The 112,106-nt window shown below is 59.8% G+C and carries 109 protein-coding genes and 1 tRNA gene (2 of these 110 running past the window's edge); 53 read left to right on the top strand and 57 right to left on the bottom strand.

Translation table 11 applies throughout. The features are described 5' to 3' along the window. Window positions 1-278, bottom strand: partial view of a PaaI family thioesterase gene (locus KUV39_RS01345; RefSeq protein WP_222458729.1) — the 5' portion only. 259 nt of this gene lie to the left of the window's left edge; 278 of the gene's 537 nt are visible here — the first part of the coding sequence; it begins with the start codon at window positions 276-278; its stop codon lies off the left edge, out of view. Between the two features lie 101 nt (window positions 279-379). Further along, window positions 380-1,249, bottom strand: coding sequence for a methylenetetrahydrofolate reductase [NAD(P)H] (metF, locus tag KUV39_RS01350; RefSeq protein ID WP_037302868.1), 870 nt, complete (start codon window positions 1,247-1,249; stop codon window positions 380-382). Between the two features lie 93 nt (window positions 1,250-1,342). On the opposite strand from metF, the gene KUV39_RS01355 reads away from it, so the two are divergent. After that, entirely contained in the window at window positions 1,343-2,248 is a 906-nt protein-coding gene (locus KUV39_RS01355; RefSeq protein WP_008562274.1) for a LysR family transcriptional regulator, read from the top strand. Window positions 2,249-2,432: 184 nt separating this feature from the next. Next, on the top strand, window positions 2,433-3,218 hold the full coding sequence (locus tag KUV39_RS01360; protein WP_050673648.1) for an inositol monophosphatase family protein: 786 nt from the start codon (window positions 2,433-2,435) through the stop codon (window positions 3,216-3,218). Window positions 3,219-3,305: 87 nt separating this feature from the next. Here the strand turns inward: KUV39_RS01360 and KUV39_RS01365 are convergent, their stop codons facing one another. Together KUV39_RS01365 and putA are read right to left on the bottom strand one after the other, a co-directional pair. Next, window positions 3,306-4,091: a rhomboid family intramembrane serine protease gene (locus KUV39_RS01365; protein ID WP_008559667.1), complete on the bottom strand. Its 786-nt coding sequence runs from the start codon at window positions 4,089-4,091 to the stop codon at window positions 3,306-3,308. Between the two features lie 85 nt (window positions 4,092-4,176). Further along, window positions 4,177-7,659 (bottom strand): bifunctional proline dehydrogenase/L-glutamate gamma-semialdehyde dehydrogenase PutA, encoded by a 3,483-nt coding sequence (putA, locus tag KUV39_RS01370; RefSeq protein WP_272877460.1) that lies wholly within the window; start codon window positions 7,657-7,659, stop codon window positions 4,177-4,179. A 134-nt stretch (window positions 7,660-7,793) separates the two neighbouring features. Here putA and KUV39_RS01375 point away from each other — a divergent pair, with 134 nt between their 5' ends. The 3 genes from KUV39_RS01375 to KUV39_RS01385 all read left to right on the top strand — a co-directional run bounded on the left by KUV39_RS01375 (window position 7,794) and on the right by KUV39_RS01385 (window position 9,248). Beyond that, window positions 7,794-8,267, top strand: a complete 474-nt coding sequence (locus KUV39_RS01375; protein WP_008560930.1) for an Lrp/AsnC family transcriptional regulator — start codon at window positions 7,794-7,796, stop codon at window positions 8,265-8,267. 70 nt (window positions 8,268-8,337) lie between these two features. After that, window positions 8,338-9,012: a tetratricopeptide repeat protein gene (locus tag KUV39_RS01380; protein WP_222458730.1), complete on the top strand. Its 675-nt coding sequence runs from the start codon at window positions 8,338-8,340 to the stop codon at window positions 9,010-9,012. A 149-nt stretch (window positions 9,013-9,161) separates the two neighbouring features. After that, a tRNA-Leu gene (locus KUV39_RS01385) sits at window positions 9,162-9,248 on the top strand. Window positions 9,249-9,329: 81 nt separating this feature from the next. Here the strand turns inward: KUV39_RS01385 and KUV39_RS01390 are convergent. After that, the gene (locus tag KUV39_RS01390; RefSeq protein WP_222458731.1) at window positions 9,330-11,861 is read right to left on the bottom strand and encodes an ATP-binding protein; all 2,532 of its coding nucleotides are present in this window, start codon (window positions 11,859-11,861) and stop codon (window positions 9,330-9,332) included. Window positions 11,862-12,310: 449 nt separating this feature from the next. On the opposite strand from KUV39_RS01390, the gene KUV39_RS01395 reads away from it, so the two are divergent. Next, complete coding sequence (locus KUV39_RS01395; RefSeq protein ID WP_222458732.1) at window positions 12,311-13,669, top strand: methyl-accepting chemotaxis protein; 1,359 nt, start codon at window positions 12,311-12,313, stop codon at window positions 13,667-13,669. A 257-nt stretch (window positions 13,670-13,926) separates the two neighbouring features. Then, a complete protein-coding gene (locus tag KUV39_RS01400; protein ID WP_008562720.1) occupies window positions 13,927-14,109 on the top strand; it encodes a hypothetical protein in 183 nt (60 codons plus the stop codon). A 4-nt stretch (window positions 14,110-14,113) separates the two neighbouring features. Here KUV39_RS01400 and KUV39_RS01405 read toward each other — a convergent pair whose 3' ends face one another. Continuing rightward, the gene (locus tag KUV39_RS01405) at window positions 14,114-14,887 is read right to left on the bottom strand and encodes an alpha/beta fold hydrolase (protein WP_222459040.1); all 774 of its coding nucleotides are present in this window, start codon (window positions 14,885-14,887) and stop codon (window positions 14,114-14,116) included. Window positions 14,888-15,077: 190 nt separating this feature from the next. On the opposite strand from KUV39_RS01405, the gene KUV39_RS01410 reads away from it, so the two are divergent. The 4 genes from KUV39_RS01410 (at window position 15,078) to KUV39_RS01425 (ending at window position 17,239) form a co-directional block, all read left to right on the top strand. Next, entirely contained in the window at window positions 15,078-15,446 is a 369-nt protein-coding gene (locus tag KUV39_RS01410) for a hypothetical protein (protein WP_222458733.1), read from the top strand. Window positions 15,447-15,519: 73 nt separating this feature from the next. Then, complete coding sequence (locus KUV39_RS01415; protein WP_008563096.1) at window positions 15,520-16,107, top strand: TetR/AcrR family transcriptional regulator; 588 nt, start codon at window positions 15,520-15,522, stop codon at window positions 16,105-16,107. Window positions 16,108-16,199: 92 nt separating this feature from the next. Beyond that, window positions 16,200-16,877, top strand: coding sequence for a PspA/IM30 family protein (locus tag KUV39_RS01420; protein WP_222458734.1), 678 nt, complete (start codon window positions 16,200-16,202; stop codon window positions 16,875-16,877). Between the two features lie 77 nt (window positions 16,878-16,954). Then, complete coding sequence (locus KUV39_RS01425) at window positions 16,955-17,239, top strand: YiaA/YiaB family inner membrane protein (protein WP_046210072.1); 285 nt, start codon at window positions 16,955-16,957, stop codon at window positions 17,237-17,239. An 88-nt stretch (window positions 17,240-17,327) separates the two neighbouring features. Here KUV39_RS01425 and glyA read toward each other — a convergent pair whose 3' ends face one another. Then, a complete protein-coding gene (gene glyA, locus KUV39_RS01430; protein WP_008560943.1) occupies window positions 17,328-18,626 on the bottom strand; it encodes a serine hydroxymethyltransferase in 1,299 nt (432 codons plus the stop codon). Between the two features lie 169 nt (window positions 18,627-18,795). Here glyA and KUV39_RS01435 point away from each other — a divergent pair, with 169 nt between their 5' ends. Beyond that, window positions 18,796-19,557: an NAD kinase gene (locus KUV39_RS01435; protein ID WP_008561605.1), complete on the top strand. Its 762-nt coding sequence runs from the start codon at window positions 18,796-18,798 to the stop codon at window positions 19,555-19,557. A gap of 497 nt (window positions 19,558-20,054) precedes the next feature. On the opposite strand, the gene KUV39_RS01440 is transcribed toward KUV39_RS01435, so the two are convergent. The 3 genes from KUV39_RS01440 to KUV39_RS01450 all read right to left on the bottom strand — a co-directional run bounded on the left by KUV39_RS01440 (window position 20,055) and on the right by KUV39_RS01450 (window position 26,077). Then, the gene (locus tag KUV39_RS01440) at window positions 20,055-21,494 is read right to left on the bottom strand and encodes an amidase family protein (RefSeq protein WP_222458735.1); all 1,440 of its coding nucleotides are present in this window, start codon (window positions 21,492-21,494) and stop codon (window positions 20,055-20,057) included. Window positions 21,495-21,622: 128 nt separating this feature from the next. Next, a complete protein-coding gene (gene prpE, locus KUV39_RS01445) occupies window positions 21,623-23,515 on the bottom strand; it encodes a propionate-CoA ligase PrpE (RefSeq protein WP_222458736.1) in 1,893 nt (630 codons plus the stop codon). Window positions 23,516-23,788: 273 nt separating this feature from the next. Continuing rightward, window positions 23,789-26,077: an NADP-dependent malic enzyme gene (locus tag KUV39_RS01450; protein WP_222458737.1), complete on the bottom strand. Its 2,289-nt coding sequence runs from the start codon at window positions 26,075-26,077 to the stop codon at window positions 23,789-23,791. Between the two features lie 211 nt (window positions 26,078-26,288). Here KUV39_RS01450 and KUV39_RS01455 point away from each other — a divergent pair, with 211 nt between their 5' ends. From KUV39_RS01455 to KUV39_RS01475, 5 genes are all read left to right on the top strand, one after another. Continuing rightward, window positions 26,289-26,705, top strand: a complete 417-nt coding sequence (locus tag KUV39_RS01455) for a cytidine deaminase (RefSeq protein ID WP_008563178.1) — start codon at window positions 26,289-26,291, stop codon at window positions 26,703-26,705. Window positions 26,706-26,708: 3 nt separating this feature from the next. Beyond that, window positions 26,709-28,019, top strand: coding sequence for a thymidine phosphorylase (locus tag KUV39_RS01460; RefSeq protein WP_222458738.1), 1,311 nt, complete (start codon window positions 26,709-26,711; stop codon window positions 28,017-28,019). Next, window positions 28,019-29,239 (top strand): phosphopentomutase, encoded by a 1,221-nt coding sequence (locus KUV39_RS01465; RefSeq protein WP_222458739.1) that lies wholly within the window; start codon window positions 28,019-28,021, stop codon window positions 29,237-29,239. Before KUV39_RS01460 ends, KUV39_RS01465 begins: the two co-directional genes overlap by 1 nt. Window positions 29,240-29,366: 127 nt before the next feature. Beyond that, complete coding sequence (gene upp, locus KUV39_RS01470) at window positions 29,367-29,999, top strand: uracil phosphoribosyltransferase (protein ID WP_008559490.1); 633 nt, start codon at window positions 29,367-29,369, stop codon at window positions 29,997-29,999. 265 nt (window positions 30,000-30,264) lie between these two features. Further along, a complete protein-coding gene (locus KUV39_RS01475) occupies window positions 30,265-31,545 on the top strand; it encodes an SPOR domain-containing protein (RefSeq protein WP_222458740.1) in 1,281 nt (426 codons plus the stop codon). Window positions 31,546-31,625: 80 nt separating this feature from the next. Here KUV39_RS01475 and KUV39_RS01480 read toward each other — a convergent pair whose 3' ends face one another. Continuing rightward, complete coding sequence (locus tag KUV39_RS01480; RefSeq protein WP_222458741.1) at window positions 31,626-32,636, bottom strand: hypothetical protein; 1,011 nt, start codon at window positions 32,634-32,636, stop codon at window positions 31,626-31,628. A 113-nt stretch (window positions 32,637-32,749) separates the two neighbouring features. Then, a complete protein-coding gene (locus tag KUV39_RS01485) occupies window positions 32,750-34,378 on the bottom strand; it encodes an AMP-binding protein (protein WP_222458742.1) in 1,629 nt (542 codons plus the stop codon). Between the two features lie 137 nt (window positions 34,379-34,515). Between KUV39_RS01485 and KUV39_RS01490 the strand changes: the two genes are divergently transcribed. Both KUV39_RS01490 and KUV39_RS01495 read left to right on the top strand, forming a co-directional pair. Beyond that, window positions 34,516-35,181, top strand: a complete 666-nt coding sequence (locus KUV39_RS01490; protein ID WP_046210081.1) for a sulfotransferase family 2 domain-containing protein — start codon at window positions 34,516-34,518, stop codon at window positions 35,179-35,181. 163 nt (window positions 35,182-35,344) lie between these two features. Then, a complete protein-coding gene (locus tag KUV39_RS01495) occupies window positions 35,345-36,034 on the top strand; it encodes a Hint domain-containing protein (RefSeq protein WP_222458743.1) in 690 nt (229 codons plus the stop codon). Between the two features lie 150 nt (window positions 36,035-36,184). Here the strand turns inward: KUV39_RS01495 and KUV39_RS01500 are convergent, their stop codons facing one another. From KUV39_RS01500 to KUV39_RS01535, 8 genes are all read right to left on the bottom strand, one after another. Then, the gene (locus tag KUV39_RS01500) at window positions 36,185-38,386 is read right to left on the bottom strand and encodes a 3-hydroxyacyl-CoA dehydrogenase NAD-binding domain-containing protein (RefSeq protein ID WP_222458744.1); all 2,202 of its coding nucleotides are present in this window, start codon (window positions 38,384-38,386) and stop codon (window positions 36,185-36,187) included. Between the two features lie 23 nt (window positions 38,387-38,409). Continuing rightward, on the bottom strand, window positions 38,410-39,621 hold the full coding sequence (locus KUV39_RS01505) for an acetyl-CoA C-acetyltransferase (protein WP_008562840.1): 1,212 nt from the start codon (window positions 39,619-39,621) through the stop codon (window positions 38,410-38,412). A gap of 10 nt (window positions 39,622-39,631) precedes the next feature. After that, window positions 39,632-40,270, bottom strand: a complete 639-nt coding sequence (locus KUV39_RS01510; RefSeq protein ID WP_008561941.1) for a glutathione S-transferase family protein — start codon at window positions 40,268-40,270, stop codon at window positions 39,632-39,634. Between the two features lie 277 nt (window positions 40,271-40,547). After that, the gene (locus KUV39_RS01515; protein WP_008559511.1) at window positions 40,548-41,699 is read right to left on the bottom strand and encodes an acyl-CoA dehydrogenase family protein; all 1,152 of its coding nucleotides are present in this window, start codon (window positions 41,697-41,699) and stop codon (window positions 40,548-40,550) included. 63 nt (window positions 41,700-41,762) lie between these two features. Next, window positions 41,763-41,975: a hypothetical protein gene (locus tag KUV39_RS01520; protein WP_008560251.1), complete on the bottom strand. Its 213-nt coding sequence runs from the start codon at window positions 41,973-41,975 to the stop codon at window positions 41,763-41,765. 81 nt (window positions 41,976-42,056) lie between these two features. Next, window positions 42,057-43,838 carry an acyl-CoA dehydrogenase C-terminal domain-containing protein gene (locus KUV39_RS01525; protein ID WP_222458745.1) on the bottom strand — a complete coding sequence of 594 codons (1,782 nt, stop codon included), beginning with the start codon at window positions 43,836-43,838 and terminating at the stop codon, window positions 42,057-42,059. 72 nt (window positions 43,839-43,910) lie between these two features. Beyond that, entirely contained in the window at window positions 43,911-44,312 is a 402-nt protein-coding gene (locus KUV39_RS01530) for a MerR family transcriptional regulator (protein ID WP_037302863.1), read from the bottom strand. 278 nt (window positions 44,313-44,590) lie between these two features. Further along, window positions 44,591-44,968: a MerR family transcriptional regulator gene (locus KUV39_RS01535; RefSeq protein ID WP_008562131.1), complete on the bottom strand. Its 378-nt coding sequence runs from the start codon at window positions 44,966-44,968 to the stop codon at window positions 44,591-44,593. 114 nt (window positions 44,969-45,082) lie between these two features. On the opposite strand from KUV39_RS01535, the gene KUV39_RS01540 reads away from it, so the two are divergent. The 3 genes from KUV39_RS01540 to KUV39_RS01550 are packed head-to-tail and all read left to right on the top strand — an operon-like array spanning window position 45,083 to window position 47,406. Next, a complete protein-coding gene (locus KUV39_RS01540) occupies window positions 45,083-45,505 on the top strand; it encodes a PaaI family thioesterase (RefSeq protein ID WP_046210085.1) in 423 nt (140 codons plus the stop codon). Continuing rightward, complete coding sequence (locus KUV39_RS01545) at window positions 45,502-46,068, top strand: PaaI family thioesterase (protein WP_037302466.1); 567 nt, start codon at window positions 45,502-45,504, stop codon at window positions 46,066-46,068. Before KUV39_RS01540 ends, KUV39_RS01545 begins: the two co-directional genes overlap by 4 nt. Window positions 46,069-46,074: 6 nt before the next feature. Continuing rightward, window positions 46,075-47,406: an MATE family efflux transporter gene (locus tag KUV39_RS01550; RefSeq protein ID WP_222458746.1), complete on the top strand. Its 1,332-nt coding sequence runs from the start codon at window positions 46,075-46,077 to the stop codon at window positions 47,404-47,406. A 10-nt stretch (window positions 47,407-47,416) separates the two neighbouring features. On the opposite strand, the gene arsC is transcribed toward KUV39_RS01550, so the two are convergent. From arsC to KUV39_RS01565, 3 genes are read right to left on the bottom strand one after another with little or no spacing between them, the layout of a single operon-like run. Beyond that, window positions 47,417-47,758: an arsenate reductase (glutaredoxin) gene (gene arsC / locus KUV39_RS01555; RefSeq protein WP_222458747.1), complete on the bottom strand. Its 342-nt coding sequence runs from the start codon at window positions 47,756-47,758 to the stop codon at window positions 47,417-47,419. After that, window positions 47,755-48,813, bottom strand: a complete 1,059-nt coding sequence (locus KUV39_RS01560) for a quinone-dependent dihydroorotate dehydrogenase (RefSeq protein WP_222458748.1) — start codon at window positions 48,811-48,813, stop codon at window positions 47,755-47,757. Before KUV39_RS01560 ends, arsC begins: the two co-directional genes overlap by 4 nt. Next, window positions 48,810-49,148: a DUF952 domain-containing protein gene (locus KUV39_RS01565; RefSeq protein ID WP_037302862.1), complete on the bottom strand. Its 339-nt coding sequence runs from the start codon at window positions 49,146-49,148 to the stop codon at window positions 48,810-48,812. The genes KUV39_RS01560 and KUV39_RS01565 overlap by 4 nt, the downstream gene beginning before the upstream one ends. 156 nt (window positions 49,149-49,304) lie before the next feature. On the opposite strand from KUV39_RS01565, the gene KUV39_RS01570 reads away from it, so the two are divergent. Both KUV39_RS01570 and KUV39_RS01575 read left to right on the top strand, forming a co-directional pair. Further along, window positions 49,305-50,882, top strand: coding sequence for a bifunctional metallophosphatase/5'-nucleotidase (locus KUV39_RS01570; RefSeq protein WP_046210090.1), 1,578 nt, complete (start codon window positions 49,305-49,307; stop codon window positions 50,880-50,882). A gap of 96 nt (window positions 50,883-50,978) precedes the next feature. Beyond that, the gene (locus tag KUV39_RS01575; protein WP_222458749.1) at window positions 50,979-51,287 is read left to right on the top strand and encodes a DnaJ family domain-containing protein; all 309 of its coding nucleotides are present in this window, start codon (window positions 50,979-50,981) and stop codon (window positions 51,285-51,287) included. A gap of 73 nt (window positions 51,288-51,360) precedes the next feature. Here KUV39_RS01575 and KUV39_RS01580 read toward each other — a convergent pair whose 3' ends face one another. Further along, the gene (locus KUV39_RS01580; RefSeq protein ID WP_008560578.1) at window positions 51,361-51,831 is read right to left on the bottom strand and encodes a MarR family winged helix-turn-helix transcriptional regulator; all 471 of its coding nucleotides are present in this window, start codon (window positions 51,829-51,831) and stop codon (window positions 51,361-51,363) included. A 165-nt stretch (window positions 51,832-51,996) separates the two neighbouring features. Here KUV39_RS01580 and mnmH point away from each other — a divergent pair, with 165 nt between their 5' ends. After that, on the top strand, window positions 51,997-53,049 hold the full coding sequence (mnmH, locus tag KUV39_RS01585; RefSeq protein WP_222458750.1) for a tRNA 2-selenouridine(34) synthase MnmH: 1,053 nt from the start codon (window positions 51,997-51,999) through the stop codon (window positions 53,047-53,049). A gap of 31 nt (window positions 53,050-53,080) precedes the next feature. Here mnmH and selD read toward each other — a convergent pair whose 3' ends face one another. The 7 genes from selD to KUV39_RS01620 form a co-directional block, all read right to left on the bottom strand. After that, window positions 53,081-55,240, bottom strand: coding sequence for a selenide, water dikinase SelD (gene selD / locus KUV39_RS01590; RefSeq protein ID WP_222458751.1), 2,160 nt, complete (start codon window positions 55,238-55,240; stop codon window positions 53,081-53,083). A gap of 82 nt (window positions 55,241-55,322) precedes the next feature. Beyond that, window positions 55,323-55,703, bottom strand: a complete 381-nt coding sequence (locus tag KUV39_RS01595; RefSeq protein WP_046210093.1) for a Na+/H+ antiporter subunit G — start codon at window positions 55,701-55,703, stop codon at window positions 55,323-55,325. A 7-nt stretch (window positions 55,704-55,710) separates the two neighbouring features. Further along, complete coding sequence (locus KUV39_RS01600) at window positions 55,711-55,980, bottom strand: K+/H+ antiporter subunit F (RefSeq protein ID WP_008561262.1); 270 nt, start codon at window positions 55,978-55,980, stop codon at window positions 55,711-55,713. Then, window positions 55,977-56,474: a Na+/H+ antiporter subunit E gene (locus KUV39_RS01605; RefSeq protein WP_222458752.1), complete on the bottom strand. Its 498-nt coding sequence runs from the start codon at window positions 56,472-56,474 to the stop codon at window positions 55,977-55,979. The genes KUV39_RS01600 and KUV39_RS01605 overlap by 4 nt, the downstream gene beginning before the upstream one ends. Further along, window positions 56,471-58,039, bottom strand: a complete 1,569-nt coding sequence (locus KUV39_RS01610; RefSeq protein ID WP_222458753.1) for a monovalent cation/H+ antiporter subunit D — start codon at window positions 58,037-58,039, stop codon at window positions 56,471-56,473. Before KUV39_RS01610 ends, KUV39_RS01605 begins: the two co-directional genes overlap by 4 nt. Next, a complete protein-coding gene (locus KUV39_RS01615; RefSeq protein ID WP_008559877.1) occupies window positions 58,036-58,389 on the bottom strand; it encodes a Na+/H+ antiporter subunit C in 354 nt (117 codons plus the stop codon). Before KUV39_RS01615 ends, KUV39_RS01610 begins: the two co-directional genes overlap by 4 nt. Window positions 58,390-58,391: 2 nt before the next feature. Continuing rightward, window positions 58,392-61,253, bottom strand: a complete 2,862-nt coding sequence (locus KUV39_RS01620; protein WP_222458754.1) for a monovalent cation/H+ antiporter subunit A — start codon at window positions 61,251-61,253, stop codon at window positions 58,392-58,394. 324 nt (window positions 61,254-61,577) lie between these two features. Between KUV39_RS01620 and KUV39_RS01625 the strand changes: the two genes are divergently transcribed. Beyond that, window positions 61,578-62,072, top strand: a complete 495-nt coding sequence (locus KUV39_RS01625; RefSeq protein WP_222458755.1) for a rhodanese-like domain-containing protein — start codon at window positions 61,578-61,580, stop codon at window positions 62,070-62,072. Further along, complete coding sequence (locus KUV39_RS01630) at window positions 62,069-62,932, top strand: CE1 family esterase (protein WP_222458756.1); 864 nt, start codon at window positions 62,069-62,071, stop codon at window positions 62,930-62,932. The genes KUV39_RS01625 and KUV39_RS01630 overlap by 4 nt, the downstream gene beginning before the upstream one ends. Window positions 62,933-63,022: 90 nt before the next feature. Here the strand turns inward: KUV39_RS01630 and mdoH are convergent, their stop codons facing one another. The 10 genes from mdoH to KUV39_RS01680 all read right to left on the bottom strand — a co-directional run bounded on the left by mdoH (window position 63,023) and on the right by KUV39_RS01680 (window position 75,008). After that, entirely contained in the window at window positions 63,023-64,927 is a 1,905-nt protein-coding gene (gene mdoH, locus KUV39_RS01635) for a glucans biosynthesis glucosyltransferase MdoH (RefSeq protein ID WP_222458757.1), read from the bottom strand. Further along, a complete protein-coding gene (locus KUV39_RS01640) occupies window positions 64,924-66,447 on the bottom strand; it encodes an OpgD/OpgG family glucan biosynthesis protein (protein WP_222458758.1) in 1,524 nt (507 codons plus the stop codon). The genes mdoH and KUV39_RS01640 overlap by 4 nt, the downstream gene beginning before the upstream one ends. Further along, window positions 66,444-67,715, bottom strand: coding sequence for an OpgC family protein (locus KUV39_RS01645; protein ID WP_008560116.1), 1,272 nt, complete (start codon window positions 67,713-67,715; stop codon window positions 66,444-66,446). Before KUV39_RS01645 ends, KUV39_RS01640 begins: the two co-directional genes overlap by 4 nt. 22 nt (window positions 67,716-67,737) lie before the next feature. Then, complete coding sequence (locus KUV39_RS01650; protein ID WP_050673325.1) at window positions 67,738-69,102, bottom strand: tetratricopeptide repeat protein; 1,365 nt, start codon at window positions 69,100-69,102, stop codon at window positions 67,738-67,740. Window positions 69,103-69,475: 373 nt separating this feature from the next. Then, window positions 69,476-70,675, bottom strand: coding sequence for a CaiB/BaiF CoA transferase family protein (locus KUV39_RS01655; RefSeq protein WP_046210463.1), 1,200 nt, complete (start codon window positions 70,673-70,675; stop codon window positions 69,476-69,478). Further along, window positions 70,662-72,326 carry a thiamine pyrophosphate-binding protein gene (locus KUV39_RS01660; protein WP_222458759.1) on the bottom strand — a complete coding sequence of 555 codons (1,665 nt, stop codon included), beginning with the start codon at window positions 72,324-72,326 and terminating at the stop codon, window positions 70,662-70,664. The genes KUV39_RS01655 and KUV39_RS01660 overlap by 14 nt, the downstream gene beginning before the upstream one ends. Before the next feature lie 107 nt (window positions 72,327-72,433). Further along, window positions 72,434-73,030, bottom strand: a complete 597-nt coding sequence (locus tag KUV39_RS01665) for a DUF302 domain-containing protein (protein WP_419555527.1) — start codon at window positions 73,028-73,030, stop codon at window positions 72,434-72,436. Between the two features lie 103 nt (window positions 73,031-73,133). Further along, the gene (locus KUV39_RS01670) at window positions 73,134-74,207 is read right to left on the bottom strand and encodes a YeeE/YedE family protein (protein WP_222458760.1); all 1,074 of its coding nucleotides are present in this window, start codon (window positions 74,205-74,207) and stop codon (window positions 73,134-73,136) included. A 5-nt stretch (window positions 74,208-74,212) separates the two neighbouring features. Continuing rightward, window positions 74,213-74,548 carry an ArsR/SmtB family transcription factor gene (locus KUV39_RS01675; protein ID WP_008563162.1) on the bottom strand — a complete coding sequence of 112 codons (336 nt, stop codon included), beginning with the start codon at window positions 74,546-74,548 and terminating at the stop codon, window positions 74,213-74,215. 19 nt (window positions 74,549-74,567) lie between these two features. After that, the gene (locus tag KUV39_RS01680; protein WP_222458761.1) at window positions 74,568-75,008 is read right to left on the bottom strand and encodes a thioredoxin domain-containing protein; all 441 of its coding nucleotides are present in this window, start codon (window positions 75,006-75,008) and stop codon (window positions 74,568-74,570) included. Between the two features lie 264 nt (window positions 75,009-75,272). Between KUV39_RS01680 and KUV39_RS01685 the strand changes: the two genes are divergently transcribed. The 10 genes from KUV39_RS01685 (at window position 75,273) to KUV39_RS01730 (ending at window position 84,718) form a co-directional block, all read left to right on the top strand. Continuing rightward, window positions 75,273-76,010, top strand: coding sequence for a cytochrome c biogenesis CcdA family protein (locus KUV39_RS01685; protein WP_222458762.1), 738 nt, complete (start codon window positions 75,273-75,275; stop codon window positions 76,008-76,010). 39 nt (window positions 76,011-76,049) lie between these two features. Next, window positions 76,050-76,655: a thioredoxin family protein gene (locus KUV39_RS01690; RefSeq protein ID WP_222458763.1), complete on the top strand. Its 606-nt coding sequence runs from the start codon at window positions 76,050-76,052 to the stop codon at window positions 76,653-76,655. A 188-nt stretch (window positions 76,656-76,843) separates the two neighbouring features. Then, a complete protein-coding gene (gene soxX / locus KUV39_RS01695; RefSeq protein ID WP_037302462.1) occupies window positions 76,844-77,320 on the top strand; it encodes a sulfur oxidation c-type cytochrome SoxX in 477 nt (158 codons plus the stop codon). Between the two features lie 52 nt (window positions 77,321-77,372). Then, on the top strand, window positions 77,373-77,789 hold the full coding sequence (soxY, locus tag KUV39_RS01700; RefSeq protein WP_008561156.1) for a thiosulfate oxidation carrier protein SoxY: 417 nt from the start codon (window positions 77,373-77,375) through the stop codon (window positions 77,787-77,789). A gap of 48 nt (window positions 77,790-77,837) precedes the next feature. After that, a complete protein-coding gene (gene soxZ, locus KUV39_RS01705; protein ID WP_008558797.1) occupies window positions 77,838-78,167 on the top strand; it encodes a thiosulfate oxidation carrier complex protein SoxZ in 330 nt (109 codons plus the stop codon). 76 nt (window positions 78,168-78,243) lie between these two features. Continuing rightward, entirely contained in the window at window positions 78,244-79,095 is an 852-nt protein-coding gene (gene soxA / locus KUV39_RS01710) for a sulfur oxidation c-type cytochrome SoxA (protein ID WP_222458764.1), read from the top strand. A gap of 98 nt (window positions 79,096-79,193) precedes the next feature. Then, complete coding sequence (soxB, locus tag KUV39_RS01715) at window positions 79,194-80,891, top strand: thiosulfohydrolase SoxB (protein WP_222458765.1); 1,698 nt, start codon at window positions 79,194-79,196, stop codon at window positions 80,889-80,891. 76 nt (window positions 80,892-80,967) lie between these two features. Further along, the gene (gene soxC / locus KUV39_RS01720) at window positions 80,968-82,239 is read left to right on the top strand and encodes a sulfite dehydrogenase (protein WP_222458766.1); all 1,272 of its coding nucleotides are present in this window, start codon (window positions 80,968-80,970) and stop codon (window positions 82,237-82,239) included. A gap of 58 nt (window positions 82,240-82,297) precedes the next feature. After that, complete coding sequence (locus tag KUV39_RS01725; protein WP_222458767.1) at window positions 82,298-83,320, top strand: c-type cytochrome; 1,023 nt, start codon at window positions 82,298-82,300, stop codon at window positions 83,318-83,320. A gap of 147 nt (window positions 83,321-83,467) precedes the next feature. Then, a complete protein-coding gene (locus KUV39_RS01730; RefSeq protein WP_046210111.1) occupies window positions 83,468-84,718 on the top strand; it encodes an Hsp70 family protein in 1,251 nt (416 codons plus the stop codon). A 45-nt stretch (window positions 84,719-84,763) separates the two neighbouring features. Here the strand turns inward: KUV39_RS01730 and KUV39_RS01735 are convergent, their stop codons facing one another. Then, window positions 84,764-85,771 (bottom strand): GlxA family transcriptional regulator, encoded by a 1,008-nt coding sequence (locus tag KUV39_RS01735; RefSeq protein ID WP_008562145.1) that lies wholly within the window; start codon window positions 85,769-85,771, stop codon window positions 84,764-84,766. A gap of 307 nt (window positions 85,772-86,078) precedes the next feature. Here KUV39_RS01735 and KUV39_RS01740 point away from each other — a divergent pair, with 307 nt between their 5' ends. The 3 genes from KUV39_RS01740 to KUV39_RS01750 all read left to right on the top strand — a co-directional run bounded on the left by KUV39_RS01740 (window position 86,079) and on the right by KUV39_RS01750 (window position 88,562). Beyond that, window positions 86,079-86,711, top strand: coding sequence for an ATP-dependent Clp protease proteolytic subunit (locus tag KUV39_RS01740; protein ID WP_222458768.1), 633 nt, complete (start codon window positions 86,079-86,081; stop codon window positions 86,709-86,711). Between the two features lie 138 nt (window positions 86,712-86,849). Next, window positions 86,850-88,118 carry an ATP-dependent Clp protease ATP-binding subunit ClpX gene (clpX, locus tag KUV39_RS01745; protein WP_008562325.1) on the top strand — a complete coding sequence of 423 codons (1,269 nt, stop codon included), beginning with the start codon at window positions 86,850-86,852 and terminating at the stop codon, window positions 88,116-88,118. Between the two features lie 78 nt (window positions 88,119-88,196). Then, a complete protein-coding gene (locus tag KUV39_RS01750; protein WP_037302857.1) occupies window positions 88,197-88,562 on the top strand; it encodes a RidA family protein in 366 nt (121 codons plus the stop codon). A gap of 32 nt (window positions 88,563-88,594) precedes the next feature. Here the strand turns inward: KUV39_RS01750 and KUV39_RS01755 are convergent, their stop codons facing one another. Then, window positions 88,595-88,882, bottom strand: a complete 288-nt coding sequence (locus KUV39_RS01755) for a hypothetical protein (protein ID WP_050673333.1) — start codon at window positions 88,880-88,882, stop codon at window positions 88,595-88,597. Between the two features lie 168 nt (window positions 88,883-89,050). On the opposite strand from KUV39_RS01755, the gene KUV39_RS01760 reads away from it, so the two are divergent. From KUV39_RS01760 to KUV39_RS01770, 3 genes are all read left to right on the top strand, one after another. Beyond that, on the top strand, window positions 89,051-89,437 hold the full coding sequence (locus tag KUV39_RS01760) for an NADH:ubiquinone oxidoreductase subunit NDUFA12 (RefSeq protein ID WP_008562098.1): 387 nt from the start codon (window positions 89,051-89,053) through the stop codon (window positions 89,435-89,437). 93 nt (window positions 89,438-89,530) lie between these two features. Beyond that, window positions 89,531-89,983 carry an outer membrane lipid asymmetry maintenance protein MlaD gene (mlaD, locus tag KUV39_RS01765; RefSeq protein WP_008560191.1) on the top strand — a complete coding sequence of 151 codons (453 nt, stop codon included), beginning with the start codon at window positions 89,531-89,533 and terminating at the stop codon, window positions 89,981-89,983. Beyond that, complete coding sequence (locus KUV39_RS01770; protein WP_008560351.1) at window positions 89,983-90,351, top strand: DUF2155 domain-containing protein; 369 nt, start codon at window positions 89,983-89,985, stop codon at window positions 90,349-90,351. The genes mlaD and KUV39_RS01770 overlap by 1 nt, the downstream gene beginning before the upstream one ends. Here the strand turns inward: KUV39_RS01770 and aat are convergent. From aat to KUV39_RS01815, 9 genes are all read right to left on the bottom strand, one after another. Beyond that, window positions 90,315-90,947 (bottom strand): leucyl/phenylalanyl-tRNA--protein transferase, encoded by a 633-nt coding sequence (aat, locus tag KUV39_RS01775; RefSeq protein WP_046210468.1) that lies wholly within the window; start codon window positions 90,945-90,947, stop codon window positions 90,315-90,317. The two genes, KUV39_RS01770 and aat, sit on opposite strands and share 37 nt — an antisense overlap. Window positions 90,948-91,045: 98 nt before the next feature. Next, window positions 91,046-92,398 (bottom strand): acetyl-CoA carboxylase biotin carboxylase subunit, encoded by a 1,353-nt coding sequence (gene accC, locus KUV39_RS01780; RefSeq protein ID WP_008560017.1) that lies wholly within the window; start codon window positions 92,396-92,398, stop codon window positions 91,046-91,048. A gap of 9 nt (window positions 92,399-92,407) precedes the next feature. Next, the gene (gene accB, locus KUV39_RS01785) at window positions 92,408-92,908 is read right to left on the bottom strand and encodes an acetyl-CoA carboxylase biotin carboxyl carrier protein (protein ID WP_046210113.1); all 501 of its coding nucleotides are present in this window, start codon (window positions 92,906-92,908) and stop codon (window positions 92,408-92,410) included. A gap of 160 nt (window positions 92,909-93,068) precedes the next feature. Then, entirely contained in the window at window positions 93,069-93,605 is a 537-nt protein-coding gene (locus KUV39_RS01790) for a PAS and helix-turn-helix domain-containing protein (protein ID WP_046210114.1), read from the bottom strand. Window positions 93,606-93,745: 140 nt separating this feature from the next. Beyond that, window positions 93,746-94,501 carry an ABC transporter ATP-binding protein gene (locus KUV39_RS01795; RefSeq protein ID WP_008559605.1) on the bottom strand — a complete coding sequence of 252 codons (756 nt, stop codon included), beginning with the start codon at window positions 94,499-94,501 and terminating at the stop codon, window positions 93,746-93,748. A gap of 11 nt (window positions 94,502-94,512) precedes the next feature. Then, window positions 94,513-95,268, bottom strand: a complete 756-nt coding sequence (locus KUV39_RS01800) for an ABC transporter ATP-binding protein (RefSeq protein WP_008558818.1) — start codon at window positions 95,266-95,268, stop codon at window positions 94,513-94,515. A gap of 12 nt (window positions 95,269-95,280) precedes the next feature. Beyond that, window positions 95,281-96,483, bottom strand: a complete 1,203-nt coding sequence (locus tag KUV39_RS01805) for a branched-chain amino acid ABC transporter permease (protein ID WP_008558736.1) — start codon at window positions 96,481-96,483, stop codon at window positions 95,281-95,283. Window positions 96,484-96,486: 3 nt separating this feature from the next. After that, window positions 96,487-97,518, bottom strand: coding sequence for a branched-chain amino acid ABC transporter permease (locus KUV39_RS01810; RefSeq protein ID WP_008560032.1), 1,032 nt, complete (start codon window positions 97,516-97,518; stop codon window positions 96,487-96,489). A 144-nt stretch (window positions 97,519-97,662) separates the two neighbouring features. After that, window positions 97,663-99,009: a substrate-binding protein gene (locus tag KUV39_RS01815; RefSeq protein ID WP_008562839.1), complete on the bottom strand. Its 1,347-nt coding sequence runs from the start codon at window positions 99,007-99,009 to the stop codon at window positions 97,663-97,665. A gap of 232 nt (window positions 99,010-99,241) precedes the next feature. On the opposite strand from KUV39_RS01815, the gene KUV39_RS01820 reads away from it, so the two are divergent. The 5 genes from KUV39_RS01820 (at window position 99,242) to KUV39_RS01840 (ending at window position 105,500) form a co-directional block, all read left to right on the top strand. After that, window positions 99,242-100,555 carry an XRE family transcriptional regulator gene (locus KUV39_RS01820; RefSeq protein ID WP_222458769.1) on the top strand — a complete coding sequence of 438 codons (1,314 nt, stop codon included), beginning with the start codon at window positions 99,242-99,244 and terminating at the stop codon, window positions 100,553-100,555. A gap of 98 nt (window positions 100,556-100,653) precedes the next feature. Continuing rightward, window positions 100,654-101,097, top strand: a complete 444-nt coding sequence (locus tag KUV39_RS01825; RefSeq protein WP_046210117.1) for a response regulator transcription factor — start codon at window positions 100,654-100,656, stop codon at window positions 101,095-101,097. Further along, window positions 101,094-101,429 carry a hypothetical protein gene (locus KUV39_RS01830; protein WP_037302457.1) on the top strand — a complete coding sequence of 112 codons (336 nt, stop codon included), beginning with the start codon at window positions 101,094-101,096 and terminating at the stop codon, window positions 101,427-101,429. The genes KUV39_RS01825 and KUV39_RS01830 overlap by 4 nt, the downstream gene beginning before the upstream one ends. After that, complete coding sequence (locus KUV39_RS01835; RefSeq protein ID WP_222458770.1) at window positions 101,429-104,107, top strand: ATP-binding protein; 2,679 nt, start codon at window positions 101,429-101,431, stop codon at window positions 104,105-104,107. The genes KUV39_RS01830 and KUV39_RS01835 overlap by 1 nt, the downstream gene beginning before the upstream one ends. 82 nt (window positions 104,108-104,189) lie before the next feature. Then, window positions 104,190-105,500, top strand: a complete 1,311-nt coding sequence (locus tag KUV39_RS01840) for a FliM/FliN family flagellar motor C-terminal domain-containing protein (RefSeq protein ID WP_222458771.1) — start codon at window positions 104,190-104,192, stop codon at window positions 105,498-105,500. 110 nt (window positions 105,501-105,610) lie between these two features. Here KUV39_RS01840 and KUV39_RS01845 read toward each other — a convergent pair whose 3' ends face one another. The 4 genes from KUV39_RS01845 to KUV39_RS01860 all read right to left on the bottom strand — a co-directional run bounded on the left by KUV39_RS01845 (window position 105,611) and on the right by KUV39_RS01860 (window position 107,886). Next, complete coding sequence (locus KUV39_RS01845; RefSeq protein ID WP_046210119.1) at window positions 105,611-106,051, bottom strand: protein tyrosine phosphatase family protein; 441 nt, start codon at window positions 106,049-106,051, stop codon at window positions 105,611-105,613. Window positions 106,052-106,061: 10 nt separating this feature from the next. Continuing rightward, the gene (locus KUV39_RS01850) at window positions 106,062-106,493 is read right to left on the bottom strand and encodes a DUF6691 family protein (protein WP_008562422.1); all 432 of its coding nucleotides are present in this window, start codon (window positions 106,491-106,493) and stop codon (window positions 106,062-106,064) included. After that, a complete protein-coding gene (locus KUV39_RS01855; RefSeq protein ID WP_222458772.1) occupies window positions 106,493-106,921 on the bottom strand; it encodes a YeeE/YedE family protein in 429 nt (142 codons plus the stop codon). Before KUV39_RS01855 ends, KUV39_RS01850 begins: the two co-directional genes overlap by 1 nt. A gap of 101 nt (window positions 106,922-107,022) precedes the next feature. Then, window positions 107,023-107,886 (bottom strand): MBL fold metallo-hydrolase, encoded by an 864-nt coding sequence (locus KUV39_RS01860; RefSeq protein WP_222458773.1) that lies wholly within the window; start codon window positions 107,884-107,886, stop codon window positions 107,023-107,025. Window positions 107,887-108,212: 326 nt separating this feature from the next. On the opposite strand from KUV39_RS01860, the gene KUV39_RS01865 reads away from it, so the two are divergent. Further along, entirely contained in the window at window positions 108,213-108,434 is a 222-nt protein-coding gene (locus tag KUV39_RS01865) for a hypothetical protein (protein WP_008559120.1), read from the top strand. Between the two features lie 111 nt (window positions 108,435-108,545). Here the strand turns inward: KUV39_RS01865 and KUV39_RS01870 are convergent, their stop codons facing one another. Next, complete coding sequence (locus tag KUV39_RS01870; protein ID WP_008560727.1) at window positions 108,546-108,767, bottom strand: hypothetical protein; 222 nt, start codon at window positions 108,765-108,767, stop codon at window positions 108,546-108,548. Window positions 108,768-108,956: 189 nt separating this feature from the next. Here KUV39_RS01870 and KUV39_RS01875 point away from each other — a divergent pair, with 189 nt between their 5' ends. The 4 genes from KUV39_RS01875 to preA all read left to right on the top strand — a co-directional run. Then, window positions 108,957-109,220: a DUF2312 domain-containing protein gene (locus KUV39_RS01875; RefSeq protein WP_008561160.1), complete on the top strand. Its 264-nt coding sequence runs from the start codon at window positions 108,957-108,959 to the stop codon at window positions 109,218-109,220. Between the two features lie 179 nt (window positions 109,221-109,399). Beyond that, window positions 109,400-109,795: a RidA family protein gene (locus KUV39_RS01880; protein ID WP_222458774.1), complete on the top strand. Its 396-nt coding sequence runs from the start codon at window positions 109,400-109,402 to the stop codon at window positions 109,793-109,795. 332 nt (window positions 109,796-110,127) lie between these two features. Beyond that, window positions 110,128-111,462: an NAD(P)-dependent oxidoreductase gene (locus KUV39_RS01885; protein WP_046210122.1), complete on the top strand. Its 1,335-nt coding sequence runs from the start codon at window positions 110,128-110,130 to the stop codon at window positions 111,460-111,462. Window positions 111,463-111,515: 53 nt separating this feature from the next. Then, on the top strand, window positions 111,516-112,106 hold the beginning of the coding sequence (gene preA / locus KUV39_RS01890) for an NAD-dependent dihydropyrimidine dehydrogenase subunit PreA (RefSeq protein ID WP_008559752.1). 714 nt of this gene lie beyond the right edge of the window; only the first 591 of its 1,305 coding nucleotides appear in the window; it begins with the start codon at window positions 111,516-111,518; its stop codon lies off the right edge, out of view.

The raw sequence follows: 112,106 nt of genomic DNA on the forward strand, positions 1-112,106 counted from the left end.
TACCAGCCACCGTGCACCGTGCCCATTGGGTTGGTGACGCCAAATTCAGGTGTGCCGCGAAAAACCACCTTGCCCTCTTCGACACTGTGGAGGTGATAGCCAAGGGTTTCGCCGATGGGGGGACCGGGCAGGCGCCCGGACAGGATGCCCTGCATGAACTCCAGCCCGGAGATATTGGCGATTTCGTCCATGCGCAGCAGCTCTTGGGGGGAGCGGGCAACGCGCAGGGTGTCGGGGCGCTGATAAACGGATGGGCTGGGGGCGGCTTGCGTCGTCATGGGTGGTCCTTGGTGAGGCGCGGCAAAATAAAGCGCCCCCGCCGGGATCAGCAGGGACGCATGGTGCACAGGCTATGTGGGGGCGCATTGAGCGGCAAGCGCTACGCCACGTTCTCCAGCTGAACTTTTGGTGTGATCCCAAGGGCAAAACAGACATCGCGGGTCAGTTCCGGGCGGTTCAGCGTGTAGAAGTGGAGCTTTTCGACGCCGCCTTCCATCAGGTCGCAGCAAAGCTCGGAGCAGAGCGCCGTGGCCAGAAGATCCTCGCGGTTGTCGCGCACAGCCTTGTCAAAAGCCTCCTCGACCCAGGCCGGGATTTTGGTGCCGCAGCGCTTGGCGAAATTGCGGGCGCCCTTCCAGTTTTCGATGGGCAGGATGCCGGGGGTGATGCGGCTGGTGTCGATACCGGCCTTGGCGCAGTCATCGCGGAACCGGAAGAAGGTGTCCGCCTCAAAGAAGAACTGCGTCAGCGCCTCGTCCGCGCCGGCGTCAAGCTTGCGCTTGAGCCATTCGACGTCGGCCCGGTCGCTCGCGGCTTCGGGGTGACGGTCAGGGTAGGCGCCGACGCGAATGGAGAATTGATCCCGCTCCGCCAGCGCTGCAATCAGTTCGACCGAGTTGGCAAAGCCATCCGGGTGCGGCACAAACCCGCCAGAGCCCTTTGGTGGATCGCCACGCAGCGCAACGATTTCGCGCACACCAGCTGCGGCGAACTGGTCGGCGATTTCCATGGTTTCGTTGCGGGTTGCGTTCACACAGGTCAGATGTGCAGCGACATTCAGGCCGGATGATTTGTGCAGCGTCGCCACCGCCTCGCGGGTGAGATCCCGGGTGGTTCCCCCCGCGCCATAGGTTACCGACACGAAACGCGGCCCAAGCGGGGCGAGGGTTTGAACGGTGTCCCAGAGACGGAAAGACGCTTCCAGCGTCTGCGGCGGGAAAAACTCGAATGAAATTTCTGGGGTCGTCATGAACAGAACTCCGCTTGATTTCGTCTCTTGTTGCATAGCAGCAATTGTGAAACAATTTCATAATACTCAAGAACAACATGAGCGATCCGACAGATGCACATCGAATTCCGACACCTCCGCACGATCAAGGCGATCCATCAGGAGGGTGGGCTGGCCCGTGCCGCCGACATGTTGAACATCACACAGAGTGCGTTGAGCCACCAAATCAAGGGTTTGGAGGATCAGGCGGGGGTTGAGCTGTTCCTGCGCCGCTCCAAACCGATGAAACTTTCGGCGGCGGGGCTGCGGCTGTTGCGGCTGGCAGAACAGGTGTTGCCGCAGGTCGAGGCGATTCAGGCCGAGTTTTCTGCGCTGCGGGACGGCAACACGGGACGGATGTATATCGCGATCGAATGTCATGCCTGTTTCGAATGGCTGTTCCCGGTGCTGGAGGGGCTGCGGAAAAACTGGTCAGATGTGGATGTGGATATCCGACCGGGGCTGGCGTTTGATGCGCTGCCTGCGCTTCAGAAGGAGGAGGTCGATCTGGTGGTGTCGTCCGACCCGGAGGATCTCCCCGGTGTCGAGTTCATCGAGCTGTTCGACTACAATCCCGTGTTCGTGGCCTCTGCCCAGCATCCATTGGCCGAAAAACCCTATGTCGATGCCGAGGATTTTCGTGGCCAGACGCTCATTACCTATCCGGTGGAAAAGGCGCGGTTGGATATCTTCAATCAGCTTCTTACCCCGGCAGGAGTTGAGCCTGCCCATATCCGGCAGGTGGAGCTGACCGCCGTCATTTTGCTGTTGGTCGCTTCAAACCGGGGGATTTCGGTGCTGCCTGACTGGGTGGTGCGAGAGGTGAAATACTCCTCTGATTACGTGACCAGACCGCTGACAGCCAAGGGGATCACCCGGCGGCTTTATGCGGCGATCCGTTCTGAGGATCGTGACAAGCCCTACATGCAGGAGCTGATCCGTCTGGCCAAGGTCGAAGCGCGGCGTCTGCAGCAGCAGTGATGTGCGCGACCGACGCCTGTTTTCACTGAAACCCCGTGAAAACGCCCTTATGCGCCTGCGGCATAGCTCTCATGCGCATAAGGGGTGCAGGTTCGGCTTTATTGGGCCTTGGCAAGCGGCAATCAGGCGCGTATAGGCACGGTTTGACCGACATCTCCCCCTTTGGTGCACAGGAGTCTTTCGCATGATTGGCAGCGCAAACCTCAACATCATGATCAAAGCTGCCCGCAAGGCGGGGCGGTCGCTGGTCAAGGATTTTCGCGAAGTTGAAAACCTTCAGGTGTCGAGAAAGGGCGCGGGGGACTTTGTCTCCAAGGCCGATATCGCGGCTGAAAAGATCCTGAAGGACGAGCTGATGGGCGCGCGTCCCACCTACGGCTGGCTGGCCGAAGAAGGGGGCGAGGAAGAAGGCGCAGATCCGACCCGTCGCTGGATCGTTGATCCACTGGATGGTACCACCAACTTTTTGCACGGCCTGCCGCATTGGGCGATTTCCATCGCTCTGGAACACAAGGGCAAGGTTGTGGCTGGTGTGGTCTATGATGCCGCCAAGGACGAGATGTTCTTTGCCGAAAAGGGCGCTGGCGCGTGGATGAATGACACCCGTATCCGTGTGTCTGGTCGTCACCGCATGATCGAATCCATCTTTGCAACAGGCCTGCCCTTTGCCGGTCGCTCTGATCTGCCTGCGACCCTGCAGGATCTGGCGCGTCTGATGCCTGCCTGCGCTGGCGTGCGTCGTTGGGGTGCTGCGGCGCTGGATCTGGCCTATGTGGCGGCGGGTCGCTACGAGGGATACTGGGAGCGTCGTCTGAATGCCTGGGATCTGGCGGCAGGCATCATCATCGTGCAAGAGGCCGGTGGCCTGGTTGAGGCGATTGATCCCGAAAGCAACATTCTTGAAGCCGGTGACGTGATCTGCTCGAACGAACCGATCTTTGAGAACTTCTCCAAGGTGATCCGCGGCTAAGGCCAGCGTCGATCATCTGGACGACGGAAAACGCGGTCCCCTCGGGCCGCGTTTTTTGTTGGGCATGTCGGGCGCCGGGTGCGAGGTTCATCTACCCCAAGGGCCATTGTGCCGACCGGGGCCCCTGTGGTTCAGGGGCTTGGCCCGCACTTTCGGCACGCGGGTGAGCGAATAGCGGCCTTCCGGATGGGGCGGACGACCGCGCATGCGGTTCCAATACGCGGGGCCACCGCGCCGGAGCCACAGGGGCAGGGTCAGAACGATACCGACCCCAAAACCACCCGCATGGGCCCAGTAGGCAACCCCACCTTGCGTGGGGTCGGACCCAAAGCCCCCGATGAACTGCAAGCCCAGCCAGACACCCAGCATGACAAAAGCGGGGATCGAGATGATGCGGAAAAAGACGATGAAGATCAGAAGGATGTCCACCCGTGCCTTGGGGAAGAGCAGCAGGTAGCCGCCCATGACACCTGCGATGGCACCGGAGGCGCCAACCAGTGGAACGAGTGAGTCCGGCGCGCTTGCAATATGCAACAGGCCCGCGCCAACCCCGCTGACGAGGTAGAAGATCAAAAAGGGCAGATGCCCCATCTCATCTTCCATATTGTCGCCAAAGATCCACAGAAACAGCATGTTGCCCCCCAGATGCATCCAGCTTCCGTGCAGGAAGGTTGAGGTCACGAGGGTCTTGAGATCATAGCCTGCCGTCACCTCGGCGGGCAGAAGCGCGTAGGCGTTGTAAAGCGATTGAAGACTGCGAGGCGTGTCGTAGCCAAAGAAAGTGATCGCAAAGATGGCGATATTGGCCGCCATCAGCGCATAGACGACATAGGGGGTGCGGCCGGACGGGTTGTGATCTCTGAGCGGAAACATATGAAAACGCTGGGCCTTTCTCGGCCCAGCGTCAAGGGTTCTGGCAAAAGTGCCGCAGCTTGATGCTGCGGCATCTGTCTTGTGATCAGCTCATCCCGCCCAAGAGCGCGGCATTGCCACCTGCGGCGGTTGTGTCGACGCAAACGTGCCGTTCTGCCTGAACACGGGCCACATCCGGCAGGCCGGGGATCAATGGCAGGATCGGGCCGTCGCGCTGTGCCAGTGCCTGTTCGATGGAGCGGGCATCTGCGTCGCTCCCCCACCAGATCACACCAGAGAAGCCGTCTGCGGTTTGCAGCAGTTCCGCAGGGACGGGGCCGGTTGCGATGATCGCAGTGCCACCATGATCCTGAACAGCGCGGGCCTGCGCCTGTGCCGTGGCCTCGCCCGGTCCAAGACACAGAACCGGTGGGCGAGCACTTTGCGACAGGCGATTGGATTCGCCTGTCGGGCCGGGCAGGCTCTGGCTGGTTTGAACCATTGGCTGACCGCTGGGAGCCGGCAGGGAGGACATTTCGCCGACACCCTCTGCCCAGTTGCTGTCCACGCGCTGGCGGTCCGGGGCGCAGAACCGGCTGAGATACAGCGGACCACCCGCCTTGGGGCCAGTGCCTGACAGGCCTTCACCGCCAAAGGGCTGGCTGCCGACAATGGCGCCGATCTGGTTGCGGTTGACGTAAAGGTTGCCTGCATGGATCCGGTCACAGATGTACTGCACCCGGTCATCGATCCGGGTGTGCAGGCCAAAGGTCAGACCATATCCAGTGGCATTGATGTCATCGATCACCTTGTCCAGCTCTTGCGATTTGAAGCGCGCGACATGCAGGACCGGACCAAAGATCTCTTGCTTCAGCGCAGAAATCCCGGGAACCGAAATCAGCGTCGGCGCGACAAAGGTGCCGCCCTGTGGGGCTTGCATCTCTTTCAGAACACGGCCTTCGGCGCGGGCGGTGTCGATATGCGCCAGAATGCCTGCGCGGGCGGTGTCGTCGATGACCGGGCCGCTGTCTGTGGTCAGATGCCACGGATCGCCAAGGTTCAGCGCATCCATCGCGCCCTTCAGCATCTTCAGGACGGTATCCGCGATATCATCCTGCAGATAGAGACACCGCAGCGCCGAACACCGCTGACCGGCCGACTGGAAGGCGCTTTCGATGATCGACTGGACGGCCTGTTCCGGCAAGGCGGTGCTGTCCACGATCATGGCGTTGAGGCCACCGGTCTCGGCAATCAGGGGTGCGCCGGGGCGCAGGTTGTCGGCCATGCTTGCGCGGATCTTCAGTGCTGTCGCGGTTGATCCGGTGAAGGCCACACCACCGACGCGCGAATCTGAAGTCAGCGCAGCGCCGACCTCTCCCCCACCGGGCAGCAGCTGCAACGCGCTGACGGGGACACCGGCCTCATGGAGGAGCGATACAGCGCGATAGGCAATCAGCGGAGTCTGTTCTGCGGGTTTTGCAAGTACGGCATTGCCCACGGCCAGCGCCGCCGCGATCTGGCCAGAGAAGATTGCCAGCGGGAAGTTCCAGGGCGAAATGCAGGTAAAGACGCCAACCGGGTCTTCTGCGGGGATGCGAGCCGCATAATAGCGCAGGAAATCCACCGCTTCGCGCAGTTCAGCCACGCAGTCGGGCATGGTCTTGCCTGCCTCGCGCGCCAGAAGGGCAAACAGCTCTCCATAGTTTTCTTCGTAAAGATCGGCTGCCCGGTTCAGTACATCTGCGCGCTCGGCTGCGCTTGCCTGCCAGGGCGTCGCGGCTGCAAGCGCATTGTCGAGATCTGCATCTGACGGCAGGCGCACAGTTCCCACCTGCGTGAGATTGGCAGGGTTTGTTACCGGATGCTCTGCGCCACCAGCTGTGCTCAGGGGGGACGCGATCAGCGGCGCGGCCGCCCATTGATGAACGGCATAGGGCGCGCGGGCGGTGTCGATGGCTGCAAGGGTTGGGGCGTGCCCCAGATCAAACCCCCTGGAATTCGGACGCTCTGGCTGGAACAGATCGGGGCCTTTGCGCAGGGTGTTGCTGAGATCATCAACCTTGGTGAAAGGATCGGCTGCGACCACCTCTGGGGGCACGTTTTCGTCGACGATCTGGTTTACAAACGAGCTGTTGGCACCGTTTTCCAACAGACGGCGCACCAGATAGGCCAAGAGGTCGCGATGCGCCCCAACCGGAGCATAAATCCGGCAGTTCGTTTGATTCTGCTCCAGAACCATCTGATGCAGGGTTTCCCCCATGCCATGCAGGCGCTGGAACTCATAATCGCCTTTGTTGGCGTCGCGGGCCATGTGCAGGATCGCAGAGACGGTATGGGCGTTATGGGTCGCAAACTGTGGATAGATCCGATCCGTCATCTGCAGCAGTTTGCGGGCATTGGCGATGTAGGACACATCGGTCAGGGCCTTGTTGGTGTAGACGGGAAAGCCATCGACGCCTTCGACCTGGGCGCGCTTTACCTCTGTGTCCCAATAGGCGCCTTTCACGAGACGTACCATCAGGCGGCGATCATAGCGGTGCGCCATGTCGTAAAGGGCGTCCAGCGCCGCACCCGTGCGGGGGCCATAGGCCTGAACGACAATCCCGAAGCCGTCCCAGCCCGCCAGTGCGGGATCAGAGATCACCTCTTCGATCACCTCAAGAGAGAGCGACAGACGGTCTGCCTCCTCGGCATCGACATTGAGCCCCATGCCAGCGGCTTTCGCCAAGAGCGCAAGCGCCTGCAGGCGCGGGACCAACTCGTTGCGCACACTGGTTTCCTGCGCGAGCTCGTATCGCGGGTGCAGGGCCGAAAGTTTGACAGAGATACCGGGGTTCTGGCGGATGTCGTCGCTGTTGCATGCCACCGCAATCGCAGAGATGGCGCGAGAATAGGCCAGGTGGTAGCGTGCGGCGTCGGCCTCTGTGCGGGCAGCCTCTCCCAGCATGTCATAGGAGTAGGTGTAGCCCTTGGCCTCCATCGCAGAGGCCCGTTTCATGGCGCTTTCGATGGTTTCCCCAAGGACGAACTGTCGGCCCATTTCCTTCATCGCGCGGCTGACGGCGGTGCGGATCACAGGCTCGCCCAGGCGCTTGATCGCGCCTCTGAGAGCGGAAACCGGGCTGCGGTCTTCGTCCAGAACCTTGCCCGTCAGCATCAGGGCCCAGGTGGACGCGTTGACCAGCGAAGATGTTGATTTCCCAAGGTGCTTGCCCCAGTCAGAGGGGGCGATCTTGTCCTCGATCAGCGCGTCAATCGTGTCGGCGTCCGGCACCCGCAACAACGCCTCGGCCAGACACATCAGGGCGACCCCCTCATCGGTCGAGAGGCCATATTCCGCCAGAAATACCTCCATCAAGCCGGGAGAGGAGTGGCCGCGGATGTCACGCACCAGCGCGGCGGCATTGGCAGAGATGGTCTTGCGGTCTGCATCGCTCAGGTCTGCAAGCGCAAACAGCTGATCGCGCATCTGCGCCTGATCGGCATAGGTTCCTGCGTCAATTTGCAGACGCAAGGGCAGGGTGGTGGGAGCCTGATCGGCCTCGGCAGAGGGCACGAATCCTGTGGCTGGGATCGATTGAGCGGTCATTTGGGAAATCTCCGAAAAGCCCCGATTTGCGGTCGGGGGTGGTCTATATGTGCATTCTACTCTGAAAATTTCGGGACATTCGCCTAAAGATGTGGGAATTGTAGGCGGAGCACCCAAAATGGCGGAGTTTTTCGATGCAAATGGACTTTCCCGGCCTTGATAAGTTCGATCAGGCGATTCTACATGCGCTGGGAGAGGACGGGCGGATCTCTATTGCTGATCTCGCCCGCCGGATCGGGCTTTCCAAAACGCCGACACAGGCCCGGCTGCGCCGTCTGGAAAAAGAAGGGATCATCACAGGCTATCGCGCGCTGATAGATCCCATTCGGCTCGGATTGGATCATGTGGCCTTTGTCGAAGTGAAGCTGACCGATACCCGCGAGGAGGCGCTGGCCAAGTTCAATGCAGCGCTGGCCAAGGTGCCGGAAATCGAACAGGCGCATCTGATGGCGTCGCATTTCGATTACCTGCTCAAGGTGCGAACCCGCTCTATGTCGGCCTATCGCGCTGTTCTGGGAGAGAAGATCTCTGCGCTGCCTCATGTGGCGTCTACCTCGACTTATGTCGCCATGCAGGCGGTGATCGAGGACAGTGCGCTGGCGCCGTGATCTGGGATTGTTTGGCCGTCTGCGCGAAATCGTGACTTGCCTGCGCGCCGGTTTGGACCACTGTTGAGGTATGCGACAGATCCCGACACTCTCTCTGTTTCCCATGGGTTTTGCCAAACCTGCGTTTTTTGCTGTGATAGTGGCTGCTGGATTTTCATGGCAGGCGTTGGCGCAGGATGCGGGGGAGGGCGTCGAAGATACTGCCGCGAGCTGTCCAGCGCCAAAGGACCATGAGGCGGCAACGCGGGCGCTGTTTGCGAAACTTCAGTCCGCAGGCAGTGACGCCGCGGCGCAGGGGGTGTCCAATCAGCTGTGGGAGCTGTGGACGGATGCGCCTAACGAACAGGCCCAGGCGCTGCTGGATCAAGGGATGTCGCGGAGGGCGGTTTTTGATTTTCTTGGGGCTCTTCAAGCGCTTGATCGGCTGGTTGCCTATTGTCCGGATTACGCAGAGGGCTACAATCAGCGCGCCTTTGTGCAATATCTGCGCCGCGATTTTTCGGCAGCGCTTGCCGATCTGGACAGGGCGCTTGCGCTGACGCCAACCCATCTTGGCGCGCTAAGCGGCAAGGCGCTGTCGCTTTATGGTTTGGGACGGCTAGAGGAGGCCGGGCAGGTGCTTGATGAGGCGCTGGCGCTTAACCCCTGGCTGCCGGAACGGCACCTGCGGGCGCCGGGTGGTCCATTGGCGCCCAGAACAGAAGGCGCACCATTGACCGGAACAGGGCCTGAGGTGGAGCTTTAGGGCGGGATCGGCTGGCGTCGGGGGAGCGAGATCGACGTGCATGTTTGCCAAAATGCGCAGCACGCGAAAAATCCACAGGAAAATGATTGTACCTGATCGCGGCTCTGGTTAGGTCTTGTGCCGCAAGAGGGGGCGAAAGCCCCTCTCGGGCGGGCGTGATGGAATGGTAGACATACCAGACTTAAAATCTGTTGGGGCGTTGCCCCGTGTGGGTTCGAGTCCCACCGCCCGTACCATCCTTTTCATGGTCCGCAACACCCAGGCTCTCGTGATCCCCAGCTTTGATCCGGTAGGTCCAGACGCAGATGCGGCAGGGATCATGAGCCAATAGAGCGGGCGGGTGCCTCTTCTGTCGTCTCGGCCTGATCGGCCTGCACTGTGGCAATAGTCTCTAGCAAAAGGGCCTTGCGGATCGGCTTTTGCAGGAAATGGTTCATGCCAGCATCCAGACAGGCCCGCCGATCGCTTTCAAAAGCGTTTGCTGTCAGCGCAATGATGATGGGCTGGTTGATGTCGGCATCTGCGCGGATCTGGCGGGTGGCTTCGATGCCGTCCACTTCGGGCATGGACATATCCATCAAGATGATATCCGGCGCATGTGTTCGGCACAGATCCACCGCCTCGCGGCCATTCGTGGCCTCGATGATGTCCAGCGGCGTGCTCTGCAGGTACTTGTTGATCAGCAGGCGGTTGGTCTGGTTGTCATCCGCGAGGATCAGCGTTGCGGGCCGGACCTCGGCGACAACAGAAGAGGTGGGCGCGTGCGGGGCGTTTTGTGCTGCCTTCGGCGGCTCCAGCCGTATTTCAAGGCGGAAGGTCGCACCCTTGCCCGGCTCGGATGCCAGGGTGATCTGTCCGCCCATCCGCTCTGCCAGAATGTTGGAGATGGTCAGCCCAAGCCCGGTACCGCCAAAGTGGCGCGTGGTTGCCGCATCCGCTTGGGAAAACCGCTCGAAGATATGTTCAGCTTGATCCTCGGAAATGCCGATCCCGGTGTCTTTGACTTCAAAACACATCCGATAGGGATCACTCTTGTCGCGTGACACATGCAGCCCGACGCTGCCTTCCTTGGTGAATTTGACCGCATTTCCAAGCAGGTTCAGCAGGATCTGGCGCAGGCGGCCATTGTCCCCGTGTGCCAGTTCGGGCAGGTCGGCGGTATAGGTCTGAGTGAACGTCAGCCCCTTTTCGACCATTCGTGGACGCAGAGTATCGACCACGCCGTCCACACATTTGCGCAGGTCAAAATCAATCGGGCTGATTTCCATCTTCCCGGCCTCGAGCCGGGAAAGATCGAGAATGTCGTTGATGATCTTGAGCAGGGCGCTGGAGGATTCGCGCACCGTGTCAACGCATTGCTGTTGTTCGGCGGAAAGATCGGTATTGGCGAGGATATCGGCCATGCCCACAATTCCGTTCATCGGCGTGCGGATCTCGTGGCTCATGTTGGCGAGGAATTCTGATTTCGCCTGATCTGCCTTTTCAGCGGCGAGTTTGGCCTGTGTCAATTCGGTGTTGCGTTTGGTGAGGGTGAGGTTGGCGCGCTTGAGATCATTGGACAGTTCCACATCGCGCGTGACGTCCCATTCCACCCCGATCATGCAATTGCGCCCGCGCTCATCGCGATAGGCGCGCCCCATTGCGCGGATGTTCTTGCGCGTCCCGTCCGGCAGCTGCACGGTGAAATCCACAGAATGACCGGTCCCATTGTGCAAGGACTTCTGAAACCCTTCGATCACAGCGTCCCGATCAGCGGGCAGAATAAAGCTCCGCCATGTGCTGAGAGGAACATCACTGCTGCCGGTCGGATCATCATAGAGCGCGCGCATACGAAGGTCCCAGATCGCCATGTCGTCGTCTTCATGGATTTCCCAGATGCCGAGCTTGGAGGTCTCTACCGCCATCTCGAGCCTGCGCGACAGTGTTTCGAGATCCCGCTCGCGCCGCTTCAGGGTGCGAATGATCAAACGGCGCGCCGCAGACAGGCGCCCGGCCATGAGCGTTGGAAACAGGATAAAGGCTCCGGCAAGAAGGACCGTCAGTCGCAGCTGCCAGGTGTTCGCCGCCTGGGCGGGCCAGCCACCACGCGGACGCGCGGCGAGCTGCCAATTGCCAACAGGCAGAGCGATGTTCATCAAGACAGGATTGTCCGTGAGAATGGCGGGATCGCCGTAGAAGTGCTCCCCTCCCGCGCCGGTGCCATCCCTGCCGACGAGGGCGACATCGATCATCAGGTCGTCATCCAGAAGACCAGCGGCCTTGTAGACCTTTTCGACGTCGATGACCGCCGAAAGGATGCCCCAAAAGGTTTTGTCGTCGGCAGGTCCGGTGAAAATCGGAAAGCGACTGATAAGGCCTTGGCCCCCCTGCATAAGATTGACAGGGCCGGCAACAACCAGATCCCCGCTGTCACGGGCCCGAAAGGCAGCTGCGCGCTGCGCTTCGTTCTTGTTGTAATCCAGACCCATCGCCGCCTCATTGCCCTCCATCGGATACATCAGTGAGATGACCAAATCCGGCGCCCCGGCGATATTTCGCAGTTCGGTGCGTTCCACCAGCAGCTTGGATGCAAGGACCGCAAAGCGGTCTTGGGAGATGTTTGGCTCGGTGGAAATGACAGCTTTCATGCCGCGCACGAGCTGAATGTCTGCAGCAAGATTGCCTTCAAGGCGGGCACGCACCAGCCCGGCCTCGTATTGCACATCAGCGCGCAGTTGCTGTTCCGAAATGACGTTGTTCTGGATCTCGGCATAGATTCCGGCCCAAACGATCGCAATCAACGCCACGAGAGAGGGCAGATATGTCTTATTATTGAGCGACCTAACCCAGGTAATGGGGGCAAAACTCATGAGCGGTTCCGAGCATCGTTATCATTCACATTCTTTTATAGAGATAAGATGACTCTGAAACTCTTCAGTTCTCGTTAACATCCCGTCGTTTTTGTCACGGGTGTTGTCATAAAAGAGACACCCTGGTTGGCCTTGTTTTATTGGCCTTTGGCCAGTTTGAAAGGCTCTGGGTTGATTAGAATGCGACGCATTTTGTCACTAGGGTTGAGTGGTCCGCATTTTAAGCGTCAAGAAAGCAGTGCGCTCTGGTGGGCGAGTTCGCTTGGGTGGTTTCTCCAATAGGTTTTGGGACTGCGGGGCGCTGTATCAGGAAGTCGGCTAAAATAGATTTTCCATCAAAAATTCCCATCGAGCGCCTAAAAATTAATCATTCTGAAAAGATTCCAGACTTATTGAATATGGCAAGTACTTTAACTATCATATTCGAGGTAAAGATGCTCGCTAAGTTAATGGGAAAAGATCGCCGGTCTTCCGGGTTTGCGCAGGAACAGGCGTTGCTCGATATGATCAACCGCACGCAGGCTGTGATCCAGTTCGAGCCAAACGGCACGATCCTGGAGGCAAACTCCAACTTCCTTGCGGCGGTCGGCTATGAGCTGCAGGAGATCGTCGGCAAGCATCATTCCATGTTCGTGGAACCAAGCTATGCCAAAAGCTCCGAGTACAAGTCATTCTGGGCCGATCTTGCTGCTGGCAAGTTTTTCACCGACCAATATCCACGCATTCGCAAGACGGGGGAGGTGATCTGGATTCAGGCAACCTATGCACCTGTCGTGGATGAGACCGGCAAACCTGTTCGGGTGGTCAAACTGGCGACGGATATCACCGCGCGGCAGCGGTCGATTTCCGAGATTGCAGAAGGGCTTGAGGTGCTGAGCCAGGGCGATCTGAGCCATCGTGTCGCCACCAGCGATCTGCCGGATATGGCGGGGCTCACCAATGCCTTCAACCGCGCACAGGAAACGCTGAGCTCTGCCTTGCAGACCGTTGCCGAGGTGGCGCAGGCTGTGGAGCGGACTTCTGGCGAAATCAGCCAGTCTTCTTCGGAATTGTCCCACCGCACGGAAACCCAAGCCGCCACGCTGGAGCAAACCGCCGCCGCGATCGAAGAGCTGACGTCAACCGTCCGCTCTGCCGCTGATGGGGCGCGTGAAGTGGAGGGGATCGTCAGCAATGCCCGTAGCGCCGCTGAAGGAAGCGGTGAAGTGGTGAGCAGTGCGGTGACGGCGATGTCTCAGATCGAGGAATCTTCGGGCCGGATTTCGCAGATCATCTCAGTGATCGACGATATCGCATTTCAGACGAACCTCCTCGCGCTGAATGCCGGAGTTGAAGCTGCACGTGCTGGCGAAGCAGGTCGCGGATTTGCGGTTGTCGCTTCTGAGGTGCGAGCGCTGGCGCAGCGTTCTTCGGACGCGGCAGGGGAAATCAAGCAGCTGATCACCGAAAGCTCGCAATACGTTGGCAATGGCGTGCAGCTGGTCAGCCGGGCAGGGGATGAGTTGCAGAAAATCATCGCAAGCGTCAGCACCATTTCCGGCCACGTCAGCCAGATCGCAACCGGCGCGGCAGAGCAGTCTGTGACACTGGTTGAAATCAACACTGGCGTGAGCCAGCTGGATCAGGTGACCCAGCACAATGCCGCGATGGTGGAGGAGGCGACGGCCGCAAGCCAGACGCTGTCAAATGACGCCAATGAACTGATGCGGCAGATGTCGCGCTTTCAGCTCAGTGGCGGTGGGCAGGTGGTTGCGCTTGGGCCCTCTGCCACCGGCAGCCACGATCACAAAGCCCGCGCAATCGGCTGAAGACGCGAATGTGCCCGCGCCTGTCCCTGTCAGTGCCATGGGTTCGGACAAGCGCCGCGTAACAGCCCGGAGAGCCGTCAGTGCCTCGCGCTCTCCGCCGCCGCTGCACCCGCCCGGTGCGGCGGCGATTTCTTTGTGAGGGACGGATAGAAACTGATCACGATCAAAGAGGAAAAGGGCAAAGCGTGATTTCTGGACCCAGAAGGTGTCCGGTCAGGTGGTCGGACAGGTGCAGATATCAAGATACGGAGTTCTCCATGATCCGCCTCGCCTCTATTCTTTATTCCCTGATCGGCAGCAGCATGGCCGGTGCCGCCGTCATTGCGGTTCTGGTGGCAGGCTACCTGACAGTGCCCGCCATCCTTGCGGCAGCGGCGGCTGGTGCGGTTGTGGCGATGCCGGTGGCCTATCTCGTCGCGCGCAGGCTTTATCAGGGCTGACAGCTCAGGCGTCGAAAAAGCTGCGCGCTGTCGCAACAAAGGCGCGCGGGTTTTCTGCGTGCAGCCAATGGCCACTGTCAGGCAGTTTGGCGAAATGGGACTGGCGGAACATCGCCTTGATGATGGGGCGGTGTTCCGCCAGTACATAGTCGGAATTGGCGCCCGACAGAAACAGGGTCGGACCCTCAAACACTGGCGGTGATCCGGCTTTGGTCAGATCTGGAAAGCCCATGACCAGTGGCATGTCCCGTTCCAGCGTGTCCAGGTTCAGTCGCCAGCGTTTGTTCGGCAGATCCAGGGATTGGGTGAAAAAGCTCTGCAGCGCTTTTTCGACCCCTTGCCGGGCCAATTGCTCTTCCGCGTCAGAGCGGCGCTCAACCTGGTTGAGATCGACACCGCGCATGGCGTGGATGAACTGGATCTGGCTGTGGCTGTATTGAACCGGGGCAATGTCAGCAACCAGGAGACGACGCAGCAGATTGGGGTGTTGCAGGGCCAAAGTCATGGAGGCCTTGCCGCCCATGGAATGCCCGATCAAGTCAACAGGGCCACCCTCTGCCGCGATCACCTCGGCCAGGTCCGCGGCCATGTCGCTGTAGCTGTGGCTGTCTGTCCACGGGCTGTCGCCGTGGTTTCGCATGTCGACGGCGATAACCTGTCGATCATCACAAAGCCGCTTGGCAATGGCCCCCCAGTTGCGCGCAGACCCATAAAGCCCATGGGCGATCATCAAAGTGGGTTTGTCGGTCGGGGCACCATGGCGGAGGATGTTCAGCATGGCCTTTTGATAGCTTCGCCTGTCAGGCTCCGCCAGCCCCATTGCCGGATTGGATGGCACAAAGGTGCCGGTGGGGGAGGTGAGCCTCACCATCGGGATTGAGGCCCTGCGTGGTGATCCCTATGCTTGGGGCAACACAAACCGCCCTTTGGGGTGCAAGACAGTCACCCAAACGCAGGCAGGCAGCGCGATGGCAGATACACTCATTCACAAGATTGCAGAGCTGCGCGAGCTGTTGAAAGACCGCGAACATGCAGGCGGGGATCTTGCGCTCGCACTGAAACGCGCTCGCCGCCGCCTGCCGCGCCGCATTTACCGGCTCGGGCAGGAGTTGGCAGCGGTGCAACCCCTGCTGGAGCATCCAAAGCTGCGCATGACTGTCGAAGAAGAGGCAAAGCTCTCGCGTTCGGCGGATGAGGTCATCAAACACCTGAAATCCATCGACCTCGCGGATCGACGCCGGGGGCGGGTGCTGGATATCCTTGCAAGCATGGCCTTTGCGTTGATTGTGGTCGCTGTGCTGCTGATTGTTGTCCTGCGCTGGCGCGGGTTTGTTTGAACACGGCCCCTCTTTCGCTTCCCGCTGCGCCCCGGTATCTTGAACGTGGTTCAAGTGTGAAGGGGCAGACCAAATGGCGAGCAAGGCCGAAATCCGCAAGCAGGAGCTGCGCGACAAATTGATCGTCGCGGCCGAGGTCCGCATTCGCCGTGACGGGGCTGGTGCCCTGCGCGCCCGCGATCTTGCGGCTGATGCGGGCTGTGCTGTCGGCGCCATCTACAACGCATTTGATGATATGAACGCCATCGTCATGGCGGTGAACGGGCGAACCTTTCAAGCGCTGGGGCAGGCGGTTCGCCAATCTCTTGACGGGGCAGAGGCGGCTGCACCAACCAGGCGGTTGATCCTGATGAGCAATGCGTATTTGGCGTTTGCGGCTGAAAATACCCGGTTGTGGCGCGCCTTGTTCGACGTGCAGGCGGAGGAGGCCGAGGTCCCGGACTGGTACCGCGCTGCTCTTGATGATCTGTTTTCCAACATCGCCGCGCCGGTCGCAGAGATTTATCCCGATAAAGCACCCGAAGACCTCGTGCTTATGGTCCGGGCGTTGTTCTCGGCGGTGCATGGAATCGTGCTTCTCGGGCTGGAAAACCGCATCTCAGGTGTGCCGGTGGATCAGATCGAGCGAATGATTTCCGAGGTATTATCGCGGCTTACATAATTTTCTGAACGTCGTTCAAAAAATTCTTGAACGCTGTTCATAATTTCCTTATACCAAATTCATGAACGATGTTCATGGATTTGGAGGAAGCTATGTTTGCAACGATTAAGACATTGATCCGAGGGGTCGACGCCCGCGCCGAAGAGCGGTTGACCGACGCATATGCGATAGAGTTGATCGATCAGAAAATCCGCACCGGCGAGGCCGATCTGACCCGCGCGAAACAGGCGCTGGCCGGTTTGATCCAGAAGTCCCGAATGGAGAGCCGCCAGTTGGAGGCGGTCGCGGCGCGGATCAGCGATCTGACGGAGCGGGCACAGGCGGCCCTTGGGCAGGACCGTCAGGATCTGGCGCAGGCTGCGGCCACGGCCATTGCAGAGCTGGAAAACGAGCATGCCACGCGCCGCCGCACTGTCGACATGCTGGAACAGCGCAGTCTGCAGCTGCGCCAATCCGTAGAGGCCAGCCATCGCCGGTTGACCGACCTGAAACAAGGCGCGGTTGCCGCGCGGGCCACCCGTAGGGCGCAGGGCGCGCATGTTGGACTGGTGCGGGGCGCGGCTGCGGGCGACACGCTGGGGGAGGCGGAGGCGCTGATCAACCGGGTGATGTCTGCCGAGGATCCGTTTGAACAAAGCGAAATCTTGAAAGACATCGAAGCCGGTCTGAGCCACGGCACGGTGGCGGACGATCTGGCGGATGCGGGCTTTGGCGCGCCGACACGCAGCACAGCCGCTGATGTTCTGGCGCGGCTGACGCCAAAGAGCTGACACAGCGCATGCGCCAGAAACCGGCGCAAGTTTCTCAATCATCTGAAAAATCACGACGACCAACGGGGAGAGACCCAATGACCAATGCACGCAATGACAACAACCTGATCATCACCCTCAACGTGGCCGGTGTGGCCGTGGCTTACGGCATGCTGGGCATCTCGCTCTGGCTCTCTACCGAGGTGCCGCTGGCGACCAAGGGGTTCTGGGGCATGGGGATCATGCTGTTGACGCTGAGCCTGATCAACGTTGTCAAATATCGCTTCGACATCCGCTCCAGCGAAGACCGCATCCGCCGCATCGAAGAGGCGCGCAATGAAAAGATGCTGGAAGAGGCGCTGGCTGACAGCAAATCCCTCTGATCCGCACACGCGCCCATGACTGGCTCATAAATGAAAACCGCCGCGAAGAGTGCTTCGCGGCGGTTCGTTTTTCAAAGTCGGCTTCGACTTACAGGTTCGGGTACAGCGGGAAGCGGGCGCAGAGAGCAGCCACTTTTCCACGTACAGAGGCTTCGGCCTCTGCGTTGCCGTCCGGACCGTTTGCAGCCAGGCCGTCGACCACTTCGATGATCAGGTCCGCGATTTCGCGGAATTCTGCTTCACCAAAGCCACGGGTGGTGCCCGCCGGTGTGCCCAGACGGATGCCCGAGGTCACAGTGGGCTTTTCCGGGTCAAACGGGATGCCGTTCTTGTTGGTGGTGATGTGAGCGCGGCCCAGAGCAGCGTCCACGATGTTGCCGGTCACGCCTTTGGGGCGCAGGTCGACCAGAAGAACGTGGGTGTCGGTGCCACCGGTCACAATATCCAGACCGCCTTTGATCAGCTGGTCTGCCAGAGCCACGGCATTTGCACGCACCTGCTTCTGGTACTCTTTGAACTCGGGACGCAGTGCTTCGCCAAAGGCAGCTGCCTTACCAGCGATGACGTGCATCAGCGGGCCGCCCTGGATGCCGGGGAAGATCGCGGAGTTGAACTTTTTCGCCAGTGCTTCGTCGTTGGTGAGGATCATACCACCGCGCGGACCACGCAGGGTCTTGTGAGTGGTGGTGGTCGCAACATGAGCGTGCGGGAAGGGCGAGGGGTGCTCGCCCGCGGCAACCAGTCCAGCGATGTGGGCCATGTCGACCAGCAGGTAGGCGCCAACGCTGTCGGCAATCTCGCGGAACTTGGCAAAGTCGATCTGACGCGGGATGGCCGAGCCGCCAGCGATGATCAGGGCAGGCTTGTGCTCGTTTGCCAGTTCCTGGATCTGGTCATAGTCGATCAGGTTGTCTTCGCGGCGCACACCGTAGTGAACGGCGTTGAACCATTTGCCGGACTGGTTGGGACGTGCGCCGTGGGTCAGGTGACCACCTGCGGACAGATCCATACCCAGAATGGTGTCGCCGGGCTGGATCAGCGCCTGGAAAACACCCTGGTTGGCCTGCGAGCCGGAGTTCGGCTGGACGTTGGCGAATTCACAGCCAAACAGCTGCTTGGCGCGGTCGATGGCCAGGTTCTCGGCAACGTCGACGTACTGGCAACCGCCATAGTAGCGGCGACCCGGGTAGCCTTCGGCGTATTTGTTGGTCAGAACCGAGCCCTGCGCTTCCATCACGGCGGCAGAGACGATATTCTCGGAGGCAATCAGCTCGATTTCATCGCGCTGGCGGCCAAGTTCGTTGGTGATCGAGCCGAACAGTTCCGGATCGCGATCAGCGAGGGATTGGGTGAAAAAACCGGGGTCGCGGGAGGTGGTCTCGGTCATGCTGGCTCCGTCAGTGTAGGTGTTCCATTTGTGAGATTTCCTATCGGAAACACTTTCGCGCTGAAAGCCCGGAATGCGACGAATCCCCTGCTCAGAACGGCAAGACTGGCATTCCCGGGAAAGCTATGATTGTTTCGGAACGAATTGGGTAACTCCGGAAACAGATTTGATGAGCATTAGAATCGCCTTTCTGGCCAGCCGCGCACCGGTGGCGCAGACTGCAAAAACCGCGATGGTTTCCCGATATGGAAATGTGGCCAAGGAAGAGGCAGAGGTTATCGTGGCCCTTGGCGGTGACGGCTTCATGCTGGACACGCTGCATGACACCATCGATCTGGATGCTCCGGTTTATGGAATGAACCGCGGAACCATCGGCTTTCTGATGAATGAATATAGCGAAAGCGGCCTGATCGCGCGGTTGGAGGCGGCGGAAGAAGAAATCATCAATCCGCTGTCGATGCGTGCGATGGATGCAGAGGGGCGGGTGCATCGGGCGCTTGCAATCAACGAAGTGTCATTGCTGCGGGCGGGTCCACAGGCGGCCAAGCTGAAGATTTCCGTGGATGACCGGGAGCGTATGGCAGAATTGGTCTGCGACGGGGCCTTGGTGTCTACGCCTGCGGGGTCTACCGCCTATAACTACTCCGCTCATGGGCCGATCCTGCCCATCGGGTCGGATGTTCTGGCATTGACGGCGATTGCGGCATTTCGTCCGCGACGCTGGCGCGGGGCCTTGCTCCCCAGCAATGCGACCGTGCGTTTTGATGTTCTGGAACCTGACAAGCGGCCGGTGATGGCGGATGCGGATTCTGTTTCCTTCCCGAATGTGGTGCGCGTTGAAATCTCGACCCAGAAAAAGATCCGCCACAAGATCCTTTTTGATCCTGGCCACGGGCTGGAAGAACGGCTGATTTCCGAACAGTTCACCTGATAACCACTTGGGGATTTAGGGGCTTTTCAGGTTTTTGGTGACAAAACGGCCAATTTGTGCGATATTTGAACTCTAGAACAGGCCGATGCCAGCGGTGACAGCCAAAGGGCATTGCGTCTCCACAACGTGAGGCGCCGCGATCTACCGGGATGGCCATCGGCCACTTATTTTAAAGCACCTACGTTTTTACATGAACCGGACTGCGCCCCCTTATCGGGGACGTCGTTTTCACCCAAATTGCGGCCTCTGCCGGGGTTCTGAGGTCGCGTGGCTTTGGGGATGTTTGTGAACGAGTTTCCGGTTGTTTCGGAAAGTCCGGGGGCGGCGCGGCCGATCCCCGGGTTTTCGTGCAGCCCTATCTGAAGTCTGCCGTCAGTGAAGACGGTTCGCTGCGCATCTGCGATGCGGCAGCGACCTTTCAGCGTGTATCACCCCGGTTGGTTTCATTTCTCGGGCGGGACTGTCGGATATGGGCCAGGGGCTCAGGCAGGGCGCGGTCACGCGCGGTCGGCCATCTTCTCCCACAGGACATCACACATGCGCCCGATTCGTGATTCGATGGCTTGGCAGGCATCGACGGCCAGATCTTCGCGCCAGCGCGGGGCGGCAATCTGTACGTTGATGGGCTGTGGTCCGTTGGGCAGCTCTGCCAATCGGGCCGGAACGGAGGCCGCAGGCAGGCCGAGGAAATTCATCGCATAGGAATAGACCGCGCAGCCCAAGACCTCATGCACGCCCTCAGCCCCTTCTGTATCGCGATCTGGCTTGAAGAAGGGCTGTGGCAGGAAAGGGGTCAGAACCAGCGGGTAATCCTGCATGAACAGGGACCATTCGCGCGCGTAATGTGTGCGCTTGGCCATCATCTGCAGCAGTTCCTGACCGGCGAAGGGGGGGAATTCCTCGAAGTAGACCGAAAAGATGTCACGCACGGTCTGGGAGCCGGCCGCGTCGATATCGGACTTCATCAGCGCATAGACTTCACCCATCAAGGCGCGGTAGCCCGTCCGCCCTGCATCGAAGACATCTGGCAGCTGGATCTCCTCAACCAGATAGCCCGCATCCACGAGCGCTGCGCGGGCGTCTTCCAGCGCGGCGTCCACCTGAGGGTGGAGGTCATAGCCATAGGTCTCTTTGGAAAAGGCAACCCGGATAGGCCCAGCGACGGCATCACCGCGCCACGGCATCGGAACATGAAACGGATCACGCGGATCGGTCGCGATCAGACTGGGCATCGCCAGATGCAGATCCTGCGCTGTGCGGGTGATGAGGCCCTGCACAGACATGTTCTGCGCCAGAATGCCCCGTTCGGCGGACTGACTGGGGTTCCATGCAGGCACACGCCCCAGGCCCGGTTTTACCGTGACAGCCCCGTTTGCGGCGGCCGGAAACCGGAGAGAGCCGCCAATATCATTCCCGTGGGCCAGCGCACCAATCCCCGCCATCACGGCCGCACCAGCACCACCGGAGGAGCCGCCGGGAGAGATGTGCCGGCCCCACGGATTATGGGTGCGGCCATGGAGCGGGTTGTCGGTATCTGCGCGAAAGGAAAACTCGGGCGTATTGGTACGGCCAATGACGACTGCGCCCGCATCCTGCAGGTTCTTTACCACCGGCGCATCATCTGGCGCGATCAGATCCTTTAGTGCACTGACGCCATTTGAGGTCGCATGTCCGGCCTGATCAATGTTGATCTTGATGGTGACGGGAACACCGTGCAGGGGGCCGGGCGTGGCGCCATCTTTGCGCGCCAAATCGAGCTTTCGGGCGCGTTCCAATGCCTCGCTGCTCAGGTCCTCCACGACGGCGTTCAGGTCGGGATTGATCTCTGCCATGCGTTTAATGGAGGCGGTAACAGCATCCTCTGCCGTCAGATCCCCTGCGCGTGTCCGTGCTGCCAGATCTGTCCCGCTCAGGCGCCAAATTTCGGTCTCTGTCATGATGATGCCTCCCTGATGGCAGGGTAGGCGGGCAAGTCAGAGTTGCAAGAGAAACCGGGCGGCACAAACGGCAAAAAACAGGCTCCGCCTTGCGGGGAGCCTGCAGTTGGTGGGGAGGATAAGAGGGATTACTGTTTTGCGTAGCCAAGGCCCTGCAGCGCGGTGGTGATCTCGTCGAGGATCGCGGGATCATCAATGGTCGCGGGCATCTTCCACGGGGTGCCATCTGCGATGTTCACCATCGTGCCGCGCAGGATCTTGCCAGAGCGGGTCTTGGGCAGGCGATCAACAACACAGGCCAGTTTGAACGCAGCCACCGGCCCGATTTTTTCGCGCACCAGTTTGACGACCTGTGAAACGACATCCTCATGGGCGGTTTCGCAGCCTGAGTTGAGGCAAAGAAAGCCCACAGGCATCTGCCCCTTGAGACTGTCAGAAACACCGATCACTGCGCATTCGGCGACATCGGGGTGCCCTGCAAGCACTTCCTCCATCGCGCCGGTGGACAGGCGATGACCTGCGACGTTGATGACATCATCGGTGCGCGCCATGATGTAGAGATAACCATCCTCGTCCTTCATGCCCGCATCGCCCGTTTCGTAATATCCGGGAAAGGTGTTGAGGTAGCTATTCTTGAACCGCTCTTCGGCGTTCCACAGGGTCGGCAGGGTGCCCGGCGGCAGCGGCAGTTTCACCGCAATCGCGCCCAGTTCACCGGCCGCGACCGGGTTGCCGCCCTCATCAAGGATCTCCACGTCGTAACCGGGCATTGGCACGGCAGGAGAGCCGAGTTTGGTCGGCAGTTCCTCGATTCCCAAGGGGTTTGCCGCAATCGACCAGCCGGTTTCTGTCTGCCACCAGTGGTCGACCACAGGCACCTGCAACTGTTCCTGCGCCCAGGTGATGGTGTCGGGATCCGCGCGCTCCCCCGCCAGATACACCTGCTCAAGGCAGCTGAGGTCGTATTTCTTGACGTATTCGCCCTTGGGGTCCTCGCGTTTGACGGCGCGGAAGGCGGTGGGGGCGGTGAAGAAGCTCTTGACCTTATGTTCCGAGATCACCCGCCAGAAGGTGCCCGCGTCGGGCGTGCCCACGGGCTTGCCCTCGAACACGATGGTGGTGTTGCCATGAATGAGCGGCCCGTAGCAGATATAGCTGTGGCCCACGACCCAGCCCACATCGGACGCGGCCCAGAACACATCGCCGGGATCGACGTTGTAGATGTTCTTCATGGTCCAGTTCAGCGCCACCAACTGACCCGCGGTGTGACGGATCACCCCCTTGGGCTGGCCCGTGGTGCCAGAGGTGTAGAGGATATAAGAGGGGTGGTTGCCCTCGACCGGGACACATTCGGCAGGCTCCACGCCATACTGAAAACCGTGCCAGTTCACATCGCGGCCCGGCACCAGCTCTGCGACTTCCTGTTCGCGTTGGAAGATCACGCAGAAGTCGGGCTTGTGGGTGGCGAGGTCGATCGCGCCATCCAGCAGCGGTTTGTAGTGCACCGTGCGGCCCGGCTCCAAACCGCAGGAGGCAGCGATGATCGCCTTGGGCTTGGCGTCGTCGATCCGCACGGCCAGTTCGTTTGCGGCAAATCCACCAAAGACCACCGAGTGCACCGCGCCAAGGCGGGCGCAGGCGAGCATCGCCTCAAGGGCCTCTGGGATCATCGGCATGTAGATGATGACCCGGTCACCTTTTTCAACACCTTTTGCGCGCAGGGCACCGGCCAAGGTGGCGACGCGATTGCGCAATTCGACGTAGGAGATTTCACGCTTGGTCTGGGTGATGGGACTGTCGTAAATGATCGCGGTCTGCTCTCCGCGGCCCTGTTCGACGTGGCGGTCAACAGCGTTGTAGCAGGTGTTGACCTTGGCATCGGCGAACCATTCGTAGAGGCCATCGCCTTTGTCGGTCAGGGCCTTTGTCGGGGCGCTGTCCCAGCTGATTGCCTTGGCTGCTTCCATCCAGAACTGTTCGGGGTTGGCTTTCCAGCTCTCATAGACCTCAGAATACGACATGGTTCCTCCTCCTCGTCCTTGAGCCGAGTTAGGACCATGGCGCGGGATCGGGCAAGCTCCGGAAGGGACGTCGCGTCAGATTGGCGCAATTTATTTGCAGAATTTGACGTTTCAGCCTTGCAAAGTTTTGCAAACCACCTCGGTTAGCGCAAGTTTACAGCAAGACGGGGCAGAGTTTGCAAACTCCGCCCCGATTGATTGGCAAACCAGACAGCTGCGCCTCTTCACTGTGTACAGCCTGTGATTCTGCGCTGTTCGCGCCCCGAAACGCGCCTAGCCGTAGTGGGCCACAGGCGTTCCTGCGATGGCAGCCATGTTCAACAGGCCACGCGCGGTGATCGAAGGGGAAACGATATGGGCGCGGTTGCCCATGCCCATCAGGATTGGGCCGACTTCCAGCCCACCGGCGCGCATTTTCAGGATGTTGCGCACACCGCTTGCGGCGTCTGCGTGGGCAAAGATCAGCACATTTGCCTCGCCATCCAGACGAGAGTTCGGGAAGATACGTGCGCGAAGCTCCGGGTCCAGGGCGGTGTCGATGTTCATTTCGCCTTCGTAGACGAAATCCCGTGGCTTATCGTCGAGGATCTTTAGCGCGGCACGCAGGCGGGCGCCGGAATCACAGGTGGTGTTGCCAAACTGGGATTGCGAGCAAAGCGCAATGCGCGGCTCCAGGCCAAAGCGGCGGACGTGGCGCGCCGCACCAAGAACGGTCTGGGCGATCTGTTCTGGTGTGGGCTCGATCCGGACATGGGTGTCGCCAATGAAGAGGGGGCCATCTTCGAGGATCATCATCGACAGCGCGCCGTGGGGTTCATAAGTGCCGCCACCAAGAACCTGCTGCACGTAGTTCATATGCCAGCGGTATTCCCCAAACGTGCCACAGATCAGACTGTCGGCTTCGCCGCGATGCACCATGATGGCGCCAATGGCCGTGGTGTTGGTGCGCATGATCGCCTTGGCGAGGTCAGGGGTCACCCCATCGCGCTGCATCAAGCGGTGATAGCTGGTCCAGTAGTCATAGTAACGTGGGTCGTTTTCCGGGTTCACGATCTGGAAATCCGTGCCGGGACGGATGTGCAGGCCCAACCGTTCACAACGCTTTTCGATGACCTCGGGGCGGCCAATCAGGATCGGCGTTTCGGTTGTCTCTTCAAGGATACCCTGCGCTGTGCGCAGAACGCGCTCGTCCTCGCCCTCGGCAAAGACGATGCGGCGGGCTGCCGCCTTGGCCGATTCAAATACCGGCTTCATGAGAAGGGCGGATTTGAAAACCGTTTCATTCAGCTTGGCGCGATAGGCGTCCAGATTGTCGATCGGGCGGGTGGCAACACCACTGTCCATCGCGGCCTTTGCAACAGCCGAGGATACGACACCGACAAGGCGTGGATCAAAAGGCTTGGGGATCAGGTAATCAGCCCCGAAGTTCAGCTGTTCGCCCTGATACGCAGCGGCCGCTTCGGCCGAGGTGGTCATGCGGGCCATCTCTGCGATGCCTTCGACACAGGCAATCTGCATCTCGTCGTTGATTTCGGTTGCCCCCACATCCAGCGCGCCCCGGAAGATGAAGGGGAAGCAAAGGACGTTGTTGACCTGATTGGGAAAATCGCTGCGGCCGGTGGCGATAATGGCATCCGGCGCGACCTCGCGGGCGACGTCGGGCAGGATTTCCGGGTTGGGATTGGCCAGGGCAAAGATGATGGGCCGTTTGGTCATCTTGGCGACCATTTCGGGTTTCAGAACATTTGGTCCCGACAAGCCAAGGAACAGATCCGCGCCATCAATCACCTCATCCAGAGTGCGCAGATCGGTGTTTTGCGCAAACGCGGCCTTGTGCGGGTTCATGTCCTCGGTGCGCCCCTCGTAGACAAGACCATGCAGGTCACACAGCCAGATGTTTTCCCGCTTCACGCCAAGTTTCACGAGCATGTTGAGGCAGGCGATACCCGCCGCGCCGCCGCCGGTCGACACGATCTTGATATCTTCGAATTTCTTGCCCGCAACATGAAGAGCGTTCTTTGCAGCCGCGCCGACAACAATTGCGGTGCCGTGCTGGTCGTCGTGGAAAACCGGGATGTTCATCCGCTCGCGACAGATTTTCTCGACGATGAAACAATCAGGTGCCTTGATGTCTTCAAGATTGATGGCACCGAAGGTGGGCTCCAACGCGCAGACGATTTCGGCCAATTTTTCGGGGTCGGCTTCATCCAGTTCGATGTCGAAACAGTCGATCCCGGCAAAGTTCTTGAACAGAACGGCCTTGCCTTCCATGACCGGTTTGGAGGCCAGCGCGCCAATATTTCCAAGACCCAGAACCGCAGAGCCGTTGGTGACAACTGCCACCAGATTGCCGCGCGAGGTGTATCTTGCTGCGTCAGCCGGGTCCGATTTGATCTCGATACAGGCCTCCGCCACACCCGGGGAATAGGCCCGCGCCAGATCGCGGCCATTGGCCATCGGTTTTGTGGCTCGGATCTCCAGCTTACCGGGGTTCGGATAAGCGTGATAATGCAACGCCGCTTCGCGCAGGGTTTGGGTATCGGATTTGGGGTTTTTGGTCATTGGAATGAATGTCCTCAGGGGCTCCAGAGACTTTAGTTTAGTGTTAAACGACTTTTTACGTCAGGGAAACCACCGATTGCGACACGCGTGATCCTGGGATGGCGTGGATCTGGGTGCAGGCGGTTACCCGCCGCGAGGGCATGGCAGAAATTGCAGATGCAGGGCTTCACCTTCCCCCCGTGCTATCGTTATTCTGCGTCATCTTGACCAGATGATCAAAAATCGGGGAATCGCCATGAGCCTGAAAGACGCCGCAGCCGCCGTACGCGAAAACGCGCACGCACCCTATTCCAACTTCAAGGTCGGCGCAGCCATCCGTGCGGCCTCTGGCAAGGTCTATGTCGGCTGCAATGTTGAAAACGTCGCCTATCCAGAAGGCACCTGTGCCGAAGCCGGGGCAATTGCCGCAATGGTGGCGGCAGGTGAAACCAAGCTGGAAGCCGCCTATGTGATCGCTGATTGCCCAAGCCCCATTCCGCCCTGTGGCGGCTGCCGCCAGAAACTGGCCGAATTCGGTGCGGCCGATGCCGAGGTGACGCTGGCCACCACGGATGGGGCCGAACAGGTCACCACGATTGGGGCGCTGCTGCCGGGTGCCTTTGGTGCGGACCACATGGAGCGGAGCTGAGCCATGGACGCACGCGCCATCATCGCTGCTCTGCGGCTGGGAAAGACACCAAGCGACGCTGAGATGCGCTGGTTTGCCGAAGGTTTGGCAAATGGGCAGGTCAGCGACGCGCAGGCAGGTGCCTTTGCGATGGCAGTCTGCTTGCAGGGGTTGGACGTAGAGGCACGCCGTGCCCTCACGCTGGCCATGCGGGACAGTGGCGATGTGTTGCAATGGGATCTGGATGGTCCCGTCCTCGACAAGCATTCCACCGGCGGTGTCGGGGATTGCGTGTCGCTTCTGCTGGCACCTGCGCTGGCAGAATGCGGGGCTTATGTCCCGATGATCTCTGGCCGCGGTCTGGGCCACACGGGCGGAACGCTAGATAAGATGGAGGCGATCCCGGGCGTCAGCACACAGGTATCGCAGGATGCACTGCAGGCGATGATGCGCGATGTGGGCTGTGCGATCGTGGGCGCAACTGCGCAGATCGCCCCGGCCGACAAGCGGCTTTATGCGATCCGGGATGTGACAGCCACAGTCGAGAGCCTTGATCTGATCACTGCTTCGATCCTGTCCAAGAAGCTCGCCGCCGGGACGGATGCGCTGGTGCTTGATGTTAAGCTTGGCAGCGGAGCGTTCATGAAAACACGCGCCGAGGCTGAAGCATTGGCGCGCAGTCTGAGCGAGACCGCAAATGCGGCAGGTTGCAGAACCTCTGCATTGATCACGGACATGAACCAGCCGCTGGCCCCGGCGCTTGGCAATGCGCTTGAGGTGGCCGAGGTCATGCGCATCCTGACCGGGCAGGGGGGGCGCGACAGCGCCTTGGCGCGATTGACCGAAGTCCAAGGTGGTATCCTGCTTGCCCATGGTGGCCTTGCCTTGGATCCCGAAGACGGGGCCGCGAAAATTCGCGCAGCAATTGCCAGCGGTGCGGTGGCGGACAGGTTTGCGCGCATGGTGGCCGCGATGGGCGGACCTGCGGATTTTGCGACCACATGGCAGAGCGTCCTGCCAGAGGCCCCGGTCAGGCGCCCTGTTCTGGCCGAAACGGCGGGCTATGTCTCCGCAATCGAAGGTGAGGCGCTTGGTCTTGCCGTTGTCCGTCTTGGAGGCGGTCGCATGGTCGAAAGCGATATCGTGGATCCGGCTGTCGGCCTTGCCGAGTTGGCGCCACTGGGGGCACAGCTGTCCCGAGGTGGGGTGATCGGCGTCGTCCATGCCGCTGACGAGGCTGCAGCCGACATCGCAGAGAAAAGCCTGCGGGCAGCCTATACGCTGTCGCAAACGGCTCCGGTCGTGCCTCCGCTCATCCATGAGAGGATTTCCTGATGGCCCGTGCCTTTCTTGTCGTGATGGATTCCGTGGGCATCGGTGGTGCCCCTGATGCAGGGCAGTATTTCAACGGCGACTTGCCCGATCTGGGCGCCAATACACTGGCGCACATTGCCCAAGCCTGTGCGGCTGGACTGGCCGAGGAGGGGCGCAGTGGCCCTTTGCGGTTGCCGACCCTTGATGCGCTTGGGCTGGGGGCGGCTGTGGCGCAGGCTTCTGCAGTGCCCTGTCCCGAGCTCGGCGCAGGCAAACGGGCGCCGATGGGCCGTTGGGGTGCCGCGGTTGAGCAGAGCCGGGGCAAGGACACGCCGTCTGGCCATTGGGAACTGGCGGGCCTGCCGGTGCCGTGGGACTGGTGTTATTTTCCTGACAAGACGCCTGCCTTTCCAGACGATCTGGTCGCGCATGTCTGCAATGCGGCCGGAACCGATGCGATCCTTGGCAATTGTCACGCCTCGGGCACTGCGATCATCGCAGAACACGGCGCAGCGCATATGAAGAGCGGCCAGCCGATCTGTTATACCTCTGCGGATAGTGTCTTTCAGATCGCGGCCCATGAAGAAACATTTGGCCTTGAGCGGTTGCTGGCGCTTTGTGAGGCGGTGGCGCCTTACCTGCATGCGATGAAGGTTGGCCGGGTGATCGCGCGCCCCTTTGTCGGTGACGCCGAAAGCGGCTTTAGCCGCACGACGAACCGGCGCGATTATGCGATTACACCGCCGGCTCCGATCCTGACCAACTGGGTGCAGGACGCGGGGCGCACCGTCCACGGCATTGGCAAGATTGGTGACATCTTCTCCATGCAGGGGATTGATACCCTCGCCAAGGGAGACGACGCCACCCTGATGGCGCATCTCCATGACGCCGTAGAACAGGCCGAAGAGGGCAGCCTGACCTTCGCCAATTTCGTCGAATTCGACAGCCTGTACGGCCACCGCCGCGACATTTCGGGCTATGCTCGCGCGTTGGAGTGGTTTGACGCCGAGATTGCGGCGCTGTTGCCGAAGCTGCGCGAGGGCGATCTTTTGGTTCTTACTGCAGATCACGGCAACGATCCCTCTTGGCCGGGCACCGATCACACCCGTGAACAGGTTCCTGTCCTGATGGCAGGCAGGGGCAGCGGGCCTTTGGGACGTCTGGGTTTTGTCGATGTGGCCGCAACCGTTGCTGCGCATTTGGAGGTGCCGTCTGCCGGGCCTGGCTGTTCGGTGCTTTGATCGGGCCTGACGCCGCAGGTTTCCCCGCAGAGATCCGCAGATTTGCCGAAAATTTCGGCAGATCTGCCTTGCCCCTCTGTGGCCCCAAGGACTATGAGAGTTTGATTTTGCCTGAAAGGAGCGCCCTATGTCCGAACATCTGACCGTAGTCGATCATCCGCTGGTGCAGCACAAGCTGACCCTGATGCGCGACAAGGGCACATCGACTGCCGGGTTCCGCCGTCTGCTGCGTGAAATCACCCAGCTGCTGGCCTATGAGATCACCCGCGAGATGCCGCTGACCACCACCACCATCGACACGCCGATGGAAGAAATGGAAGCGCCGATCCTGGCGGGCAAGAAGCTGGCTCTGGTTTCGATCCTGCGCGCAGGCAACGGTATGCTTGATGGCGTTCTGGAACTGATCCCGTCTGCGCGTGTGGGCTTTGTCGGTCTGTACCGCGACGAGGAAACACTGCAGCCGGTTCAATACTACTTCAAGGCGCCTGAGGGTCTGAAGGATCGCACTGTCATCGCTGTTGACCCGATGCTTGCCACCGGCAACAGCTCGGCCGCTGCGATTGACCTGCTGAAAGAGGCCGGCGCAAATGATATCCGCTTCCTCTGCTTGCTGGCGTCCCCTGAAGGTGTCGCGCTGATGAAAGAAAAGCACCCGGACGTGCCGATCGTGACGGCCTCTCTGGATCGTCAGCTGAACGAAAAGGGCTACATTCTGCCCGGTCTCGGCGACGCAGGCGACCGGATGTTCGGCACCAAGTAATGCGGTGCCAGCGGTTCGCGGGATCTGCCGTTGGCCAACGGTGCTGCGAACCACTGACGCTCGGCATTTGATATTGTGGGCGCTCCGGGATCGGGGCGCCTTTTTTCGTGACGGGCCGTCCGGCCAACTGCCTTTGCACTGGATGCGGGCCCTTGTCCGACAGCGTGCAGGATCCCACTGACTTCTTTCATAAATTCCCAGAGCGTCAGCTTTACTAAGAAATCGTTTTCGGGCATCCTGCCGCCATATATTGTGGGGCCTTCTGATGATGCTTACTAGAATTATTGCAAGTGCATTGCTCGCCGCAGCAGGATTTGCTGCATTTGGAGCGGGCTCTGCGGCGGCCCAGTCGGCCCGGGAAGCCGCCACTCCGGCAGAGTTCCCGCCTGCCTCCTTTTCCGGCAAGCAATATGTCGATAGCCGTGGTTGCGTGTTTATTCGGGCAGGGATTGACGGCAATGTCACGTGGATTCCGCGAGTGACGCGCAGTCGCAAGCAGCTCTGTGGGTTCCAGCCGACCCAGATTGCAGCCGATGACGCCGCGCCAAAGGCTGTGATCCCACCAACCGCAGAGTTGATCACTCTGCCCGAAGGGCAGCGTGCCAATGATCCGGTCGTGGCTGATGGAGCCAGCGTTGCGCCGTCAGAACCCGTGCCAACGCCCACAGCACCCCGCGTGGTGACGACAACGAAGCCCCAGCGCGAACCGGCACGGGTGGCAAAACCCATTCCCGTCCGCACCGCAAAGGCAAGCCCGCGACGCCCACGCCCTGCCTATAACGACGCCTATCGCCGGGATGACGTGCCGCTGACGATCCTCACGCCGAACTGGTCGTCTGGCCCTTGCGAAGGCGCGTCTGAGCTGAGCCGTCAGTACATCAACCGCGGCAGCGGAGTCCGTTGCGGCCCGCAGGACGGTTTTGCTGGCGGGTATGGCGCGCTGGATGCGAACACGCGGGTGATGCCCAAACATGTTTACGAAGAAAGACAGCTGAGCCGTGGCCTGTCGGTGCCGGATGGCTACCGCAAGGTCTGGGAGGATGACCGCCTTAACCCACGCCGGGCAGAGATGTCTTTGCGCCAATTAGAGGTGCAATCAGGCCGTCAGGCGGTGGTTGTCGAGAGCGGTGATGCTGTATCCGGCGCGTCCGGGCAAATCTGGACCCGCAGCGTTCCGCGCCAAGGCATAAAGCAACCTGTCAATCGCCCGGTGGTCCGTCTGTCCGAGAGCCGGGTGAGCGCGGGCGATCAGGATCAGCTGGTCACGCGGCTTTCGACCCGCTCCTCTCCGGAGGACGGGCAGGCGCCGGTGGTTGCGCAGCAAAAGTATGTGCGGGCTGCAACCGTCTCAGATTGGGCCAAGGCAGAGGCCGTCGCGCAGTCGCTGCGCAAACATGGTCTGCCTGTTCGCTTGGGCAAGGTTGAACGTGCAGGCGTCACCCATCAGGTGGTGCTGGCGGGTCCCTTCGCCGGTCCTGCAGCAGCAGAGGCCGCGCTCGCCAAGGTCCGCGCTGCCGGATATGCGGGCGCACGGATCAGCAGGTGAGCTCGTTCCTGTAAGGTGCCACGGATAAAATGAAAAACGCGCCGTTCAGGGCGCGTTTTTTTGTACAGAGGTGAGGAGGTTCAGCTGCAGATATTTTGCAGTTGCACCCAATCACGATCATTTAGAACTGGCTCCAGATCTCGCCCCGCCATCGGATCCGCTTCGATCAGACCGAGGGTCGTCTCGCCTGTGATGTCCTGTGCATATGCATAGGGTGTCGAGGGGACAGCTGCGCGGCCGAATTCTGCCAGGATGGCTTCTTCGGTGGGCATGGGGCGCGGAGCGGTCACCACAGTTTCTGCGTATCGGTCAAGGGTGGCCCGGGTCATCTCGCCCGTGGTGAGCATCCGAAATGTCGCGCGAATACCGCCGGCAGAAAGGAGATCAGCAAGCGGATCCTGTTCAGCAGCCCGGACCCGTTCGACCAGAACCGCGCCGGCTGCAACAGCGGGGTCTTCGTGATCTTCCACGAAACTGCGGTTCAGTGCGACGATGCCACCGGGCAGATACAGGCTGCTTGCCACACCGCTTCGCAGGACAACAATCTGACGTACATCCAGGCGGTCCGCGAGGCGGGTCAGGATGGGGGCCGCTTCCGGCGTGTTGCAGGCTTGCCCTGACAGGCGCTCAATCCGTCCCAGCAGGGCCTGACCCAACGCCTTGCGCTTGATGTCTGGTACCACGTTGACGGTGTGCGACATCAGCGCGCCGGGCAGCCAAAAGACGGCGGCTGCGGCGAAAACGGCCAGGCCTGAGAGAAGTGTCGCGCTGCGCAGCCGTCCGGGGTGGGCGCGCGCGCGTGACAGCGCGGCCTGTAGCCTGTCGATCGCCTCCAGCATGGCGGTTTCATCTTCACCGATTTCCAGCGTTTCGTCTGGATCACCATAGGGGTGGAAAAGGGCAGGGTAGGCACCGGGGTTTTGTCGCTCCAGCGCGGCAAGAGACCAATGCGCGAGCGGGCGGTCATTCATGTCCGCAATGGTCAGCGTTGCATCGCCAACTGAAATGATCACGTCGCGCCGTTGCGCATCCGGACCCGGCCGCCACAGCGCCGCTGCTTCAAGTCGTTGGTATTCCCGCAATGCCGTCATCTATGAGAGGCGTCCTTACCGTTCAGAGTACAGCGCCCAAATAGCACGCCAGACCCGGCGTCAGCAATTGACTTCCGCCGGGTTTTTCGCGCGCTTCAATGCACTTGGAGCATTTATAGCTTGCGCGCGATGCTGCGCAGTTCAAATTTCTGGATTTTGCCGGTCGACGTCTTCGGAAGCTCTTGAAAGACGACCTTTTTCGGGGCTTTGAAGCCTGCGAGGGTTTCCCGGCTGAATGCAATCAGCGCTGCCTCATCCACGTCTTCTCCCGGTTTCAGTTCGACAAAGGCGCAGGGGACTTCCCCCCATTTGTCGTCAGGTTTTGCAACAACTGCCGCCAGGTTGACGGCCGGATGCGCCATGAGAACGCCCTCAACCTCCACAGAGGAGATGTTTTCGCCGCCGGAAATGATGATGTCCTTCGCCCGGTCGGCAATCTGGATATAACCGTCGGGGTGCTGCACGGCGATATCACCTGAATGGAAATAACCGCCCTTGAACGCCTCTTGCGTTGCGTCGGGGTTCTTCAGGTAACCCTTCATCACCGAATTGCCCCGCATCACGATCTCTCCTTGATCCTGACCGTTCATCGGGATCTGCGACATCGTTTCGTCCATGACGGTGATATGATCCATCATTGGAAAGGCCACACCCTGCCGCGCCTTGATCGTTGCGCGCCCTTGCTGGTCAAGATTGTCCCAGCTGCCCCCTTTCCATAGACATTCGGTGACGTGGCCATAGGTTTCCGTCAGCCCATAGACCTGCGTCACATGAAAGCCGAGTGCTTCGATCTTTTCCAGGGTGGCGGGCGCGGGCGGGGCGCCTGCGGTGAAGACTTCCACGGTGTGGTCGAAACTGCGTCGCTGGTCCTGCGGGGCGTTTACGATCATGTTGAGAACGATGGGCGCACCGCCGAAATGGGTGACCCCTTCGTCTGCGATGGCATCGTAGATGGCAGGGGCCGTGATGTCGCGGCAGCACACCAGCGTGCCGCCAAGAACCGGCATCATCCAGGTGTGGTTCCAGCCGTTGCAATGGAACAGCGGAACGATCGCCAGGTACTTTGGCTGCATGACCATCCGCCAAGAGATGACCGTTCCCATTGTCATCAGATAGGCGCCTCGGTGATGATAGACGACACCTTTGGGCCGTCCGGTTGTCCCGGAGGTATAATTCAGCGCAAGGCTTTCCCATTCGTCCTGGGGCATGATCCAGTCGAAATCATGAGACGCGGCAGACAGCACATCCTCATAGACCGGATGGCGGCCCGAAGCCGGATAACCGGCCTGCTCATCCGGTACTTCGATGATCAGGGGGCCTTGGCCCTCGCAGTCTTCTTTTGCCTGCTCTGCGAGCGACAGGAACTGGCTGTCGACCAGAACAATCTTTGCTTCACCGTGGTCAAAGATATAGGCCACCGTGCCCACGTCGAGGCGCGTGTTGATCGTATTCAGAACGCCACCGCAGGCAGGCACACCGAAATGGGCCTCTGCCTGCGCTGGAAGGTTGGGAATCAAGGTTGCGACCACATCGCCAGGGCGAACCCCCATACCCGCGAGCGCTGATGCCAGCCGGGTGCAACGGTCATAGTAGGCGGCATAGGTCTTGCGGTGCGAGCCGTAGACAACGGCGGGCACATCGGCAAAGACATGCGCCGCGCGGCGCAGATGCGACAGTGGTGTCAGCGGCACATAGTTTGCAGCGGTCTTCTCCAGACCCGTCTCATCTGCCATCCAGCCCATATCCTGCCCTCCCAAGATGATTCATGCGCGTTTTGTTCAAGATATTGCGCAAAGTTGCGCGCATTGAAAGATCTATGACATTATTGCAGCGCGAAGTCTCGGTTTTCATTGGTGGCAAAACCGCTTAGCTTGCGAACATGATCCTGTCGCCCGGCCGTTCTTATGTCTTTATTCACATCCCCAAGACGGGTGGGACAGCAATGGCGCTTGCGCTGGAAGAGCGGGCGATGGCCGATGACATGATGCTTGGCGACACCCCAAAGGCGAGCAAACGGCGGCGGCGACTACAGGGCGCGCAGGCGCGTGGTCGGCTGTGGAAACACTCGACGCTGGCAGATCTGGAGGGCCTCGTGCCGCAAACCCGGATGGAGCGGCTGTTTGCATTCACGTTGGTGCGCAACCCTTGGGACCGTGTGCTGAGCCTCTATCATTGGCTGCGAAAACAGAGCTTTGATCATCCGTCGATCCCACTGGCAAAGGCATTGACGTTTAACGAGTTCGCATCGCATCCGCGCATTTTGGCAAGCCTGCGTGCATCGCCCGCCGGATCGTACATGCAGACCTCGCAAGGACAGGAGCGCTGCGATCTGTTTATCCGGCTGGAGCAGTTTTCGCGCGATGCACAGCCACTGTTCGATCATCTGGGGTTTGATCTGACCTTACCCCGCGCCAATCAATCAGGCCGCCCGGCAGAGTGGCAGCCGCTCTATGACCAAAAGGCAAGAGACGCGGTTGCCGAGGCCTGCGCCGAAGATATCGCGCGATTTGAATACTCTTTTAACGATTCACCGATAGACCGGTAAGCGAGAGACGGAATCGCAGGGCAGACGGCGCATCGCCAAAACGGCCCATCGCCAGCCAATGCTGCGTATCCCTCTCCCGCATTTGGGCGTCAGGCCGATGTGCGGACGGGTAACTTGACGGGCTGCGCAGAAGGTGCAGCTGCCTTGGTGAAAGGGAAAACCGATGCTGGATTGGCTGCTGAAACGCAAGCTCTCTCCGATGGCCGAGGCTCTGGAAACAGAGTACCCGTTGGTCGCAGCCGGGCAGGGCGGTATCCTGTCAGGCACGCATGTGGCCTCGCATCTTGGCTGGCGCCCGATCGAGGCGCTGGCGGTTGGTGATCTTGCACTCACCTTTGACCACGGCATGCAGCCGATCGTCGAACTTCACCGCGAAACCCTGTTGCTGCGCCCGGGCCTTCCTGATCCGCTGCGCTGCCCCGTGTATATTCCACAGGATGCACTGAACAATCGCACCGCTCTTTGGGTCATGCCGGATCAGGGCGTCCTGATCGAAAGCGACATTGCCGACGTGGAGATGGGCGATCCCTTTGTTGTTGTTCCGGCCTGCGCACTGGAGGGGTATCGTGGCATTGCCCGCGCTGAACCTGAAACAAAGCTGGACATCGTGGTGCCGCGGTTTGCCCAGGATGAGGTGATCTATCTTGAGGCAGGCATGCTTGGCCTGAGCGTGACACCACGCGATATCCTGGCCTTTGACGCCACCGCCGAGAAAGAGCTTTACCCGATCTTGGATCCGCAGGTCGCGCGCGAGCTGGTCATTGACATGATCACGGAAGAAACGGCCTGGGCCAGCAGTCTGCCAATGGGGCCGGGTGGGCATGGCGCTGCGGAATACGCCGTGATGATCTGATCGCGCAAGCCAGATCCAGATATGCAAACCGCTCGGATGTCTGAGCGGTTTTTCGTTTTTTAATGAGGTGCCTATCGGGCGTTTCTCATGTTGGGATACGAAAAAAGCGACGCCCGCAGGCGCCGCTTCCCCATGTCAGGTATCGCTGTTTCAGGCAGCTTTTTCCGCGCCAGGATTGAACCGGCCGTAGAAGGTTTGACCCTTTTCCGCCATCTCGCGCAGCAGCGGCGGGCAGGCAAATCGCTCGCCATATTTTTTGCTCAGCTGATCGCAGCGCTCGGCAGCATAAGGCGTGCCGATGATGTCCAGCCAGCTCAGCGGGCCACCGGACCACGGCGCAAAGCCCCACGCCAGGATAGCGCCCACATCGCCCTCGCGGATGTCCATCAGAACGCCCTCTTCCAGCGCACGCACAGCTTCCAGAACCTGCGCGAACATCAGGCGTTCCTGGACCTCGATCAGGTCAGGCTGTTCATCGGCAAGCGGATATTTCTCCTGCATACCTTTCCAGTAGCCCTGACGCTTGCCCTTGTCGTCGTAGTCAAAGAACCCAGCGTTGGCCTTGCGGCCCAGACGGCCCTGTTCTTCCATCCAGAAGATCAGATCGTCAGCCGGGCTCTCAGGATAGGCATCCCCCATTGCGGCCTTGGTCGCGCGGGCGATCTTGGCGCCAAGATCAATGGACGTCTCGTCGGTCAGCTGGATCGGCCCAACCGGGAAACCCAACTGGCGTGCGGCATTGTCGATCAGCGCCGGTGTCACGCCTTCGGTGATCATGCGTGCGCCTTCGTTCACGTAAGGGATGATGCAACGGTTGCAGTAGAAGAAGCGCGCGTCATTCACCACGATCGGGGTCTTGCGGATCTGGCGGACATAATCCAGCGCCTTGGCCACCGCACGGTCGCCGGTCTCTTTCCCCTTGATGATCTCGACAAGGAACATCTTTTCCACCGGCGAGAAGAAGTGAATCCCGATGAACTGCTCAGGGCGCACCGAGGCTTCGGCCAGGCCGGTGATCGGCAGGGTCGAGGTGTTGGAGGCAAAGATGCAGTCTTCAGGGATGATCGCCTCAACCTTCTTGGTCATCTCGGCCTTTACACCCGGGTCCTCGAACACCGCTTCGATGATCAGGTCGCAGCCTTTCAGCTGTTCCAGATCGGGCGTCGCCGTGATGCGCGACAAGAGAGCGTCCTTCTTCTCTTCGGTCGCCTTGCCGCGCTTGATGCCCTTGTCCATGTAAGATGCGGAATAGGCCTTGCCCTTGTCGGCAGCGTCCTGATCACGGTCGATGAGAACGACCTCCATGCCCGCCTGTGCCGAAACCAGCGCGATGCCTGCACCCATCATGCCAGCACCCAGCACGCCGATTTTCTTTACCGACTGATCTTCGATACCTGCAGGGCGAACCGCGCCCTTTTCCAGCGCTTCCTTGTTGAGGAAGAGCGAACGGATCATCGCCTCGGAGGAGGGGTTCATCAGAACATGGGTGAACCAACGCGCCTCGATCTTCAGTGCGGTGTCAAAAGGCACGATCGCGCCCTCGTAAACCGCGCTCAGCAGCGCCTTGGCAGCAGGGAATGCCCCAAATGTCTTGCCGTGCACCATGGCAGCGGCACCGAGGAACGTCATGAAGCCCGACGGATGATAGGGCGCGCCGCCTGGCATCTTGTAGCCCTTTTGATCCCAGGGTTTGACGATGTCTGCATCCTTGGCTTCCAGAACCCAGGCACGGGCTGCGGCCAGCGGATCTTCGACCACCTCATCAATTAGCCCGGCAGACTTTGCTTTCTTGGGATCAACCAGCTTACCTTCCAACAGGAAGGGAGCAGCGGCCATGGCGCCCAACTTCCGCACCAGACGGGTCGTGCCGCCTGCGCCGGGGAAAATGCCGACCATGATTTCGGGCAGGCCGATCTTGGCTTTCGGGTTATCGGCCGCAAAAATACGGTGCGTGGACAGTGGCAGCTCCAGGCCAATTCCGACCGCCGTGCCGGGCAGGGCAGTGGCAATCGGCTTGCCGCCTTTATTGGTCTTCGCATCCATACCTGCCCGTTCGATCTTGCGCAGGCCCTCGTGCATTTTCATGATGCCTTCGAACAGACCGCGGGCCGGTTCGTCGCCTGCATCTTCTTTCATCTTCGCCAGCACGTTGAGGTCCATGCCACCGGCAAAGTCCTTCTTGCCAGAAGTGATCACGATGCCCTTGACTGCCTCGTCAGCAAGCGCGTCGTCGATCAGCCCGTCCAGATCCTGCATGGCCTGACCATTCAGGACGTTCATGGTTTTGCCCGGGCAGTCCCAGGTGATGATTGCGACGCCGTCGGCGTCTTTTTTCATTGTGAAATCAGACATATCTTTCTCTCCTGGCGCCTTTGTTACACACGTTCGATGATGGTCGCGGCACCCATGCCGGAGCCGATGCAAAGCGTCGCCAGACCGGTTTCACGGTCGCTGCGCTCCAGCTCGTCCAGCAGCGCGCCAAGGATCATTGCCCCGGTTGCCCCCAGCGGGTGGCCCATCGCGATGGAACCGCCGTTCACATTGACCTTGTCATGGTCCACGCCAAAGGCCTGCTCAAACCGCATCACGACGCTGGCAAAGGCTTCGTTGACCTCGAACAGATCGATGTCGCCAATCTCCATGCCGTTGTCGCGCAGGATCTTCTCGGTCACGGGGACGGGCCCGGTGAGCATGATGGTCGGATCTGTGCCGATCTTGGCGGTTGCCTTGATGCGCGCGCGCGGTTTCAGGCCCATCGCCTCGCCGAACTCCTTGTCGCCGATCAGGACCGCGGCGGCGCCATCCACGATCCCGGAAGAGTTGCCCGCGTGGTGGATATGGTTGATGCGCTCCAGATGCGGATATTTCAGCATCGCGATCTTGTCGAAACCGGGCATCTGTTCGCCCATCATCTGGAATGACGGGTTCAGGCCGCCGAGCGACTGCATGTCGGTGCCGGGGCGCATATATTCGTCGTGATCCAGAATGGTCAGCCCATTGATGTCGCGCACGGGCACGATGCTGCGGGCAAAGCGGTTGTCGTCCCACGCCGCCTTGGCCCGGCGTTGGGATTCGACAGCCATCTCATCGGCGGCATCGCGCGAAAAGCCGTATTCGGTTGCGATGATATCGGCAGAAATCCCTTGCGGAACAAAGTAGTTGTCAATCGCGATCGAGGGATCAACGGCGATTGCGCCCCCATCCATGCCCATGGGCACCCGGCTCATCGATTCCACACCACCTGCGATATAGGCATGACCGGCCCGGCCACGGACCTGGTTGGCGGCCATGTTCACGGCTTCCAGGCCAGAGGCACAGAACCGGTTGATCGACACGCCAGGGATCGATTCATCAAGATCAGAGGCCAGAACAGCAGTGCGCGCCAGGCAGGCGCCCTGTTCGCCAACCTGGGTCACATTGCCCCAGATGACGTCTTCGACAGCATGACCTTCGAGGTTGTTGCGGTCTTTCAGAGCATTGAGTGCAACAGCCGACAGGCGGGCGGCAGTGACTTCATGAAGGGAGCCGTCCTTGCGGCCCTTGCCGCGCGGCGTGCGGACGGCGTCATAGATGTAAGCTTCGGTCATCGGGGTCTCCTCAGGCTCGGTCCGACGGGTTGCCGGGCATCAGATCGTAAGGGGCTTTCCAGCCCGGTTGCGCGCTCAGCCGTGACAGCCAGGCGTCGATATTGGGCCATTCGGCTCGTTCAAAGCCGAAGGGTTCTGGGTAATAGAGATAGGAACAGCAGGTCAGGTCAGCGTTGCTGAGCGCATCGCCGACAATCCAGTCCCGTTTTTCAAGGTGTTTGTCCAAAATGGCATAGGCAGCCTTCAGGCGCCCCTGCAGGAAGGCAATGACCTCCTGCGGGCGTTTGTCTTCGGGCAGGAAATTCATGAGAAAGCGGCAAAGGCCTGCGTTTGAGGACAGTTTGTGATTGTCCCACAGCTGCCAGCGCAGAATCTCGCGCTTTTCTTCTGGGGTGGAGCCGCCAAAATGGCCGTAGGTGTCAGACAGGTACTGCTGGATGACACCGGATTGGCTCAGCGTGAGATCGCCATCGACAAGAACAGGGCATTCCCCCATCTCGTTTACATCTGCTCGGAAGGCATCACCTCGCGTTGTGCCGCTGAAAAAATCAACAAACACCGGCTCCCAGGCGATTCCTGCCAGTTCCAGCGCAAGGGCCACCTTGTAGGAATGGCCGCTCTCCCCAAAGCAATAGAGTTGGAGTGTCATATTGTTTCCTCTTGCTCGAAACGGTGGGGGTTTCACACCCCCACACCCCCGTGGAGTATTTGTGGAAAGATGACGGAGCCTTCACTCCGCATTAAGACAAATGAAGCGACGATATCGGTGCGGCACAGGCTGGAGAGCCGATGGCCGTGAAAGGTGACGGCGCGCCGGCCCATTAGGCGAAGAGCTCGGGGGTTGGCGCGTCGACGCCTGTCATCTTTCCCCAAATACTCCCGCCGGAGGCATCCTGGCCTTTCAGCATGGTATGCCAGCCTGTGCGTCACAGTGACCTCGCGATCAGTTCCTTCATGATCTCATTGGTGCCGCCATAGATCCGCTGGACACGGGCATCTGCCCACATCTCGGCAACGGCATATTCCTGCATGAAACCGTAGCCACCATGCAGCTGCACACATTCATCAAGCACTTCGCCCTGGGTGTCGGTGATCCAGTATTTCGCCATCGCGGCCTTCTCGACACTCAGCTTGCCCTGCAGATGTTCAACCATGCATTCATCAAGGAAGGCACGCGCCACTTTGGTTTTGGTCTGGCATTCGACCAGTTTGAAGCGGGTGTTCTGAAACTGTGTGAGCGGGCCGCCAAAGGCCTCGCGTTCCTTGCAGTAGGCGATGGTGCGCTCGACGGCGCCTTCCATGGCGCCCACGGCCCCACAGGCGATGATCAGCCGTTCCTGCGGCAGCTGCTGCATCATCTGATAGAAACCCTGGCCTTCGGCTCCGCCAAGGATGTTCTCTGGAGGAACGGCAATATTGTCGAAGAACAGCTCGGAGGTGTCGGCTGCATGCAGGCCGACCTTTTCGAGGTTGCGCCCACGGGTGAAACCGTCTGCGCCGTCTGTTTCCAGGGCGACCAGCGATATGCCTTTCGAGCCTTCGCTCGGATCGGTCTTTGCGGCAACCAGGATCAGGTTGGCATGCTGGCCGTTGGTGATGAAGGTTTTCTGTCCGGACAGGCGGTACACATTGCCATCCTTGACGGCCTTGGTCTTGATCCGCTGCACATCCGAGCCTGTCGAGGGTTCGGTCATCGCCAGCGCGCCGACCAGCTCGCCGGTGATCATTTTTGGCAGCCAGCGCTGTTTCTGCTCTTCGGTGCCGTAGGCCAGAATGTAATGCGCGACGATGCCAGAGTGGATGCCGTGGCCCCAGCTTGCGAGATTTGCACGGCTGCCTTCGATCAGGATGGCGGCCTCGTGGCCGAAATCACCACCGACACCGCCGTATTCTTCAGGAACAGAAGGGCACAGCAGGCCCAGTTCACCGGCTTCCTGCCAGGTGGAGCGATCCATCATCCCCTGCTTGCGCCAGGTTTCGAATTTGGGTGCCCATTCGCGGGTGATGAACTGTGCTGTCATGTCGGCCAGCATCTGGTGCTCGTCGGTCATCCAGCTGGATTTCTGCTCTGCGGTCATGGGCTCCCTTTCTGTGTGTGCCGGCTGGCTGTTGTTGGCTGTGCGTGGCCGTCTGATGCGGCCTTAGCGTTTGCGCGCCTCTAGGTCGGAATTGAAGAGGCGCAGGCGGTGGCTGAGGTTTTCGTGGTTTGTCACGCTGTCGAAGTTCTCAAACAGAAAGGACAGGGCTTCTCCCTCGTCGAGCCCGGCCTCTTGGGCAAACCGGCGCAGGCGGCGGTAGCCGTCTTCGGTCATGGCGATCGGCAGACGACGGGTGAGGCGAAAGCGTTTGGGCATTGTCTCTCCTCCTGTGCGGTGTGCATCGGCGCAAGACGGGAGCCCCGCAGGGCACCCGTCAGTTGTCTTGGGCAGCGTGCCTCAGAACTGGTCCGCGTCCAGCGCCATCACGGTGTCGGCACCGGTCTGGATGCGCGCGAGATGCAGCGCGGTCGCAGGCAGTCTGCGTGCCATGTAATAGCGGCCGGTCGCGATTTTTGTCTCGTAGAACGCGGCGTCAGAGGACCCGGCGTCAAGCGCGGCTTGTGCGGCTTTGGCCATCTCGGCCCACATCAGGCCAAGGCAGACGTGGCCAAACATGTGCATGAAGTCATAGGAGCCTGCGAGCGCATGGTTGGGGTTCTTCATGCCGTTTTGCATGAAATACATCCCCGCAGCCTGCAGATCCTTCGATGCGGCCTTCAGAGGTTCGATGAATTCCTTGCTGTAAGCGTCGGAAATGTCGCCGTTTTCCTTGCAGAAATTCTTGATCATCTCGAAGAACGCCATGACGTGCTTGCCACCGTCCTGTGCCAGCTTGCGGCCGACCAGATCCAGCGCCTGGACGCCATTCGCGCCCTCGTAGATCATCGCGATGCGGGCGTCGCGGGTGTATTGGGACATGCCCCATTCTTCGATGTAGCCATGACCACCATAGACCTGCTGGGCCTGTACGGTCATGTCATAGCCCTGGTCAGTGAGGAAGCCCTTGATAACCGGGGTCAGCAGCGAAATGAGGCCATCTGCGTCCTTGTCCTCGGAGCGGTGCGCCTGGTCGAGCATCTTGGCTCCCCACAGGATGAAGGCCCGCGCGCCTTCGGCAAAGCTCTTCTGGTCCATCAGGTTGCGACGGATGTCAGGGTGCACGATCAGGGGATCTGCCGGGCCTTCCGGGTTTTTCGCGCCGGTCACGTCACGGCCCTGCAGGCGATCCTTGGCATATTCCAGAGCGTTCTGATAGGCGGCTTCGGCCTGTGCCAGACCCTGCATGCCAACGCCCAGACGGGCTTCGTTCATCATGGTGAACATGGCGCGCATGCCTTTGTGCTCGGTGCCGAGCAGGTAGCCGGTTGCGCTGTCGTAGTTCATCACACAGGTCGAATTGCCGTGGATGCCCATCTTTTCTTCGATTTTGCCAACCGAAACACCGTTACGGTCGCCAAGCGAGCCGTCGTCCTTCACGATGAACTTCGGCACGATGAATAGCGACACACCTTTGATGCCATCGGGACCACCGGGGATCTTGGCGAGAACCAGATGGATGATGTTGTCGGCCATGTCATGGTCACCGGAAGAGATGAAGATCTTCTGGCCGGTGATCTTGTATGATCCATCTTCCTGCGGCTCTGCCTTGGTGCGCATCAGGCCCAGATCGGTGCCGCAGTGGGGCTCTGTCAGGTTCATGGTGCCGGTCCATTCGCAGGACACCATTTTCGGCAGGAAGGTGTCTTTCTGCGCGTCGGTGCCATGGGCGAGGATGGCGGATGCCGCACCATGGGTCAGGCCCTGATACATGGTAAATGCCTGGTTGGCGGCAGAGAAGAACTCTCCCACGGCGGTGCCCATCAAATACGGCATGTTCTGGCCGCCGTATTGTTCGGGCATATCAAGGCCGGTCCAGCCGCCTTCTTTTACCTGTTCAAAGGCCGCTTTGAAGCCGGTCGGGGTGTAGACCACGCCGTTTTCAAGGCGGCAGCCTTCGGTGTCACCGACAGTGTTCAGCGGGTGCAGAACTTCACCGGCGATTTTGCCTGCCTCTTCCAGAACGGCGGATGTGAACTCTGCTTCCAGCTCGTCATAGCCGGGGATCTGCGTTTCGGTGATCTTCAGCACGTCATGCAGGATGAACTGTGTGTCCTTGATCGGGGCGGAATAACTGGGCATCGCGGTCCTCGCTGTGGTTCTGCGGTGTCTGTCTGAAAACCCGGCCACGACGGGCAGGGCGGGCGCTGCGGATTACTCGGCAGCGTCCTTCTTTGCGGTCATGGAGGCGATCACGCGATCCCCCCACCGAAGCTGCTCCTTCAGGTCGTCAATGGCTTCGGTCAGCTCATCGCGCTGACGTTCCATGTCGGCAAGACGCTCACATGCGATCTCATAGGTGCGGGTCAGCTGGGTCAGCTGTTGATCACCCATGTGATACAGGTTCAGGAGTTGGCGGATCTCTTCCAGGCTGAAGCCAAAGCGCTTGCCGCGCAGGATCAGCTTCAGTCGTGCCTGATCCCGTTTGGTGAACAGGCGTTTCTGACCCTCGCGGATCGGAAACAGGAGTTCCTTGGCCTCATAAAACCGCAATGTACGTGGCGTGACGCCGAACTCATCGCACATCTCGCGGATGGTTTTGGTCTCTTCAGTCATCGTCATAACTCATAAACTGCTGTTGGTGAGCTTAAAGTGAGCAGCTTGCAGAGCGTTTACAACAAGAACTTGACGTTGACGTAAGTTAGACGCTGCGTCACTTTTTGGGGTGACGTGGGGGCTGGCCGCGTGACGCAACGTCTTGGCGCGAAATTGTGGTTTTGTTTGGCTGGGTTGCAGCGTGACCTGCCTGTCAGAACAGCAATGCCCCGCCGGATCGGCGGGGCATTGGGTTGGTTTTCACAATGTGGTGAAAGGCCGGAGCAGGGGTGGCCAGGTCAGGCGTCTTGCCCCAGAAGACCCAGCGTCGTGGCCCGCAGATCGGTCAGTTCCTGCATCGCTTCGTCGATCTGCTCGCGCTGTTTACGCAGTTCTTCCATCTGACGATCGGCCATTTCAACAAAGGCGCGGTTTTGGGCCTCATCGCCTTCGTTTTCATAGATCAGCAGCCATTGGCGGATCTCTTCCAGCTGAAAGCCAAACTTGCGCCCCCGCATGATCAGTTTCATCCGGGCACGCTCGCGCGGACCATAATAGCGCGACCGGCCTTCGCGGTCCGGCTGCAGCAACTCAATATACTCGTAATAACGAAGTGTGCGCGGAGTTACGTCAAACTCGGCGCACATTTCCTTGAATGACAATTTCTGTTCGGTCATCCGATTTCTCCCTCTCGGGCAGGTTATGCGCAAGGCGCGGAGGGTTCAACCGCAGGGTTGCTCTTCCACCAAGGTATGGCTGATAAAGAGTAAAACAATATGACGGGGGGCCGCATGGCCGACAAGAAGCAACTTGCACGACAGTTCATCGAAGCGATCCCTCATGCACGGGAGCTGGGGATGACCCTGACAGAGCTGGGAGATGGCTCGGCGCAGATCGTGATGCCTTATGATGAAAAGCTGATTGGTGATCCGGAAACGGGGGTCATTCACGGTGGGGCAGTCTCTGCCCTGATGGACACCTGCTGTGGTGCCGCGGTCATGTCACACCCCGCGGCCCCAGGAGGCACGGCAACCATCGACCTGCGGATCGACTACATGCGGGCGGCCACGCCGGGTCAGTCCATCGTCACCCGCGCGACCTGCCATCACATGACCCGCAATGTCGCCTTTGTGCGCGCTGTGGCGATGGATGACGATCAAGACAACCCAGTCGCAACCGCCGTTGGCGCCTTTACCGTGGAGAGCAAATTTTGAGCCGTCCCCGTCCAGAACCCGTACAGGTGGTCAAGCAACGTCGCGATGCAGCTCTTGCAGCGCTTGTGGCCTCTGTACCTTATGCTCGTTTCCTCAACATCACGTTTGATCGGCGCGGGGATGAGCTGACCGCGCAGCTGAACTTTGATGAAAAACTGATCGGGAATCCGTTTTTGCCTGCGATCCACGGTGGCGTCACGGCCGCCTTTCTTGAGGTGACGGCCGTGATGACACTGACCTGGGCCAATCTGTGGGAACGGATCGAGAGCGGCAGTCTTGATGTCGATGAACTGGCGGCTGGAAAACTGCCGCGTCAGCCAAAGACCATCGACTTTACCGTGGATTACCTGCGGTCCGGCCTGCCGCGGGATGCCTATGCGCGCGCAACCGTTTCGCGGTCAGGGCGGCGGTATGCCTCGGTGCATGTAGAGGCCTGGCAGGATCACAAGGACAAACTGTTTGCGCAGGCGACGGGGCATTTTCTGATGCCACAGGATGCGGCCAAGCAAAAAACTGCAGATCAGGATTTTGTGGCCCGCGAGGCGACGCCGCCCAAGGGGTAACCAATCATGTCAGATGCCAGCGCTACCGCGCCGCAGGAGATCAGCCACGCGCGCGTGCTGAAGATTGCGCTGCCCATTGTTCTTTCAAACGCAACCGTGCCCATTCTCGGGGCGGTGGACACGGGTGTTGTCGGGCAGATGGGAGAGGCGGCACCAATCGGCGCGGTTGGCATCGGGGCGGTGATCCTTGCCACGATCTACTGGATTTTTGGTTTTTTGCGGATGGGCACAACGGGCCTCGCGGCCCAGGCGCGGGGGGCAGGGGACTGGGGCGAGACCGGCGCGTTGCTGATGCGCGGCATCCTCCTGGCCTTTGCTGCGGGCGCGGTCTTCATCATCGCGCAGGCGGCTGTGTTCTGGGGGGCCTTTGCCCTTGCGCCTGCCAGCGCCGAGGTTGAGGGGCTTGCCAGAAGTTATCTGGAGATCCGGATCTGGGGCGCGCCCGCGACCATTGCGCTTTATGCGGTGACAGGTTGGCTGATTGCGGTGGAGCGGACCAGGGCGGTGTTCCTGCTGCAGGTCTGGATGAATGGTCTCAATATCGTGCTGGACCTGTGGTTTGTCCTCGGGCTCGGTTGGGGGGTCGAGGGCGTTGCCATTGCGACGCTGATGGCCGAATGGTCGGGGCTGGCACTGGGGCTTTGGTTCTGTCGCGATGCTTTTGCGGGCGATCAATGGCGTGATTGGGGGCGGGTGTTTGACCCTACGCGCCTCAAGCGGATGATGCAGGTCAACGGGGACATCATGGTGCGCTCGGTTCTGCTGACCGGGTCATTCACCACGTTTCTGTTTATCGGGGCCGATCTGGGAGACGTCACGCTGGCGGCCAATCAGGTTTTGCTGCAGTTCGTTGAAATCACGGCCTTTGCGATGGATGGCTTTGCCTTCACGGCGGAGGCGATGGTGGGCAGTGCTGTTGGTGCGCGCTCGCGCAGCCACATGCGTCAGGCCGCAATCCTGACCAGTCAGTGGGGCGTCGCGACAGCGGTCTTGCTGGGGTTGGTGTTCTGGCTTGGTGGCGGCTGGTTGATTGATCTGATGTCGACATCACCCGAGGTGCGCGCGGCAGGGCGGCACTATTTGCTCTGGGCGGCTGCACTGCCGTTGTTGAGCGTCGCAAGCTATATGTTCGATGGGATCTTCATCGGTGCGACCTGGACCCGCGACATGCGCGTCGCGATGATCCAGTCCGTTGCCTTATATGTCGGAGCGCTGGTGATCCTGGTGCCGCTGATGGGCAATCACGGGCTTTGGGCGGCTTTGGTGGTGTTGAACCTCGCACGAGGCGCAACACTTGGGCTGCGTTATCCACGTCTTGAGGCGCAGATCGACCGCTGAGCGGGAGGCGTCAAAGCAGGGTTTTGATTGCCTCAGTCGGGCGCCCAATCGCGGCGGCTTCATGGGTGATGGCGATAGGGCGTTCGATCAGGATCGGATGGGCAGCCATCGCCGCAACCAGCGCGGCGTCATCGTCCGTCTTGGTCAAACCAAGCTCTTTGAACGTCTTTTCGCCTGTGCGCATCATGTCGATTGCGCGCAGACCCAGTTTGGCCTGAACCTCGCGCAGCTCTTCCTCGTTTGGAATGTCCTTGAGATACAGGCGCACTTGGACCTGCGCGTCGCAGTCTTCAAGCAGGGCGAGGCCCGCGCGGGATTTGGAACAACGCGGATTGTGCCAGTAGGTGATCAAAGCCAGTCTCCTCGTTTGCTGCCAACAGCCTGGGCCACATTGCCGAAGCCGTCCCTTGCCAGCAGGGCGTCGAGCCCCCTTGCGATTTCACCAGCCAGTGACAGGCCGCCATAGACCATTGCCGTGTAGAACTGGACAGCAGAGGCACCCGCGCAGATCTTTGCATAGGCTTGCTCGGCATTGGAGATCCCGCCAACCCCAATCAGCGGAACGCGCCCGTCCAGCAGCTCAGACAGCTGAGCCAAAACGCGGGTGGATTTTTCAAACAGCGGCGCACCCGAGAGCCCGCCTGCTTCGTCCCTGTGCGCGCTTTGCAGCCCGTCGCGGGCGAGGGTGGTATTGGTGGCGATCACAGCATCAATGCCGCATTCAACCGCAACTTCGGCAATATCTTCGATCCCCGCGCGGTCGAGATCCGGTGCAATCTTGAGGAACACTGGGACGCGGGTCGCCATCTCCTCACGAGTGGCGATGACACCGTTGAGCAAAGCAGACAACGCCGCCTTGCCCTGAAGATCGCGCAGTTTCTCGGTGTTGGGAGAAGAGACATTCACCGTCGCAAAATCCAGATGCGCGCCGCAATGTGCGAGGACCTTGGCGAAATCCGCTGCGCGGTCTTCGCTGTCTTTGTTGGCACCAAGGTTGAGACCGATCACAGCGTCCTTGGGGCGGTTTGCCAGACGTGACGCGATGATCTCCATTCCTTCGTTGTTAAAGCCAAAGCGATTGATCGCGGCCTTGTCTTCGCTCAGGCGGAACAAGCGGGGCTTGGGGTTGCCGGGCTGTGGGCGGGGCGTTGCGGCGCCGACCTCGATAAACCCGAAACCAGCGCGGCTCAGCGGCGCGAGCGCCTCGGCGTTCTTATCAAAACCGGCCGCCAGACCCACAGGGTTGGGAAGGGCGATGCCTGCAACCTGGGTTGCGAGCCGGGCAGAGGTCACCGGGCCGGGTGCGGGTGCCAGCCCCATCTTCAGTGCCTTGATCGACAGGCCATGGGCGGTTTCGGGATCAAATCGGTGCAGGGCGCCAAGCCCAAGACGTTCAATCAGGCTCACGCCATATCCTCCGGGAACTGGTGAACCCCATCAACGAGCGGCAGAGGGGTCGCCCAAGCCACATCCTGCATGGTCATGCTGCGATAGAGATGGGGAAATTCGGCGCCGCCGCGGGACACTTCCCATCGTAGATCATCACCAAGGGGTTTGGTTTCGACCGCGATCAGCCAGAGGCCTTCTGCACCGGCGAAATGCTTGGCTGCCGTTTCGGCGGCCTGCGTTGCGGTTGAGAAATGAATATAGCCATCGCTCAGGTCGATCGGTGCGCCAAGGGTCTCGCCCTCTGCCTGAAGGTGGTCCCATTCGTCGGAGCGGAAAATCTTGTAGATCAGCATGGCGGGGTGATGCCCTGCTGCCATGCCTTAATCAAGGGCGAATATCGCACAGGCTGACGCAAAGACAAAGGCGAGCGGCATTTTTTCCCCTTTGACTGTGGTGCGATTTGCTATCACCATTTGGACAATACAAAAACAAGAGGGGAGTCTCTTTCGATGTTCACACGTCTTTTGACGTCTGTTGCCGCGCTTGGCCTGACAGCCGGTGTCGCGGCAGCGGAATACCAGCTGACCATTCTTCACACCAACGATTTCCATTCCCGCTTTGAGCCGATCAGCAAATATGACAGCGGCTGCCGCGAGGGCGACAATGCCGAGGGCAAGTGCTTTGGCGGCTCCGCCCGTCTGGTGACCGCCCTTGCCGAGGCACGTGCCCGCAGCAACAACAGCATCCTCGTAGATGGTGGCGACCAGTTCCAGGGCTCGCTTTATTACACTTACTACAAGGGCAAGGTCGCAGCCGAGATGATGAACAAGCTCGGCTATGACGGCATGACAGTCGGCAACCATGAATTCGACGATGGTCCCGAAGTGTTGCGTGGCTTCATGGATTCGGTCGAATTTCCGGTCCTGATGTCCAACGCCGATGTCAGCGCCGAGCCCGCGCTTGCGGATGTTCTGAAAAAATCCATCGTCATCGAACGTGGTGGTGAGAAGATCGGTCTGATCGGCCTGACGCCTGAAGACACCCCGGATCTGGCGAGCCCCGGCAAGAATATCACCTTCACCAACCCGGTTGATGCGGTTCAGGGCGAAGTCGACAAGCTGACCGCCGAAGGCGTGAACAAGATCATCGTCCTCAGCCACTCCGGCTATGCCGTTGACCAGAAGGTTGCTGCCAACACCACCGGTGTCGATGTGATTGTCGGTGGCCACAGCAACACCTATCTGTCCAACGTCTCGGACAAGGCTGCGGGCCCATACCCGACCATGGTCAATGATGTCGCGATCGTTCAGGCCTATGCTTACGGCAAATTCCTGGGCGAACTGAACGTGACCTTTGACGACGAAGGCAACGTGATCGAAGCCAAGGGCGAGCCGCTCATCATGGATGGCAACGTGGCAGAAGATGCCGAAACCGTTGCCCGCATCGCAGAGCTGGCAAAGCCGCTTGATGAAATCCGCACCAAGGTGGTTGCAGAGGCCTCCGCTGCTGTGGAAGGCGATCGCAGCATCTGCCGCGTGCAGGAATGCGAAATGGGCAATCTCGTTGCGGACGCCATGCTGGACCGCGTCAAGGATCAGGGCGTGAGCATCGCGATCGCGAACTCTGGTGGTATTCGTGCGAGCCTGGAGCCCGGCGAAGTCACCATGGGCGAAGTCCTGACCATCCTGCCGTTCCAGAACACCCTGTCGACCTTTGAAATTTCAGGCGAAGGTGTTGTGGCTGCGCTGGAAAATGGCGTCAGTCAGGTCGAAGAGGTCAAAGGCCGCTTCCCGCAGGTGGCGGGTCTGAAGTTCACCTGGGATCCCTCTGTCGCGCCGAATGAGGGCCGCGTACAGGAGGTCATGGTTGCAGAGGGTGACGGCTATGTCGCGATTGACCCGGCCAAGACCTATGTGGTTGTGACCAACAACTACGTCCGCAATGGCGGTGACGGCTACAAGATGTTCGCAGGCGATGACAAGAACGCCTACGACTTTGGCCCGGATCTGGCGGATGTGCTGGCCGAATACCTGGCAGAGCAGGGCCCCTATACGCCCTACACTGATGGCCGTATCAGCCAGAAGTGATCTAGCCCGGCTGACTGGCTGAGCAGACTAATCCAGACCGCGCCGGATCTTCGGCGCGGTCTTTGTTTTTCCAGCTGGCTGGGGCATAGTCGGCCTATGGACCATCCGCTACTTGACCTCATCAACGCCCGCATCGAAAAGGCCGAAGCCGAAGGCGCCTTTGACAATCTGGCTGGGGCTGGAAAGCCTTTGCCAAAGGTCGACGCCCCCGAAAACGAGCTGGTCAATCGGCTCGTGCGGGAAAGCGGAGGCGTGCCGGAATTTGTCAGCCTGTCGCGCACGCTTACTGAACTGCGCCAGCAGCTCGCCGAGACTGGCGACCGGACCGAACGGCGGCAAATCATGAAAGAAATGTCGATGCTGGAAGCGCGCATTGACCTCGCGCGCAAGGCCTACGCCAAATAGGGTGTGGGGTCAGCGATATGGCTCAGCGGCATGGTGCAGTGGGCGGCTGATCATTCCCCGGTCTTGTGGCCGCTCAGACGGGCTGTGCGGCGCTCTGCTCCATATCTTCGATGTCGCGCGTGGCCTTGGCCAGCAGACGGGTCATCTGGTCCTGCTCTTCCGTGCTCAGCCCTGCGAGGATTTTGGGCTGCAATGCGGCGGCAACGGGTATGGCCTGCGCAAGCAGCGTTTCGCCTGCGCGTGACAGGGCCACAAGACGCGCGCGCCGGTCCGACGGTGAAACCGTACGCAGCACCAATCCCTTCAGCTCAAGCCGGTCAATCACTTTGCCAAGCGTGGCGCGGTCATAGGCGATACGGGCCGCAATCGTGGCCTGGTCAACGCCCGGTTCGCGGGCGATGGCATCCATCGCCGAAAACTGGACCGGCGTCAGATCAATATTGTGGCGCGCCATATGTTCGGCAAACAGCGCCACGGAAATCTGGTGCAACCGCCGGATCAGATGACCGGGGAATTGCATTGTATCAACATCACGTTCAGACATTATTCTGCCTCCCTACTGGTGCAGGAACCGATGAGCGCCCGGATGGCAAACCCACAAGCTGAAATAGCCTTTAAAGTGCTATCAACTTTCAATCCATAATAAATTGTGCGGCAATCAAAGGAAATGCAGCTTTCGCTTGGTCTTGGCGCGCTGTAGATCAGTGGCATGGCCATTTGTTTCTCATCGCTATCCGAAATATACGCGCAGCGATACGATTGTATTATTGACGTGCGGAGTCCCGCCGAGTTCGCAGAGGATCATCTGCCTGGCGCCATCAATTTGCCTGTTCTCGATAATGAGGAACGGGCCAAGGTTGGGACGATCTACGTTCAGGAAAGCCCGTTTCTGGCCCGCAAAATCGGTGCTGCGATGGTTTTTCGCAATGCAGCGAATCATGTCGAACAACAGCTGAGCCACCACGAGGGCTCTTGGCGACCTCTCGTCTATTGCTGGCGCGGTGGCCAGCGATCGGGCAGTTTTACCTGGCTTCTTCAGCAGATCGGGTGGCGGGCCGATGTGGTGCAGGGCGGCTATCAAAGCTACCGCCGTTTGGTACATGACTTTCTCTACAACGGAGAAATTCCGCACCGGCTGGTCGCCCTTGATGGTTATACTGGAACTGCAAAAACGGATATCTTGCAAAGGGTTGAGGCCCTCGGCGGTCAGGTTCTGGATCTTGAGGGGATGGCCCATCACCGCGGGTCTCTGCTGGGTGATTACCCGACGCCACAGCCCAGCCAGAAGGCGTTTGAATCCCGGGTTGCGGGAAAACTGGCGGCCATGGACCCCACCAAGCCGGTGTTGGTAGAGGCCGAATCCAGCAAGATCGGCAGTCGCATCATTCCCCCAACTGTCTGGACCGTGATGAAGCAGGCACCGCGGATTGAATTGCGGGCGCCGGTCGCGGCGCGTTGCCGGTATCTGCAGGCTGGTTACGACGATATTCTGTCTAACGGCGAAATGTTGCGCACGCGCTTGGATGGTTTGCGGGCTCATCGCTCGAACGCGGTGGTTGACGGCTGGCTGGAGCTGATCGCAGCCGGTGACAAGGCAGGCTTAACCGAGGCGTTGATGATTCAGCATTACGATCCGGCCTACGAAACTGCCCGCAAAGCGATTGGTGCAGAGGTGCGGATGACGCTGGAAACGCCGGATTTGCGGCCGGAAGACCTGGCTCGAATTGCCGCAGATCTGCTGCGCGAACTGGACAATTTCTAGACCGAAATACCCCCGGAAACCCGCCAGAACATCAGCTCAGGACGATGGATCCGGGCAGGTCACTGAGCCGCCCGATGACTGCCGTATGCGGGGCGTTTGATTTCAGTTTTTCAACCACCTCGGAGGCCTGATCAGCGGGCACGGCTGCCAGCAATCCGCCTGCGGTTTGTGGATCAAACAGCAGATCCTGGGCGCCTGCAGTCTGGATTTGCGGCAAAAGCGCTGCGTTATCCGCAAAGAGCGAAGACCGGATACCTGTCGCTGCGAGCTCTTTGGCCCCCATCAGGGTCGGGATCGCATCAAACATCAGCTCTGCCCCGGTCGCGGACGCATCGCACATCCCCAACAGATGCCCAAGCAGGCCAAAGCCCGTGACATCGGTCATTGCATTGGCAACACGCAAAACCTCAGCAGAGGCTGCCTGCGATTGGCTCATGCTTTCGAGGGCTTCTGCCACCCACGCGCCCTTTGCCTTGCCCTGCATTTCCGCCGCCATGATGACGCCAGTGCCCAATGGCTTGGTCAGGATCAATGCGTCCCCTGGCTTGCCGCCGGCCAGGGTTATCGGCTCATCATCACAAAGGCCCGTTACCGAAAAGCCGACCGTCATTTCTGCGCCAAGCGATGTGTGCCCACCGACAATTTCGGCTCCCGCATCGCGCATGACCTCTGTCGCAGCTGCCATCATTTCCCGCAGGGTTCGGGCCTGCAGGTTTGCGGACATCTTGGGCAGGATCAGATTGGCTGTCGCGGCCTGCGGGTTTGCCCCCATCGCCCAGATATCCCCCAAAGCATGAACCGCCGCGATCCGCGTCATGACAACCGGGTCGAGGGTAAAGGCACGCAGGTGGTCAGTGCTGAGCACTTGCTTCTTTCCACCTGTGGTGAGCAACGCTGCATCGTCACCGGGAAGGGGTGTGATATCTTCGCGGTAAGTGCCAGGAAGGCTGCGCAGGCTTTCCTTGAGCGCGCTGCCCCCAACCTTGGCGCCACAGCCTCCGCACATCGGCTTGTCGCCAAGCGCGTCTGGCAGATCAGCAGTGTGTTCAGCCGGAAGGGTCGGCCCGTCCATTTCGGGGAGATCGCGGAACTGGTCCATGAAGGTCTGGTCAATGTGGTCCTTCCAACGCCAGATCAGCCCGCCGGAAAACGTCTGGCCAAACCGCTCGCCAACGGCGGTCCTGCCGCCCATCGAGATCAGTTTCAGATAGTCCTTTTGTGGCCGGTAGGCCCGCATCGGATCGCCAATCAGCCGGGCGCGGATGTTATGAAACAGAACCGGGGCCTGCCGCACAGCGTAGACGCCGGCCTTGGGGCGCGGGGAAGGTGAAAACTCGGCGCAGTCACCGCTGGCAAATAGGTCAGCGGTGCTGGTTTGCAGATATTCGTCCACACGCAGGAACCCGTCACTGTGAGAGAGCCCGCTGGTTTCAAGCCACGAATAAGCCCGTGCCCCGGCCGCGCCGGTGGTAAAGTCCGAGCGAACCCGGCGCCCGTCTTCCAGCACCACGTGGGTCGGCTCTAGCCGCGCAACTTTGGCCTGTTCGATCACGGTGACACCCAGGTCTGTCAGCGCGCGGCGCAGCCGGTCGCGGGCTTTTGATCCTGTATCAGAAAGGATCTCGCTGCGGTCGATCAGTGTCGCCTGCATGTCGCGCCCTGCATTGCGCAGGGCGTGGGCCATTGCCAGAACCAGTTCAACCCCCGCGACGCCGCCCCCCAGTACCGCGACATGGGCGGGGCCGCTTTGGCTGCGATAGCTGTCCCACTCGGCCGCAAACCGCCCCAGCGGTTTGGCAGGGATGGCGTGCTCGCGAAATCCGGGAAGAACGGGCATCGTCGAGGTTATCCCGACGTTGACCGCAGCGATGTCATAGGCGATCGGGGGGCGTCCAGGGACATGGACAAGGCGACCGGCGGGATCAATGTGTTCGACAGCCCCCAGCACAACCCGTGCCCCGGCAAACCGGGCCAGCTGGACCAGATCGATATCAAGCGCGTCGCGTCCATAGTGACCGGCAACAAAACCCGGCAGCATTCCGGAATAGGGGGCTGTTGGTCCGGGATTGATCACCGTCAACCGGGCCCCAGCGAGAGGGCGCATCCCCCATTTGCGCAGAACCAGTGCATGGGTGTGCCCGCCTCCGATCAGCACCACGTCTTTGGTGAGGGGGAGGGGGGATGGCTGCATGGCAAAACTCGTGGCTGTTCAGAAAAAGGGGGCGCGCGGCGGAAACGGAAAACCCCCGCCGAGAGGCGGGGGCAAGAGTGGATCAGACCTGCGGGCCGATCACTTCGTTTTCGGGCTTCTTGTGGGTTGCCCAGATCTTGTCCTCGCCCGGCTCTGGCAGGCTGTCAGGCGTGTCATGCCGATGGATGTGCACCTTGGCAATGAAATTCGCCGTGATTGGGGCGGTCAGGAACAGGAAGAGGGTGATCATCAGCTCGTGGATCGAGACATATTTCTCAAAGAACGCCGCATGAGCCATCGAGGCAAGCAGGACGCCCCCGACACCCAACGTCGTGGCCTTGGTGGGGGCGTGCAGGCGGGACATGCGGTCATTCAGCTTGATAAGGCCAAAAGAGCCGACGATGCCGAAGATGCCCCCGATCACCAGAAATGCGGCAATGATGAGTTCAAAGAAGAATTCCATGTCGTCCTCACTCGATGATGTTGCCGCGCAGAATAAAGCGCGCATAGGCCACGGTGGACACAAAGCCGAGCATCGCGATGATCATTGCGGCCTCAAAGAAGATGTCTGAGCCAAGCGCGAGCCCATAAAGCACCAGCAGTGCAATCGCGTTGATGAACATCGTGTCGAGCGCCAGAATGCGGTCGGCCACATCCTCGGCCGTGACGACCTTCCACAGGTTCATGACCAGCCCAAGGGCAAAGCAGACGAAGGCAAAGATTGCAGCAGTTTCGATCATTCGAAGATCTCCTTCAGACGGCTTTCGTAACGTTCCTTGATCTCGTCGCGCACGGCGTCGGGGTCAGGTGCGTCAAGGCAGTGAACCAGCAGGGCATGACCTTCCGCAGACAGATCCGCTGAAACGGTGCCGGGGGTCATGGTGATGGTCCCTGCGAGCAGGGTGATCGCCTCGGGGGTGCGCAGGTCCAGCGGGATGGTCACCCAGGCCGGGTGACGTTTGGCGTTGGACTTGAACAACACGATCTTGGCAACGATCACATTGGCGACAACGATGTCGTAAAGCACGACGCCAATATAGGCGAGGATCTTGCCCGGGTGCTTCATCTTGGATTGTTGCGGCCAGTAGGGCTGGGTCAGGAAGGGGATGAGAACCCCCAGCATGAAGCCGAACACAAGAGAGTTCAAAGACCAGCCATTGACCAGCAGCAACCAGGTCACCGTCAAGACGATGGTCAGGATCGGGTGTGGGAAAATGCGGCGCATCAGCTTCATTTCTGGCCCCCTCCAAAAACGGTTTCGATATACGCGGTCGGCGTGAACAGCTGCTCTGCAGTGGCGTCAGCGTAGCGCGTCACTGGACCCGCAAAGATGGTCAGCAGCACAATCGCGCCGATCAAGCCAAAGCAGACCACCAGCGGCAAAGCAGAGGGTGCTGCCTGGGCCGCATGGGCCTGAGACGTTCCGTCCAGCAGGTCTTCACTTTCATCCGCTACTACAGCCTGATCTGCAGTGTCTTGCAGGCCATGGCTCTTCCAGAAGATCAGTGTGCCCGCTCGTGCCAGACCAATGATGGTGACGAGAGAGCCAACCAGAATGACGGCCCAGATCCACCAGACCAGATCATGGTCCCGCGCGGCATCCATGACCAGCAGTTTCCCAACGAAGCCCGACAGAGGCGGCATGCCCGCCATCGCGGTCGCGGCGACAAAGAACAGCACGGACAACAGGCCGCTTTGCTGCATGACAGGTCGCGCTGCAATGCGGCCACCCTGACGTTCCATGACCTGATCGGCAATCAGGAACATCAGCGCTGTCGCAAGTGTCGAATGCACGATGTAATAGAGCGTGGCTCCCGCGGATGCAGGTGTGAACAGCGCGATGGCGATCAGCAAAGTCCCCATCGAGGTGATCGCTGCAAATGCCACCATGCGCCCGATCTCGCGCGAGCCGAGGACGCCAATGGCGCCGACTGCGAGGGTGATCATGGCGGCAGGCAACAGCCAGTCGCCAGCAAGCCCGGCCGTGACCTCGACATCCGGGCCAAAGATCAGCGTGTAGACCCGCAGGATGGCGTAGGCACCAACCTTGGTCATGATCGCAAACAAGGCAGCGACCGGCAGGGGGGCGTTGCTGTAGGAGGCAGGCAACCAGAAATGCAGCGGCAGCACGGCAGCTTTGATTGCGAAAACCAGAAGCAGCATCACTGCACCCACACGCAGCAATGCAGTTTCTTCGGCAGGCATCTCTGCCACCCGGACTGCAAGGTCAGCCATGTTCAACGTGCCGGTCACCGCATAAAGCGTGCCAAGCGCAAACAGGAACAGGGTGGAGCCAAGGAGGTTATAGACCACATATTGCACGCCCGCCTGAAAACGCTTTGCGCCGCCAGCGTGGATCATCAGACCATAGGAGGCGATCAACAGTACTTCGAAGAATACGAACAGGTTGAAGGCATCGCCGGTCAGGAAGGCACCGATGATGCCCATGATCTGGAACTGGAACAGGGCGTGGAAGTTTGCACCGCGTTCGTCCCAGCCGGTGCCAATGCCATAAAGCACCACGGCAAGCGCCAAAACAGAGGTCAAAACGATCATCATCGCCGACAGCCGGTCCAGTACGAGGACGATACCAAAGGGCGCAGGCCAATCGCCTAGCTCATAGACCTGAACAGTGCCGTCAGCAGCCTGCACGCCAAGCGCGATGGTGATCGCCAGGATCAAAAGTGTGCTGGCAACAGAAAAGATCCGCTGCAGGTCCATGTGATAGCGCAGGACCATGATGATAAAGGGGGCGACGAGTGCAGGCAGCACGATCGGCGCAATGACGAGGTGGTTCATGCGTCATCTCCTGCGGCGGTGCCGTCTTCGCTCAGGTTGATGCTGTCGTCACGCGAGGACAGGAATGCCCCCAGCGCGATCATGACGACCACGGCCGTCATGCCAAAAGAGATCACGATCGCCGTCAGCACCAGCGCCTGAGGCAGGGGATCGGTATAGGCGACCTCTTCGTATTTGTTCAGGATCGGTGGAGCGCCTGACATCAGGCGCCCGGTGGCGAACAGGAACACGTTCACAGCATAGGACAGCAGCGACAGTCCCAGGATGACGGGAAAGCTGCGGCGGCGCAGGATCAGATAGATGCCGGCTGCGGTCAGAACGCCCACAGCAGAGGCGACTAGGATTTCCATACTCAGCCCTCGTTTTCAGTCTTGGCCACGTCATCGCGGGCCGGGTTGATATCCATGGCGTGGTCGGTGTTGGCTCCCGGCTGCCAGGCAAAGCGCGACAGGCTTTCCAGCGCCAGCAGCACGGCCCCGACAACCGCCAGGAACACGCCGAGATCAAACAGCGCAGCGGTCGCCCATTCGAACTCTTCCAGCGGCGCCCAGTGGATGTAGCCAAAGGCGCTTGTCAGGAAGGGCGTGCCACTGAACCACGACCCAAGGCCGGTTGCGGCAGCAATCAGCACACCAGAGCCGATGATGGCGTGGTACGGGTAGCGCTGCCGCTCGGTTGCCCAGGCAAAACCGGACGCCATGTATTGCATGATGATGGCGATTGCAGCGATGAGGCCCGCAATAAATCCGCCACCCGGCAGGTTGTGACCGCGGAAGAAGATGTAGGCTGCAACCATCAGCGCGAGTGGCATCATCACCCGCGTTGCCACAACCATCATCATCGGATGAGAGTCGCCCGCCTGCGGCAGATCTGGTTTGCGGTTCAACAGATAGGCGCGCACGCGCGTGCCAAGGACCGCTTCGGTCAGGGCAAAGATGACCAGCGCCGCGATGCCCAGAACGATGATCTCGCCAAAGGTATCAAAGCCCCGGAAATCGACCAGGATGACGTTCACCACATTGGTGCCGCCGCCGCCCTTGTACGAGTTTTCGAGGTGGAAGCCAGAGATCGTCTCGCCAATGAAATCACGCGTCATCAGCGCATAAATCAGACCACCCACGCCCAGACCTGCAACGCTCGCGATGGAGATGTCGCGCAAGCGCGCGCCTGTGCTGCTCTCGATCGGGGTTTCCTTGGGCATGAAGTTCAGCGCAAGGAGCATCAGAATGATGGTGACCACTTCGACCGAAATCTGTGTCAGCGCAAGGTCGGGTGCGGACAGGTAGTTGAAGCCCATCGACACAACCAGACCAACCACACCGATCAACACCAGTGCCAGCAGGCGGTTGCGATGCATTGCCACCATAAAGCCCGTGGCGATCAACAGGCTGGCCCAGCCAAGGATCGGGATCAGCCCGACGTCCTGCAATGTGCGCGTGGGTGCCGCCAGTGTGCCGGATTGGTAGGCATAGAATGACAGTGCGACGGTAAAGGCGATCATGATCGCCGCGTAGCGCGGCATTGCCCCGTTGTGCAGACCATCGGTGATCGTGCGAGCAAGCCGGGTCAGCGCTGCGATCAGCGCCTCAAAGATCACCTTTGCCTCGGGTCGGGGCGCGTTGTCCCACATCCGGGCAAGGGGCTTGTGCAGCATCAGGAGAACTGCGCCACCGGCAACGGCCACGATCGACATATAGAGCGCAGGTGTAAACCCGTGCCACAGTTTGAGGGAGTAATACGGCAGCTTCTCCCCTCCGATCACGGCACCGGCCGCAGTGGCAACCAGCGGGCCGACGATCTTGGCAGAGAACAACCCGATCAGGATCACCAGCCCCACGAGGAAGGCCGGAGCCAGCCACATGCCAACGCCCGGATCATGCGGTTTGGCAGGATAGTCGCTTCGCTTGGGGCCAAGGAAAACATGCACGATATAGCGGAAAGAATAGGCCGCAGAAAACAGCGCACCAATCAGAGCAAGCCCCGGCACAAGATAGGCTGAGCCACCCCAGGCGGTGTGAACGGTCTCTTCCAGCATCATTTCCTTTGACAGGAAACCGTTGAATGGCGGGATACCGGCCATGGACAGCGCCGCAACGGTCGCAATGGCAAAGGTAATGGGCATCAGATGACGCAGACCGCCGAGGCGTTTGATGTCTCGGGTATGCGCCTCGTGATCGACGATGCCTGCGCTCATGAACAGGGCCGCCTTAAAGGTCGCATGGTTGATGATGTGAAAAACCGCTGCAACGGCCGCGAACTTTGTCCCGAAACCCAAAAGCATGGTGATCAGGCCAAGGTGGCTGACGGTGGAAAACGCCAGCAGTGCCTTTAGATCATCCTTGAACAGGGCGATGATGGCGCCGAGAACCATGGTGATCAGACCGGTGGTGGCCACGATGTAGAACCATTCGGGCGTGCCTGCGAGAACCGGCCACAGTCGGGCCAGCAGGAACAAACCTGCTTTCACCATCGTTGCGGAGTGCAGATAGGCCGACACAGGGGTCGGTGCCGCCATCGCATGCGGCAGCCAGAAGTGAAACGGGAATTGCGCCGACTTTGTAAAGGCGCCAATCAGGATCAGGATCAGCGCGGGCAAATACAGCGGGGAAGCCTGAATGGCCTCTTTGGACGATAGGATCACGGTGAGATCATAAGATCCCGCGATATTGCCCAGGATCAACATGCCCCCGATCATGGCAAGCCCGCCCGCACCCGTGACGGTAAGGGCCATGCGCGCGCCTTGTCGGCCCTCTGGCAGGTGTTTCCAGAACCCGATCAGCAAGAACGAGCTAAGCGACGTCAGTTCCCAGAAGATCAACAACAACAGGATGTTGTCGGATGTAACGATCCCAACCATCGCGCCCTGAAACAGCAGCAGATAGGTGTAGAAATTGCCCATCGGATCTTCTCGCGAGAGATAGAAACGAGCGTAAAGAATGATGAGCAAGCCAATGACCAGGATCAGGCTGGCAAACAGAAAACCGAGCCCATCGAGAAAGAAATTCGCGTTGAGCCCCAGTCCGGGAAGCCAGTCGAATTGGGCCTGGATCACGTCACCGCGCAAAACAGCTGGGGCGTGAAGCATCAGGCCGACAAAGGCCAAAAGGGTCGTCAACCCGGCTGCCGAAGCCGAGGCGTTGCGGCCGGCGCGGATCAATAGCGCGGGAAACACCGCGCCTAGAAAGGGCAGGGCTGCAATCAGGAACAGGGACACGTGCGCTTCTCCTCCATGCACAGGGCCAGATGTTGTGGTGCCTAAGCAATTTTTCGCAACAGTGCCAGCCCCCACTGCGCCTGCAAACCCTGCAAAAGCGGCGGTGGGGTTAGATTTTCCTATGCCGTCCCCGACGGGGGCAGCTTGGTGTCAGGTTGACAAGAACTTGATCACCGTCTGGGGTATCGCATGCTGAACACTAGACAGGAACCTGCTAGGACTTGGCGGATATAGGAACGAAATTGCCCCCTTGGGAGAGGCCGAATGCCGCAATCTCGATCAAAATCGTCAACTAGGACGGAAAATGCTGCGGAAAAGGGCAACATGCGCCCAAATGATGAGCAGCCCGCAGTTAAACCGCTTTTGGGACGGCGTCGTTTTCTCTTTGGCGCAGCTGGATTGGCGGCGGTTTCAACTGGTGGTTATCTTTGGTGGCGTCGGCAGGCACCAGATCACGATCATCCCCGCCTCGGCGTTGCCGAGGCCTTCGCAAAGGCGCAGGCTGGTGAGATTTACCTGATTGATATCAGAACGCCGCGGGAATGGAGGGCCTCTGGGGTGCCGGTTGGCAGCCATCAGATTGACATGCGCAGGGATGATTTTCTCACAGCCTTGAACGAGGTCACAGGTGGCAGCCAGACCGCGGCCATTGCCCTTATCTGTGCACGGGGTGTGCGGTCTGCGCGGGTGACCTTGGCGCTGGCTGAAGCGGGCTACACGAATGTGATTGATGTCCCGGAAGGCATGCTTGGCTCGGCTGCGGGGCCGGGTTGGCTGCGCAGCAACCTGCCTGTGGCCCGGTGGGAGGGGCAGGCATGAGGATCGCTCTGACCCGCAGCATCACCCAAGGGGTTGCTGGCATGGCTTTGTTGGCCGCAGGGGCGATTTCAGCAAGCCCGGTCTGGGCCGATTGCGGCACGGTTGATGCCGCTTGCGAGATCGAAAGCGGCACCTATCACATTGCGCTCCCGGAGCGCGCAGGCCGCGCCCGGATCCCTGCAGTCATGTTTCTGCATGGCTATGGTAGCTCTGGCGCAGCAGTTCTGCGCAACGAGACGATGATATCTGAGCTGACGGATCGCGGCTATGCGGTGATCGCGCCCACGGCACTCCCTCGGGAGGAAGACGGGCCCCGATCCTGGGCGTTTTTGTCCAGTTTTGGCCGACGGGACGAGGGTGCGTTTTTTGAAGACGTAATGGAGGACGTTGCCGGACGGTTCAATGTCGATCAAGAAGATGTTGTTCTTTCTGGGTTTTCGGCGGGTGGCTTCATGACAGTCTATCTGGCCTGCGCGCATCCGGACCAATTTCGCGCTTACGCGCCAGTCTCTGGTGGGTTTTGGCGCCCGCAACCCGAAAGCTGTGCGGGCCCCGTCCGGTTGCTGCACACACATGGCTGGGCGGATCAGGTGGTTCCGCTGGAAGGGCGCTATATCGGTGGCGGCCGCTTTCAGCAGGGCGATATTTTCGCTGGTCTTGAATTGTGGCGACAGACGAACGAATGCGCGACCCACGCGCCAGACCGGCGATGGAAGACCGGCGACCAGCTCCGCCGTGCCTGGGACTGCGGAGAAGGCCGGGACATTGAACTGATTTTGGTCCCGGGCGGCCACAGTGTCCCCAAAGGGTGGGGAAATTGGATGCTGGACTGGTACGAAGGCAGCGATCTGTCCCAGTAGAGTGCTGCCTTTGCTTGTCTAATGTATTTGTGAAACTCCAGAATTTCCGCATTTAGGTCGGCGGAATTTCACAAATGCCACAATTGCCGATTATTCCGCTGCAGTGCGGCGGGAGGCTGCGGTTTCCAGTGCCAGCCGCAGGGTTTGACGGCGGGCTCTGGCCAGTCTCGTGATCCGTGGCTCTGCATAAACCTCGCGCGTCGCCAGGAGGGCTTTTGCGTAGCGTTGCAAAGGGACACCCGAAAGAGCAGACAGCGGGATTGCCAGAACCAGTGAAATCGCAATCGGCAACAGCCAGAGGGAAACGACCCCTGCGATGATCCCGGCCCAGAGGATAAGCCCGCTCACCGTTTCGAGCGCGTGGCACGTGGCAAGGGTGCGCCAGGAATAGCTGCCGCCATCGCGGGCCTGCGGAGACCAGCCTTTTTGCAGGCCAAGTGCCGTGCGAAAGACTGCGATCATCTGCTGCACCATCAAGATGGGGGCATAGAGGATCGCGAGCAGGATCTCTGCCATGAGCGACAGGGAAAATCGCCCGCCACCGCCATACTCAGAAAACCGCGCCCCGGTCATGGGTAGGGCCGCCACTGCCAGCAGCTTTGGCGCCAGCAGCATTGCGTAGATCAGCAAAATGACCAGCACATGGCGCGGCTCTGACATATCGGGCCAGGACGGCATGGTGGGGTTTGCTTCGCTGAAATAGGTCAGGACAGATGTGTCCTCTCCGGTGCCGATCAACGCCCAGATCACCAAGAGAGCAAACCAGACAGGTGCCATCAGATATCCGATCGCACCATGCAGAAGATGGAATCGGGACAGGGCGCGAAAGCCCTTGGCGTTCAAAAGGTTCAGGTGCTGCAGATTGCCCTGGCACCAGCGGCGGTCCCGAAGGACGTGATCGACCAGCGTCTGTGGCGTTTCCTCGTAAGACCCGCGGATGCGCGGCAGGAATTTCACGCTCCACCCGGCACGACGCAGCAGACCAGCTTCGACAAAGTCGTGGCTCATGATCAGCTTTTCGCCACCAAAGGCAGATCTAAGCGGGGGCAAGCCCGCGCAAGCCGCAAAGGCCCGGGTGCGGATGATCGCGTTGTGACCCCAGTAGTTGCCTTCGTGACCGGCCCAACGAGCAAGCCCTTCAGCCAAGGCAAGGCCGTAAACACCGTTGGCGAACTGCTGCATCCGGCCAAACACCGATTGCGCACCGATGAGCTGCGGATAGCTCTGGATCAGCCCTGCACCGGGATCGCGTGACAGCGCATCCGCCAGATGAGCAATGGCGCGCCCGGTCATCAGACTGTCTGCATCCAGAACCAGCATCGCGTCCCAGCCAGCACCCCAGCGGCGGACCCAGTCTGTGATGTTGCCGACCTTGCGGCCCTGATTGTCGGGGCGGCGGCGATAGTAGAGCTGTGCGCCATCCGGCAGCATCGCCCGCAGCGCTTCGACACTGGCGCGCTCTTGCTCCGCAATTGCATCATCGCGAGTGTCAGAGAGGATGAACATTGCGTACTGATGTGCGCCGCCGCGTTCCTGCAGCTCTTCCAGCATGGAATGCGCATTGCCCAGCACATACCAAGGGACCTCGTTGTAGACCGGTACAAGAAGGGCCACCTTCATCGGTTCCGTGCGTCCGCGTCCACGGGCCCGTGGGCGGCGTGACAGCCCCCAAAGGCCAAGCAAGACGGTCGAGACAGAGAAGCTGATCCAGAAGAAGTTGAAGGCGATCAATACTAACAGGACAACTTCCAGCGCAGAAAACCCGTCTGCAGCAAACCAGTCTTTCATGCCCCAGGTCAGCAGCCCAGTTGCTGCCATTGCCGGTGAAAAGGCGAGTATCCGCCAAATCGCCACATTGCGTGCGTTTCCGTCCGTCGCGCCCGCCGGGGCTGCGCTGTCCTGAAAGCGCACCGCGAAATCCTGCTCTGGCATGGCAAGCGGTTGCTCGGGCGGGGTCAGTGCCGCAGAGGCAGTGAAAGGGTCGGTTGGGGTCATCTGGTCCACCGGTATAGCCAAACTTCAGACGCCGGTTCACCGTCCTTGCGCAGTTCCGCGCGCAGTTCGACGTGGTCTCGTTCACCGGGGTCGAAGGAGAACGCAAGCCGGACACCGCCGGTTTCGGGGTTGTCTTGCAATACACCGGCAGATGTTTCCACATGCGGTGAGCTGACATGGGCCGTCAGCATGTCTGCGCCATCGGCAAACAAAGGGTGCGCTGCAAAATCGATGGTCATGATCCGCCCCGGATCGCCAAAGATCCGCGCGCCAGAGGCAGTATTGATGACCCGTGGGGCTGCCAGTTCGGGATCCGCGCCCCATGTCAGACGGTAGGCTATCGAAATCTCGGACCCCGGCGTATAGGTGTCGCGCGGCCGCCAATAGGCTACGATATTGTCGTAGATTTCCTTGTCGGCCGGGATCTCGACCAAGGTCACCGACCCTTTGCCCCAGTCGCCCTTGGGCTCTACCCAAAGCGAGGGGCGTTTGTGGTAGTGGGCTTCGAAGTCTTCGTAGTCCGACAACAGGCGTGGCCGCTGCATCAGGCCAAACCCGCGGGGGTTCTCGTCCACAAAGGACGACAGCTGCAGCTTGGTCGGGTTTGCAAGCGGCCGCCACAGGGTTTCGCCGTTGCCGTTGACGACCAAAAGGCCGTCGCTGTCGTGCACCGCAGGGCGGAAATCGTCGAACCGGTCCCGGTTTGTCTGATCATAAAGGAACATGGACGTCAAAGGCCCCAGCCCGATATTGTCCAGTTCTTCACGTGCAAACAGGGTGGCCTCGACCTCCATCACCGTGTCTTGGCCCGGCAGAATGTCAAAGCGATAGGCTCCCGTCACAGAGGGAGAGTCCATCAATGCGTGGACGACCATGTTTTTCTGTCCGGGTACCGGGGCTTCCAGCCAGAACTTGGTGAACTCTGGGAATTCCTCGCCAGCGGGATCTGCTGTTTTCACAGCAAGACCACGTGCAGACAGGCCATAGTTGTTGTTTGATCCAATCGCGCGGAAATAGCTGGCGCCCTGAAAGACGCAGAATTCGTTTTTCTTTCCCGGCTCTTTCAGCTCGGTGCGAAGACGAAAGCCGGAATAACCAAGGGTGTCGTCAAGGCTGAGATCGGGGGCCATGTCTGTTTTGTCAAACAGCGACAGGTCAAAGGCGACTTTCTCTGCGACGCCATCAATCACTGTGTTGATTTCAATCGGGCGCGGGAAATAGAGCCCCGGCAGGAAGAAATCGACGTTGTAGCTGCGCGGGGTCTTGGACCACAGGGCGTCATGGCTGCGGAACCAGCGGGTTTGGTATTCCTCATAGGTGAGGTTGAGCCAATCCTGGGGCACGCTTGGCCGTGGGGTGTAGTCCTGGCCAGCCAGGTCACGGGCCATGGCAACGACCATGTCCTGTGAAAACGCCGGAAGACCTGTGGCGCGGGCAGGTGCCGCAAAGGCGCCAAGCGCAATGGGCGCGGTGCTTGCCAGGGCCATCGTCAAAAAAGCGCGTCGCGTTACTGTGCTCATTTTTTGGTCTTCCAAGGGTGTGATTTGAACCAGGCGGCGGTATAGGCGCAGCCGATGATCAGGGCAAAACCGAGAAGGTTGAAAAAGGCGGTGGTCAGCACCGACCGGTTGGTGAGATCAAGCCCGAGCCCCAGCAGACGGGCCAGTGCCATCGAGAAAACAAAAACCGCGAGCGATTGCTGGCCAACCTTGGAAATAATCCGCAAAAGACCTGCCCAAATCCGCGCAGCCAGGCTGTGGCCGGTCGCGATCAGGTGTTTGCCTCCTTCTCCTGCCGCCACCCATGCCAGATAGGCGAGCGCCAGGAAGTGGCCATAGCGCAGCAAGCCGAAATCTGTTTTTTCGCGCCATTCAGACGTTACTGCCCATGTGGGACGGATAAGATCACCCAAGGCAGGCATGGCGGCGTCCACCCACAGGAACACCTTCCAGGATCCGAAGGGGGCAAGCAGAACCAGATAGGCGGCGCTCAGTCCAATGAGCCATTTTGAAACCGGCGGCGCAGGCAGCCAGCCTGCCATAAAGGCAAAGCCGGTGAAAAACAGCAACTGCCAGCCGAAGGGGTTGAAGAACCATTCGCGCTGCGACCAGGGCTCGGCGGAAAGGCCAATGCCGTCGGGGCCAAAGCCGGCCATATAGGGATTGGCAAGGAGCCAGATGCCGATGGACGCAGCGGCCACAGCCCAAAAACCGATCCGCTCGAGCCCCATCATGACAGGCATCAACCCAAGCACCACCAGATACATTGGCAGAATGTCAAAATAGTTGGGCACATAGGCCAGTGTCATCAGGCCAACGAGCTGGGGGACGGGGTTTTCAAAAAAAGGTTTGAGATTGAGCGAGCCGATATAGCTCTTGTCGAAGCCGCCGTAGAGATCGAGTGCCGCCATCGTCGTTGCGATGAAAACAAACAGCCCGATATGGGCCCAGTAAACTTGCCAGCAGCGGAAGATGACGCGCGCCGTGCCAATCAGCCAGCCGCGGCGTGCAAAGGTGCTGCCAAAGGCAACGGCCGAGGCCATTCCGGAGCAGAAAACAAAGATCTCTGTGGCGTCAGAAAAGCCGAACCGGGCGGGGATCCAGCCGGTCCAGCGGTTGCCGGGGATGTGGGCGCACAGAATGATGAACATCGCAATGCCGCGAAAGAAATCCAGTCGCGGGTCGCGTGCCCGACGCTGAGGCGCCGGAACCTGAGGAGGTGCCAAGCGATTGGCAACCTCTGTTGCATCGCCACTTTGATTGGCGGGGAAGGGCGAGATGTTCGCCATCTGTGTCCGTGTCCTTACTTGGTTATTCGGCTGGAACGCTTTGGGCGGTGGAGGACCCACGGCCTTCTGCGATCAGCGCGCGGCGGGCGAGGGCAAAGCTGTCTTCGGCGCCTCCGCGTTGGGTGCGGCGGTCGTTCAAGATGGCTTCGACCGCATCCAGGCGGCCCGCCCGCAGGCCCGCATCAATGGTGACGCGCTCAAAGACATCACGCTGGGCGTGGCTACCACCTGCCAGCTGCAGGCTGGAACGACCGTGAGAGAGATGGTTGAAGGCGTCTTTGTAGTCCCCTTCGCCAAAGGCTTCGAGCCCAAGTGCGAGGCTGCAGCCGGGGGTTGCCATGCGCCCATCGCTCTCGCTGGCGCCGCGGCGGGCATCTGCGTGGATGCGTTGGACCAGTTTGCCTGTGTCCGCCTTGCGATTGTCACCAACCAGCGCCAGGAGGTAATGCAGATCGGCAAAGATCAGACAGCCATCCTCGGTCCGGTTGGCACAGAGTTCAGCCAGCTCTTCCCAGCGGTCGCCGATGGCGACCCCCTCAAGCTCCAGCCGCATCAAGAGTGATGTCGCGTTGGAAATGTCGCGATAGTCATCGGTTTTGTCCTGGCGAATTTCGCGATCATAAAGCGCGAGCACCTCGTCGGTCTGGCCCTGATCGAGATGCATCAACGCCTTGTGCCACCAGACGTGGTAGCGGAAGTTGTTGCAATGTGCCCAGGCCTCCTCGCGACCGGACAACCAATCAAGCCCAGCTTTGGAGTTGCCCGTCATGTCATGGACATGGGCGACAGCGTGCAGTCCCCAGGCATCATCCGGCGCCATCCAAAGGGCCTGGCGACCTGTGGCCTCTGCCAGCTCATATGCGCCGGTCTCTTCCAGAGCAAAGGCGTGACAGCCAAGCAGGTAACCACGTCCCTTGTGGGCCGGGTCATAAGAGGGCAGCACACGTTCGATCGACCGACGCATGCCTGCGCTGTCGCCAAGGATAAACCGGATCGCGTGGCTCATCTTCATGGCGAGGGAGTCCTGAGGGTGCTTGGCCAGCACGGCCTCCATCTCGGCAATTGCGGCTGAGGGGCGGCCATCAAGCCATGCACCCAGCGCCGCAATAAAATGGCGCTCGCGCGGCAAAGCGGCTTCCTCTGTTGCCTTGGCTGCGGCATAGGCTTCATGGGCCGTCGGGATCAGTTCGGACCGGCCCAACAGCAGAAGGAACATGCCTTTTGCTGCCTGTGCCATGGCAAATTCTGGTTCGGCTTCCAGAAGAGCACCCAAATGCTGGGGCGCGGCGGCGGAATGCGCCAGAACAGCCATCTGCACGCCGTTCCAACTTTCCAGCGCGGCCGCGGTCTTGAGGCTGGTCTCCTGGCCAAAAATATCTTGCATCATCGTCTGTCCGATCCGTGTAAAAAACGAAAGCAGGGGTGCTTTGATCCGAGGTTAAAGCACGAAATAGCCTCTCGCGATGCCCGCTCGCGGTTTGGTGATGTGCCGTGTGTGAAATAGCGGTTTTCAGCCACTAACTGTGACAATTTCGGGCGATTTCCTGCATTTTTGACGTTCTGGCAAGGGGGTATCGCAGGCGTTTGGCCAAAGCCTGCCTGTTTCTGTAACACTCGGCCAAAAGTCGCCGGTTAAATGCATGATTTCAGAGGGATAGCGCGACGTTTTCTGAAACATTCGGGCGCCGCAAATGCAAAACAGCGACCCAGGGGCCGCTGCTGCGTTTGCTGTTCGAATCTTTGTCCGGGTTCTGCCGCTGTCACAGCGCATCAAACGGGTCGCCATCTTGCTCCAGAACGTCAGTGCTGCTGCCACATGTCGGCGGTGCATGACGATAGGTCACGGGGGTGCGCGACAGTTTGAGCGGGTTGCCAAGCAATTGGACCGGGCCAGCCTCGGACTGCATCTCAATTGCCATTTTGCGGGCCGCCACCTGGTCGGAGGCAAAGACCTGGTCCAGCGTTTGCACTGGGCCTGCTGGCACTTTTCTCTCTTCCATTGCGGCGATTACCGCGTCGGTCGTGTGCTGGCGTATCGCAGGCACGATGATGTCCGCCAGGGCGTCGCGGTGCTCCAGTCTGGCCGGGTTGGTGGCAAAACGAGGATCCCGGGCCAGCCCCTCCAGACCGAGAAACTGCAGAAAGCGGCCGAACTGGGAGTCGTTGCCGACGGCGAGGATCACATGACCATCAGCGGTCTCATATAGCCCATAGGGCACAATGCTGGGATGCTCGTTGCCGCGCCGTTTGGGGGCGCTGCCGGTGTTCAGCGTTGCCACACCTTCGTTGATCAGCCAGGCGATCTGGGCATCGACGAGGGCAATGTCGACCTGCTGACCTTCACCTGTCTGCTCCTTGTGGCGCAGGGCGGCGAGGATGCCGACACAGGCATACATTCCGCACATGACATCTGCGATGCCAACGCCAACCTTCATGGGGCGGCCATCAGGTTCACCGGTCAGGGACATGATGCCGCCGTATCCTTGGGCCATCAAATCATAGCCGGGCTTATGGGCGTTTGGGCCGGTCTGGCCGTATCCGGAGATCGACCCATAAACCAGATGCGGAAAATCCTTGCGCAGGCTGTCATAGTCGAGGCCGTATTTTCGCAGCCCACCCGGCTTGAAGTTCTCCAGAAGAATATCGGCATGGGCGGCGAGACGGCGGATCGTGGCTTGGCCGTCTGAGGTGGTGATGTCGACTTCGACCGAACGCTTGTTGCGGTTTGCGGACATGAAATAAGCGGATAGGTCTGATTGATTGCCCTCGGCATCGACAACATAGGGCGGGCCCCATTGACGGGTGTCATCCCCCCCGCTGCGCGGGTTTTCGATCTTCAGGACCGTGGCGCCGAGATCCCCCAGCATCTGGGTACAGGTGGGCCCCGCAAGAATGCGCGACAGGTCCAGGACCTTCACCCCGCTCAGGGGGCCATGAGGGAGGGTATCAGATGAGGCCATCATATGCCTCCCGGTCAAATTCCGCGGCAATCACGGTGAAACGATCTGCTTTTTGCGCTGCGACAAGGGCCGTTCGCAGGCTGTCGCGGTTGCGGATACGGACGCCGTGACCACCAAAGGCGGCGCCAATGGATGCAAAATCATGTTGGCCAAAGTCAACTCCTGCATTGTCCAGCTTGCGCTGGCGTTGCTTGAGATCGATGAGCGCAAGGCTGGCGTCGACAAAAACCACGAAGATCGGCGCAACGCCAAGTTCAGCAGCGGTCGACAATTCACCTGCCACCATCAGGAAACCTGCGTCACCGGAAAAGCTGACAACCGGGCGGTCTGGCTGTGCGAGTTTGCGCCCGATCGCCATGGGAACGGCACAGCCCATGGTGCAAAGACCGGAAGATTGGATCAATGCCCGCGGCTCGTGGCAGTGCCACATCTGCGACAGCAGGATCCGATGGGCCCCGCTGTCTGCTGTTGCAAGCGTGTTCGAGGGCAACGCCTTTTGGCATTCATCGATGATGGCAGCCGGGCCCCATGCCTGATCGCGCGCAAACGCTGCCGCAAGGCCAGCGCGTGCCTTGGCGATCTGTCCGTCGGGCCAGCGGTCTGGGGTAGCATCTGTTTGGTCAGCGAGTTGTGCGCCAACCGTCAGAGCCCGCAACGTGGGGGCGAGACCTGCAACCACTGTGAGGGTGGCATCGTGCATGTAGTGCGTGTTGTCCTCAGCCGCGATATCGATCACACGCTGCTGGCTGCAATCCCAGGCATTTCGCCAGCCGGGGCGCATTTCGATGGGGTCGTAACCGAGGGCGAGGATCAGATCCGCGTCCTGCACAAGCGGCAGCAAATGCTGGTCTGCGAGGGGAGACAACCCGGCCCCACCCAGACACAAGGGGTGGTCCTCTGGTAGAATGCCCTTGGCTTTGTACGTCGTGACAAACGGGATCTGGTGGTGTTCCAGAAATGCCTGCAGCGCGGGACCGGCGTTTTGGGTCAGCGCATCAAGGCCGACGATCGCAAGCGGGCGCTCTGCCTCTTCCAGCCAGCCGCGCGCCTGCGCAATGTCTGCGGGCGCTGCCTGCGTCGCTCTTGCAGGCGCGATGCGGGGGCGGTGGCTGCCTGCGGGGGTGTCGGCGACAGAGATCGGCACGTCAATATGCACCGGGCCGTTGCGCTCGGCTGTTGCGATGCGCAGGGCCTTGTCTGCAATGACCCCGGCCGCCTCTGCATCCAGGCGAAAGCTGGCCTTGGTGATGGCAGAAAAAACCGCCTGATGATCAAGCACCTGATGGGTATAGGTTGCGGCTTCGGCGGCATCGACACACCCTGTCAGCACCACCATCGGCACCCGGTCCTGATGGGCATTTGCAACCACATTCACACCGTTGAGCGCACCTGGCCCGAGGGTTGCGACAAGAATGGCCGGGGCCCCGTCGCTGTGATGCACACCTTCGCCCATGAAACCTGCACTGTTTTCGTGCTTTGCCAGATGAAAGGTGATCCCCGCCTTTGTCAGTGCATCCACCAATGTCAGCACTTCTCCGCCGGGCATGCCAAACGCATGGCGGCACCCCGCATCATACAGGCGCTGTGCCAGCACATCGGCGGCACGCAATTGAGCGGTGTCACCGCCATCGGTGGTGGTGGTTTCAGTCATCTGGGAAAACCCCTTGTGGTCGCGTCGTAGTCAATCAGATGGGGCCAAATTGCCGGAACCCTGTGTAAGTGCAAGGCTTCTCACGCGGGTGTGAGGATTTGCGCGTATCAAGGCCGAGTTGTTACAGATTTTTGCGCAACTGCTGCAAGATAGCGGTCCAGTTCCGCCGCTATGTCAGCAAGCTCAGCGCCGCCGTCGTCGAAATAGGGGGCAAAGACGTGGGTGGCGGTCTTGTAGGAAAGTGTTGCGCTTCCGTCGGTGTTTTCGGTGACATAGAGCCGGACAGGTGCTTCGATCATGGCTGGGGTCGAATGCGCCAATATCCGCACGGCAAAATCGTTGTTGAAAACGCCAATGACCCGGTTTCCGGGGATGGTGATACCACGGGCCGCTGCTGCCTTGGTCGGGCCTGCCTGTGTTACAACAATCAGACCCTCTTCCTTGGTTGCCGCGATCACGTCCTGGACGAGGGTTGGGAAATCCTTGGCCGATGGATGCACCGCCCACCCCTGTCGCGCCGCCATGTCACCACCATGGGCAAGACGGGGCAGGGCGATCAGCAGCAAAAGCGCGCAAACTCCGCATAGCGCGGCCAGTGTCAGGTGAGACCCGTTGCCGCGATCTGCTGTGATGGCGCGCGCCTGATGACCCGAGCGCCCCTTTGCGTCAGGTCGTTCTGCATTGGGTCGAACATCATGGAACATCGCTAACCTCCGCCTGCCGTCGTGTATGCCTGTATCAAACCTAGCTGGTTTGCGGTTGCGGCAAAATCACATTGCCGTTTGGGCGCGCAGGCAGGCCGGTTTGTCACGCGGCGCGGCGAAAGCCCTCGATCAGCTGTCGCAAGCCGATGGCCGCTCCGACCAGAATGGCCACAAATGTCACGGGGGCCGAGACCGCCAACAGTGAAAATGCACTCAGGCCTTGCCCGACTGTGCAACCCATTGCAATGACGGCGCCCGCCCCCATGATCGCGGCCCCTATGATCTGGCGGCGCAGTTCGCGGGGGTCATCACAGGCTTCCCACCTGAAATGCCCCTTGAGGAGCGATCCGATAAAGGCGCCGAACCAGACACCAGCCACCGACCCCACGGCAAAGCTGAGCGGGCGCAGGCTCCCGGTCATTGTCCAAAGAATGGTTTCGCCAAGGGGGGCGGAAAAGGAGTGTGACACGACGGGGACCGCATCAAACCCGGTGCGGGCGATGTAGGAGGTGCCAGCCCAGCCACTTATTACAGCAAGGGCAACCAGCGCGGCCCAGCCGATAGAGGATGGGGTTGCGATGACTTCACGGCTTTTGGCAGAGAATGCCAGGATGAGCGCTCCGATTATCAGACCGACGGCGGGAACGGACAGGCCTGTGATTGCTGACAGCTGTTGTGCAAGCCCCTGGGCGGTGTGGCTGGTGATTTCTTCCTGATGAAAGACCGCATCCCTTAGCGGCGCAAGCGGGCCCGTCAGAACCACATAGGTGGACACACCCATCACCAGTACGATCACAAAACTACGCAGATCCCCCCCGCCCAGTCGGGCAATCGCGCCATAACCGCACATGCCGGACAGCGCCATGCCATAGCCAAACATCAATCCGCCCAGAATGGACGCCATGGGCATCCAGCGGATCGCGAGATATTGCGACTGCACGGGATCCAGCCAGCCAAATGCGATCAGGGAGAAACTGCCGAGAATGGACAGGCCGATGGCCATGCCCCAGGTGCGCATGCGCAGGCTGCTTCCACCGTACAACAGGTCTTCGATCGCGCCCAAGGTGCAGAACCGGCCAAGCCGGGCAGCGAGCCCCAGCAGAATGCCTCCGAACAGACCGACAAGCGCCGTAAGATGCGCATCACTAAGGTGGTCTGTTGCAAAGGCGGGTATCACGTTTCTCAGCTGTCTTTGCAGAACAATTCGTAGACAACTTCGAGAATGCGGCGTGGGCGGTCATCGGCAAGTCGGTAGTAAATCGCCTTGCCCTCGCGGCGGGGGATGACGAGCCCCTCCAGGCGCAAACGCGACAATTGTTGCGACACCGCAGCCTGACGCGCTGACAGCAGCTCTTCCAGCTCGGTCACCGATTTCTCGCCCGAGACCAAGTGGCACAAGATCATCAATCGTCCCTCATGGCTGATGGCCTTGAGAAAGTTGGATGCGCGGGTGGCGTTGTCCACCATCGTGTCGAGATCTTCGGGTGCCATGTCGGCTGAGAACTGAGGCAGGGCCATGTCGTTTGTCTTTCCTGGTTCAACCATTGTGGTCAGCGGCAGTATCGGGCGCAGGCGTCGGGCGCTGGGCCGTCTCCGGGTCAAAGCTGGTGTGCTGCTGTAGCAGCTGTGTCAGCAGGGGCCAAAAGAAATCTTCGCCCGGGTAGCCTTCCAGTCTGGCCATCTCACGTCCCTGATCCACGATCAAGAAGGTTGGCGTAAATGTGACCCGCCGTGACAAGGCGACATCATCGGGCAGGGCACGCAGATCAGCCCGGCGCAGCGGAGCAAAGGCGCCTTCGGCTGTTTTGGGGTAGATCGGGGCGATTTCCTCGTTCCATCGGGCGCACCAGGAACAGCCGGGTTGCTCAACCATCAAAAGCTCTGCGGCCCATACCGGCGCCGTTCCCCCGATCGTTGCGCACAGGACCATAGCAGCAGTGGCCAGGCGGCGAGCGGTCTTGCGAAGCGGGTGAAACATCTTGAGCTGACCTCTTGCAGGGTTTCGGTTTTGGGCGGCGTGAATGGCCGCCGACTGCTAAAAGACATAGACCATTGCTGCCCAGAAGGTACGTTGATGACACAGCTACCAATCCAGATGGTCGTTGACGATGATCTTGTCGCTGTGCCTATATGTACTACAAAATTTGAATATGTGAATAGTGAAGCGTTTGTCACAGTGTGAGATCGCGGATTTGTCACGGCGGTGTCCGGGCAGCGGAAGGCGAGAGAGGGCAAGAGGGTCATGCTGGAAATTTCCCTTGCGGGGGCGCTCTTTGCTGGGTTGCTGAGCTTTTTCACACCCTGCGTCCTGCCGATGGTGCCTTTCTATCTTTCCTACATGGGTGGCTTGTCGATGGCAGAGCTGCGCGGCAAGGCCGTGATAGCCCCCGGTGCCCAACGCAGGCTTGTGCTGGCGTCCCTTGTTTTTGCCGCCGGGGTGACGACGGTTTTCGTGCTGATGGGAATGGGGGCGACTGCGCTTGGTCAGCTTTTTGGTCAGTATATGGATGTGCTCTCCTATGTGGCGGCGGTCATCTTGCTGGCATTCGGGCTGCATTTTCTCGGCGTTGTCCGTATTCCCCTGCTGTACCGTGAGGCCCGGATCGATAGTACCGCAGAGCCGTCGACATTGGCGGGTGCCTATTTGATGGGGCTTGCATTTGGGTTTGGCTGGACACCCTGTGTCGGCCCGTCGCTTGCGTCGATCCTGATGATTGCGTCTGGGATGGGGGATGTTTGGCGCGGCGGGGTGTTGCTGTTTGTCTATGGTGCTGCGATGACGACGCCGTTTGTTGTGGCGGCTTTGTTTGCAGGGCCATTCTTATCGTTCGTTTCGCGTCACCGGGCGGCCTTTGTGTGGGTGGAAAAGGGGATGGGCGTTATGCTGATCCTGTTTGCAGTGCTCATTGCCACAGGCGGCGTGCGTTACATTGCCGAGGCGATGATCCGCTGGTTCCCCGGATTCGCAGCCATCGGCTGATGTCTGTTGATCCGTGAAAAGCTGAGAGGAGTTGATCAGATGAAGCATATCTTTGCAGCAATTGTTGGCGCAGCCCTGGCTTTGCCTTTGGTTGGGCTGGTGGGCGACAGCGGGCGCGTTATGGCGGCGGAACTGGGGGACGATGGCCTGCACAAGGCGCCTTGGATGCGCGAGACGTTCAAGGACCTGCGGGAAGACCTGGAAGAAGCCAATAGCGAGGGCAAGCGACTTGCCCTGTTCTTTGAACAACGCGGCTGTGTCTACTGCACGAAGATGCACGAAACAGTGTTTCCGCATCCCGATGTTGCCAGCTACATCACCGAGAATTTCTTTGTCGTGCAGCTGAACCTTTATGGCGATGTCGAGGTCACGGATTTTGACGGAGAGACGCTCTCGGAAAAGGACATGGCGCGCAAGTGGGGCGTTCTGTTTACCCCGACGATCCTGTTTCTGCCACAGGAGGTAGGTGATGTTCCGGCCCCTCAGGCTGCGGTCGCAACAATGCCTGGGGCCTTTGGCGTGGGGACGACGCTTGATATATTCACCTGGGTGAACGAAGAGCGGTATGCGATTGATAACGGTGAAGATTTCCAGCGTTATCATGCCCGCCGAATTCAAGAGCGGGACAACGGATCGACAGATTGACGTAGGCCCAGAGTGGTGATCGTTGCCCCGGTTGATGCCGGGGTGGGACGCGCGCGTCAGGGGATTGCCGTGGCGAGAAATAAAAATTCAAATTAATGAATTTGATGTTGCGTTGCGCAGCGTGCCTCGCCTAGGGTAAGGGGCAGCGAAGCACGCCGACAGCGCGTGAAAAGCCAATGGGAGGAAACATGAAGCATATATCTCTGACACTGGCGGCGTGCCTTGTCGGCACGGTTGCGCTAGCGGGCGAGACCGCGCCCAAAGAGGTTGTCTACGACGAGTATGGCGCCGTTGAGACCTCGCTCAGCGGGGTGGCGGGTGATGCCGCAAGTGGTGCGCTGCTGGTTGGCGACAAGTCCAAAGGAAACTGTGTGGCCTGCCATCAGGTGAGCGCGCTGGCCGATGTGCCGTTCCACGGCGAGATCGGCCCGTCGCTTGACGGGGCTGCCGATCGCTGGAACGAAGCAGAGCTGCGCGGACTGGTTGCCAACGCAAAGAAGACCTTTGAGGGCACCATGATGCCCGCATTCTACAAGGTCGATGGCTATATCCGCCCGGGTGATGCCTATACCGGCAAAGCAGGTGCCGAACCGCTGCCGCCTATTTTGACGGCGCAGGAAATCGAAGATGTGGTCGCGTTTCTGGCGACCCTCAAGGAAGACTGACGCTTAGGGTCATTGCATCCCCAAGCGCCATCAACGTCAAAGGAGACATAAGATGGAGTTCTCTCGTCGCGACACGCTTGGCCTGGGCCTGGGCGCCGTTGCCCTGACCATGCTGCCGATGCCGGTGGTCGCTGCTGCGGACGACCGCATTGCCGAGTTTACCGGTGGTGCGGATATGGCTGACAGCGGTCTGACCCTGACAGCGCCGGAAATCGCCGAAAACGGTAACACCGTTCCGATCGAGGTGAGCGCACCGGGCGCAACTGCGATCCTGGTTCTGGCAACCGGCAACCCGGAGCCGGGCGTGGCGACCTTCAACTTTGGTCCGCTCGCAGCGGTTCAGGCGGCTTCGACCCGTATCCGTCTGGCAGGCACGCAGGACGTTGTTGCTGTGGCAAAGATGGCGGACGGCAGCTTTGCCAAGGCCAGCGCAACGGTAAAAGTGACCATCGGCGGCTGCGGCGGCTAAGCGCGAGCCGGTTTCAGGTTCGCCCCAATCAATTCAGGAGTTCACGACATGGCATCCGGTGTAAAACCCCGCGTCAAAGTCCCCAAGAAAGCCGCAGCCGGTGAGGCGGTCACCATCAAGACCCTCATCAGCCACAAGATGGAAAGCGGTCAGCGAAAGGACAAGGAAGGCAACGTCATTCCGCGTTCGATCATCAACCGCTTCACCTGCGAGTTCAACGGCGAGAGCGTGGTCGATGTGACCATGGAGCCCGCGATTTCGACCAACCCGTATTTCCAGTTCGAAGCCACGGTCCCCGAAGCAGGTGACTTTGTCTTTACCTGGTACGACGATGACGGGTCCGTCTACACAGAGCAAAAGTCGATCGCGATCGGCTGATCCCTTCCGGATCCATAGGCAAGCGCCCGGTCCGGCCATTGGTCGGGTAGGGCGACCACCCAAGGGAGGAAACACCATGAACAATAAGGCAATCACAGCAATTGCCATGGCGCTGGCCTTGCCCGCCGCCGCCTACGCAGAGGCGGATGACGACACGCTGGTCGTCAATGAAGAGATCGAAATGGTCACCAAGGCGGCGGCGCCAGCCCATCTTGCGGACGCTCTGGATGAAGTGATGTCTGGTTGGCATTTCCGCTCTGATGAGACACAGGCGTTGCAGATGGATGACTTTGACAATCCGGCGATGGTCTTTGTTGATCAGGCAATGGACACCTGGACCACGGTAGAGGGCAGCGCAGAAAAATCCTGTGCCTCTTGCCATGACGATGTCGAAGACAGCATGGCCGGTGTGCGCGCGGTCTATCCCAAGTGGAACGAAGCCGCAGGTGAGGTGCGGACCCTCGCCATGCAGATCAATGACTGCCGTGAAAACCAGATGGGCGCGGAAAAGTGGAAATACACCGGCGGCAAGATGTCTGCGATGGAGGCGCTGATTTCGGTGCAGTCGCGCGGGATGCCTGTCAACGTGGCTATTGACGGCCCGGTCCAATCCACCTGGGAGCAGGGCAAGGAGCTCTACTATACCCGGACCGGTCAGCTGGAGCTTTCCTGTGCCAATTGCCACGAAGACAACTATGGCAACATGATCCGTGCGGACCATCTTAGTCAGGGTCAGATCAATGGCTTTCCGGTGTACCGTCTGAAAAACACCAAGCTGAACACCGCGCATGCCCGCTTTAAGGGCTGCGTGCGCGACACTCGGGCCGAAACCTACAGCCCGGGTTCGGCAGAATTCGTTGCGCTGGAGCTTTACGTCGCCTCGCGCGGGAACGGTCTGTCGGTCGAGGCACCGTCTGTTCGCAACTGATTTTCGTGGCCCCGCGTCAGGCATGATGCGGGGCGCGCTTCCCTCTATTTCATTCAAACATGCGAATATATCGCGTGAAGCAGCAGAAAGAATAACCCATGATTTCGCGGCGTGATTTCTTGCAGGTCTCAATGGCGGCCTCCGCTCTTGTTGGGGCCTCTGGTTTTGGCAACTGGGCGCGGCTGGCAGCGCAGCAAAAACTGACACAGGATCAGCTCTTGCAGTTTGACACCTATGGCAACATCAGCCTGATCCATGTGACCGACATTCATGCGCAGCTGAAACCGATCTATTTCCGCGAACCTTCCATCAATCTGGGGGTCGGTGCGAACAAGGGTCATGTGCCCCACATCACCGGCGCAGACTTTCGCAAGGCCTATGGCATCGCGGATGGCAGCCCGTCCGCCTATGCGCTGACTTACAACGATTTTGCGTCTCTTGCCGAAGGCTATGGCCGGGTTGGTGGGCTGGACCGGGTCTCTACCATTATCAACGCGATCCGCGCCGACCGGCCTGATGCGCTTTTGCTGGATGGCGGTGACACCTGGCATGGGTCCTACACCTGCCATCACACCGAAGGCCAGGACATGGTCAATGTGATGAACGCGCTAAAACCGGATGCGATGACCTTTCACTGGGAATTCACGCTGGGGTCGGACCGGGTGAACGAGATCGTCGAAGGGCTGCCTTTTGCGGCTCTTGGCCAGAATATTTTCGATGCGGAATGGGATGAACCGGCCGAGCTGTTCAAACCTTACAAGTTCTTCGACCGTGGCGGCGCAAAGGTTGCGGTGATCGGTCAGGCGTTCCCGTACATGCCGATTGCAAATCCCGGTTGGATGTTCCCGGAATACTCCTTTGGGATCCGTGATGAGCATATGCAGGACATGGTTGACGAAGTGCGCGCCGCTGGCGCGGATGTTGTCGTGGTTCTGTCTCACAACGGGTTTGACGTCGACAAGAAGATGGCCGGTGTGGTCAGCGGTATCGATGTGATCCTGTCGGGTCATACCCATGATGCGTTGCCCGAACCGGTTCTGGTGGGAAAGACGCATATCATCGCATCCGGCTCCAACGGCAAATTCGTCTCTCGGGTGGATCTGGACGTGCGCGACAGCCAGCTGATGGGGCTGCGGCACAAGCTGATCCCGGTGTTTGCGGACGTGATCGCGCCCGACCCGATGATTTCCAAACTGATCGACGAACAGCGCGCGCCGTATGAGGCAGAGCTGGCAGAGGTGATTGGCCAGACGGATGAGCTGCTTTATCGGCGTGGCAATTTCAACGGCACCTGGGATGATCTCATCTGCGATGCGCTGCTGAGCGAGCGGGAGGCTGATATTGCCCTGTCGCCCGGTGTACGCTGGGGGCCATCCTTGCTGCCGGGCGATGACATCACCCGCGAAGATATCTGGAACGTCACCTCCATGAGCTACGGTGCGGCCTATCGCAATGAAATGACAGGCGAGTTCCTGAAGGTCGTGATGGAAGACGTGGCCGACAATATCTTTAACCCCGACCCCTATTACCAGCAGGGCGGTGACATGGTGCGGGTCGGTGGCATGGGCTATCACATCGACATCACCAAGCCGCAGGGCGAACGGATCAGCAATATGACATTGCTGAAGACCGGAGAAGCGATTGATCCGGCCAAGACCTATACCGTGGCTGGCTGGGCCAGTGTGAATGAAGGAACCGAAGGTCCGCAGATCTGGGATGTGGTCGAAAGCCACATTCGCAAGATGGGCACTGTCACTCTTTCCCCGAACAATTCCGTGCAGGTGTCGGGCGCATAAGCCCGGCACTCGCCAAAAATTTTTGCGCTGAAGAATTCACGAAAGTGAATTTTTCGATGTAAGGAGACGATCAGAAATGACTGATAAGACACATGACGCCAACCCGTCGCGCCGCCAGTTTCTGGCCGGTGCCGCTGCGGTTGGGGCAGGGGCGGTGGCGGGTGGCTCTGCTTCAGCTGCCACACCCGACCCGCTGATTACGCAGGTGCAGGACTGGGCCTCTGGTCTGGGGGACGGGGTAGATGCAACCCCCTATGGTCTGCCGATCCAATATGAAAGCGATGTGGTGCGTCGCAATGTGGAATGGCTGACGGCGGACACGATCAGTTCGATCAATTTCACGCCGATCCATGCGCTGGATGGAACTATCACCCCTCAGGGCTGTGCGTTCGAACGCCACCATTCCGGCGCGATAGAGCTGCGCAAGGAGGACTATAGGCTGATGATCAACGGCCTGGTCGACACCCCATTGGTGTTCACCTATGCGGATCTGGAACGCTTCCCGCGCGAAAACCGCGTCTATTTCTGCGAATGCGCGGCGAACTCCGGCATGGAATGGGCTGGCGCGCAGCTGAATGGCGCGCAGTTCACCCACGGGATGATCCACAATATGGAATACTCCGGCGTGTCCCTTCGGACCCTGTTGGAGGAGGCAGGCGTCAAACCTGAGGGCAAGTGGGTCTATGTGGAAGGCGCGGATGCGTCCTCTAACGGGCGGTCGATCCCGCTGGAAAAAGCGATGGATGACGTGCTGGTCGCCTTCAAGGCCAATGGCGAGGCGCTGCGCAAGGAACACGGCTATCCCGTTCGTCTGGTGGTGCCCGGTTGGGAAGGCAACATGTGGGTCAAATGGCTGCGCCGGGTTGAGGTCATGGACCAGCCGGTCGAAAGCCGCGAGGAGACATCGAAATACACCGATACACTCGCCAATGGGGTCAGCCGCAAGTGGACCTGGGAGATGGATGCTAAATCCGTCGTCACCAGCCCCAGCCCACAGGCGCCGATCACTCATGGCCCAGGGCCCTTGGTCATCACTGGGCTGGCATGGTCCGGTCGCGGCGCGATCGCTGGCGTTGATGTTTCGCTGGACGGTGGCAAGAACTGGCAGGAGGCGCGGCTGGCAGCGCCCGGTACTGGCAAGGCGCTGACCCGGTTTTACCTCGACATCAATTGGGATGGCTCCGAGATGCTGCTGCAAAGCCGCGCGCGCGACACGTCGGGCTATGTGCAGCCCACCAAGGCACAGTTGCGCGAAGTGCGTGGGTTGAATTCCATCTATCACAACAACGCCATCCAGACCTGGTGGGTCAAGGCAAACGGGGAGGCGGAAAATGTCGAGGTTTCTTGAAGTGTTGACGATACCCACTGAGAGCAGGCGGAACATTGTTGCAGCGGCTGTTTTATCTATGGCGGTTGCCTCGCCCGTTGCCGCAGAGAAATTCGGCCTCGGCCGTCCCGCCTTGCCGGAGGAAATCGCGGCTTGGGATCTGGACGTGGCGCCGGATGGCACCGGCTTGCCTGCGGGCTCGGGTGATGTGTTCACCGGCGAGGAGGTCTTTGCCGAGAAATGCGCGGTCTGCCATGGCGATTTTGCCGAGGGCGTGGGCAATTGGCCCAAGCTCGCGGGCGGGCAGGGCACGTTGGACCACGACGACCCGCTGAAGACAGTGGGCAGCTACTGGCCTTATCTGTCGACCACCTGGGACTATGTGAACCGCTCCATGCCGTTTGGCGATGCGCAGTCGCTGACGCCGGATGAGGTTTATGCCATCGTGGCCTACATCCTCTATTCCAACGATCTGGTGGATGACGACTTCGTGCTGTCGGATGCGACGTTTGCCGAAATTCAGCTGCCCAATGCAGATGGGTTCATTCTGGATGACCGTCTTGAAGCCGAGAAACATTTCTGGACGGACAGCCCCTGCATGGAAAACTGCAAAGACAGCGTTGAGATCACGATGCGCGCACGTGTTCTGGACGTTACGCCGCAGGAGGCCACAGCCGAGGAACCGCCAGCCGAGACCGGTGACGACGTTGTACTCGCCAGTGCAGAGACTGAGGCAGAGCCCGAAGCCACGCCAGAGCAAGCCGAGGTCGTTGCGCTGGATCCGGAGTTGGTTGCGAAGGGCGAAAAAACCTTCAAGAAATGCAAGGCCTGCCATCAGGTGGGTGAGGGGGCAAAGTCCAAAACAGGTCCGGTTCTGAACGGCATTGTCGGGGCCCAGGCCGGGGCGGCAGAAGGCTTTCGCTATTCCAAGGCGATGGTGGCCGCAGGTGATGCCGGTCTGGTCTGGAACGAAGAAGAACTGGCAGCGTTCCTTGCCAAACCCAAAGCCTACATGAAGGGCACCAAGATGGCCTTTGCCGGGCTGAAGAAGGACGCGGATATCGAGGCAATCATCGCCTATCTGCAATCTCACTCGCAGTAGCGGTAGACAAGGTCGTCTTGTGAACTTGGCCCCTCGGTCTGCGACCGGGGGGCTGTTTTATGTCTTTGACCTTTTGCTCTTGTTTCTGTTCAGGCCATCGGATAGCCACGTCGTCCTTCTTTTGGCGGATTTGTAGCAGGTGCCTTCATGACTTCTCCCAATACGCTCGGTATCGACTTTGGCACCTCCAACTCCGCTGCTGGGGTGGCGGTCAACGGCGCAGCTTGGCTGATTGAGGTGGAGCCGGGCGAAACCACTTTGCCCACAGCTGTTTTCTTTGATGTGGACACGCACAAGATGGTGATCGGACGGCGGGCAACGCGCGCGCTGATCAACGGCGATGAAGGACGTTTCATGCGCGCCTTGAAGAGCCTTCTGGGCACGCCTTTGATGCGGGAAAAACGCCGTCTGGGTGGCGAGTTGGTGGATTTCATCACTGTTGTCGCCCGATTTCTGGCCGATCTGAAATCCCGTGCCGAGGCCGCGACCGGCCAGACCTTCACCCATGCGTTGTCGGGGCGCCCCGTTCTGTTTCATAGCAAGGATGCAGATCGCAATGCGCAGGCAGAAGTGGATTTGCGGGCCTGCTATCTTGCGGCAGGTTTTGAAGACGTGCGGTTCATGCTAGAGCCGGAAGCCGCATTGCGTTCGGCGCAGGTCCACCCGGGCATTGGTTTGATCGTCGACATCGGCGGCGGTACCTCGGACTTTACAGCCTTTGACCAAAAACCGGATGGGTCCACCCGCATTCTTGCCTCACATGGTGTGCGACTTGGCGGCACCGATTTTGACCGACAGCTGAGCATCGATCATGTCATGCCGCTGTTGGGGCGCGGAACGGCGATCCGGAACACATTTGGCGATGGCGCATTGCCCGCCCCAAACCGTATCTTCAACGACCTCGCGACCTGGCAGATGATCCCCTTTCTCTACGCCGCTGACAGCCGCCGTGCGGCTGCGGACCTGCTGAAGAACGCTGTTGAGCCAGAGAAGCTTTCGCGTCTTGTTGCGGTGCTGGAAGATGAACTGGGCCATGACCTCGCGTTTGCGGTTGAACGCGGGAAAATCGCGGCCAATCAACCTGATAGGGAGGCTGCGGTCATTGATCTCAAGGTTCTGGAACGGGGGCTGTCTGTCCCGCTGAGCAAACCCGATATGATGGGCAGCCTTGCAGATGACGTGGCTGCGATCGGTGCATGTGCGGAAGAAACGCTGTCGCGCGCCGGTCTTGCGCCCTCGCAAGTGGAGCAGATCGTTTTGGTCGGCGGCTCTGCTCTTTTGGGGGCGGTTCAGTCGCAGATGCAGTTTCTCTGCCCTAATGCCGATTTGCGCTGTGACAATGCCATGACTGCGGTTGCCGATGGCCTGGCGCTCGCTGCGGCAGAGGCGTTTGCCTGATCTGGGCCTTCCAGCGGGGTTCCTTGTGCGCGCAACGCGCCCCTTTCAGTTCCAACCCTTGCGGAAGAAATGCGGGCTGGCGCCGAACTTGCGCTTGAACTGGCGGGAGAAATGCGTGGCAGAGTTGAACCCCGATGCGAGCGCGATCTCTGTCACTGACATGGAGGTTTCGTTCATCAGCGCAAAAGCGTGGCTGAGCCGCATGTCGAAGTACACATGCATCGGGCTTTGGTTCAGGTAGCGCGAGAACAGGCGTTCCAGCTGGCGTCTGGAAATATCGAGGCGGTCGCAAAGCTCAGCGATGGACAGCGGTTCTTCGATTGATTCCTGCATCAGTTGCAGCGCGTTCAGCAGTCGCTGATTGCGGCTACCGATTGCCACGGCATAGTTGGATTTCTGCGGCGTGCTTTGGCCGCCATTGCGGACGTGCAGGCACATGTCGGCCACGATAATGGCCAGCTGCTTGCCGTGTTGTTCTTCGATCAGGTTCAGCATCATGTCGGTTGCCGCATTGCCGCCGCCACATGTCATCAGCTTGTTGCTGATCTCAAAAATCCGGGGAGAGGGCAGGAGATCGGGGAACCGTTCGACAAACCCCGGTTGGTTTTCCCAATGCAAAGTAAACCGCTCCTGTCCAAGAAGCCCGGCTTGGGCGAGCGCAAAAGCCCCGGTACAGATCCCGCCGATGGAGCGACCAAATCGGCGTTCCCGTCTGAGCCAGTTCAAAACCGATTCATTTGCCGCATTCTGGGGCTCGACCCCTGCGCAAACAAAGGCTGAGGCTTCTGCCGGCAGCGAGCCCATCGGCAGGTCCGGTGTGATCGTCATCCCGTTCGAGCAGCGGATGGGCGCGCCATCGGGTGTCATCACATACCAGCGATAGAGCTGTGAGTTGGTTACCTGATTGGCAATGCGCAGCGGTTCAACCGCCGCAGCAACGGGCAACATGGTCGCCTTGGGCAGCAACAGGAAATAGAAGTCCTGCGTCTTGCCATGGAATGGGACATTCAGCTTGGCTGATGCCCCCTTCTGCACGAAATAGTTGTCGGTCATGTCAGGAGCCCGAAACAGGCCTGCTGGGGCAGGGGATCATTGATTTTCGACAAGTAAACCCTAGGGCCGCAGGTCAGCCAACAAATTGCGACCGCAAACCGACGTATTTCGACAGAAAGCGGGGCTGGACCACGGGCCCTGCGCAGGGCGCACGAATTTTTGCGCAAATTTTAACTGGTCTGTTGCCTGCAGGTCAGGATGGGGCAAATTCATTCGGCCCCCTTGCAGCCCAAATGTGGCGGCACTAAGACTCAGGTAACACCTAGTCGGCTATGGTGCCGACGTATTTGAAAGCAGGCAGGTCAAAATGGTCGATCCAAGAGAAACATACATGAACACGCTGGTGCCGATGGTGGTTGAGCAGACCAGCCGCGGTGAACGCGCCTATGACATCTTTTCGCGCCTGCTGAAGGAGCGGATCATCTTCCTGAACGGTCCGGTTCATGACGGGATGTCCTCTCTGATCGTGGCGCAGCTGCTGCACCTTGAGGCGGAAAACCCGTCCAAGGAAATCTCCATGTACATCAACAGCCCGGGTGGTGTGGTGACGTCTGGTCTGTCGATCTACGACACCATGCAGTACATCAAACCCAAGGTCTCCACCCTGGTGATCGGTCAGGCGGCTTCGATGGGGTCGCTGCTGCTGACCGCGGGTGAGCCTGGCATGCGTTTCTCGCTGCCGAACTCTCGTGTGATGGTGCACCAGCCCTCTGGCGGCTTCCAGGGGCAGGCCACTGACATCATGATCCACGCCGAAGAGACCCTGAAGCTCAAGAAGCGTCTGAACGAGATCTACGTCAAACACACCGGCCAGGATTATGACAGCATTGTTAACGCGCTAGAGCGTGACAACTTCATGTCTCCGGAAGAAGCCAAGGAATTTGGCCTCATCGACGAGATCGTCGAGAACCGCAGCAAGCTGGACAGCGACGGCAGCTGATAGGCGGTGCGAACTAGGGTGTGCCCTCCGGGCGTCAGGGCACACTTTGCGATTGTGGCGGCTGTGCCGGTGGCATAAGCTGTCAAGAATACGGGTGGCGCAGGAGGCGCATGCACGCCCCGGACGGAAAGGTAGACCATGGCAACGAACTCAAGCGGCGACAGCAAGAACACGCTTTACTGCAGCTTCTGCGGCAAGAGCCAGCATGAGGTGCGCAAGCTAATTGCGGGCCCAACCGTGTTCATCTGCGACGAATGCGTCGAACTGTGCATGGACATCATCCGCGAAGAGACGAAGGCCTCTGGCCTGAAGTCCACCGACGGAGTTCCCACACCAAAGGACATTTGCGAGGTTCTGGACGATTACGTGATCGGTCAGGCAATGGCCAAGCGCGTTCTGTCGGTTGCGGTGCACAACCACTACAAGCGTCTGAACCACGCGCAAAAAGCGGGCAACGACATTGAGCTTTCAAAGTCGAACATCCTGCTGATCGGCCCGACCGGTTGCGGCAAGACGCTTCTTGCCCAGACATTGGCGCGCATTCTGGACGTGCCGTTCACCATGGCGGATGCCACCACCCTCACCGAGGCGGGGTATGTCGGTGAAGATGTCGAAAACATCATCCTGAAGCTGTTGCAGGCATCGGAGTACAACGTTGAACGCGCACAGCGCGGCATCGTGTACATCGACGAGGTCGACAAGATCACCCGCAAGTCTGAAAACCCCTCCATCACCCGTGACGTGTCGGGCGAGGGCGTACAGCAGGCGCTGCTGAAGTTGATGGAAGGCACTGTTGCCTCGGTTCCGCCGCAGGGCGGCCGCAAGCACCCGCAGCAGGAGTTCCTGCAGGTTGACACAACGAACATCCTGTTCATCTGCGGCGGCGCTTTTGCGGGTCTGGACAAGATCATCAAACAGCGTGGCAAGGGCTCTGCCATGGGCTTTGGCGCGGACGTCCGTGAAGAGAGCGACGCAGGCGTTGGCGAGACCTTCAAGGACCTGGAGCCGGAAGATCTGCTGAAGTTCGGTCTGATCCCGGAATTCGTGGGCCGTCTGCCGGTTCTGGCAACACTGGAAGATCTGGACGAAGATGCGCTGATCACCATCCTGACCAAGCCGAAGAATGCTCTGGTCAAGCAATATCAGCGTCTGTTCGAGCTGGAAGATACCGAGCTGGACTTTACCGACGAAGCGCTGAGCGCGATTGCGAAACGTGCAATCGAACGCAAAACCGGCGCCCGTGGTCTGCGTTCCATCCTCGAGGACATCCTGCTGGACACCATGTTCGATCTTCCGGGCATGGAGAGCGTGGAAAAGGTCGTTGTCAACGAAGAGGCCGTGACCTCGGACGCGCAGCCGCTGATGATCCACGCGGATGCCGAGAAAGAGCCAGCCACTGCCGGCTGATTTCTCTCAAGAATTTTAGAGACATGGAAAACGGCATGGGATATTCCCGTGCCGTTTTTCGTTGGAAAGGACGAACAGGTGATCAAACGTATTTCTTCAGGCGGTGAGTTCGAGGCCAAGATCGGCTATTGCCGCGCGGTTGTTGCTGGCGGCTTTGTGCATGTGGCGGGAACCGTGGGGCAGGGCGACGATGTGGTGGCGCAATGCAAGTCGGCGCTCGAAACCATCGGTGCGGCCCTGGAAAAGGCTGGCGCGAGCTTTGCGGATGTGGTGCGCGTTAACTACTATCTGCCGGATGCTGCCGAATTTGAGCCCTGCTGGCCCATTTTGGCAGAAACCTTTGGTGACAACCCGCCTGCGGCAACCATGATCGCATGCGATCTGATCGATCCCAAGTTCCGGATCGAGATCGAAGTGACAGCACTGGCACCGGCCAACGACTGAATAGCTGTGCGATGGGCGTGACGTGCTGGGGATCAGAACTTTAGCACGTCAGCTTTCTGGGTATCTTCCCGGCGTTGCTTCATCAGTTGCTGCAGCGGGCTTAGCTGTGGTTCAGGTGACAGCCCGATGACTGAACGCACAGCATCCACAGTCTCACTTGCAGCTCTTGAGATAGGGTGGCGATCGGCTTGACTGTTGCGCACCAGTTTCACCCCGTTGGTGTCGTACCGATGGGTGACAACACGGTCGGTGCTATCGATCAGGTCGAGAACGGCGATGGACAGGGCCATCATTGAAACAAGCAGCGCTAGTGTACGCATGGGGCAGCTCAATCGTCATTTAATGAATTGCCAAGACTATGGCGCATGAATGTGGCCAGAATGTGTAATTGGCCAGAAGTTTTGCCAGTTCTTGCTCCCAGGGCGCAGGGTGTCTGGACCTTGGGATGAAATTGCGCCATATCAGAAGCGAAATTTTCGGAGGAACCGATGGGAATCCTGAACTCTATCCTGGGTGCCGTGACCTGGTGGAATGGCGCAACCCTGAACACACGTATCTTCACCGCCCGCAAGGGTATCAAAGTGGGTGAGGACGATCAGGGCAATGTGTTCTATCGCAACCACGATGACAGCCGTCGCTGGGTCATGTTCAACGGTGAGGTCGAGGCCTCGCGCATCAGCGCTGATTGGCACGGTTGGCTGCACCGTACTTTTGACGAGCTGCCAAGCGAGAAACCGCTGGCCCATAAATCCTGGGAAAAGCCGCATCAGGAAAACCTGACCGGCACCATGATGGCCTATGCGCCTGCTGGCTCCATCCGCGCAGGTGGTGCCCCCAAAGAGCGCAGCGACTACGAGGCATGGTCGCCGGAATAAGCTCCGGACGACCACAGTTTGCGGCGCCAGTGTTGAGGCGCCGTTTTCCTGTCCGTACCGGCAGGGTGATCTTCGCACAGAGGCAGAAGCGGCATGTCACACAATACCACTGAGGTTCTCGCAGGCGGTTTGGTTCTGGCCGCCGCCATCGGTTTTGCCGTTTACGCGGGTCAGGCTGCTGGTATTTCCAGCGGAGGGAGCTCTTATGAGCTGAACGCCTCTTTCCGCTCCCTCGAAGGGGTGAGCGTCGGTACGGATGTGCGGCTGGCGGGCGTGAAGATCGGGACTGTCACAGGCGTAGATCTGAACCCGCAGACCTTTCGTGCAGATACGCGGTTTTCCGTTCAAGACGGGATCGAGATCCCGGATGATAGTGCCATCGTGATCTCTTCCGAGGGGCTTCTGGGCGGCAACTTTGTCGAGGTGATGCCTGGTGGCTCTCCCTTCGCGTTTGAGCCTGGTGATGCGATCGAGGACACGCAGGGCGCGGTCAGCTTGATCTCTCTTCTGGTGAAATTCGTGGCCGGTAGCGGGGACGAATCCTGATGCGTCGACTGCTTGCCTGTTTTGCGGCCCTTGCACTGGGGGCAAGTGCGGCCCTCTCCCAGCAGGGGGATGCGGTGCAGGGTCAATCGGCCATTCTGCGTGGCTTGGATAAGGTGAACGGGCAGACGCAGGATCTTGAGGTTCCGGTCGGCAGCAGCGCGGAAATCTTTGGCGTCATCGTGAATGTGATGGACTGTCGCTACCCTGCGGACAACCCGACCGGCGATGCCTTTGCCTATCTCACAGTTCGCGACCCCAATGACGGCACCGTGTTTTTTGATGGCTGGATGATCGCGTCAAGCCCGGCGCTGAACGCTCTTGATCACAGTCGCTATGATATCTGGGTCATGCGCTGCACCAGCGCCTGAGGGCTCGGCACTGCTGCGGCGGTGAAATCGGCTTCAACTTCAAGCGCAGACGCAAGCTGGCGGCGATAGCTGGCGCGGCTGATTTCCACAGCGCCGAGGGACGCCAGATGGGCTGTCAGGAACTGTGTGTCACACAGGGTAAAGCCTGAGATCTCCAGCCGGTCGAGAAGATAGGCCAGGGCAATCTTTGATGCGTCGCGCCGTCTGGAAAACATGCTCTCGCCAAAGAATGCACCTGCCAGTGATACGCCATAGACGCCGCCGCTCAGATCTCCGTCGTGATAGATTTCCACTGAATGCGCATTCCCCTGCTCGTGCAGATCAATGTAACGATCGCGGATCTCAGGGTTGATCCAGGTCTCTTCGCGGTCCGCACAACCGTCAACCACGGCGGCGAAATCGTGGTTCACTCTGACCTCATAGTCGCCCTTGCGGATGGTTTTGGCCAATGAGCGGGAAAGGCGAAATCCACCAATCGGAAACACACCACGGCGTTTGGGGTCCACCCAGAACACCTCTGGATCGTCCCGGCTTTCCGCCATGGGGAAAACGCCGACAGAATAGGCGTGCAGCAGCAGGTCTGGGGTCAGGGTCATCATGGCGATAGGGAGTGGTCAGACGTTGTTGGGGCTGAGCATGGGTCAATAAGAAACGGGGCAGCCCAGTGGGCCGCCCCGTCATGCTAGTCAATTCCTCAGCTATTGCCGAGGTTGCTTTCCAGCCATTTTTCAAGCCAGTGAATGTTGTATTCACCGGTATGGATGTCTTTCTCTTCCAGCAGCGCGTGAAACAGCGGCACAGTGGTGTCGATACCATCCACGATCAGCTCACCCAATGCGCGGCTCAGACGGGCCAGCGCCTCGGGGCGGTCGCGCCCGTGCACGATCAGCTTTCCGATCAGGCTGTCGTAGTAGGGCGGGATCGAATAGCCATCATACAGCGCGGAATCCATCCGAACACCCAGACCGCCGGGGGCGTGATACTGGGTGATCTTGCCGGGGCAGGGCGCAAAGTTCGGCAGTTTTTCCGCGTTGATCCGGACCTCGATGGAGTGGCCGTTGATGACCAGATCGTCCTGGCCAAAAGACATCGGCAGACCAGCGGCAACACGGATCTGTTCGCGCACGAGATCGACACCAAAGATGCCTTCGGTCACAGGGTGTTCCACCTGCAGACGCGTGTTCATCTCGATGAAATAAAACTCGCCGTTTTCATAGAGGAACTCGATGGTGCCTGCGCCGATGTAGTTGATCTTGGCAACCGCATCCGCACAGATCTTGCCGATACGGGCGCGCTCTTCCTCGGTGATGCAGGGGCCCGGTGCCTCTTCGAACACCTTCTGGTGACGGCGCTGCAGAGAACAGTCGCGCTCACCCAGATGAACCGCCTTGCCCTTGCCGTCACCAAAGACCTGAATCTCGATGTGGCGGGGGGTGGTCAGGTATTTTTCGATATAGACTTCGTCGTTGCCAAAGGCGGCCTTGCCCTCGGCGCGGGCGGTCATGAAGGCCTGTTCCATGTCGGCAGCGGTCTTCGCCACCTTCATGCCGCGGCCGCCACCACCAGCTGTTGCCTTGATGATGACCGGATAGCCGATCTCTTCGCCGATCTTCTTGGCAGCAGCCAGATCAGGAACGCCGCCATCAGAGCCGGGAACGCAGGGCACGCCCAGTTCCTTCATGGTGTCTTTCGCGGTGATCTTGTCGCCCATGATGCGGATATGTTCCGCGGTCGGGCCGATGAAGGTCAGGCCGTGATCTTCGACGATCTGCACAAAGTTCGCGTTCTCGGACAGGAAGCCATAGCCGGGGTGGATCGCCTGCGCGCCAGTGATTTCACAAGCGGAGATGATCGCCGGGATCGACAGGTAGCTTTGCGTCCCGGAAGGCGGGCCGATGCAGACGGATTCATCGGCCATGCGCACGTGCATCGCGTCTGCATCCGCAGTGGAGTGGACCGCAACCGACTGGATGCCCATCTCGCGACAGGCGCGGATCACGCGCAGCGCGATCTCACCACGGTTGGCAATCAGGATCTTGTCAAACATGGCGGATCCTTACTCGATGATAACCAGCGGAGATCCAAATTCGACCGCTGCGCCGTCTTCCACGAGGATACGCTTGATCGTGCCAGCCTTCGGGGCCGGGATGTGGTTCATGGTCTTCATCGCTTCGACGATCAGCAGGGTATCGCCTTCAGCAACCTGGTCGCCCACTTTGACAAAAGTCGGTGCGCCGGGTTCGGGCTGGGTGTAGACGGTGCCAACCATCGGCGAGGTCACTGCGCCGGGATGGCTTGCCGGGTCATCCGATGCCGCGGGCGCGGCAGCAGGCGCCGCTGCGGCGGCAGGTGCAGCAGCGGGGGCCGCGGCAGGCGCTGCATAGGCCTGAACGGGGGCGGCCGGAGCAGCCATGATCTGGCGCGAGACGCGCACGTTCAGGCTGTCATCTTCGCCGTAGTCACGTTTTACCTGCAGCTCGGTCAGGTCGTTGTCGCGCAGAAGCTCCGCCAGTGCCTTGATGAAAGAAACATCTGCTTCGTGAGTTTTGTTTGTCATTTTTGTCCTCAGCCGGTTCCGACAGGCCCGCAAAGGCCTGCGGGCATAAGTTTTGATGGCGCTTATAGGGTATGCTTTACCACAAGGAAAGCACTCACAAGGCTGACACCAACATGGGCCGGGATGCGCCGGTTTGCAATCCGGTCCCTCAAATCGGGTCTCAAAGCGGCATGCCGCTCAGTTTTGCCACCAATTCCGGGAGTTTGCGGGCTGAGAACTTTTCCAGGAGATGCGCGCGATGGGTTTCTATCGTGCGGTAGGAAAGATTGAGCTCGGCACCGATCTCCTTGGCCGAGAGACCCCGGCAGGTCAGGATCGCAACGTCCCTTTCGCGGGGGGTCAGGGTGACGACAGGACGATCATCCGAGATGTCGGCGAAGGTCCAAACCCCTGTCCGGAAAGGCTCTTCCGTTGAAAGGGACCGTCCACGCACCCGGCACCAAAACAGGGTGCCATCGCGTCTGCGCATGATCCGTTCATCGTTGTATTGGCCCGATTTTGCGTCTTCTCGCTGCAGCCGATCGCCGATGCGCTGGAAATCCTCCTGGCTCGGGTAGAGTTCAGCGATGGGGACGCCCTCATAAGCGGAAGGCACGCCGCCGAATGTCTCTGCAAACTGGCGATTGCAGTGTTGGATGACGCGGCGGTCCAGTAGGGCGATGCCGACGGGGGCGAATTCAAATGCAAGATCGGTCATATGTGCAGATAAACGCTGGATCCAACCAAAGCCAAGCGAATCTCTTGGCAGGGATGACAAAGAAAAATGGGCCGATGCGCGCATCGGCCCGAAGTCAGCCAAGACCGGAGACCAATCCGGTCTGACGGGGAGTGTTCGGATCAGATGGCCAGATACTCTGCGCGCAGCTCTTCGTTTTCCAGCACTTCGGCAGCGGAGCCATCAAAGACGATGCCGCCGGTATCGAGGATCACGGCACGATCCGCCAGTTCCAGTGCTCGCACTGCGTTCTGCTCGACGATGATCGTGGTGATGCCCTGTTCCTTGATGTGCACGAGCGTCTTTTCGATCTCGTCCACGATCACAGGTGCCAGGCCTTCGTAGGGTTCATCCAGCAGCAGAACCTTGATGTCGCGCGCCAGAGCGCGGGCAATCGCCAACATCTGCTGCTCGCCCCCGGACAGTGTAACGCCCTCTTGCTTGCGGCGCTCGCCAAGGCGGGGGAAGAGCTCATAAAGACGCTCGATTGACCAGCCGATGGGCGGTGCAATCTGGGCCAGCTGCAGGTTCTCCTCAACCGTGAGGCCCGGAATGATGCGGCGATCTTCCGGCACCAGGCCAAGCCCGGCGGCGGATGCCTCGTGCGAGCTCATCTTGTGCAATGGCTGATGGTCGAGCCAGATCTCGCCCTTGGTCACCATGGGGGAACCGGTGCGGGCAATGGACCGCAGGGTAGATGTCTTGCCGGCACCGTTGCGGCCCAGCAGTGCAAGAATTTCACCCTCGTGGACGTTGAAGGACACGCCCTGCACGATGTAGCTCTCACCGTAGTAGGCGTGCATGTCCCAGATCGACAGAAACGCCGGGGCAGTGGTTGCGTGATTGGCGTGTTTGGAAAAGTCAGGTTTGACGTTCATTTTCGGTCTCCTTACGCCGACTCGCCGAGGTACGCTTCACGGACCTTCGGGTTGCCTTTGATGTTCTGGGGATCGTCTTCGACAAGGGGCGTGCCCTGGGCCAGAACAGTGATGCGATCTGCGAGCGAGAACACGACGTGCATGTCATGTTCGATGATCGCGATGGTGATGTCGCGTTCGTCAGAGATCTGTTTCAGCAGGTCGATGGTGTTGTTGGTGTCAGCGCGTGCCATGCCCGCTGTCGGTTCATCCAATAGCAGCAGGCGCGGCTCCTGGCTGAGACACATGCCGATTTCCAGGCGACGTTTGTCCCCCCGAGACATGGCCGCAGCATGCATATGCCGCTTGTCTGCCATGTTCATCTCTTCCAGCATATGTTCGGCTTTTTCCAGCACCTCTTTCTGATCCATGACCGAAGAGATGGCGTTCAGTTCAAATGCGCCGTCCCGTTTGGCAAAGCACGGGATCAGCATGTTTTCCAACACGGTCAGATCACCAAAGATCTCCGGGGTCTGGAACACCCGCGAAATTCCCATCTGGTTGATTTCGTAAGGGGCACGTCCCAGGACCGATTTGCCGTCGAACATCACGGACCCGGTGTCAGGGATCAGCTTGCCCACCAGGCAGTTCAGCAGGGTGGACTTGCCTGCGCCATTGGGGCCGATGATGGCGTGTACGCTGTTTTCGCGCACGCTCAGGTTCACTTCGGACAGGGCCTGCAGGCCACCAAACCGTTTGCCCACGTTTTTGACTTCAAGGATACCCATTGGTTTTGCTCCTTATTCCGCGGGTTCGGTTGTGCCGTTGGGGCGGCCGTTCTTGGACTTGCGCGCCTGCAACCAGCTGCGGATGCGCTGCCCGCCTTCGACCAGACCACCGGGCAGGAAGATCACGACCATCATGAACAGAATGCCGAGGGTCAGGTGCCAGCCTTTGCCGATGAAGGGATAGAGGATGGCGACGATGAAATCCTCAAGCCCGTCTGGCAGAAAGGCGAACCATTCGTGCAGGATCGTTGCGTTGATCTTGGAGAAGATGTTCTCGAAATACTTGATGAAACCTGCCCCAAGTACCGGACCGATCAGCGTGCCGGCCCCCCCGAGGATGGTCATCAGGACAACTTCACCAGATGCGGTCCACTGCATGCGCTCGGCGCCAGCCAGCGGGTCCATGGAGGCCATCAGGCCACCGGCAAGCCCTGCGTACATCCCGGAGATGACAAATGCTGCCAGGGTGTAGGGGCGGGTGTTCAGGCCGGTGTAGTTCATGCGCTGCTGGTTGGATTTCACAGCCCGCAGCATCATGCCGAACGGGGACCGGAAGATGCGGATGGCCAGATAGAAGGAGGCAATCAGCACCAGCGCGCAGAAGTAGTACCCGATGTTGAAGGTAAAGACCCAGCTGCCCAGCTCAAGATCAAAGCTGTCGCGCATTTCCATGCCGAACAGGCCCGGCACAGGAATGTTGCCTTCGGGTGTCTGGCTGGAGCCCAGAATACGCGGATCATCCAGCGCCAGCTGCAAGCCGGTTTCACCGCCCGTGATCGGTGTCAGAACCGAATAGGCAAGCGCAAACATCATCTGAGCAAAGGCCAAGGTCAGGATGGAGAAGTAGATGCCAGAGCGGCGCAGGCTCACAAAGCCGATCAGCAGGGAAAACAGGCCCGCCACGATGACCGACAGGATGATTGCGGGAATGACATTCATGCTCAGCAGTTTGAACATCCACACCGCCGCATAGGACCCGACACCCAGAAAGGCGGCATGGCCAAAGGACAGGTACCCGGTCAGGCCGAACAGGATGTTGAAGCCAATCGCAAAGATCCCAAAGATCACAAAGCGCTGCATCAGGTCAGGATAGCCCGCATTGAACTGCGCCATGGCGCTGCCTTCGGGGAAGGGGTTCAGGATAAAGGGTGCAAACAGGGTCAGAAACGCCACGGCAACCAGGAGAGTAAGATCGTTTTTTGTCAGGCTTTTCATGGCTTAGTCCTCCATCACACCCTTGCGGCCCATCAGGCCTCGGGGGCGGGTGAGCAGAATGATGATTGCGACCAGATAGATGATGATCTGGTTGATGCCGGGGATGATGTCGATGACCTCACGCATGGAGGCAAAGCTCTCGAGCACACCCAGCAGGAACCCTGCAAGCACCGCGCCAGGAAGGGAGCCCATGCCACCCACAACCACCACAACAAAGCTGAGCACCAGGAAGTCCATGCCCATGTGGTAATTGGGAGAGTTGATGGGTGTGTACATCACACCAGCAAGCCCCGCGACCGCAGCAGCGATGCCGAACATGATGGTGAAGCGCTTGTCGATGTTGATACCCAGAAGGCCAACAGTCTCGCGGTCGGCCATCCCGGCACGAACCACCATGCCGAAGGTGGTGAACTGCAGGAAGGCAAAGACGCCACCGATAATCAGCGTTGCAAAGAGGAAATAGATGATCCGCCAGTAGGGGTAGATGATCAGGTTGGGATCAAATCCGATGGCGGCCCCAAAATCAAAGGAGCCCTTGAACGCCGCGGGAGCGGGGGTCGGGATCGGGTTTGCGCCGTAGAAATACTTGATGACTTCCTGCAGCACGATCGCCAGACCAAAGGTCACGAGGATCTGGTCTGCGTGGGGACGCTTGTAGAAATGTTTGATGAGGCCACGTTCCATGACGACGCCGACCAGGATCATCACCGGGATCGCAAAGAGGATCGCTAGCGGAACAGCCCAGTCGATGATCGCATTGCCGGCCGCAATGCCAAAGATGTCATGCACATAGGGCACGTCTACCTTCAGCGGGTTGCCGAGAAAGTCGGTCTTGGTTTCGTCGATCACCGTATGGCTGAGTGTCAGAATGCGCGACAGGGTCACAGCGCAGAAAGCGCCGATCATGAACAGCGCGCCATGGGCAAAGTTCACAACACCAAGCGTGCCGAAGATAAGTGTCAGACCCAGCGCAATCAGCGCATAGGCCGAGCCCTTGTCGAGCCCGTTCAGGATTTGAAGGATTATAGCGTCCATTGTCCCACCCTTTGAGAGTGTGAGTGCGTAAAGCGATTGAAGCCGGAAGCGGCCAGATTGTGGGGAGCGGCAACGTGGGGCGGGGGCCTGTCAAACCGGGCCCGCCGCCCGCCAGTTCATGCAGCGCCTGACGGCGCCCGGGGGTTACGCCCCGTTGTTGCAGGTGCCGAGTGCACCGCCGGAGAACTGCGGATGATCAGGCGCATAAGTGACCTGCTCAACCGGGGTGACTTCGACGATTTCCAGAAGGTCGAACTCGGATGTCGGGTTTTCTTTACCCTTCACAACCAGCACGTCCTTGAAGCACTGGTGGTCTTCGGCGCGATACAGCGTCTTGCCGTTGCCCAGACCGTCGAACTCATAGCCTTCCAGCGCTTCTGCCACCGCACAAGGCGCAAAGGAGCCTGCACGCTGCACAGCGTCAGCATAGAGCAGGGTTTGCACATAGCAGGTGTGCGCAGCCTGGCTCGGCGGGAAGCCGTATTTGGTACCGAAGGAGCGCACAAAGGCCTTGGAGCCTTCGTCTTGCAGCGACCAGTGCCAGTTGGTGGAACCAAAGATGCCCTTCACGTTGGCGCCCGCACCTTTCGCCATCAGGCGGGAGTAGAGCGGAACAACGATCTGGAAGTCCTTGCCGTTTACCTGCTTGTCGCGCAGGCCGAACTGCACCGCGTTGGTGAGAGAGTTCACCATGTTGCCGCCGTAGTGGTTCAGAATCAGCGTATCGGCGCCCGACTGCAGGACCGGAGCAATGTAGGACGAGAAGTCGGTCTGGGTCAGCGGGGTTTTGACCGCCGCAACAGTTTCCCAGCCCATCGCCTCGGTCGAAGAGCGGACAGCTTCTTCTGTGGTGTAACCCCAGTTGTAGTCCGCTGTCAGGTGATAGGCCTTACGGTCTTTGCCGTACGCGTTTGCCAGCACCGGTGCCAGGGCTGCGCCCGACATGTAGGAGTTGAAGAAGTGACGGAAGCCATTGGCGCGTTTGTCTTTACCAGTGGTGTCGTTGGAGTGCGTCAGGCCCGCCATGAAGATCACGCCCGCCTCTTGGCAGAGCGCCTGCACGGCCACGGCCACACCAGAGGACGAACCACCGGTGATCATGACAGCGCCGTCTTTTTCGATCATCGACTTGGCAGATGCGCGTGCCGCGTCCGATTTGGTCTGGGTGTCGCCGGTGACGTATTTCACCTCTTTGCCCAGGATGCCGTTACCCTGCAGCGCCTTGGAGCTGAAGGTGTTCAGCATACCGCCGTCGCCGCCACCGTTCAGGTGTTCGATCGCCAGCTGATACGCGCGCAGCTCGTCTGCGCCTTCGTCGGCATAGGGGCCTGTCTGGGGCACGTTGAAGCCCAGCGTCACGCTGCTGCCGGTGGGTTCGTTGGTATACGCATGTGCGCTTTGCGCTGTGAAGATCGTCGGCAGCGCCAGGCCGGAACCGGCAAGTGCACCGGTTTTCAGCAGGCCGCGACGGCTTACGTCAGTCTTGGACATGTAATCCTCCCTAGTGTGTAACGACGGCAGCAGCTCCTCACTTCCGCTGGCGTCAGCACGTTTTCGTGCAAAACCAGTATGTGGGCGACCTGTAAAATCGCGCAATAAAACCCTTGAAATGCTGGTTTATTCTGTAAACAAATGAACAGAAGGTCGGGTGTTTTTGTAAATAAACTTATGTTGCGATGCAGAAACCCCTTGATGCGTAGTGGTTTAGGGAGTGCAGTCCGCGATGGGACGGGACACATTGACAGGCAGCCGGATCCGCGAACGCAGATTGATGCTGGGCTTGCGTCAGGCAGAGTTGGCGCGTCAGGTGGATATCTCTGCCTCCTACCTTAATCTTATCGAACACAACCGCCGCAGAATCGGTGGCAAGCTGTTGGTTGATCTGGCCCGCGTTCTGGCGGTCGAGCCTTCGATGCTGACCGAAGGGGCCGAGGTTGCATTGTTGTCGACCCTACGCGAAGCCGCCGCTGCGCTGTCGCGCCCGGTTGCTGAACTGGATCGGGTGGACGAATTTGCAGGCCGTTTTCCCGGCTGGGCAGAGGTGCTCGCGCATGCGCAGAAACGGATCAGCAGTCTTGAACAGACTGTCCAGACGCTTTCTGACCGGTTGACGCATGACCCCCATCTGGCCGCGTCCCTTCATGAGGTCCTGTCCACTGCGGCCGCGATCCGCTCCACCGCGTCGATCCTGGCGGAAACCGGCGAACTGGAGGCCGAGTGGCGCGACCGGTTCCACAAAAACCTCAATGAAGATTCCCAACGCCTTGCAGAAAGCAGCCGGGCATTGGTGAATTTTCTGGACGAAGGCAATACGTCCGCTGACCGTCGCGGCGTCCCACAGGAAGAGGTTGAACGCTTCTTTCTCGAGGCGGGGCATCACTTTGCGGAACTTGAAACCCCAGATGCTGCGGCGCAGGAAGTTGCGTTGCAAACTTTGATAGAGGAGAGCGGCGCGCTGGTCGCAGATGCCGCCCGGACAATCGCACGCGAGGCTCTGCGCCAGTATTGCGCGGATGCACGCGCCCTGCCGCTCGCCGCCCTGTCCGATGTCCTGAGCGAACATGGCAGCAACCCGTCTGCGATTGCGCGCGCCTTTGGCGTCGATCTGCCCACTGTCCTGCGCAGGCTGGGGGCATTGCCGCCAGAGGTTCTGGGGCAAGAGGCCGGGCTGGTTGTCTGCGATGGGTCCGGCTCGATCCTGTTTCACAAACCCGTCGCCGGGTTTGCATTGCCCCGCTTTGGCGCGTCCTGTCCGCTTTGGCCGCTGTACACCGCGCTTTCACGGCCGCAGCAGCCAATTCACCGGGAGGTCGTTCAACAGGGGCGCAGCTCGGTTGGATTTGACTGCTACGCCGTTTCATGGCCCCGGTTGAGCGCGGATTTCGACCGCGATCCGCTCTATCACGCTGTCATGCTGATTCTCCCCAAGCGGGAGGCGTCTGAGCTTGCGCAATCAGTGGGTGCGAGCTGCCGGATATGTCCGATGGCTGCCTGCGCAGCCCGGAGAGAGCCCTCGCTGCTCAAGGAAGGGTTTTGACAGCAGCGTAATCCCGGCGCTACTGTGGCTGCAGGGAAGGAGGCGCCGCCCGGAAGGAATTCCGGAGGGTTGCGGCGTATGGGAGGATAATCAACAAGATGGGCAGGCATGTTGTTCTCGTCGAAGACGAGCCGAATATTACGGAAGCAATCCGGTTTCTGCTGACCCGCGATGGCTGGAAAGTTGACAGCCATGCGGATGGGGCCGATGCGGTTGATGTGATCCGTGCGGCCAAACCGGATCTGGTGATCCTTGACCTGATGCTTCCCGGCAAAAGCGGTCTGGAAATCATCAAAGAGCTACGAGATAGCGATGAGCTGCCCGGCTTGCCCGTGCTGATGCTGACCGCGCGTGGCCAGCTCAAGGACCGGGAAATGGCCGAGCGGGCGGGAGTTACCCGTTTCATGACCAAGCCCTTTTCGAACACAGAGGTGCTGACAGCTGTGCGTGACCTGCATGCCCAGGCCGGTCTGAACAGGGCCGCTGCCGGTGGGCGCGAAGGGGAGAGGACGGATCTGGCTGAGCGGGCCGGACAGGGATGATCCGCGGCGATGGCGCCGAAGGGCAGGGTGAAACCACCGCGCCATTTGTCGCGCGCAAGACCTATCGCCGCCGACGGCTCATGGATGTTGCCCGGCTCCTGCCCATCGTCGGCGCAGTGTTGTTTGCCATTCCCCTGATGTGGCCGTCACCAGACCCTTATCCAGCCCCTGACAGCATGGGCGGAATGCCTTTGTCGCGTGCGATGATTTATGTTCTGAGCGTCTGGGCAATGCTGATCCTCGCCAGTTTCGTCTTTGGGCTAGCGGTGCGGCGATGGGCCGATCATTGGACCGGTGTCAACGAAGGCCCGCAGGAGGGGGGCGGGGACTGATGGCGTCGCTCAATGTGCTGGCGGTGGTCTGTCTTGGCTATGTGGCCCTGCTGTTCCTTGTGGCCTTTCTTGCCGACCGTATGGCCAGTCGCGGCCACAGCGCGCGCTGGCTGCGATCTCCTTTGGTCTATACGCTGTCCCTGTCGATCTATTGCACCGCCTGGACGTTTTATGGCGCGGTTGGATATGCGGCGCGATCGGGTCTGGAATATATCACGATCTATCTGGGCCCAACATTGGTGATGATCGGCTGGTGGTGGGGCCTGCGCAAACTGGTGCGGATCGGTCGCAGCCAGCGAGTAACCTCTATCGCGGATCTCCTGTCCGCGCGTTATGGCAAATCCAACCTCTTGGCGATTGGTGTGACCATTCTCGCCGTGATCGGGACCACCCCCTATATTTCCCTGCAGCTACAATCGATTACACTTTCCTTTGCGATTTTTGCAGAGGCGGATCCACTGCGCAGCGTGAACGAGACGCAGACGGTTTTCTGGGTCGCGCTGGGGCTTGCGGTGTTCGCCATCCTGTTCGGGACGCGGAACCTTAACGCAAATGAACGCCACCACGGGGTTGTGACGGCTGTTGCGCTTGAAGCGGTGGTCAAGCTGGTGTCGCTGCTTGCTGTGGGGGTCTTTGTTGTTTGGGGGATCGCGGGGGGGCTTTCGCAGACCTTGCAGCGGATCGATGCATCCAGCATCGGGCAATGGCAGGTCGATGGCGGGCGATGGGCGGCGATCACCTTTTTGTCTGCGGCAGCCTTTGTGTGCCTGCCGCGTATGTTTCAGGTTATGGTCGTGGAAAACGAAGACGAGCGGCATCTGCGCATCGCGGCTTGGGCGTTTCCGCTCTATCTGTTGCTGATCTCAATCTTTGTGGTCCCGATTGCAGCCATCGGTCTGGAGTTGTTGCCGCAGGGATCAAATCCTGACCTCTTTGTGCTGACGCTGCCCTTGGCCGAAGGGCAGCAGGGGCTTGCGGTTTTGTCCTTTATCGGTGGATTTTCTTCTGCGACGTCGATGGCGATCGTCGCAGCGATGGCTCTGTCTACCATGGTGTCAAACCACATCGTCATGCCGATCTGGTTGCGCTGGCAGGAGGTGGGGGCCTCTGTCTCCGGTGATGTGCGCGATGTTGTCTTGCTGGCGCGCCGCCTGTCGATCGCGGGGATCATGGCGCTTGGTTATCTGTATTACACGATATCGGGTGGCGGCGCGGCACTGGCTGCAATTGGCCTGATCGCCTTTGCTGGCGTGGCGCAGATGTTGCCAAGTCTGGTTGGCGGTTTGTTCTGGCGCGGCGCCACGCGAGCGGGGGCTCTTGCGGGGCTTACAGTTGGTTTTGCTGTTTGGTTGTACACGATGCTGCTGCCTGCCCTTGGGGGCGGGGTTCTGCCGACCCGTATTCTGGCCGAAGGATTGTTCGGTATTGGTTGGTTAAAGCCGCATGCGTTGTTCGGAATCGAGGGCCTTGATGCAACTGTGCATGCGGTCCTGTGGTCGATGCTGCTGAACACCGGCGCTTTCCTGATCGGATCCCTGGCCACCTTTCCCAGTCCGCTGGAGCGCCTGCAGGGCGCGCAATTTGTTGATGTGTTTGAACATTCTTCGGGACCACGCGGCTGGCTTGGCTCGGTTGCTCAGGCCGAAGACCTGATGATCATGTCCCAGCGTATCCTTGGCGCAGGCGAGGCGCAGCGCTTTTTTCAGGCAGAGCTGGCCCGGCAGGGCGGTCGCGGTCCCTTGCCTGAACCTACGCCTGCATTTCTTGAGCGGCTCGAACGGGAGTTGAGCGCCTCTATCGGCGCTGCTGCTGCCCATGCCATGGTGGGGCAGATCGTTGGCGGATCGTCCGTCTCCGTGCAGGATCTGATGGCAGTTGCGGACGAGACGGCGCAAATCCTGGAATATTCCAGCCGCCTTGAAATGCAATCCGAAGAGCTGTCAAGAACGGCGCGCAAGTTGCAGGAAACAAACGAGAAACTCACGCAGATCTCACAGCAGAAGGATGCGTTTCTCAGTCAGGTCAGTCATGAACTGCGCACGCCCATGACCTCGATCCGGGCGTTCTCTGAAATTCTGCGGGACGCCGATCATCTGAGCGCGACAGACCACACGCGCTATGCGGGGATCATCCATGATGAAGCCCTGCGACTGACCCGGTTGCTGAATGACCTTCTGGACCTGAGCGTCTTGGAAAACGGGCAGGTGACGCTGAATTTCAGCGCTGGCCGTTTGGGGGATGTTCTGGATCACGCGGTGGCGACTGCGCTGGCGGATGGCAGCGCGGACCTGCGGGTTCTGCGCGATGACGCAACGGACGATCTGAGGCTTTCCACCGATCTCGACCGGCTGTCTCAGGTCTTTATCAATCTGATCGCCAATGCAGAGAAATACTGCACTGCAGAACAGCCGCAGTTGCGGATTGTCGCGCAAGAGAGCGGTGACTGGCTGTTCATTGATTTCATCGACAATGGTGCGGGAATCCCCCCGGAGTACCGGACCACAATTTTTGAGAAATTTTCGCGGGTTAGCCCGGAACGGGCTGGCGGGGCGGGGCTCGGACTTGCGATTTGTCGCGAGATCATGCAGCGCCTTGGCGGTGATGTGGGCTACCTTGCGGGACAGGAGGGGGGCGCGTTCCGGGTGTCCCTGTCGCTGCGGCGGGAAATTGCTGCCTAAGCGAAGGTTTGTAAAGTTTCTGGTAACCATTTCTGCGTTAGACATAGGGCAATGCGGCGCGAGAGGGGCAGGCTCATAACCTATGTCGGACACAGCTAAGGACACGGCAGCACATGGCGGCGGCGGGGTAATTGCCCGTAAACTGGCCGCCACGAAAGAGGGCAAAGGCGCGCTTACCAGCTCGCTGACCCTCAAGGCGTTGCGCCGCTCTATCGCGCGTGCGGCAGCCGATTTGTGCGATCTTCCCGTTGCCGTTCTTGCCGCCCGGCAGGCCAATCGCGTACCAGAGGATCTGGCCGCGCATCTGTCTGACAAACACCTCCTTGTTGTTCTGGATGGACCTGCCGGACGCATTGGTGCGGCAACGCTGGATGCACCGCTGGTCACGGCTCTGATTCAGCAGCAAACCATGGGACAGGTGCTGGGCAAGGCGCCCAGCGAACGCCACTACACACCGACAGACGCCGCTATGGTTGCGGATTTTCTGGAACGCACCTTCGGCAAGGTCGTGTCCATGTTGTCGGGCCAAAAGGATGAGGTGATCTTTTCCGGCTACCGGTTCGGGGCGCAGGTCGAAAACGTCCGCAGTCTGGTGCTTGGGCTGGAGGCAGAAGACTATCGCCTGATCGATCTGACTGTTGATCTGGCTTGCGGCGCGATGCAGGGGAATATGACCCTGATCCTGCCGGAACCCACAGCGGAGGATCTGGGCAAGGCAAACGGAAGTCAGCACGCCGGTCCCTCGCTTGGCAGCAATCTGGGCGCGATGCGGGCTGAGCTGCAGGCGGTTCTATGCAAGATGCGTGTGCCCGCAAATGCCTTTACCTCCCTTGCCAAGGGGGATCTCTTGCCGCTGGATCAGGCCTATCTCTACGAAACGGAAATGGTCGCAATCAGTGGTCAGGTCATCGCTCAGGGCAGATTGGGCCAGATGAACGGTGCGCGCGCGGTGCGCCTAACGGACCCAAAGACCAAGTTGGTGAGCGAAACCGCTGCAGATGACACTGCATTCTCGACCGACATGGGCGGGGCGCCCCACGCGCTTGAAGATGACGCCCCAATGCTTGATCTCTCGGTTGCTGCGGATGGTTTGCAGGATCCGATGGATACGCTCGGTGGTGATCTTGGCGGCGGCCTTGGCGAGCCCATGGCTGGCATGGGCGATCTTGGCGATCTCGGCGCTGACTTCGAAGCGGAGTTTGGTGGCGACCTAGGCGGTGACCTGGGCGGTCTGCCTATGGGTGGCGGCCTGGGTGATGGAATGGGCGATGCGCTTGGCAGCGATCTGCCGGATCTTGGTGCTCTGCCGATGGGCGACGGGCTTGGGGATTTTTCGGCCGAGCTGAACGAAGACGAGGTGTCGGAACTCGCAGGTTTGAATACCGGAACCTGACACCAGCGGCGCGACGTGCCACAGGTTCAAGAAAAAAGCAGGCCAAACTGGCCTGCTTTTTTGTCAATGGCTTACGCGGCAAAGCTCGTGTGTTGTTCGCCGCTGGACCGTTAGCCGTTTTCGGCCTTTTGCACCGCAACTGCGTGCAAGGTGGGGCGCAGACCGTCCAGCTGGTAGCCGGCATTTGATGTGGTGTTCAGGATGTCATCGACCTCCATCTCTCCCGCCTGACCCAAGGCCCAGACCACAGAGCAACGCGTGCCAGACGCGCAGTAGGCAAAGACCGGTCCGTCGGAGTTCGCAATCAGCTCCTTTTGGCGGCCAACATTCTCTGGTGTCATGGTCTGATGGGTCAGAGGCAGCACCTCAAACTTGAGGCCAAGCTCTTTGGCAGCGGCGCCGATTGTCTCGGCCTGATGGCTGGGCGGAACTTCCTCATCAGGACGATTGCAGATCACGGTGGTAAATCCAGCCTCTGCGATTTGCGGCAAGTCTTCGACCGAAATCTGCGGCGAGACGGCATAGCGGGGGGTCAATGTGCGTGCATCCATGACGTATCTTTTAGGCCTTTGCTGCGGTGTGGTCTAGCCGCTGAACGACCGGAGGCGCCGCAATCATGCCTGCTGCCATCGCAATCATGAACACAATTCCGCCAGTGCCCCCGTAGCTGAGCGACGCCATGGCAGGACCGGGGCACAAACCGGCCAGGCCCCAGCCCATGCCGAACAGGACCGAGCCGATAACAAGGCGGCGGTCAAGTTCTTGACGGGGCGGTGTCGGAAAACTGCCACCAACCAGGGGACGGCGACCGCGGGTCAGTTGCCAGGCGATTGCCATCGGAATGATGGCCCCGCCCATGACAAACGCAAGTGTCGGATCCCAATTGCCAAAGATATCAAGCCAACCCTGAACTTTGCGGGTGTCTGTCATGCCGGACAGAAACAGGCCCAGCCCGAATAGGCCGCCAGCGGAAAATGAAAGAACGAGACGCATCAGATCAGGCTCCAGACTTGGCGCAGGACGGCGAGGGTCGCGGCGCCTGCGAGAATATAGATGATGGTGGCGATCAGGCCGCGCCAGGACAGGCGCGAGATGCCGCAAACCCCGTGACCGGAGGTGCAGCCGTTTGCGATCCGCGTGCCAAGACCCACAAGCAGGCCTGCGATCACGACGACGGCCAGGTTAGGCGTCAGATGGGTCTGTGCCTCCGCCGAGGTGAACACGACCGCGATCATCGGGATCAGGACAACCCCGGCGATAAAGGCGATCCGTTCCGCCGTATTGCTGCGGCCGCTGCCGTCCAGCAACCCACCAAGGATGCCGCTTGCGCCCATGATGCGGCCATTACCCAGTAGAAAGACGGCACCGCCAAGGCCAATCAGCCCTCCACCGATGAGCCCCCAAATCCAGTCTGTTTCCATATTTATAATCCTTTGCCCGCAAGCCGCCGGTTGTGACCGATACTCGCGCTATGGGTGTTCTGCCCCGCCAGTCAGAACGGGACAGGGGGCTGATATTGCGATCAAATTTTGTTGATCGGGACCTTTAGAAAGACATCGCCCTGTGCATCCGGTTCGGGCATCTGGCCTGCGCGCATATTTACCTGCAGCGAGGGCAGAATGAGCCGTGGCATGGCCAGTGTCGCATCCCGCGCATCGCGCATCGCAACGAACTCTTCGACCGGGCGACCTTGCCCGATGTGAACATTCAGGGCTTTTTGCTCTCCTACCGTGGTTTCCCAGGCAAATTCGTCACGCCCCGGTGCCTTGTAGTCGTGGCCGACAAAAATCCGGGTCTCATCTGGCAGGGACAGGATTTTCTGGATCGACTGGAACAGCGCCTCGGAGGAGCCACCGGGAAAATCGCAACGCGCCGTGCCGAAATCGGGCATGAACAACGTGTCGCCGACAAATGCCGCATCGCCAATCACATAGGTGAGACAGGCCGGAGTGTGACCGGGCGTATGCATCACATCGCCACGCATCTGACCGATGTGAAAGCTGTCACCGTCCTTGAACAGCGCGTCAAACTGGCTGCCGTCACGTTGGAACTCCGTGCCTTCGTTGAACACTTTGCCAAAGGTGTCCTGAACCACAGTGATATTTGCGCCAATCCCGATCTTGCCGCCCAACTTATCCTGCAGATAGGGCGCCGCAGACAGGTGGTCAGCGTGCACGTGGCTTTCGAGGATCCAGTCAACCTTCAGGTTCTGCTCTGTGATCCAGGCGATGATCTCATCCGCGGACCGGGTGTCGGTCCGGCCTGCTGCGTGATCAAAATCAAGCACGGAATCCACAATGGCGCAGGCTTGCCCTTGGGGCTCCTGAACGACGTAGGAGACGGTATTGGTCTGCTCATCAAAAAACGCTTTTACGAGGGGCGTCATGTTTGGTCCTCCTGGCTACGGGAAAAACATATTACTGAAAATGAATATGTACAAGCCCAACCGTTAAAATTCCTGAGGTCATCGTCACAATGGCGCGCCACCGGTTTCAAATCCGCGGGTTTCACGTTAGGGTTGATTTATCTCAAGGTGACGTGGCGGAAATTGTGCCAGACTGCTGCTGTGACATGGTGGGTCACAGGGCAGACACGCGGGAGGGTGTTGTCCCGGTCTCGCGGGGTTGGCTGGCAGGCCAGCCTGATGACCACGTCACGGGGGCGGCAAAGGACAAAGCAGCCTTGCCGCTGGTGAAAATGGGAGGAGATGACATGACCAAAGTCGATCAAACACTGATGTTGGCCGCCGAAGGGCTGGAACAGCGCATTCTCGGCTCGCATCGGGCGGACAGGCTGTCGTTGCGGGCAGATTTTTCCAAGGCGCTGTCGCGTTTGCGCGCCAGTGGTGCGCGGGTTCCCATGCGAATGGTCCGCCTTGACCAGATGCTGAGCGAGGAAGCCGCGGAAGATATGTTCGACAATATGCCGGTTTGATCCCGGCGCCGTTTAATCCCGACGGCGTGCAATCAGCGTGGATTGTCCGGATAGAGATGACAGGCAGGCGTCGGCCGATTGGGGCGCGCCTGCGTGTTGTCTTGTCTGAAGTTACGCGCCGAGTGTCAGCCCGAGCATGACCAGCATAAGGCCGATAACCGACAAAAACAGCGCGCCGAGATTATAGGGCAGAACCCCTTGGATCACTGCGCGCAGCTCTTCGTCTGCAAGTTTCTGACGCTTGGCGCTGGCAACGCGCACGACGCTCCAGATCAGACCTGCCAGGCCGACAACAGAAAGGGCTGCACCAGCCCAAACCAGAAGTTCATACATCGCGTTCTCCGATGATCGATCCGCCGGGGCAGGCGGTGTTTTCCTTCGGTCTGCGCCTATCCGATTGTCAGCTGCAGGGCAAGGCTGCGGGCATCCGCCGCCTGCGGCGCATCACTGCTTGCGGCAGGCGGTGTGCAATTGTATCTGAGAGGCCAACCTGATTTTCCACCAATGCTGACGGAGCCCACGATGGATATGACCGAAGACGAAAAAAGCGACAGCTACCGTGTAACCGCGGGCGAGCTGCGCCAGTTTATCGAACGCTTCGAGCGTCTTGATGCGGAAAAGAAAGAACTGGCCGATCAGCAAAAAGAGATCATGGCCGAAGCCAAGGCGCGTGGCTACGACACCAAAGTCATCCGCAAGGTGATCGCGTTGCGCAAGCGTGACAAGGACGACATCGCCGAAGAAGAGGCGGTCCTTGAGATGTACAAGGAAGCGTTGGGTATGTGATCGACCGTTTGGTCGGGATCACCGCTTCCATGACTGCGGTCCCAATGGCCCTCTGCCTCGGCAGGGGGCTTTTTTGTATTCTTTATGTTTGTATATTTTAAGCTTGAAGTAATTTTGTTTCTGGCTGATATTGCCCCAACAGTGATTGCGCGCTTTTGCGCCGAGGACAGGAGCCCGATATGCCAACAGTGAATGTGCACCCAGATGGCTGGAAACCGGCCAAAGGTTACGCCAACGGGATGATCGGCGAGGGGCGCATGCTGTTTGTCGGCGGGCAGATTGGCTGGAATGCCAATCAGGAATTCGAAACCGACGACTTCATCGGCCAGATGAGCCAGGCGCTCGAGAATATTCTGGCCGTGGTCAAGGAAGCGGGGGGAGAGGCCAGCGATATCACTCGGCTGACGTGGTATGTCACCGACAAGGCAGAGTATCTGGCCCACCAACGTGAAGTTGGCGCGGCCTATCGCGCTGTCATGGGCTATCATTTCCCGGCGATGACAATGGCCGTGGTTGCCGGGCTCGTGGAAGACCGCGCCAAGATCGAAATCGAAGCCACAGCCATGATCGCCTGACGGGCCGTCAGAGCCCTCAACAAACCTGCATTCGAACCGTCCTTCACTGCCTGCGTAGAGCGGGTGGTGGGGCGGTTTTTTTGTGATTTCAGGTCAGCAATACTGACGTTGTTCTGCTGGCGAAATACAGCGTTTGGGGCGGAAACAGCGGGTGGCAGTTGACCGCCCATAATCTGAGCAAGTCGTTTTTTATTATAGGTTTCAATTTCTTGCGCTGATTGGCTGGCCGCATCGCGGCAGAAATCTCGCCGTTCAAAAATTTTACCAGTTGATAAAAAATCAAACTGTGGCAGTCTTGATTCCATAATAAAACACATCCAGGGAGACACCCAATGGCGACCAGCCATCAGGCATCCGGCATCGAAGCGGGACGTTTGTCCGCCTCGGAGATCGCCGATAACTTTGGTGACTTGCACCCACAGTATGAGGCGCACGAGGCAGCAGTGGCGGCGGATCGCTGCTATTTCTGCTACGACGCGCCCTGTATGACAGCATGTCCGACATCCATCGACATTCCGCAGTTCATCCGTGAAATTCAGGCGGGCCACCCCGAGAGCGCGGCCAAGACGATCCTGGAGCAGAATATTCTGGGCGGCATGTGCGCGCGGGTCTGTCCGACCGAAACTCTGTGCGAGGAGGCCTGCGTTCGTGAGGCCGCCGAGGGCAAGCCAGTCGAAATCGGCCGACTTCAGCGCTATGCGACGGATACGCTGATGGAAAAGGGTGTACACCCTTTCAGCCGCGCAGAAGCGACCGGCAAGAAAGTCGCCATTGTCGGTGCTGGGCCAGCGGGCCTGTCAGCGGCGCACCGGCTGGCGATGTTGGGCCATGATGTTGTGGTCTATGACGCAAAATCCAAGGCAGGCGGCCTGAATGAGTTCGGGATCGCTGCCTATAAATCGACCAACGATTTCGCCGCGAAAGAGGTCGACTGGCTTCTGCAGATCGGTGGCATCACCATGGAGTACGGCAAGAAACTTGGCGCTGAGCTGAGCCTTGATGCGCTGAAGGCGGACTATGACGCTGTTTTCCTGTCGATCGGTCTGGCCGGGGTGAATGCCCTGCGCGCCGATGGCGAGGACAAGGACGGTGTGCGTGATGCAGTCGACTTTATCGCGGAACTGCGTCAGGCGGATGACCTCACCAACCTCGCTGTCGGGCGCAATGTCGTGGTCATCGGCGGTGGGATGACGGCTGTTGACGCGGCGGTTCAGTCCAAGCTTCTTGGCTCAGAGAATGTGACCATCGCATATCGCCGGGGCCGTGACGCCATGGGCGCGAGCCGGTTTGAACAGGATCTTGCAGCGACCAAGGGCGTCAAGCTGATGTTCAACGTCCAGCCGGTTGCAATCCACGGAAACGGCGCTTGTGCGGAAATCGAGCTGGAATACACCCGCAGCGAAGGCGGCACGTTGACCGGAACCGGCGAGACCGTGCGGATTGCAGCGGATCAGGTCTACAAGGCGATTGGTCAGACCCTTGAGGGGCAACCGGATGCGCTGGCGCTTGAAGGGCGCAAGATCAAGGTCGACGAAAATGGCCGGACCTCAGTCGAGGGTGTCTGGGCCGGGGGCGACTGCGCATCAGGCGGAGAAGACCTCACAGTGACCGCCGTAGCCGAGGGCCGTGACGCGGCCATGGATATCCACGCCAGCCTGATGGGCTAAGCCAGCCGCGGGGCCGGATTGGGCCCTGCGTTGCCAGTGTAAGGAACAGACAAATGGCTGATTTGACAGCAGATTTTCTGGGGATCAAATCCCCGAACCCGTTCTGGCTCGCCTCTGCGCCGCCGACGGATAAGGAATACAACGTGCGCCGCGCCTTTGAGGCCGGCTGGGGGGGCGTGGTCTGGAAGACGCTCGGCTCTGAAGGGCCGCCAGTCGTCAATGTCAACGGTCCCCGCTACGGCGCAATCTGGGGTGCGGATCGTCGTCTGCTTGGGCTCAACAATATTGAGCTGATCACAGACCGCCCGCTGGAGGTGAACCTCGAAGAGATCACCCGCGTGAAAAAGGACTATCCCGACCGCGCCATCATCGTTTCGATCATGGTGCCCTGTGAAGAGCAGGCCTGGAAGGACATCCTGCCGCGTGTCGAAGCAACGGGCGCAGATGGGATCGAGCTGAACTTTGGCTGCCCTCACGGGATGGCCGAACGCGGCATGGGCTCTGCCGTGGGGCAGGTGCCTGAGTACATCCAGATGGTCACGGAATGGTGCAAGAAATACTATTCCAAGCCGGTGATCGTGAAGCTGACACCGAACATCACCGACATTCGCCACCCTGCGCGCGCAGCCAAGGCGGGTGGTGCG

The organism is Phaeobacter italicus (assembly GCF_019801785.1).
GTDB classification, from domain to species: Bacteria; Pseudomonadota; Alphaproteobacteria; order Rhodobacterales; family Rhodobacteraceae; genus Phaeobacter; species Phaeobacter italicus.

Bases quoted from the DNA above. Each gene is read 5' to 3' on its own strand.
- KUV39_RS01880 (WP_222458774.1), top strand. From the start codon at position 109,400: ATGCCAACAGTGAATGTGCACCCAGATGGCTGGAAACCGGCCAAAGGT.
- KUV39_RS01725 (WP_222458767.1), top strand. From the start codon at position 82,298: ATGGCGGTTGCCTCGCCCGTTGCCGCAGAGAAATTCGGCCTCGGCCGT.
- KUV39_RS01840 (WP_222458771.1), top strand. From the start codon at position 104,190: ATGTCGGACACAGCTAAGGACACGGCAGCACATGGCGGCGGCGGGGTA.
- KUV39_RS01580 (WP_008560578.1), bottom strand. From the start codon at position 51,831: ATGTCTGAACGTGATGTTGATACAATGCAATTCCCCGGTCATCTGATC.
- KUV39_RS01515 (WP_008559511.1), bottom strand. From the start codon at position 41,699: ATGACCGCAGAGCAGAAATCCAGCTGGATGACCGACGAGCACCAGATG.
- KUV39_RS01885 (WP_046210122.1), top strand. From the start codon at position 110,128: ATGGCGACCAGCCATCAGGCATCCGGCATCGAAGCGGGACGTTTGTCC.
- mlaD (WP_008560191.1), top strand. From the start codon at position 89,531: ATGTCACACAATACCACTGAGGTTCTCGCAGGCGGTTTGGTTCTGGCC.
- KUV39_RS01860 (WP_222458773.1), bottom strand. From the start codon at position 107,886: ATGACGCCCCTCGTAAAAGCGTTTTTTGATGAGCAGACCAATACCGTC.
- KUV39_RS01810 (WP_008560032.1), bottom strand. From the start codon at position 97,518: ATGGACGCTATAATCCTTCAAATCCTGAACGGGCTCGACAAGGGCTCG.
- mnmH (WP_222458750.1), top strand. From the start codon at position 51,997: ATGGCCATTTGTTTCTCATCGCTATCCGAAATATACGCGCAGCGATAC.
- KUV39_RS01400 (WP_008562720.1), top strand. From the start codon at position 13,927: ATGATCCGCCTCGCCTCTATTCTTTATTCCCTGATCGGCAGCAGCATG.
- KUV39_RS01605 (WP_222458752.1), bottom strand. From the start codon at position 56,474: ATGAAGCTGATGCGCCGCATTTTCCCACACCCGATCCTGACCATCGTC.
- KUV39_RS01730 (WP_046210111.1), top strand. From the start codon at position 83,468: ATGACTTCTCCCAATACGCTCGGTATCGACTTTGGCACCTCCAACTCC.
- KUV39_RS01805 (WP_008558736.1), bottom strand. From the start codon at position 96,483: ATGAAAAGCCTGACAAAAAACGATCTTACTCTCCTGGTTGCCGTGGCG.
- selD (WP_222458751.1), bottom strand. From the start codon at position 55,240: ATGCAGCCATCCCCCCTCCCCCTCACCAAAGACGTGGTGCTGATCGGA.
- KUV39_RS01570 (WP_046210090.1), top strand. From the start codon at position 49,305: ATGTTCACACGTCTTTTGACGTCTGTTGCCGCGCTTGGCCTGACAGCC.
- KUV39_RS01865 (WP_008559120.1), top strand. From the start codon at position 108,213: ATGACCAAAGTCGATCAAACACTGATGTTGGCCGCCGAAGGGCTGGAA.
- mdoH (WP_222458757.1), bottom strand. From the start codon at position 64,927: ATGACCCCAACCGACCCTTTCACTGCCTCTGCGGCACTGACCCCGCCC.
- KUV39_RS01800 (WP_008558818.1), bottom strand. From the start codon at position 95,268: ATGGGTATCCTTGAAGTCAAAAACGTGGGCAAACGGTTTGGTGGCCTG.
- KUV39_RS01460 (WP_222458738.1), top strand. From the start codon at position 26,709: ATGGACGCACGCGCCATCATCGCTGCTCTGCGGCTGGGAAAGACACCA.
- KUV39_RS01675 (WP_008563162.1), bottom strand. From the start codon at position 74,548: ATGGCCCTGCCTCAGTTCTCAGCCGACATGGCACCCGAAGATCTCGAC.
- glyA (WP_008560943.1), bottom strand. From the start codon at position 18,626: ATGACCGAGACCACCTCCCGCGACCCCGGTTTTTTCACCCAATCCCTC.
- KUV39_RS01360 (WP_050673648.1), top strand. From the start codon at position 2,433: ATGATTGGCAGCGCAAACCTCAACATCATGATCAAAGCTGCCCGCAAG.
- KUV39_RS01440 (WP_222458735.1), bottom strand. From the start codon at position 21,494: ATGACAGAGACCGAAATTTGGCGCCTGAGCGGGACAGATCTGGCAGCA.
- soxB (WP_222458765.1), top strand. From the start codon at position 79,194: ATGATTTCGCGGCGTGATTTCTTGCAGGTCTCAATGGCGGCCTCCGCT.
- metF (WP_037302868.1), bottom strand. From the start codon at position 1,249: ATGACGACCCCAGAAATTTCATTCGAGTTTTTCCCGCCGCAGACGCTG.
- KUV39_RS01760 (WP_008562098.1), top strand. From the start codon at position 89,051: ATGGGAATCCTGAACTCTATCCTGGGTGCCGTGACCTGGTGGAATGGC.
- KUV39_RS01390 (WP_222458731.1), bottom strand. From the start codon at position 11,861: ATGAGTTTTGCCCCCATTACCTGGGTTAGGTCGCTCAATAATAAGACA.
- upp (WP_008559490.1), top strand. From the start codon at position 29,367: ATGTCCGAACATCTGACCGTAGTCGATCATCCGCTGGTGCAGCACAAG.
- accC (WP_008560017.1), bottom strand. From the start codon at position 92,398: ATGTTTGACAAGATCCTGATTGCCAACCGTGGTGAGATCGCGCTGCGC.
- KUV39_RS01380 (WP_222458730.1), top strand. From the start codon at position 8,338: ATGCGACAGATCCCGACACTCTCTCTGTTTCCCATGGGTTTTGCCAAA.
- KUV39_RS01795 (WP_008559605.1), bottom strand. From the start codon at position 94,501: ATGAACGTCAAACCTGACTTTTCCAAACACGCCAATCACGCAACCACT.
- KUV39_RS01610 (WP_222458753.1), bottom strand. From the start codon at position 58,039: ATGAACCACCTCGTCATTGCGCCGATCGTGCTGCCTGCACTCGTCGCC.
- KUV39_RS01365 (WP_008559667.1), bottom strand. From the start codon at position 4,091: ATGTTTCCGCTCAGAGATCACAACCCGTCCGGCCGCACCCCCTATGTC.
- KUV39_RS01665 (WP_419555527.1), bottom strand. From the start codon at position 73,030: ATGTTCCATGATGTTCGACCCAATGCAGAACGACCTGACGCAAAGGGG.
- KUV39_RS01815 (WP_008562839.1), bottom strand. From the start codon at position 99,009: ATGTCCAAGACTGACGTAAGCCGTCGCGGCCTGCTGAAAACCGGTGCA.
- KUV39_RS01845 (WP_046210119.1), bottom strand. From the start codon at position 106,051: ATGGATGCACGCACATTGACCCCCCGCTATGCCGTCTCGCCGCAGATT.
- KUV39_RS01855 (WP_222458772.1), bottom strand. From the start codon at position 106,921: ATGGAAACAGACTGGATTTGGGGGCTCATCGGTGGAGGGCTGATTGGC.
- clpX (WP_008562325.1), top strand. From the start codon at position 86,850: ATGGCAACGAACTCAAGCGGCGACAGCAAGAACACGCTTTACTGCAGC.
- KUV39_RS01565 (WP_037302862.1), bottom strand. From the start codon at position 49,148: ATGCTGATCTACAAGATTTTCCGCTCCGACGAATGGGACCACCTTCAG.
- prpE (WP_222458736.1), bottom strand. From the start codon at position 23,515: ATGTCGTATTCTGAGGTCTATGAGAGCTGGAAAGCCAACCCCGAACAG.
- KUV39_RS01450 (WP_222458737.1), bottom strand. From the start codon at position 26,077: ATGACCAAAAACCCCAAATCCGATACCCAAACCCTGCGCGAAGCGGCG.
- KUV39_RS01510 (WP_008561941.1), bottom strand. From the start codon at position 40,270: ATGACACTCCAACTCTATTGCTTTGGGGAGAGCGGCCATTCCTACAAG.
- KUV39_RS01425 (WP_046210072.1), top strand. From the start codon at position 16,955: ATGACCAATGCACGCAATGACAACAACCTGATCATCACCCTCAACGTG.
- KUV39_RS01740 (WP_222458768.1), top strand. From the start codon at position 86,079: ATGGTCGATCCAAGAGAAACATACATGAACACGCTGGTGCCGATGGTG.
- KUV39_RS01660 (WP_222458759.1), bottom strand. From the start codon at position 72,326: ATGACTGAAACCACCACCACCGATGGCGGTGACACCGCTCAATTGCGT.
- KUV39_RS01650 (WP_050673325.1), bottom strand. From the start codon at position 69,102: ATGATGCAAGATATTTTTGGCCAGGAGACCAGCCTCAAGACCGCGGCC.
- KUV39_RS01625 (WP_222458755.1), top strand. From the start codon at position 61,578: ATGCGCCCAAATGATGAGCAGCCCGCAGTTAAACCGCTTTTGGGACGG.
- KUV39_RS01690 (WP_222458763.1), top strand. From the start codon at position 76,050: ATGAAGCATATCTTTGCAGCAATTGTTGGCGCAGCCCTGGCTTTGCCT.
- KUV39_RS01525 (WP_222458745.1), bottom strand. From the start codon at position 43,838: ATGCCCAGTTATTCCGCCCCGATCAAGGACACACAGTTCATCCTGCAT.
- KUV39_RS01480 (WP_222458741.1), bottom strand. From the start codon at position 32,636: ATGACGGCATTGCGGGAATACCAACGACTTGAAGCAGCGGCGCTGTGG.
- KUV39_RS01630 (WP_222458756.1), top strand. From the start codon at position 62,069: ATGAGGATCGCTCTGACCCGCAGCATCACCCAAGGGGTTGCTGGCATG.
- KUV39_RS01870 (WP_008560727.1), bottom strand. From the start codon at position 108,767: ATGTATGAACTTCTGGTTTGGGCTGGTGCAGCCCTTTCTGTTGTCGGC.
- KUV39_RS01835 (WP_222458770.1), top strand. From the start codon at position 101,429: ATGGCGTCGCTCAATGTGCTGGCGGTGGTCTGTCTTGGCTATGTGGCC.
- KUV39_RS01505 (WP_008562840.1), bottom strand. From the start codon at position 39,621: ATGACCGAAGCTTACATCTATGACGCCGTCCGCACGCCGCGCGGCAAG.
- KUV39_RS01825 (WP_046210117.1), top strand. From the start codon at position 100,654: ATGGGCAGGCATGTTGTTCTCGTCGAAGACGAGCCGAATATTACGGAA.
- KUV39_RS01615 (WP_008559877.1), bottom strand. From the start codon at position 58,389: ATGGAAATCCTAGTCGCCTCTGCTGTGGGCGTTCTGACCGCAGCCGGC.
- KUV39_RS01465 (WP_222458739.1), top strand. From the start codon at position 28,019: ATGGCCCGTGCCTTTCTTGTCGTGATGGATTCCGTGGGCATCGGTGGT.
- KUV39_RS01595 (WP_046210093.1), bottom strand. From the start codon at position 55,703: ATGGAATTCTTCTTTGAACTCATCATTGCCGCATTTCTGGTGATCGGG.
- KUV39_RS01755 (WP_050673333.1), bottom strand. From the start codon at position 88,882: ATGCGTACACTAGCGCTGCTTGTTTCAATGATGGCCCTGTCCATCGCC.
- KUV39_RS01655 (WP_046210463.1), bottom strand. From the start codon at position 70,675: ATGGCCTCATCTGATACCCTCCCTCATGGCCCCCTGAGCGGGGTGAAG.
- KUV39_RS01875 (WP_008561160.1), top strand. From the start codon at position 108,957: ATGGATATGACCGAAGACGAAAAAAGCGACAGCTACCGTGTAACCGCG.
- KUV39_RS01530 (WP_037302863.1), bottom strand. From the start codon at position 44,312: ATGACTGAAGAGACCAAAACCATCCGCGAGATGTGCGATGAGTTCGGC.
- KUV39_RS01475 (WP_222458740.1), top strand. From the start codon at position 30,265: ATGATGCTTACTAGAATTATTGCAAGTGCATTGCTCGCCGCAGCAGGA.
- KUV39_RS01520 (WP_008560251.1), bottom strand. From the start codon at position 41,975: ATGCCCAAACGCTTTCGCCTCACCCGTCGTCTGCCGATCGCCATGACC.
- KUV39_RS01500 (WP_222458744.1), bottom strand. From the start codon at position 38,386: ATGTCTGATTTCACAATGAAAAAAGACGCCGACGGCGTCGCAATCATC.
- aat (WP_046210468.1), bottom strand. From the start codon at position 90,947: ATGACCCTGACCCCAGACCTGCTGCTGCACGCCTATTCTGTCGGCGTT.
- KUV39_RS01680 (WP_222458761.1), bottom strand. From the start codon at position 75,008: ATGTTTCACCCGCTTCGCAAGACCGCTCGCCGCCTGGCCACTGCTGCT.
- KUV39_RS01820 (WP_222458769.1), top strand. From the start codon at position 99,242: ATGGGACGGGACACATTGACAGGCAGCCGGATCCGCGAACGCAGATTG.
- KUV39_RS01485 (WP_222458742.1), bottom strand. From the start codon at position 34,378: ATGGGCTGGATGGCAGATGAGACGGGTCTGGAGAAGACCGCTGCAAAC.
- KUV39_RS01830 (WP_037302457.1), top strand. From the start codon at position 101,094: ATGATCCGCGGCGATGGCGCCGAAGGGCAGGGTGAAACCACCGCGCCA.
- KUV39_RS01395 (WP_222458732.1), top strand. From the start codon at position 12,311: ATGGGAAAAGATCGCCGGTCTTCCGGGTTTGCGCAGGAACAGGCGTTG.
- putA (WP_272877460.1), bottom strand. From the start codon at position 7,659: ATGACCGCTCAATCGATCCCAGCCACAGGATTCGTGCCCTCTGCCGAG.
- KUV39_RS01575 (WP_222458749.1), top strand. From the start codon at position 50,979: ATGGACCATCCGCTACTTGACCTCATCAACGCCCGCATCGAAAAGGCC.
- KUV39_RS01770 (WP_008560351.1), top strand. From the start codon at position 89,983: ATGCGTCGACTGCTTGCCTGTTTTGCGGCCCTTGCACTGGGGGCAAGT.
- soxZ (WP_008558797.1), top strand. From the start codon at position 77,838: ATGGCATCCGGTGTAAAACCCCGCGTCAAAGTCCCCAAGAAAGCCGCA.
- KUV39_RS01790 (WP_046210114.1), bottom strand. From the start codon at position 93,605: ATGACCGATCTTGCATTTGAATTCGCCCCCGTCGGCATCGCCCTACTG.
- KUV39_RS01420 (WP_222458734.1), top strand. From the start codon at position 16,200: ATGTTTGCAACGATTAAGACATTGATCCGAGGGGTCGACGCCCGCGCC.
- KUV39_RS01685 (WP_222458762.1), top strand. From the start codon at position 75,273: ATGCTGGAAATTTCCCTTGCGGGGGCGCTCTTTGCTGGGTTGCTGAGC.
- KUV39_RS01850 (WP_008562422.1), bottom strand. From the start codon at position 106,493: ATGCGTCTCGTTCTTTCATTTTCCGCTGGCGGCCTATTCGGGCTGGGC.
- KUV39_RS01375 (WP_008560930.1), top strand. From the start codon at position 7,794: ATGCAAATGGACTTTCCCGGCCTTGATAAGTTCGATCAGGCGATTCTA.
- KUV39_RS01735 (WP_008562145.1), bottom strand. From the start codon at position 85,771: ATGACCGACAACTATTTCGTGCAGAAGGGGGCATCAGCCAAGCTGAAT.
- KUV39_RS01410 (WP_222458733.1), top strand. From the start codon at position 15,078: ATGGCAGATACACTCATTCACAAGATTGCAGAGCTGCGCGAGCTGTTG.
- KUV39_RS01645 (WP_008560116.1), bottom strand. From the start codon at position 67,715: ATGGCGAACATCTCGCCCTTCCCCGCCAATCAAAGTGGCGATGCAACA.
- KUV39_RS01355 (WP_008562274.1), top strand. From the start codon at position 1,343: ATGCACATCGAATTCCGACACCTCCGCACGATCAAGGCGATCCATCAG.
- KUV39_RS01640 (WP_222458758.1), bottom strand. From the start codon at position 66,447: ATGAGCACAGTAACGCGACGCGCTTTTTTGACGATGGCCCTGGCAAGC.
- KUV39_RS01535 (WP_008562131.1), bottom strand. From the start codon at position 44,968: ATGACCGAACAGAAATTGTCATTCAAGGAAATGTGCGCCGAGTTTGAC.
- KUV39_RS01550 (WP_222458746.1), top strand. From the start codon at position 46,075: ATGTCAGATGCCAGCGCTACCGCGCCGCAGGAGATCAGCCACGCGCGC.
- accB (WP_046210113.1), bottom strand. From the start codon at position 92,908: ATGACAAACAAAACTCACGAAGCAGATGTTTCTTTCATCAAGGCACTG.
- soxY (WP_008561156.1), top strand. From the start codon at position 77,373: ATGGAGTTCTCTCGTCGCGACACGCTTGGCCTGGGCCTGGGCGCCGTT.
- KUV39_RS01415 (WP_008563096.1), top strand. From the start codon at position 15,520: ATGGCGAGCAAGGCCGAAATCCGCAAGCAGGAGCTGCGCGACAAATTG.
- KUV39_RS01540 (WP_046210085.1), top strand. From the start codon at position 45,083: ATGGCCGACAAGAAGCAACTTGCACGACAGTTCATCGAAGCGATCCCT.
- soxA (WP_222458764.1), top strand. From the start codon at position 78,244: ATGAACAATAAGGCAATCACAGCAATTGCCATGGCGCTGGCCTTGCCC.
- KUV39_RS01405 (WP_222459040.1), bottom strand. From the start codon at position 14,887: ATGCTGAACATCCTCCGCCATGGTGCCCCGACCGACAAACCCACTTTG.
- KUV39_RS01600 (WP_008561262.1), bottom strand. From the start codon at position 55,980: ATGATCGAAACTGCTGCAATCTTTGCCTTCGTCTGCTTTGCCCTTGGG.
- KUV39_RS01490 (WP_046210081.1), top strand. From the start codon at position 34,516: ATGATCCTGTCGCCCGGCCGTTCTTATGTCTTTATTCACATCCCCAAG.
- KUV39_RS01435 (WP_008561605.1), top strand. From the start codon at position 18,796: ATGAGCATTAGAATCGCCTTTCTGGCCAGCCGCGCACCGGTGGCGCAG.
- KUV39_RS01495 (WP_222458743.1), top strand. From the start codon at position 35,345: ATGCTGGATTGGCTGCTGAAACGCAAGCTCTCTCCGATGGCCGAGGCT.
- soxX (WP_037302462.1), top strand. From the start codon at position 76,844: ATGAAGCATATATCTCTGACACTGGCGGCGTGCCTTGTCGGCACGGTT.
- KUV39_RS01455 (WP_008563178.1), top strand. From the start codon at position 26,289: ATGATCAAAAATCGGGGAATCGCCATGAGCCTGAAAGACGCCGCAGCC.
- soxC (WP_222458766.1), top strand. From the start codon at position 80,968: ATGACTGATAAGACACATGACGCCAACCCGTCGCGCCGCCAGTTTCTG.